This window comes from Hwanghaeella grinnelliae, from assembly GCF_004005845.1.
Taxonomy (GTDB): Bacteria; Pseudomonadota; Alphaproteobacteria; order UBA8366; family Aestuariispiraceae; genus Hwanghaeella; species Hwanghaeella grinnelliae.
Window position 1 is genome coordinate 288,358 of the sequence record NZ_SADE01000001.1, and the last position, 113,367, is coordinate 401,724.

Below are 113,367 nucleotides of genomic sequence, written 5' to 3' on the forward strand. Positions count from 1 at the left end.
CAATGCGTCATGGATGTTGACGCGGGCCTGTTCCTTCGCATCCGGCGCAACGGCGTCCTCAAGGTCCAGGATCAGGGCGTCGGCGGGAAGCGACCGGCCTTTCTCCATCGCGCGGGTATTCGACCCCGGCATATAGAGGACAGAGCGGCGGGGGCGGGAAGTGGCGGCCATTGTCTACGTCCATTCAAATTGGTTGCTGCACGCTTGGCGCAGGATACCGGGCAGTGTTTGATTGACAAGGTCGTCCGGCCGGCACCATGCGTTGAGCCGGGCGCTTGCCAGTCCTTCGGGGGGCGTGTATCGCGGTGAGCATGAACGTTATCTCGATCCAATCCCATGTCAGCTTCGGGCATGTCGGAAATTCGGCGGCGGTCTTTCCCTTGCAGCGGCTGGGGGTCACCGTTTGGCCGGTCCATACGGTGCTGTTCTCGAACCATACCGGTTATGACGGTTGGCGCGGGCCGGCCTTGTCGCCGGAAACCGTACGGGATGTCCTGCAGGGCATGGAAGACCGCGGCATCTTCGCCGGCTGCGATGGGATTCTAACCGGATATATCGGTAATCCCGACCTGGGATCGGTGGTGGCCAACCTGGTCGATCGCGTGCGCGGCGCCAATCCCAAGGCGGTCTATTGCTGCGACCCGGTGATGGGGGACGAAGGGCGCGGGTTCTATGTGTCGGACGGCGTTGCGGGTTTCATGCAGGAAACGGCGCTGCCGCGTGCCGATATTCTGACACCCAACAAATTCGAATTGCAGGCCATGAGCCCGTTCACGGGGGATAGCCTGCCCGAGCTGATCACAGCGGCCCGCAGATTGTGCGCGAAAGGCCCCCGGCTGGTCCTGGTCACCAGTTTGGAACGCCAGGACGGACCCACCGATGCGGTCGAGATGCTGTTGGTATCGCAAGACCGCGCTTGGTTGGCCGAAACGCCGCGACTGTCCTTCCCGATCAACCCGAACGGTGCCGGCGATATGACGGCCGCGCTGTTCCTGGCCGCCATCCTGAAAAAGGACGATCCGGGCGCTGCCCTGAGCGATACCATTTCGGCGGTCTACGCGGTGCTGGATAAAACGCGGGAGCTCGGCCGCCGGGAAATGGCCCTGGTCGAAGCGCAGGATGAGATCGTCGCCCCGCCACGCCGGTTCGACGTGCGGCAGATAGCGGACTAGGTTTCGCTTGCGCCCTCGGCGCTATCCCGGTCCGCAATCCAGTCGTCCAAGGCGGCCCGCACCCGCATGAAGACCTCGTCCCAGTCGCCCGGGCTGGTTTGTCGGAACAGGCGCATGCTGGGATACCAGGGGCTGTCTTCGCGGCGCAGTTGCCACCGCCAATCGGGCGCAAAGGGCAGCATCACCCAAACCGGTTTTCCCATCGCGCCGGCCAAATGCGCGACCGATGTATCCACGGTCACGACCACGTCCAGATCCTGGAGCAGGGAGGCGGTATCCGCAAAACTGCGGATTGCCGGACTTAGGTCTTGGATGACGGCGCCAAGCGACAGGTCTTGGATCTCGGCCTGTGCCGGACCGACTTGAAGGCTGTAGAAACGGGCATTCAATACGTCGAACAGGGCGGTAAAGGCGCTCAATCCCGCTGACCTGTTGGCATCGTTCTTATGCGTCGGCTTTCCGGCCCAGGCGATACCGATGCGTGGGCCGGTGCCGTTGTCGCCGATGCGCGGTCCGTCCGGCGGCGGCGTCAAATATGGTTCACGCCCTGGCAGCACGCTTTCACCCAACGGCAACAGGTTCGGCGCGCTCAATAGCGGCATCTGCATATCCGCCTCGACCAATTCGTGATTCCGCGCGCGGATCTCGACGCCGTCAAACAAGGGCGATGCGGTCAAAAGATCGATCAGTTGCGGCTGAACTTCGAAAACAAGCCGGCCCACACGGGACTTCAGGGTGGGCACATAACGGCAGAACTGCAGGCTGTCGCCCAGGCCCTGTTCCGCATGGATAACGATGGTTTTGTCTTTTTCAGCTTCGCCGTGCCAGCGCGGAAGGGCGGCATAACGCTGCTGGGTTTCGGGCAAGTCCCAACGGGCCTCATAGGCTTCGAAACCTTTTTCGAGATTGCCGCTCAACAGCACGGTCAGCGACTGGTCCCAGGGCAGGTCCGGATTGTCATAGCCTAAAAGTTCCGCGCGCCGGAAGCAGGCATCCGCTTCGGCCAGTTCCCCGAAATCGCGGGTGACGAGGCCCATATTGTAATGGATCTGCGCCGCGCCTGGGGTCAGGCTGAGCGCCTTGAGTTGGGCGCGTTTCGCATCTTCCAGATAATTCGACGCCCGCAACGCGTTGCCCAGATTGGACCAGGCCGCCCCGTCATTCGGGTTCAGCATCACGCCGCGGCGCAGACACGCCAACGCCGCGTCCAATCGGCCCAACCGGCGCAGAACGATTCCCAGGTTGATCCAACCGGCGGCCGAATTGGGGAAGCGGCGGACCAAGGCTTCATAGCCCCGCGCCGCGCCTGCAAGATCGCCGTTTCGGTGCAATTCGATCGCCGCCATCAAGGCTTCCTGCACAGAGACCGGTTTGGGCGGCTCCGCGATACCCGGCGCCGGCTCGGGTACAGACTCAGGTCCAGCCTCGGGCGCCGGCTCCGGCGTGGCGGCCTCCGGTTCGGCGTCCACGGACGCATCGTCGGTCAAATCGGGTTCAGGCGCGGGCTGATCGTCCGGGTCGGTTTGATCCGTCGAGGGAAGTTCGTCGGCGGGGGCGGTGTCCTCCGCGGCCTTATCCACAAGGTCGCCCGGTTGGAACTCCAGTCCCTCGATTTCCAGGGTCAGTTCTTCTTCCGCCTCGTCCAAATCCGCGTCTAGGGTATCGGCTTCCGTATCTGCGCTTTCAGGTTCCGGTATATCCGACGCGTCGGGCCAATCGTCTTCACCCGACGCGGCCTCATCCGCAGCGATATCATCGCCCGCGTTTTCATCGGACGCTGCGTCGTCATCGGATGCGTCATCATCCGCCGTGCCTTCACCGTCTGGAACGTCATCGGACGCGCTGTCATCCGCCGCGCCGTCATCCATCGGGTCCAACATAGCACTGTCGGCTTCTTCCCCGTCCGGTGCGGAAAGGTCGGGTAGGGGCGGGCCGAGATCCTCGTCATCGTCGTCTTCACCCCAAGCGGCGAACTCGTCTTCCGGTTCGGAAGGTTCGGCATCCGTCGGTTGGGGCGTCAAATCGGGTGCGGGTTCGGACGCAGATTCCGCCGCTGCTTCCGGCTCAGCTTCTTCCGTCAGAACATCGTCAATATCCACCATTTCGATATCGGGGACATCTTCCTCGTCGGCATCTTCCTCGTCGGTATCTTCCGGGGCCGGTTCCTCAGGAACGGGTTCTTCACGGGTGGGTTCCTCGGAGGCGGAATCATCATGCTGGGAGTCTTCTAGCGGAGAGTCTTCGGCGGCAAGCTCTTCGATTTCCGCAGGTTCATCTTCCGGGATCCCTTGCTCCGCGTCATCGCCAATGGCGTTATCCGGGCCTTCGTCAAATTCAGACAGGTTCAGCGGTTCGGCATTTTCCGGCGTTTCGTCCGCCCGGTCTTCCGCGAGCGTGGCTTCAGTCGCGTCGGAATCTACGGTTTCAACCGGGTCTGGCTCAACCGGATCTGGCTCAACTGGGTCTGGCTCAACCGGGCCTGGGTCAACCGGGGCGGCGTCTGTCTCGGCGAGATCATCGGTTTCCCCGTCGCCCGTCTGCGCATCGGTCGCGGGTTCTTCGATCGCGGGGCCGGACAGGTCGGGCAGGGGAGGGCCGAGATCGTCTTCGTCGAATTCGTCGTCCTCGGAATCAACCGCCGGTGTGTCTGTATCCGAGCCGTTCTCTTCAGGGGTTTCATCCGCCTGGGGGGCGAAGGTTGGTTTCTGTTCGTCCCCGTCACCGGTTTCATCATCACCGAGATGATCGAAGGAGATGTCGAAACTTTCCTCCTCGACAATGACGAAGGGGTCTTCGACGGGGGGTTCCGCGTCGTCCTCTTCCAACGCCATGTCCAACTCGTCGCTGCCATCGCCGGCGGCAAGGGCGGCGGCGCGTTGCTCCTCCTCCTGAAGGATGCGGGACATGGTCGGCGCCTTGTCCTTCAGAAAAGAAGACAGATTTTCCCCCTCCGGCGTTTTGCCGGCGGATGGATCTTTCTGGTTTGACTTGTCGTTATCCCCGCTCATTGGCCGGATGGTAGTGTGCCTCGCAGGCGGATGGAAGCATTCTCGCCGGGTTTCATCGCCATAAAATCTCGATTTTCAAGAAAATGGGGGCACGATACCGGTCGATCACCGGTGCCGTGCCCCCTTGTCGGAAAACCGATCAGGTTCGGGACTTAGGACCCTCTAAATTAGCGGTCATTCACCCAAAGTCTTACGCTGCCTTCCGCAGGTGGCCGTTATTGACCAGCACTTCCGCGATCTGCACCGTGTTCAGCGCCGCGCCCTTGCGCAGGTTGTCGGCGACGACCCACATGTTCAGGCCGTTTTCGACGCTGATATCGTCGCGGATACGGCTGACATAGACCGCGTCCTCACCCGCGCTTTCCTGCGGGGTGACATAGCCTTCGTCCTCGCGGTGATCGATCATGGAAATGCCCGGCGCCTTGCGCAGGACCGCCCGCGCTTCCGCGGCGGAAATCGGCTCACGGGTTTCGATGTTGACCGATTCCGCATGGCCGATGAAGACAGGAACGCGCACGCAGGTGGCGGAAACCTTGATCTTCGGGTCCATGATCTTCTTGGTTTCGACCACCATCTTCCATTCTTCCTTGGTCGACCCGTCATCCATGAAGCTGTCGATATGCGGAATGCAGTTGAAGGCGATCTGCTTGGTGAACTTTTCCTTGGTGATCGGGTCGTTCACATAGACGGCCTTGGTCTGGTTGAACAACTCGTCCATCCCCTCGCGCCCGGCGCCGGAAACGGATTGATAGGTGGAAACCACCACGCGCTGGATACCGAACGCGTCGTGCAGGGGCTTCAGCGCCACGACCATCTGAATGGTGGAACAGTTGGGGTTGGCGATAATGCCCTTCTTCGAGAAACCGGCGACCGCCTGCGGGTTCACTTCCGGCACCACCAGCGGCACGTCCGGGTCCATCCGGAAATGCGAGGTATTGTCGATCACCACCGCGCCGGCCTTGGCGGCCTTGGGCGAATATTCGGCGGAAACCTTCGCGCCGGGGGAAGACAGGACGATATCCACGCCCTTGAAGTCGAAAGTGGCCAGATCCTGGCACGCGATTTCCTGGTCCAGCCCATAGCCGACCTTCCGGCCGAGAGAGCGGGAGGAGGCGAGCGCGATCACGTCGTCCGCCGGAAATTCACGTTCAGCCAGGATATTCAGCAATTCCCGGCCCACATTGCCGGATGCCCCGACCACTGCAACACGATAACCCATCGTTGGTTTTCCTCAAAAAATTCGGCGCCGCACCTTTTTGCTTCGACGGCGCGCTGTTTACCTCATGACCCTGCGGGATTCAATTCCCCGGCGGATTTCCAGGCATTTTGTCCATGCCCTGGCTTGGCCGAGGCCCCAAAAGGGCCGCACTCGTTTGCGAAGGTGGGGTGGGTGGAGGTCTCCGCCCGCCGCTGCCGGTCATCCCCGGAAATCACCGCCCCGAGCATCCTCGGTTTGGTCGGGCGGGCCGTTCAAGTTCCTGGAATGATGTCCAAAAAACTTCGGGCCGCCCTTTTCGGAGCGGCCCGCCTTCGTCGTCCTGTGCCTTCGCTGTTAGCTGTCGGTCTCGGACGTCGTGGACTGGTCGCTCTTACCCTTGGCGACGGTGGTAGTCGGTTTCTCTTTGGACGCGGTTTGGTCCATATAGGGGCAAGCAGAAGCGCCCGCGGCAAACGCGGTCAAACCAAGAACGGCAATGGCAGTCACAAAAAGCTTACGCATCGGAAAGTCCTCCGCCTGTGATCCAGAACCAACAGACTACACCGATAAGCACCGCACCGCAACAAAACGCCCATCACGGAAGGGTGAACCGGTCCAGGCGCGGATATAAGGCCAAAGAGGTTTCCGCGCAAGGGGCGAGGACCGCCACGCAGGGTGTGGCTCACCCTGCCACCTCGATTTCAAGTTGCCGTCCTCGCCAAAGCCCCGGTAGCCTCAATCGAGCACGGGAGGCATCGGTATATGAACAGGGAAGAAACCTGGGGCCTTTTCAAGCAGGGCAAGGAGGCGTGGAACGCCTGGGCGGATGAGATGCTCACCCAGCGAAAGGCCTTTGCCGAAGAAGGGGCGTGGCCGGAAGGGAAACGCCCGCCCGAAGGCAACGATCAAATCGATGCCTGGCAAGCGCAAGCCAGAGCCGATTTTTCGGAGCAAGAATTCGGCAAAGGTGACGGCGATTTCAATGATTTCGTCTTCCCGTTTCGCGCGGATTTCAGCGAGGCCACGTTAAAGGGCAACGCGGCTTTCAGCGGGGCCACGTTCAAGGGCGACGCGGATTTCATCGGGGCCACGTTCACGGGCAACGCGGGTTTCGGCGGGGCCACGTTCAAGGGCAACGCGTATTTCAGCGGGGCCACGTTCAAGGGCGACGCGGATTTCATCGGGGCCACGTTCACGGGCAACGCGGGTTTCGGCGGGGCCACGTTCAAGGGCAACGCGTATTTCATCGGGGCCACGTTCACGGGCAACGCGGGTTTCGGCGGGGCCACGTTCACGGGCGACGCGGATTTCATCGGGGCCACGTTCAAGGGCGACGCGGATTTCATCGGGGCCACGTTCACGGGCAACGCGGGTTTCGGCGGGGCCACGTTTGAGGGCGGCGCGGGTTTCGGCGGGGCCACGTTCAAGGGCAACGCGTATTTCATCGGGGCCACGTTCACGGGCAACGCGGGTTTCGGCGGGGCCACGTTTGAGGGCGGCGCGGGTTTCAGCGCCGGAACCTTCTCGGGAACGACAAGTTTCCGGGACGCACGTTTCCTTGGCGAGTATGCGGATGTCAGTTTCGAGGCCGCGAAAAGTGAGCGGGCTTTCACGTTACAAGGCAGCACCTTCGCGACTGTGCCGGATTTTTCGCAGATGGACTTCAATCAGGCGCCGCGGGTGGACAATTTACGACTGCACCCGCGGCGCCTGGGACGCCTTTGGCGATTCTATCATGGCGACCCGCGGGACAATAGGCCTTTCGGTGAACGGCTTATGACGGGAACCCTGTCCGTCTTCAAGGGGCGGAACCGTGCGGAACCCAACAACCTTGCCGCCCGCTACCGCGCGCTGCGCCGGTTGGCGGATGAAGGGCATGACCATAAGCTGGAGCAGGAGTTTTTCGCGGATGAACTAAGGGCGCATCAGTTCCATGACTATTGGTTCCTGCATCCGCAGCTCTACGCCATTTGGATCTACGAGGCCCTTTCCAATATCGGACGGTCGCTCGTGCTGCCGCTCGCTTGGATGGCGTTTTGCCTGTTCTTGTTCACGGGGGTCTATTTACAGGCTAGCCAGTCCAAAGATTTCGGTTACCTGTCGGCGTTGCAGAGCATTGCGGGGGCGGCATCGCCCGAATTGGAATGTGCGTCCGATGGGAAATACGATCGCGATCTACAAAGGCCCGTCTTTGAACGGCTTCCGGGCGATCCGGTCTCGTCGGCGTGGTCCCTGTCCGCGCGGAACAGCCTGATTTTCGCGGGCGGTGTTTTGGGGCAGACGAACCGCCAGATACAGGCCTGTCTTTATGGGGTGCAGAATATCGGCGGTCGGAAGGAACCGGCGGTGCCGACCTTCGTCGCGGTGATGGGAACCACTCAGACGATCCTTTCCTTGATCCTGATCTTCCTGTTCGGCTTGGCGCTCAGGAACAATTTCAAGATTGGGTAATGGGACTTGTTTGGGGGCCCAACATCGCCGCCAATAGATCGAAGACAATCCGTATGCGCCGGCTGGTGTGGAGTTCGCGGTGGGTGACGAGCCAGACGGGGATGGGGATGGCGAGCTGGTCGGGCAGGACCGGTTCCAGGGCGGGCACGGTCGCGGCCATTTCGCGCGATAGGGCTGAAATGCCTAATCCCTGTTTCACCAGTTCCAGCACCACCAAGCCGTTATCCGCCGACAGGGTGAAGTTGCGGTCGGTCAGGGTCACACCGAAATCGGCCAGGAATTCAGCCATGCGGGCATTGTCGCCATGGCCGATGACGTCGTGGTCCGACAAATCCGCAAGGGTCGCGGGGCGGCCGGCCCGGTCCAGATAGGCGGGCATGGCATAAAGATGGCCGATGCTGTCGCGCAGGCGCTTGGCGATCAGGTCCGGATGATCGGGCTGGACATGGCGGATCGCGATATCCGCTTCGCGCAGGCGCAGATCGCGGATCTCGTTGGACACGACAACCTCTACCGTGATGCCGGGGGCTTCCGCGCGCAGGCGTTTCAGGATCGGCGGCAGTTGGAAGGCGGATAGCCCGTCGCTGGCGGTGATCGTCACTCTGCCCTCGATCGCCTGGGACTGGCCGGAAGCGGAGAGCGACACCCGCGTCGCCGCTTCGCCCATGCCGCGCACATGGTCGAGCAGTTCCAACCCCGATGCGGTCGGGACGAGGGAGCGCCCAACCCGTTCGAACAAGGTGACGCCCAGGTCCTGCTCCAAGGCGGCGACCTGGCGACTCAAGGTCGGCTGGGTCTGTTTCAGGACCCGCGCAGCGGCGCTCAACGAGCCTTCCTCGACGGTCGCGAGAAAGGCCCGCGCCTGATTCCAATCGAAAGTGACGGCTGCCCAATTCATGCAAATACGTATATATACTCACCGAAAATCCGCAATTCCTATTATACTTATGCATGTTTATACCCGTGCGACCGCTGGGGGCGGGTGGCTTGTTTATGCACGGGCGGCAAACGGATCGGCCCGGATTCGGACAGCTTCAGACACAGGAAGAAGGCGGACATGATCGCTGCAGCGAAGTTCTGGGACAAACATGCGGACAAGTATGCGCAACGGCCGATCAAGAATGTCGATGCCTATGAGCGGACGCTGGAGCGCACACGCGCCTATCTGTCGAAGACCGACCGGGTGCTGGAAATCGGCTGCGGTACCGGCGGCACGGCGGTGAAACTGGCGGGGGATGCCGCGCATATCACCGGCAGCGACATTTCACCCGCCATGATCGGGATCGCGCGGGGCCGGGCGGAAGACCAGGGCCGGGACAACGTCTCCTTCGTCTGCGGCGATGCTTGCGATCTTGATTTCGAAGACGGGACATTCCAACGGGGGTCGTTCGACGCGGTCATGGCGTTCAACCTGCTGCACCTGTTGCCGGATGCGGAAGGCGCGGTTTCGCGTGCCCATGCCTTGGTGAAGCCGGGCGGGTATTTCATTTCGAAGACCGCCTGCCTGCGCGACATGTCGCCCTTGTGGCGCCCCCTGATCTTCGTCATGCAGGCGGTCGGTTTCGCGCCTTTCCTGCGACGGTTCTCAAAACCCGAACTCAATGGGATGATCGAGGCGGCCGGTTTCGAGATTGTGGAAGGACGGTCCTTCCCAGGCGCGCCGGAATCCTGGTTCGTCGTTGCGCGGAAACCGATTGCTCGGAAATCCATCGCGCGGCAGTCCGACGATACCAACAGCCGAACGTTCATTTAAATTGCGTGCTTCTTAAACGCCGCTGCCGCAATAGCTGGGCAGGGGGTAGGCGTCCAGCAGGCCGGTGTCTTTCGCCGCACGCTCATCCTTGGCATAACGGCCGCGGCTGAAACGGGGGCAATCGCGGGCCAAGCCTTCGCGGACGATGACGCTTGCGATATCGACGCCGTTCCACTCGCAACTGCCCACTTCGCGGCCACGGGTCTTCTCCCCGGTCAGGTGACAGGTCACTTCTTTTTGCAAGACCAGCAATTGCATGAAGGCCGTCGCGTCGCCGCCAAGGGGCATATAGGGTCCCGGGGCGGCAATGCCCTGAAGGCGAATACGGGTGCCGTCGATTTCGATCTCGTCGCCCGAGGGAACGGCGGTTACGGTTCCGCTCAGATCACGCGGTGTTTGCGCTTGGATAGCTGGGGCGGCAGTGGCGCCAAGGATGGCAAGGACGAGGTTTGTGAAGACTTTCCGCATGGCCCTACATTTCCGATCCCTGCGGGCTTCCACAATAGGCGGGCAAGTCGAACTGATCGGCTATTCCCGTATCCTTGGCGCGTTGCGCGGCCCTTTCATAGAGGCGTCCGCCGAGCCTGTGGCAGGGCAGGGCAAGACCCTCACGCACCAGGGCTTCTGCGATATCCTTTCCGCCGATGCGGCAGGTTCCTACCTCCGCGTCCTTGAAACCCTGTCCGGTCAAGCGACAGGAGATCTGTTGGTTCCAGATCAACCGATTCAGGAATCCCACCGCGTCCGACCCCAGGGGCGTGCCGAAGTCGGGTGAGGCTATGCCATAGAGACGGACTTTGAAGCGGCCGGATGTAAACTCATCCCCTGAGCGAACCTGTGTCACTTTGATTTGTACCGTGCGGGGAGAGAAAGATTTGTCGAGGGTTCCCGTCGCCACGGCGGGGAATGACGCAAAGACGGACAGCAGAAGGCATATCCCGGCCAGCCAACCGAGATCGTTCGGGCGCTCTGCTGCGCTATGCGGCCAGAATCTCATCTGACTTGCACGTCACGACGCCAGCATTGGCCATTGCCTTCATCGCGGCATCCAACGATCCGTCCAGGTCGATGGCGCGGCAAGCGTCTTCCACCAGCACCATTTCGAAGCTTTCGGCTCGTCCGTCCAGTGCGGACCAGGCAACGCAGAAATCGGTCGCCAATCCGACGAGGAAGACACGCGTGAAACCACGGTCCTTCAGGTAGCCGGTCAGGCCGGTCGCGGTCTGACGGTCATTCTCATAGAATGTGGAATAGCTGTCGATCTGCGGTCTGAAACCTTTGCGAACAATCAGCGAGGCTTTTGTGGCGTTCAGCGCCGGATGAAATTCCGCCCCGAATGTTTCCTGAACGCAATGGTTCGGCCACAGCACCTGCTCGCCATAAGGCATCCGGACCGTTTCGAACGGTGACTTGCCGTCATGGCTGGACGCGAAGGAAGAATGGCCGATCGGGTGCCAGTCCTGGGTCAGGACGACGGCGTCGAATTTGTCGATCAGGCCGTTGATGACGGGGATACACCCCTCGCCATCCGGCACGGCCAAGGCGCCGCCTTCACAGAAATCGTTCTGGACATCCACGACGACCAGGACGTCGGTCGGCTGTACTGTCAGGGTACCCATCCGGTCATCTTTCCTTCGTTCGGTCGCCGTGGTTGTCGCGAAACCTTATGCGGCGCGCTTGTCCAGTTCCTCGCAAACCGCATCGCCCATCTGCGCGGTGGAGACCTTCTCCGCTCCCGCCGCCATGATGTCGCCGGTGCGGATGCCGCGGGACAGAACGGCCTGAGCCGCCTGTTCCAGCAGATCCGCATCTTCCTGCAGGTCGAAAGAATATCGTAGCGTCATCGCGAAGGACAGCAACATGGCCAGCGGATTGGCCATGCCCTGACCGGCGATGTCCGGTGCGCTGCCATGCACGGGTTCGTAAAGCGCTTTGCGGCGACCGAACTCATCGACAGCGCCGAGCGAAGCGGACGGCAGCATGCCCAGCGATCCTGTCAGCATGGCGGCGACGTCTGAGAGCATGTCGCCGAACAAGTTGTCCGTGACGATGACGTCGAACTGTTTCGGGTTACGGACCAACTGCATGCCGCAATTGTCCGCATACATGTGGTGCAATTCGATGTCGTCGTACTTGCCGGACTTGTGCAGTTCGCTGACCGTCTGGCGCCAGAAGACACCGGTCTTCATGACGTTCGCCTTTTCAACCGAATGCACCTTGCTGCCCCGCTTGCGGGCCAGGTCGAAGGCGACTTCGGTGACGCGTTCGATTTCAGCCTTGGTGTAGCTTTGCGTGTCTATGCAGCGCTCCGTGCCGTCCGGCAGGGTCTGCATGCCGCGCGGCTCGCCGAAATAAACGCCTGCGGTCAGTTCGCGGATGATCATGATGTCCAGACCCTGAATCACTTCCTGCTTCAGGGTTGAGGCATCCAACAACGCGTCGAAGGTGACGGCGGGCCGCAGGTTGGCGAACAGGTCCATTTCCTTGCGCAGGCGCAGCAGGCCGGCCTCGGGGCGCACGTCCCAACCAAGATTGTCGTATTGCGGGCCGCCGACTGCGCCGAACAGCACGGCATCGGCGTCCATGGCGTCCTGCATCGTCTCGTCTGTGATCGCCGTCTTGTGGGCGTCATAGGCGGCGCCGCCGACAAGGCCTTCCTTCACGTCGAAGGAAACGGCGCGGCGTTTGTCCATCCAGTCGAGAACCTTGCGGACTTCTTGGCAAACTTCCGGTCCGATCCCGTCCCCGGGCAACATCAAAAGTGATTTATTGGAAGCCATGGACAGATTTCCCCTTAATTTTTTGGCATTTCCTGATTTGCCAGATGCTTTTACCGCTCCGGGCGGCTTCGCGCCAGGGGTTGAAGCCTCCGGATTCCGGCAAATATCCAGTGACGTGAGGTACAGGTAAGCTGGCGATCATCCGATCGGCATTGACCTTCCCCTAAGGGGAACCTTTAAGTCATGGAATTCGTTGCGAAAATTGAACAACATAAGCCAAGGGATGCCGTGATTTCTTCGACCCCTATTATGAGGCTTCTGGCTCTTGCTGTCTTTGTGCTGGCCGTGTCCGCGGTTGGAGGGGTGATCCTGTATAGGAATAGCGGCCAGGAAGCGGCTGTGGACGGTGCGGCGACGGTACAGCGGATTGCCCAGGGCAAGGCGATCTATATGGACCATTGCGCGTCCTGTCACGGCGCAGCGCTTGAAGGGCAAGCGAATTGGCGGTCGCGCAAGCCGGACGGGCGCCTGCCCGCGCCGCCGCACGATCCCAGCGGCCATACTTGGCATCATCCCGACCAGATGCTGTTCGTCATGACGAAGTTCGGCCCACAGGCGACAGCGGGTCCAGGCTATGAATCCGATATGCCGGGATTTGAAGGGGTTCTCAGCGATCAGGAAATCATCGATGTTCTTACCTATATCAAGAGCACCTGGCCGGAAGAGATTCAGCAGGAACAGGCGCGCCGCACGAAACTGTCCCGCCAGAACGCATCCTGATTTCTTGCCTTTGAAAACGAAAGGAAAACCATGAGCTTCGGTTTTTTAAGAGCTGCTTTTTTCATTGTTCTTCTGACCGCCGGATCTGCGGCCTTCGCCCATTCCACGGCGACAGGGATCGTCAAGGAACGGATGGAGTCCATGAAAGCCATCGGAAAGGCCACCAAATCCATAGTGGCGATGATGCAGGGCAAGCAGGATTACGATCCAACGGCTATCTCGGCGGCAGCGGCTTCTATCAAGGAACATGGCGGTGAGGGGCTTTTGGCCAAGTTCCCCAAGGACTCGCTTGATCCGCCCAGCGAAGCCCTGCCCGCCATTTGGCAAGACTGGGTGACGTTTAAAACGTTGAACGAAGATTTGCGGCGGGAAGCCGCGTTGCTGGAAACGGTCGCCGCAAATGGCCCGGAAGGATTCGGAACGGTCGTGACCTACACCGACGACCGGGCGCAGCCGGCGGGACCGGTCGCCACGCGCCTGTTGAAGACATGCAAGTCCTGTCACGACAAATTCAGGGAGGAGGATTGATCCGGCCTTGCCGGGCTCATCCCCAGGTCAAGTCTCGAAAGCGGCCAACATTGAAAGCAATGCCGCTTCCATCGAACGCCGCAAATTGCTGCGCCGAGTCTTGCTCAGTTCCGGGTCGGACAAGGCCAGCGCAGCTTCGTTCATTGCTCCTGAGAGGAGGTAGGCCAGCGCCATAGGGTCGGCATCCGCCCGGAGCGCTTTCTGCCGCTTGGCCTCTGTCAGACCATCTCTCAACGCGCCGAACCCATGTTTTGTGTCGATTTCCCGCCACTCTGCCCAACCTAGGACCGATGGGCCGTCAATCAGCGCGATCTGCCGAATGTCGGGACTGGAACACGCGTCCAGGAAAGCAAGACAGCCTCGCCGCAATCCCTCCGTGATGGAAGGGGCAGAGGCCGATGCATCTTCGATACGACTCAGGATACGGATATGGGCGAGGTCCACGACCGCGCGGAACATGTCCGTCTTATCCTTGAAATGATAATACAAAGCGCCGCGGGTAACGCCGGCCTCGCGAACGACATTCTCCGTCGATGTTTGCGCAAAACCATTTGCTGCGAATTCAGCCCAGGCAACTTCGAGCAGTTGGTCTCGCGTTTCTTCATACCGCTTCTGACGTTTTTCCGGCATTGGTTTTCCCTGCAATTTCCACCGACCGGTCGAGGGTAGTCCGGCCCGCCGATCGCTTCCAATCGGATACCACATTGTAAGCTGACTTGAAAGAAAACATACAGTATGTATAAAACATACAGCGTGTATGAAAATGGAGAAAGAATATGAAAATAGAAAGCTACTATCCGGTGATAGGAACGGAGGACGTACGGTCGGCCACGGACTTCTATCAAAGCATGTTCGGTTTCGTTTCGGTTTTTGAAGCGGATTGGTATGTGCATCTGGCCATGCCGGATCAACCGGGCGTGAACCTGGCGATACTGGATTGCCGACATGAAAGCGTGCCGGCGAACGGAAGAACGGCGGCGCGGGGAGTGCTTCTTAATTTTGAAACCGATGACGTCGATAAAGAATATCGCCGACTATGCGCTGCCGGCGCGGAAATACTTCTGCCCTTGCGGGATGAGCCCTGGGGACAGCGCCATTTTATTGTTCAAGCGCCGGGAGGGGTGATGATTGATGTCATCAAGATTATCGAACCGTCGAAAGAATTCCAGGAACAGTATCTGAACTGAGACGTTAGGAATGCTTGAGGGTTATAGGGCGCCCGAGAGAGTCCGGTCTTTGGGGAAAATCAGGCGCACAATGGTGCCTTCACCTGGCTTGGAGGCGATGTCTATCGTGCCGCCGTGTTGTTCGATCAACCCTTTCACGATCGATAAACCCAGGCCGGACCCTTCCTGGGTGTTCAACACGCTGCCGCCGACTTGCGTAAAGGGCTCCAACGCCTGGCTTATTTCCTCAAGCGACATGCCGACGCCGTCGTCCTTGACGCCGAGTGCCAGACGCCCGTCCTCACGGTCTTCTGTAAAGACGGAAACCGCCCCACCCTTCGGTGTGAACTTTATGGCGTTGGAAAGCAGGTTCAGCAGCATCTGGTAAATCCGCCGAGAGTCTCCTTTGACTTCGATCGACGTTGACGGAATGCGGTTCTTCAGGTCGACGCCACCGGCCCTTGCGCGTTCCCGCAATTGCAGGATGACCTCGTCCGCATGGGATGACAGCCCGACCCTATCCTCGACCAAGGCTACTTTTCCAGCCTCCAGGCGGGTCAATTCCAAAATATCGTTAATCAAGGAAAGAAGGTGGACGCCGGAAAAGTGGACGCCTTCGATGTATTCCTTGTAGCGGTTGTTTTCCACCGGACCGAACACTTCGCTACGAATGATGTCGGAAAACCCGATGATGGAGTTCAATGGGGTTCGCAATTCATGCGACATCTGCGCCAAGAAGTCGGATTTGGCCTTGCTTGCCTGCTCAGCCCGGTCCTTGGCGTGGCTCATTTCTTCCTGCGCGCGCTCGGTTTCCCGCAACTGGCGCTGCAGTTCCGCGGTTCTGTCCTCGACACGCATCTCCAGTTCAAGCTTGGCGGCCCTCAATAGGCTTTCCGTTTTCTTCTGCTCGGTAATATCCGTGTATGTCGTCACGAAGCCTTCAGGTACGGGAAAGCCGACAACTTCCAGCACCGTCCCGTCCGGGCGTTCGCGTTTGAATCTATGGGGTTGAAATTGTCGGGCGAGTTCCTCGCGCTGCTTTGCCAGTTGCACCGGGTCGCCGCTGCCATATTCGCCGCGCTTTGCGTTGAACAGCATGAAGTCGAAGAAAGGCGTTCCGGGTTTCAGCAAATCTGCGGGGAATCCTAAAAGTTCGCCACATCTACGATTGGCTACGACCAAGTCGAGATTGCGGTCACAAAGCGAAATTCCCTGTTCCACGCTTTCCAGAATACGCTCAAGCGTTTCCGTCTTGCGCTTCAGTTCCTGTTCACGTTCCGCCAATTCTTTCGTTCGTTCGCGCACGCGCTCGTCCAAGCGCTCATTCGCCTTTTCCAATTCGCTCTGATAGCGGCGCAGTTCGGTGATGTCCTGATAGGTCGTAACGAAACCGCCGTTTTCGATCGGATAGCCCTGAATGCGCAAAACCTGTCCGTCAGGGCGGACGCGCTCAAGAACGTGCGGCTGGAATTGCCGCGCCAGTTCCATTCTTTCCTGAACAAGGGTTTCCACATCGCCGTCACCGTATTCCCCGCGTTCGGCGTTGTAGCGCAGGAATGCGTCGGCCGGTGTGCCGGGTTGTCCCAGTTCTTCGGGGAATTCCAGCAGGCGCAGATAATGCGTATTGCAATAGACCAGCACCAGATCCTGGTCGAAATAGCTGACACCTTGGCCCAAATTCTCCAAGGCATCTGCCAAAACGATGGGATCGATATCCAGCTTCGTGGTCATTCGATTGATCTTAAAAAGAAAAGTCCTGCTCTAGACTATCCATGGCGCCTATTTCAGCAATGGATTAATTTAGAGACTTATTTTGCATATCTTGGACAGGTTAAAGAGTGATGAATAACGCCGTCGCCGTAATGAAAACACGGCATCCAGCGTTCGCTTCCGTGAACATCGCCGCATTATTTCTGGCCATCCTGTGGTTTTACCTTTTTCCGGCCTCGTCACAGACCCAGGCAAAAGATTGTGAACAGCCGGAACCGGTTTGCGCGGTACGCGGGGCCGTATTTGCGATCTCGTCATTCGACCCGGTCGCAAGCGCGGTGCGGATTGGCCCGCAGACCCTCGTCACGTCGCGACATGCAGTGGCCGATGAACCCGGTGTGACGGTCTTCTTGGCGAATGGGCAGTCACTGCAGGGGGAAGTAGTGCCGACCGATTATCCGGGGGACATTATTCTGATTGCCGTTCCGGGACTTCCGTCAGGGACGATGATGGACATCACGGCGGTCGTGCAGCCCGAGATCGGTGAAGATGTTTATTCGGTCGGGGTCGATGTCGCGAAAAAGGCGATCCGGGCCTTTCCGCCCGGTTCGGTACTGATGCCGCCGGCGGCGGGCCATCTTTTGGCGCGGTTGCACCACACCGCCTATAGCCAACCGGGCAACAGCGGCGGCGCCCTTGTCTCGGCGACCGGAGAATTAGTGGGAATCATCGCTTCAGGGGGCGAAGGGCGTTATGAAGCGGTGCCAACCGCCGCCTTGAGCGATTTGATCGACCGCAGCGGCACAACGTTCAATCAGGCAAGCACGGCCCTTGGAACCGCCGTGCGGGATTGCACGCTGATATTGGAAGATCGGCGCGGCGACCGTGCGCCGCTGACAAATGAAGAAGCCGACCGTATCGAAGCGGCCTGCATGGGAACCGGAAACCGGCAGTATTTCGATCTAGCTGCAGAGGCTTATGGCGCATCGGGATTTTTCGGTCGGTCCATCGCTGCCTCCGAGGCGTCGATCGCACAGGACCCGAATGCCTTGAACGCCCGGCTCACAGCGGTGGTTACCTATCACTTAGCCGGGTGGTATGAGGAGGAACTTCCGCATCTTCGCTTTTTGATGAAGTATATTCCGGACGATCCGCTGGTGGTTCGTTATGGTATTCAAGCGGGCGTCTGGGGCGGGGATAAGGCGCTTGCCGCAAGCGCCTTTGAAAGACTGAAAGCATCGAATCCGAATATGGCGTCCGTTGCCCAGAAGTTCATCGACAACCCGCCGCCGCGGCCGGCGCGCAGAGATTTACCAAAATAGTCCGGGTTTATGGGGCGTCCAATGGGTTGGGCACCCAACCCCATTTCACTTTGGCAGCACCGCGTTCCATCGATCGCCCCGTGTGTCCCTTAAGCGCTGCGACTAAATCCGCCACAGACTGTTCTGGATTTTGCGCCAGTATTCGCACAGCCATCGCGGTTACGCGGGGCACCGCATAACTTGAGCCCGAGGCCACGACGGTAGCGCCACGATGGTCGACCGTCTCTATGCTTTCCGCGGGAACCATCAGGTCGACGGATTGCGCACCCCAGTTGGACCCCTTGGCCAGCCGCCCGAAAGCATCTGCCGAGGTCGCGACGACCATGTTCTCAAGTGGCAGGGCGGCGGGAAATACCGGCTCATCGTCGATGTTGCGGTCGTCGTTGCCGGCGGAGACGATGAATAGAATATCCGGATGCTCCTCTGCCGCCAGGGCGAAGACGCGCCAATCGATCTCACGGTTGCTGCCGAGCGGCATCATGACAATCCTTGCGCCGTTTTGTGCCGCATAGGCGACGATCTCACCCATTCGCCGCATGTCTGGCCGAGGATAGCGATATGGGATCATGCGCGTCATAGGCGCTTCCCGCAGCAGGATACTGGCGACGCTGGTTCCATGGCGGATGGGATAATAGGGGGACCGGGAGGTTTCGACATCGAATGGTCGTGGGTCCATGTCCCAGAAGTCATAGCCTAGGATGCGGCCGCTATCGCCGCGTGCCAAATGCGCCGCGACCTCGGGCAGCAAATAATTCACACCCGTATCCACGTGAACGACAGTTACCCCTTCCGGGTCTTCGCCCGGCGGAACCGGTGGGTTCAACGTTTCGGGGGCTCCTTCCTGCTGCAGGTCAGGACCCAATGTTACGAGGAATAAGTCCTCGCCATTGCGTTCCAAAATACGTGCTTGTTTGACAGCGCATCTGGGGCCGAGATCGATCGTTCCGAAAGGAATGCCGTTCAAACGCATATCGCTATGGGCACGCCTTACTGATCCGCCATAACCGTCCAACCCAAGGATAACGGTTGTGCCATCGGCGTCCGTCAGCCTGAAGCTTCGTCGAAACCTAACATCCACTCCGATGTAGTCTTCGATTGTCCTCACCGTCCACCGCCCATCGTCGAATGAACCGGCATGGGTCGGGTTTTCCTCGCAGGCCTTCAGTGTCAAAGCCTTCAACTCAGCAAGCCGTGCTCGGTCGAAAGCCAAGCCTTGGCCGGTATGGGCGAAGATGACGAATGCCGCAAAAGGTAGGAGTGTCGCGAAACGCTTCAAAGATCGTTCCCATTGGGATGCAAAAAGACAGTGGTTCGCTTTTCAGCATCAACCACTGCCGTTCGTAGTCAACCGAGAAACGTATTCTGCCTATTGTGTGACCGGGACGTAGAAGTCGATCTCACCGGCCTTGTTCACGGGGTCGAACCGTTCACCGAAATACTCGAAATCCGCGCTTTGGGCGAGGCGGTAGCCGGAATTGGGAAGCCAGGTTCCGAAGATGTGCTGCAGGGTCGGTTTGATGTCGATGTTAATCGTCTGGCCGGTGAGTTTGTGGGTGAAAACCGCATAGGTCTGAGGTTCAATGACGACCTTATCCATGCCGTCCGGGGGTATGGCGTCGACCTTCGCCATGACCCCGGCGATATAGTCGAACCGGTCCGTGCGACCGTTGTCGCCGAAACAGGCCCCGATGCCGCCTTCGGTCATCAAGGGAAGCAATTGCGCCCAACGACCTTCAACTGTTTCCCAAAGTGTAGGAATTTCGCTAGTGTTGTCGCGTTGAAAACTGCCTTTGAGGCCGATTGCCGCGAAACGGCCTTTTTCCAAAATTCGTGGCTCCATCATTTCTTGCTCCTTCAGGAAGGTAAGGGATGCACCTGAGAGAGGAGACACGAGGCGTCCCGTTCCAGACCATCGGCCATTGCGGACCGTGCCGGGTGAAACTCCAAAAAAGTCCGAGAATGAACGCGTGAAAGCCTGTTGGGACCCGAAGCCGCATTCCAACGCGACTTGGACAATCGGCATGCTGTCGTCCCGCAATAATTCCGCTGCTCGAGAGAGGCGACGGGCCCTGACATAACCCATCACCGTCCATCCGGTCATGGCCTGGAACGTACGGCAGAAATGATATCGGGAAACGCCGGCCGCCGAAGCGACCTCGTCCAGGCGCAGATCCTCACCCAAATGGGTTTCGATCCTGTCTATGGCTTTCAAGATACGTCGCATGGCTCCTCACCGTGTTGGTGGGGCCAGAATAGGCGGCATGCAAGCGCGCCGTCTTAACCGGGATTGCTGAATTGACTGTCGCTGCGCAATCCCGGTTTCGCGGGTGGTGCTTAGCTGGCTTCCCGGTAGAGCCACGGCTGACCGCCGCCCTGCTTGTCTTCGAATGTGTCGATCTTCTTTTCGTTCTGCAGCGTTAGGCCGATATCGTCGAGCCCGTTCAGCAGGCAATGCTTGCGGAACGCATCCAACTCGAAGGGGATTTCTTCGCCGTCCGGATCGGTGATGACTTGGTTTTCCAAATCGACCGTGAATGTGGCGTTCGAGCCGCGATCGGCCTTGTCCATTAGCTTGTCGATCACTTCGCGCGGCAGTTTGATCGGGACGATGCCGTTCTTGAAGCAGTTGTTATAGAAGATGTCCGCAAAGCTCGGCGCCAGGACGCACCGAATGCCGAAGTCGAGCAGGGCCCAGGGGGCATGTTCGCGCGAGGAGCCGCAGCCGAAATTGTCGCCGGCGACCAGAATTTCCGACTGCCGGTACTGGGGCTTGTTCAGCACGAAGTCAGGCTTCTCTTCACCGGTTTCCGGATCGTAACGCATTTCGTCGAACAGATGCTTGCCCAGGCCCGTGCGCTCAATTGTTTTCAGAAACTGCTTCGGGATGATCATGTCTGTATCGACATTGAACATGTTCAGCGGCGCCGCGATCCCGGTCAGGGTTTTGAATTTCTGCATGCTGTCCTCTCCCTAATCCTTGTCTTGCCGGGCATTATCCGCGCCGGCGGCGGGAATCCCAAATGAAATCGAATTCAGCCAAGTCGTCGTCGTCAGCATCGATCAGGCCCAGGCCGCCAGCGAATAACTCGTTGTCGTTGGCGCCGGTTTCATCGGCATAGACGATCTCGACGAACCAACCGTTCGTGTCCAAGTCCTTCTTGAACAGGCGGCTGACGAAGCTCTCCCATTCGGCCAAGGCGATTGCGCTCATTCTCTGTCTCCTCAAAACCCCAAAGGCGCAGCGGCCTAAAGGAAATCTCGCACGTCGGCCAAGGTACCCTTGATCGCGGCGGCGGCGGCCATACCCGGGCTGACCAGATGGGTCCGCCCGCCACGGCCCTGACGGCCCTCGAAATTACGGTTGCTGGTGGACGCGCAACGCTCGCCCGGTTTCAATTTGTCAGCGTTCATGGCGAGGCACATGGAGCAGCCCGGCTCACGCCAGTCGAAGCCGGCTTCCGTGAAGATCTTGTCCAGACCTTCGCGCTCGGCTTCTTCTTTCACCAGACCGGACCCCGGAACGATCATCGCATGGACGCCGTCAGCGACCTTGCGGCCTTCTGCAATCGCGGCGGCTTCGCGCAGATCCTCAATTCGGCCGTTGGTGCAGGAACCGACGAAGACCTTGTCGATCTTTACGTCCGTCAGCTTCTGACCCGCGGTCAGGCCCATATAATCCAGGGCGCGTTGGATGGCCTGCGCCTTGTTCTGGTCGCCAGAATCCGCCGGGTTCGGCACGTAGCCGGTGATCGGCGCAACGTTTTCCGGGCTGGTGCCCCAGGTGATCTGCGGCGGTATGTCGGCAACGTCCAGCGTCACTTCCGTTTCGTATTTGGCGCCTTTGTCCGACGGCAACGTCTTCCAATAGGCGACCGCTGCTTCCCACTGACCCGCCTTTGGCGCCATGGGACGACCCTTGAAATATTCGAAGGTTTTCTCATCCGGTGCGATCAGACCGGCACGGGCGCCGCCTTCGATCGTCATGTTACAGACGGTCATACGCCCTTCGATGCTGAGGTCACGGATCGCCTGGCCGGCATATTCAATGACATGGCCGGTGCCGCCGGCAGTCCCGATCTTGCCGATCAGGGCCAGAATGAGGTCCTTGGCGGTCACGCCTGGCGGCAAGGCGCCGTCGACCGTGACACGCATGTTCTTGAGCGGCTTCTGCAGCAACGTCTGGGTGGCGAGCACATGCTCTACCTCGGACGTTCCAATGCCGAAGGCGAGTGCGCCGAAAGCACCATGGGTCGCCGTGTGGCTATCGCCGCAGACGATTGTCGTGCCGGGCAGGGTGAAGCCCTGTTCCGGTCCGATGATGTGAACGATGCCCTGGCGGATATCCGTTGTCTCGAAATAGGGCACGCCGAATTCAGCGACGTTCTTTTCCAAAGTTTCGACCTGCAGACGGCTTTCGGGATCGGCGATCCCAGCGGACCGGTCGGAGGTCGGAACATTGTGGTCCGCCACGGCCAAGGTGGCGTCCGGGCGGCGGACCTTCCGCCCGGACATGCGCAGCCCTTCGAAGGCTTGTGGGCTTGTCACTTCGTGAACCAAATGCCGATCGATATAAATAAGGCAGGTGCCGTCATCCTGTTGATCCACCAGATGACTTTCCCAGATCTTGTCGAATAGCGTTTTCGGTTCTGACATTCCCGGTTCCCTCCAAAACAATCAGACCTTCCCCGCCCGTTGCGGGGAAGGGTATGCGACGCCGAGACTATTCCTCGGTCTTGATTTCCGCTTCGGTCGCTTCGACCGGCGGTGCAGCTTGTGCCTGCAGTTCCGCGTCGCTCATCGCGGCCGCTGAAGCGGCAGCAGCCTTGCCACGGACGACGCCGCGGGTGCGCTCGGAAATACGGGCCGACTTACCGGTCCGGCCACGCAGGTAGTAGAGCTTGGCGCGGCGGACTTTACCACGGCGCACCAGTTCGACCCCGTCGATCCGCGGGCTGTACAGCGGGAACACACGTTCCACGCCTTCGCCGTAGGAAAGCTTGCGCACGGTGAAGGAGCTGTTCAGGCCGGCATTCTTGCGGGCGATGCAGACGCCTTCATAAGCCTGCACACGTTCGCGGTTGCCTTCGACAACCTTCACCAGAACACGCACGGTGTCGCCGGGACGGAAGTCGGGAATGTTCTTCCCTTCCGTCAGCTTCCCGAGCTGTTCGCTTTCAAGCTGCTCGATAATGTTCATCGGTCCGATCCTTTCTTTCAAAATCCTATACCTCCGTCCGAACCAATTAGGCGGAGGCGGGGTTCTTCGTGTTTTAACTTGCACTCATCCTGACACCGCCTGAGCGAACCTCACCGGAACCTTTGCCCGCGCGATAGCGCGTCCATAGGTCCGGCCGTCGGGTGCGGGTCGTCCGCTCCGCTTCGGCCAAGCGCCAGGCCTTGATATTTTCGTGATGGCCGGAAAGCAGAACTTCCGGCACATCCAAACCGTCCCAAGTGGCAGGCCTGGTGAAATGGGGATATTCCAGCAACCCTTCGGAAAAACTCTCTTCCTCCAGGGAGGCTTCGGCCCCCATGTAACCCGGCAACAGACGAAGGCTTGCATCCAGCAAGGCCATCGCCGCCAATTCTCCGCCGGACAGAACGAAATCGCCCAGGCTGACTTCGCGGATTTCCCGCTTGTCCAGCACGCGTTGGTCGATCCCTTCATACCGTCCGCACAACAGCGTCACACCGCCACCGGCCGCCAGATCAGCCGCCATCGCCTGGTCAAACACCTCGCCGCGAGGGCTGAGATAAAGGACCGGGCCAGGTTGATCTTCGACGGAAGCCAAAGCCGCATCCACAACATCAGGCCGCATCACCATGCCGGGACCCCCGCCAAACGGCGTGTCGTCCACGGTATTGTGCTTGTCGGCGGCAAAGTCGCGAATATTCACCGTCTTCAACGACCAGAGTCCGGAATTCAGCGCCTTTCCCGACAGGGACAGGCCCAGAGGTCCCGGAAACATCTCAGGAAACAGCGTCAAAACCGTCGCCGCCCAGGGAGTTTGCGTCATTATGCGTCCTCCCCTTGAGCATCGGGTTCATCTGCCCCTTCGACTTCCACCGCATCAACTTCAGTCGGCGGAATAACCGTTGCGGTACCGGCAACAAGGTCGATCGTCGGAACCACTTCCCGGGTGAAGGGAAGGTAGGTCATTCCGGCATCGTCCAGCGCAACCTCAAGCAGGTCGCCGGCACCGAAATCATAGACCGCCTTGATCAGACCGTGCGGACTACCATCGGCCAACACCGTGCGCAGGCCGATCAGGTCCGCATGGTAGAACTCGTCTTCCTCCGTTTCCGGCAATGCGGAGCGGTGGATGAAGAGTTTTTGACCTTTCAGGTCTTCCGCCGCGTTGCGGTCGGCAATGCCGTCCATGCGGACGATCAACTGACCCTTGGCCTCACCGACGATATCCATCTGGAAGGTCTTGCGGCCGGTCTGGTCGCTCAACAGTCCATAGGCAACCATATCCGACGGTTCCTCGGTGAAGCTCTTCACCTTGACCAAACCACGCACCCCGTGTGGCGCGGTGACAACACCGACCAGCACCAGGTCTGAGGCCTGTTTGGTTCCGTCTTTCATGATCGATCCGTCCGGCATCGTGCGATCCGACTATCCCGTTAGGTTGACGACCGAGAGAATTGGGCCGGGCTTTCGCCCTGCCTTGCATCCCCAGCGGCTTACGCCTCGGTCGTTTCTTCCGCGGGGGGTTCCTCGGCGGCAGCTTCCTCGACAGGGGCTTCCTCAGCTGGGGCGGCGGCGGCTTCTTCAGCGGCCTTAGCCTTTTCCTGCTTCGCTTCCAGGCGTTCCTTGGCTTTTTCGCCCGGCGCGCTCTTCTGCGGCTGTTCGTTGAAGGTCCGCTTCACGACACCGGCGTCGTCAAGGAACCGCGCGATGCGGTCAGACGGCTTGGCGCCTTGTTCCATCCAATGCTTCACGCGGTCCAGGTCGATCACGACCCGGTCCGGGTGTCCTTTGGGGACCATCGGGTTGTGGTGGCCGATCTTTTCGATGAAGCGGCCGTCCCGGGGCATGCGGCTGTCTGCGACAACGATGCGGTAGAACGGGCGCTTCTTGGCCCCACCACGGGCCATACGGATTTTGAGGGACATGTTGTCTTTCTCTCCAGTTGCACCAATAAAATTTCAAACCAATCGCGCGTCCTTGCGGACCCGCTACTCAACCATTCGACGGCCGCGCTCAGCGCATGCCGCCAGGCGGCATCAGACCGGGCGGTAAACCGCCACCCTTGCCCATCATGCCACCCATGGATCTCATCAGGCCCTTCTGGCCCAGTTTCCCCATCTTCTTCATCATCTTCGCCATGGTCTGGTGCTGCTTCAGCAGCTTGTTGACCTCCTGCACGGAAGTCCCCGATCCATTCGCGATGCGTTGCTTGCGCGACGCGTGAATAACCTTCGGATTGCGCCGTTCCTTCGCCGTCATCGACGAGATGATCGCTTCCTGGCGCTTCAGCAGCCCTTCGTCCAGGTTGGCGTTCTTCATCTGATCTTTCATCTTGCCGATGCCCGGCAACATCCCCATCAGACCTTGAAGACCGCCCATCTTGCGCATCTGCTTCAACTGATCGGCCAAATCGTTCAGGTCGAATTCGCCTTTCTGGATCTTCTTTGCCAGACGTTCGGCGTCTTCTTCCTGGATCGTCTCGCGCGCTTTTTCGACCAGGCTGACGACGTCGCCCATACCCAGGATGCGGCCGGCGATACGGTCGGCGTGGAACTCTTCCAACTCGTCCAGCTTTTCGCCGACACCCAGCAGTTTGATCGGGCATTGCGTGACAGCGCGCATTGAAAGTGCCGCACCGCCACGGGCGTCACCGTCGACGCGGGTCAACATGATTCCGGTCAGACCGACGCGTTTGTTGAAGCTGTCGGCGACGTTCACCGCGTCCTGACCGGTCATGGCGTCGGCGACCAACATGACTTCAGACGGGTTCGTCGCGGTCTTTACCGCGGCGACTTCCGCCATCAGGCCTTCGTCCACATGCAATCGGCCAGCGGTATCAAGCATGACGACGTCATAGCCGCCGAACCGTCCCGCCTGCATGGCGCGCTTGGCGATATCGACAGGTTGCTGACCGGCAACGATCGGCAGGGTGGATACCTCGGCCTGCTCACCCAAAATTTTCAACTGTTCCTGCGCGGCGGGGCGGTAGACGTCCAACGACGCCATCAGAACCTTCTTTTTGTCGCGCTGCTGCAGGCGGCGGGCGATCTTCGCGGTGGACGTCGTCTTACCGGAACCCTGCAAGCCAACCATCAGGAACGCGACCGGCGGCTCACCCAGCAGGTTCAGCCCTTCCGGGGCAGGCGGCGTGCCGTCCTCGCTGGGGGCGGCGCCGCCCAGCATTTCGACCAGTCCGTCATGGACGATCTTGACGACCATCTGGCCAGGAGTGACCGATTTCAAGACTTCCTGACCGACGGCACGTTCTTTCACCTGGGCGATGAAATCGCGGACGACTGGCAGGGCGACATCGGCTTCGAGTAAGGCGAGACGCACGTCGCGCATGGCCTGGTCGACGTCGGACTCCTTCAGCGCACCCCGGCGCCTTAAGCCGTCCAGGACGGATCCAAGCTTATCGCTTAGTGAGTCAAACATGCTCAGCCTAGCCTTTCTTCTAGCCCAAAATTCCCATCCAACCCGCCGTCGATTCACATTGCCAAACGCGCAACGCAAAACGCGCCAGTGCGCGAAACTCGCGGACTGGCGTGACCCCGTGGGACCTGAAAGCCGACGGATTGGTCTTGAATGCGGCGGGTTGTAAGGGTTTGCGCGTCCCGCGTCAACCCACACCGGACTGCGCCGCCTTAGTGTAGTCTGAGGTACCATCGTTGCCAAATAGCCGGTGCTCGCCATATAAGGCGGGCGAAGAGTCCTTAATTAAGGGCGCAAACACGTTTGGAACGGCGGCATGATCCCCTTCGTGAAGATGCATGGCTTGGGCAACGATTTCGTCATCGTGGACGACCGCGATGGCGCGTTCGCGCTCGACCGGGCGACGCGGCAGGCGATGGCCGACCGGCGCCGGGGGATCGGCTGTGACCAACTGTTAGTCCTGGAAAAGCCGAACAACGGGCACGGGGACGTCTTTATGCGGGTCTACAATCCGGACGGTGGCGAGGTCGAGGCCTGCGGCAACGGCACGCGCTGCGTAGCGGCCTTGGTGATGGATGAAGGCACTAAGGACGCCCTGGGTGTGGAGACGGTTGCCGGTATCCTGGCCAGTACGCGCAATCCGGATGATACAGTTTCCGTCGATATGGGTGAGCCGCGCCTGCGCTGGGATCAGATTCCCCTGGCGCGGGAAATGGACACGCTTTCCGTCGACATGACCTATATCCCCTATTCCGATCCGGTGGCGGTCAATATGGGCAACCCGCACATCGTCTTCTTTGTGGACGACGCGGAAGCGGTCCCGTTGGAGGAATGCGGCCCGGTACTGGAGAACGATCCGCTGTTGCCGGAACGCGCGAATATCGAATTCGTCTCAAAGAATCCGGATGGAAGTCTGCGCATGCGGGTTTGGGAGCGCACTGCCGGGATTACCCAGGCCTGCGGCTCCGGAGCCTGCGCGGTTGTCGTCGCGGCGACGCGCCGTGGGCTCGTCGACCGGAAGGCGCGCATTCATCTGGACGGCGGGGCGCTGGATCTGGAATGGCGCGAGGACGGCCATGTCATCATGACCGGACCCACCGCGTTCAGTTTCAGGGGCGAGTGGATGCAATGACCCAACCGCGCCCCAACATTCCTCAGGTCGTCACGTTTGGCTGCCGGCTGAATGCCTACGAGTCCGAGGTCATGCGGAATAACGCATTGGCGGCGGGCCTGGGAAACGCCATCGTCTTCAACACCTGCGCCGTAACGGCGGAGGCCGAACGGCAGGCGCGCCAGGCGATCCGCAAGGCGCGGCGCGAAAATCCGGATGCCCGCATCATCGTCACCGGCTGCGCCGCCCAGGTGAATCCTGAGCGTTATGCCGGGATGGCCGAGGTCGATCAGGTTCTGGGAAATGAAGAAAAGCTCAGGCCGGAAAGTTTCCTAGCCGAGACGACGGAACGCGTCCTCGTCAATGACATCATGTCGGTGACCGAGACAGCGGGGCATCTGGTTGATGGTTTGACTGACCGGGCCCGTGCCTTTGTCCAGGTCCAGAATGGCTGCGATCATCGCTGCACCTTCTGCATTATCCCTTATGGCCGGGGTAACAGCCGGTCCGTTCCCATGGGTGAAGTGGTTCGCCAAGTCCGCGCCCTGGTGGAGAACGGTTACAAGGAAGTCGTCCTGACCGGTGTCGATATCACGTCTTACGGTCCCGACCTGCCGGGCGCGCCGAGTTTGGGACAGATGGTCCGGCGGCTACTTGCCCTGGTGCCCGATCTTCCGCGGCTTCGGATTTCCTCGATCGATTGCATCGAGATGGATGACGACTTGTTTCGCCTGATTGCGGAAGAACCGCGCTTGATGCCGCACCTGCACCTATCCCTGCAGGCGGGTGACGACATGATTCTAAAGCGGATGAAGCGTCGGCATATGCGGGCGGAGGCAATCGCGCTTACCAACCGCCTCCGCGCGGTCCGTCCCGACATCGTCTTCGGCGCCGACCTGATTGCAGGCTTCCCGACCGAGACGGAAGAGATGTTCCGCAATACGCTCGGTATCGTCGAGGAATGCGGCCTGACCTATCTTCACGTCTTTCCTTATTCGGAACGGGAAGGGACCCCTGCAGCGCGTATTCCGAACCAGGTGCCCAAGGCGGAACGCAAGGACCGAGCCCGCCGTTTGCGTGAATTGGGCGAAGAGCGCTTTGCTGCCTATCTGAACAGCCGGGTTGGCGCGACCGAACGCGTCCTGGTCGAAAAGGACGGTGAGGGACGGACCGAAGGGTTCGCGCCTGTCGCCGTTGCCGGCAAGCCCGGCGATCTTTTGGATGTCATCATTACAGGGACCGACGGGCATGCCCTCACCGCCCGTCCATTGGCGGAGTGTGCTGCCTGACATGTCCTGGTTTCAGCGTATCAAAGAAGGCTTGCGGAAATCCTCTTCGCGACTCGCGTCGGGGATTACCGATATTTTCACCAAACGGAAGTTGGACGCCGCCGCGGTAGAGGAACTCGAGGATCTGCTGGTCATGGCGGACCTTGGTCCGGCGACCGCGGCGAAACTGGCGGCTGCGATCTCCAAGGAACGTTTCGACAAGGAAGTCGATCCCGATGAGATACGCGGTGCGCTTGCCGACGAGGTGGCGGCGATCCTGGAACCCGTTGCCAAGCCGCTTACTACCGACAGCGGCGCAAAGCCGCATGTGGTGCTGGTCGCCGGGGTCAACGGCAGTGGCAAAACAACCACGATCGGCAAATTCGCGAAACATCTGCAGGCCGAAGGCAAGACCGTAATGCTCGCCGCCGGTGATACATTTCGTGCAGCGGCCATCGAACAGTTGAAGGTGTGGGGTGATCGGACGGGGGCGACCGTTGTCGCGAAGGAACAAGGGGCGGATGCCGCAGGTCTGGCCTTCGACGCGATCGAGCGCGCCCGCCGTGAAGGGGTCGATGTTCTCTTGATCGATACGGCCGGGCGATTGCACAACAAATCCGGCCTGATGGAAGAGTTGAAGAAGATCGTGCGCGTTATCCGCAAAATGGATGAAACCGCGCCACACGATGTTCTGTTGGTTCTGGACGCCACCACCGGGCAGAACGCGATCGCACAGGTTGAGACCTTCAAGGAAATGGTCAATGTGACAGGGCTGGTGGTCACCAAACTGGACGGGACGGCGAAGGGCGGTGTGCTGGTTGCGCTCGCCGAACGTTTTGCCTTGCCGGTCCATGCCATCGGTGTTGGCGAGCAGGCAGACGATCTGCGGCCCTTCGCGGCGCGGGACTTTGCCCGGGGCCTTATGGGATTGGAAGACTAGGGCGGTCTGGACGGCGCTGAGCCGCGCTTTCAAAATGCCTTATGTAATTCTGCAGAGTGCGGCTGCCAGTAACAGCCTCGCAAACCGCATCGCCCATAGGGCTGCTCACATAAGGAAATAAACGGATCAGCTTCACCAATTCCGGTATCAGGAATCGGCGAATTTCTTTTTCGCTTCCGCGAGGCTTTGAAGCAGTTGCCGGCCTGTATCCCCGCCGTCCCCGGCCACCTTCTGATTGATCACGACTTTGACAAGGTCGATATGCGAGTCGATCAAGTCCAGCAATTGGGGCGTGACCGTCGCATGTTCCTTGGTGATGTCGTAGAGGGACTTGCCGATTTGGGAAATCAGCGGGTAGCCGAAAATGCCACCCTGGCCGCGGAGTTCCAACGCCATCGTGTGGATGACCGCGAACTGTTCCGTCGCCTGATCCGGGTCCTCCACAGCGCGGTGATGGGCCTGCTGCAGCTCCTCGATCGACTCTTTGACCCAATCCGCGTAATCGGTCGACATGTTTTGGATTTTCTCTTCCGCAGCCTTCAGCAAGCTTGCGTCGAACGGGGGATCGTCGGAATCCTTGACGCCGGTCGAAAGCTTTTGCTTAAGCGATTTTGGCAGTTTGAAGAGCCAGACACGTTTCTTCGTGTTCTTCATTTTCGACATGTCTTTGCCGGAATAGAGCGTCTCTATATCGTCTTTCGTGGTCTTGCGCCGCTCCTCCTCGAAAGGCTTGTCCTGACGTCTGCGTTCCGGGCCGAAATAGGTCGGGCAATATATATAGGGGCGCGGATGTTCGATGACGGCGGTCATGCGTTTTGCCAGCGCTTCCGCGGAAAAAGGCTTCGCCATGAACTCGTCCACGCCGGCGTCCCGGCAGGCAAACAGTACTTCCTTGTCCGCCGCGGCGGAAACCATCAGGAAAGGCATGAAACGGTCGGGGGATTTGCCCGCAAGGCGGATCCATCGCAACAGCATTCCGCCGTCCACGACAGGCATGACATAATCGCTGATGATCATGTCCACGCCGGTCTTCCCCACCATGCTTTCACCTTGGATTGCGGCGGTGGGGGCCATGAATTGTATCGCTTCCTGCCCGTTTTCAGCCGTCATCACACGCTCGACACCCAATGCGCGCAACGTGGTTACCAACAGACTGCGCATGAAGCGCGAGTCTTCGACGACAAGAACGGAAAGACGGGAAAAATCGTATCGTGCCATGGGCTGTTCAACCGGTCCTACAAAAAACAGGACGACCGCGGCCCGCTTGTCGCACACAGTCGATTTGAACCGTGACGGTCATCGTCCCCTCCCTATGGGTTCGAAAACTTAGACTAATACGTTCAGATAGTAACCCCGGCTGGGGATACCTTGTTTAGGACCTGCGCTTCCGTCCAACCGAAGCAGTCGCTTTAGCCGGCCGAACGCGGTCTGTAGATCATATGGATCGCGCCCAGGCCGTCCCCGTTGTTGCCGCGAAACGCCAAGGCTTGTGGTAGCTGGAGATGTTACTCCGCTCGGCCTGCCGAGGTTGTTACCACCGACCCGCCGATCACCAGATCCGCCAATACCATTATTTCCTATTGCCATATTAGGAAACTATGGCGAATCGCAAGAATCAGCAAGTTTGAAACGGCACAACACGCTGCTGATAAAGGGTTCTCTAATAGTATCGACGATAGACGACAAGTACGCTTGGTCTGTGGAGCAAGCACGGCTATAACCCCGGCCATGACTTCGGATCGACAGACTGATCGGCGTTCACCGCCTTGGCTTGCGCCCGCATGCGAATACGGGCCGTTGGTGGTGTTTTTCATCACCTACCTGCTCGGTGACCTCTACGAGGCGACCGCCGCGGTAATGATTGCGACTGTAATAGCGCTCGCCGTCTCCTACATCCTATCCAGAAAACTGCCGAAACTGCCACTTGTGACCGCGCCCATTCTGTTGGTGCTGGGTGGTCTGACGCTCTATTTGGGCGACGATACTTTCATCAAGATCCGCCCAACCCTGGTGAATGCGTTATTCAGCATCACATTGCTGGCGAGCGCGGCGCTGGGGCGGCAGCCGTTGAAATTCGTGGTCGGGCACGCCCTTCGTCTGGACCAAGCCGGCTGGCGTAAATTGACCATCCGTTTCGGACTGTTCTTCGCGTTCCTTGCCTGTATGAACGAGGCGGTCTGGCGCACGCAGTCGGACGATTTCTGGGTGACGTATAAGGTGTTCGGTGCGATGGGCCTGACGCTGCTGTTCATGTTGACCCAGGCGCCGATGATCAACCGACATCTTGAAACGGCGGAAGAGGGCGCAGAGCAGACGTCGAAGACCGACGGGAAAGACAGTTGATTTCCATCTAACCCGTCACTGGCGCGCCTATCGGGTCATATCGCCGAAATCGCCGGGCGGATTTCCGAAGGGCGGATGACTGCCGGCCTCCCGGACTTCGTCGAAATGGCCGAGCGCCCAATGGACGGATGGGAAGGCGAGGTCGTCCCACGGGATATCCTGCCAATCAAAAAATGCTACTTCCTGGCTTTCCGGGCCGGCGGCAACATCCGGCGTTGCGAGCTTCCCGTGGTAGATTATCTGCACTTGGCTGATGCGCGGTATGTTGTAGATCGCGAGGACACGCAGTTCTGCCAGATCGGCATTGGCCTCTTCCATTGCCTCCCGTCGCGCGCCCGTTTCGGTCGTCTCGTTCAGTTCCATATAGCCGGCAGGGATGGTCCAGTACCCTTTACGCGGCGGAATGTTGCGACGGCACAGTAAGATCCGGCCTTCCCATGTGGCGACGGTGCCGACGACGATTTTTGGGTTTTCGTAGTTCACGAAACCGCAATCCGGGCAAACCAGCCGTTCGACATTGTCGCCTTCCGGAATGGTGCGAATCCGGGGGCCACCGTCTTCAACGGTCGTGATCGGCGGGGTGCCGGGTGAGGGGGCTTTCGTGTCGGTCATGGAAGGATAGTGGGGCCGCGATCCGCTGACGGCAACCCGATGACATAATTCGATGGGCGGGACGGGTCGACTTAAGGCGTGCAGGCGGTATGATGCGCCGCCCGCAGGGTTTCCGATACGTTTTCAGGGTAGCTCACACGATGACCTCTTCCATCGACAAACTCTATGAAGAGGCCGACCGCCTCTACTACGACAACAAGCTAGATAAAGCGGCGGTGCTTTATAAAAAGATACTTGAGGAAGACCCTGAGCATCAGGCGGCGCTCCATTCGCTCGGGATCATCCACTATGACGAAGACGATTACGGTCCGGCCGTCGAATACATGTTGAAAGCCTTGGCGCAGGATCCGGAGGACATTTATGTCCATTCCAACCTGGGCAAGTCGCTCTACGGTATGGTGCATATGGGGCAAAAGAAGACCGCCAAGCGGATTGCCCGTCAATGGGCGGAAGATTATCCGGACAACCGTATTGCACTACACATGGCGGCAGCTGTCACCGGTGACGAGGTGCCCGACCGGGCGAATGACGACTATGTCGCTCAAACGTTCGACGAGTTTGCTGATACATTCGATTCCAAACTTGAGGAATTGAGCTACAAGGCACCCGAACTTTTGGGCGAAGCCCTGACACGGCATGTCAACGCATCGGACCTTCGTATTCTGGACGCTGGATGTGGGACCGGGCTGTGTGGGCCGTATTTGCGGCCGCTGGCACGGAAACTGGAAGGCATCGACCTGTCGGAAGAGATGCTGGCCCTTGCGAAAAAGCGGAAGCTTTATGATCGGCTCGACAAGGCTGAACTGACGGAGGCTCTGCAAACCCGCAGTAAGCGGTACGACGTCGCGGTGGCCGCCGACGTTCTATGCTATTTCGGCGATCTTTCGGCTATTTTCGGAGCGATGGCGTCGTCCTTGCGGCCCGGAGGACTGTTTGCCTTCACGTTGGAAACGCATGGCAAGGCCAAGGACTACGACCTGGGGATCAGTGGCCGGTACACTCATTCCGCCAAATATGTCCACAAGTCCTTGGCGGGGGCGGGCTTTGACCTGATTGAAGGGGAACAAGGGCAATTGCGGACGGAATATGCGGTTCCCGTCACGGGTTTGGTCATCGTGGCCCGTAAGGGCGACTGACCGCCCTACCGGCAATCAGACTTAAACCAATATGTTCACCAAGCTACCGCGTGGCAGGGGATTGTCGCGATTTTGAGTGTCCGCGGCCGAAATAGCCCGGTTCGCGCGTTGTGTCGTGCGGGACGTATTTGGTTCAGCGGCTGCCTGAGTTGTCTCGGCGGCGCCGGTTTCTTGAAGCGTGCGAAGGAAATTGCGGCTGCTGGCCGGTTGCTGACCGGTCCGGTCGACAGGCGCGGCTTGAGATTGTCCAGCCTGGGTTGGTCCAGCCTGGTTTGGTCCAGCCTGGGGTTGCCCGACTTGAGTACGCGTCGTCAGTAATTGGCGGCTGCCCAATGGGCCGCCTGCACCGATGACGTCCATATTTTATTGCTCCTGCCGAGCCCCTCAGCCTGCAGGTTATCGCGAATTGATTAAAAGAATGTAAATAAAATTTTACATAAATTTTTGCCGACGGCGGAAACGAAAGCGGCGGACTTCCCCGTTGGGAAGCCCGCCGCAGAATCCGTTCTGTTGATTTCTCTAGTTGGCGGCAGCAGCCTCCAAGGCTGCGACGCCCGGCAATTCACGGCCTTCCATCCATTCCAGGAAAGCGCCGCCTGCCGTCGAGACATAGGTGAAATCGTCGACGACCCCGGCATGGTTCAGCGCCGCGACCGTGTCGCCACCGCCGGCGATTGAAACCAGTGACCCGGCCTTGGTCAGGCGGGCGGCCGTTTGAGCAAGCGCCACTGTACCCTGGTCGAAGGGCTTGATTTCGAACGCGCCCATCGGCCCGTTCCAAACGAGTGTCCTGCAGCTTTCGAGCTTGGCCGAGAGTTCCACGGCGCTCGCCGGGCCAACATCCAGGATCATCTGATCTTCCGGTACGGCATCGATGGGGACGACTTCGGCATCGTCCGTCGGCGCGAATTCTGGGGCGATCGAGGCGTCCGTCGGCAACGCGATCGTGCAGCCGGCTGCTTCTGCGCGGACGATGATTTCCCGCGCCGTCTGGGCAAGGTCGGCCTCGCACAAGCTTTTTCCGACCGAAACGCCCTTTGCCAGCAGGAACGTGTTCGCCATGCCGCCACCGATAATCAGTACATCGACGCGGCTGACCAGGTTTTCCAGGACCTTCAGTTTTGAGGAGACTTTTGCGCCGCCGACGATCGCGGCGACGGGCCGCTGCGGGCTGCCGAGGGCCGCGTCCAGCGCTTCCAGTTCCGCCTGCATGTTCCGGCCTGCTGCCGCCGGCAGAAGTTTCGCCAGTGCGTGGGTGGAGGCATGGGCCCTGTGCGCAGCTGAGAATGCGTCGTTCACGTAGACGTCGCCAAGGGCTGCCAGTTGTTTGGCAAAGCCTGTGTCGTCCTCTTCCTCACCCGGATGGAACCGTAAATTTTCCAGCAATGTGACACCACCGGGCCCCGCCTTTGCGATTGCCTCGGACGCAGACTCCCCGACGCAATCCTCCGCGAATGTAACATCGCGGCCCAGGATCGACTGCAAGGCCTCGGTCACGGGGCGAAGGGACATGGACCCGACCTTCTTGCCTTTCGGTCGCCCAAAGTGAGACATCAGGACAACCGACGCACCTTTTTCCAGAAGGTCCCGCACTGTCGGCACCAGCCGATCGATGCGTGTCGTATCGGAAACCTTGTTCCCGTCCATGGGAACATTGAGGTCGCCGCGGACCAGAACCACTTTTCCGCTGACCGATAGATCGTCCAAGGTTTTGAAAGCCATGCGAACTCCATTGGTTTGGCAAATCGAATTTCAGTGCCGGGACCGCAAATCGCTTCCGACGGCGTTCGCATAGCCGAAGACAGCCTGTTCTTCCAGCACTACATATGCCGTTCGCGTCCGGCGCCCTTACTATCCATATACTATTCATTTGCCCCACTGTTGGGGCGAAATGTTGGCGTGCCGCTTGCTTGACCCGGTAGGCGGCCCAGCGTAACACCAGCCGACACCATGCAATGAGGGTGATATGAAGCGCGCGTTGATCACCGGCGTTACCGGTCAGGACGGATCTTATCTGGCCGAATTCCTGTTATCCAAGGGCTATGAGGTTCATGGTCTGATCCGGCGCGCATCGACCTTCAATACCGACAGGATCGACCATCTTTATCAAGATCCGCACGAATCGGATGCTCGGCTGTTCCTGCATTATGGGGACCTGTCCGACTCAACCGGTATACGGCGGGTGATCGGGAAGGTGCAGCCGGACGAGGTGTATAACCTCGGTGCGCAAAGCCATGTGCGCGTCAGCTTCGATCAGCCGGAATATACCGCCGACATCGTGGCGACGGGGACCCTTCGCCTGCTGGATGCGATCCGCGATTACATCAAGGAAAAGGATGCCCAGGTGCGCGTCTACCAGGCGGGCAGTTCGGAAATGTTCGGCGCCGCGCCTGCGCCGCAATCGGAAGCAACGCCCTTCTACCCGCGCAGCCCGTACGCCGTAGGGAAGGTTGCCGCCCATTGGTATGGCGTGAACTATCGGGAAGCCTACGGAATGTTCGTTTCGAACGGCATTCTGTTCAACCATGAAAGCCCCCGCCGCGGCGAGACTTTCGTGACGCGTAAAATTACTCGGGCGCTGGGCCGCATCAAGCATGGCCTGCAAGACAAACTGTTTCTCGGCAACTTGGATGCGAAACGCGACTGGGGCTTTGCCGGCGACTATGTCGAGGCGATGTGGTTGATGTTGCAGGCGGACGCGCCGGACGACTTTGTCGTTGCGACCGGCGAAACCTATTCCGTGCGCGACTTCCTGCAGACGGCGTTCTCCTATGCCGGGCTCGACTGGGAAAGCCATGTTGAGTTCGATGCTCGTTACCTGCGGCCTACCGAGGTCGACCTTCTGCTCGGCGATGCCTCCAAGGCGCAACAACGGCTCGATTGGAAGCCGAAAGTCTCCTTCCAGCAACTGGTTGAGATGATGGTGGACTACGATATGGATCTCGCCGCCCAGGAACGCACATTGTCCGATGCGGGACACAAGGTTCCCTCCCGGAAATTCGGTTGATCGGTCGGATGGAAAAGGACGCGCGTATATATGTCGCGGGTCACCGCGGCCTGGTCGGGGGGGCAATCCTACGCCGGCTGAGACAGGAAGGGTTCCAGAATCTGATCACGCGGACCCACGGCGAACTGGACCTGACACGTCAGGATGGGGTGGAAGCCTTTTTCGTGGATCAGACGCCGGATTATGTCTTCCTTGCCGCGGCCAAGGTCGGTGGGATCGTCGCCAATGACAGCTATTCGGGCGAGTTTATCCGTGACAATCTGCTGATTCAGACGAATGTCATCGACGCGGCTTACCGCAACGGTGTCCGCAAGCTGGTCTTTTTGGGGTCGACATGCATCTACCCGAAATTCGCGGAACAGCCGATGCGCGAAGACGCGCTGCTGACCGGGAAGTTGGAACCGACGAATAGTGCCTATGCTGTCGCCAAAATCGCCGGCATCGAGATGTGCCAGGCCTATGCGAAACAATATGGCTTCAACAGTCTGTGCCTGATGCCGACGAACTTATATGGTCCCGGCGACAACTTTGACTTGGAAAAAAGCCACGTCATCCCGGCGCTGATGCGAAAAGCGCATGAGGCGAAAATCCTGGGTGACGCCTCCATGACGGTGTGGGGCACGGGAACCCCTCGGCGGGAATTCCTGCATGTCGACGACATGGCGGACGCCACTCTCTATTGCATGCAGAACGTCGATGGATCGACAGGCGAGTTGTTGAATGTGGGGGTCGGTCAGGAATTGACCATCCGCGAGCTGGTGGAAACCGTATGCGATGTGGTCGGTTTCGAAGGGGAATTGATTTTCGATTCCAGCAAGCCGGACGGTACGCCACGCAAACTGGTGGATGTCAGCCTACTCCGCGATCGTGGTTGGACGGCCCGTATCCCTTTTCGCGACGGTCTGGCGGAAACCTACCGCTGGTATGTCGAAGAGGGCGGCGCGCTCAGGGCCTGACCCGAAACGGATCAGGCCTTCGAGCGGCGTTTGATCATCCCTACTATTTCTTCCCAGAACACTTCCGCGGCAACACACCCGGTAACGGCCAGAATGGCGAGGCCTTGGGCGAGGGTGATCGGCTCGTTTAGAATCCAGACTGCCAGAATTGCGGCGATAACGGGCTTCAGGAAGAACATGTAATTCGCGCGTCCGGTATCGGGCACAAGCGCCAGTCCGCCCAGCCAAAGCACGAAACCAATAGTGGTATTCCACACGCCCAGCGTGATGATCGCAAGCGCGTTGTCCATGGGGCGATCGAACAAAGTCGCCGGGTCGACCCAGATGCCCCAAACCAGACCGACAAAGGGCCACAGGACGAAAAAGCCCAGGGCAAAGGTATAGGTCGTCATGCGGATCGCGCCGTATTTCACGAAGAACGGTTTGGACAAAACGATATAGATCGCGCCCAACGCGCCGCAGCTCAATGCCAGGAACATGCCGATCACCGAAGCATCGGCAAGAACTTGGCTTAGGTAGCCGTCGGTGATCAGGAATATCACACCGGCCAGCGCACCCAGACCACTGATCAATTTCGGGGTCGAAATCGGGACCTTGTTCACGATGCGGTTCACGACGACAACGATGATCGGCATGGTCGTAACCAGTGTCGCTACTTGAATGACCGTGGCGTAGTCGAGTGCCCAGTGGAACAGCAATTGCGCCGCCGTCATACCCAGGATCGAAAGCGCTATGATGGGAACTCCATCCTTACGCAGAGGTTCCAAAAGATTACGGGAAGACGGCCAGATCAGGGACACCGTTACCAATCCCATGCCGCCGATCATAAAGCGCCAAACCGTCAATTCCGGGCCGACGACGCCGGTCAGCTTGGCGACAAATTCGCTGGAGGCATGGCCGCAGACACCCGCCAAGAGCATGAGATACGCCCAATAGAGTGCTGATCGTTTCATAGGCTCGTTCACGGCGTGCTCCCCGGGGGTGAGTTTATTGTGGACATGGAAAAGCCACGTCCTTCTTATCGTTGAAACCTATCCTTTAGGACGTCAACGTGCGAACGGGGTTACAGGGAAATAGTGATTTTCCCGAAATGCCCGGCCCGTTCCATGTGGTGAAAGGCTTCCCGGGCTTCGTTGAGTGGGAATGTCCTGTCTATCACCGGGCGGATTTCATGTGCTTCGAATGCGCGAAGCATGGAACGGAACATCTGCCGCGAGCCGACATAGATCCCTGTCATGCGGACGGATTTTCGCATCAGTAGTGTCGGGTCGATCCGATCCATCGTCAGAATACCGATCAAGGCAATATGTCCACCGACGCGCACCGCACCTGCCGAACGGGCCAATGTGCCGCCGCCGCCGACCTCGACTACATGGTCGGCGCCGATGCCGCCGGTGATTTCCATGACGGCGTCCTGCCACTCGGGCGTCTCGCGGTAGTTGATGCAATGGTCTGCGCCCATCGACCGAACGCGTGCCAGTTTCTCGTCGCTGCTGGAAGTTTGGATCACGGTCGCGCCATGCATCTTGGCAATCTGTAAAGCGAAGATGGATACGCCGCCGGTTCCCAACAGCAGCACCGTCTCACCGGCGCGGAGTTTCCCTTCCTCAACCAAGGACCGCCAGGCGGTGAGGGCCGCGCAGGGCAAAGTGGCGGCTTCCTCGAAGCTCATATAATCCGGTATCGCTACCAGACCGCGTTCGGGGAGGACGACTTCCTCTGCAAGGACGCCGTCTGTGGCGCCGCCAAGCGCGCTTGCCATCACGGCAGCACTGATGCCGCCGCTGTCCCAATTCCGGAAGAAAGTGCTGGCGACACGGTCGCCCGTTTTCCATTCGGTAACGCCTGGTCCGGTTGCGATCACTTCGCCGGCCCCATCCGAATTGGGAATACGGGGATAGGGGATACCGCGCGGTTCAGGGTCCAGGATTGTCGAGAGGTCACGGAAGTTGATGCTATTGGCGCGCATCCGTACCAGAACTTCACCCGGCCCGGGTTCTGGTGTGGGCCGGTCGGCCAGGTTCAACGCGTCGATGCCGTCGGGACTGACAATCTCAAAAGCCTTCATGTCTATCACCACCCAATTCCATGTTTCCAAGTTTGCCGGGATAATGAAGGGACAATGGGTCTTTGACCACTGCTGATCGGGGTGAGGTCGAGGCCGCTCAGGGTGGGTTTCCGTTTAACTCTTCGCCCACCAATCGTATCGCAGACCGGTGACCGGGGTGCCGTAGGTGTTGTCGGCGGCAAGCGTCTCGGTCAGACGATAGCCATGTTTTTCATAGAGCCGGCAGGCGGAGTCCAACCCTTTGAAAGTGAACAGATAGACACGCCTGTGCCCAGCTCCGCGGACAAAATCCATGGCCCGCGATAACAGGCCGTTGCCGATGCCTTGGCCGTGAACAGTCGGGTCCAGTATGAACCAGCGCAGTTGGGCGTCTTCTGTTCCGCTGCCGTCGATGCAGACCGATCCGACAATTCTTCCTTCCCGTTTGGCGACAAGGAATAAGTCCTTTTCCGGGTTTATCCGGGCCGCGAACTCCCCCAATCCGTCCTCAAGGTATTTCTTGAAGGCGGGTCCGAATTGCCAATTGGGACCGTAGTAGTTCATGTGCAACGCGATGATGCGTTCGACCGCACCGGGCTCGAAACCCGAATATTCCGTTTCCTCCAACATGATCATGATGCCTCTAGATCGGGTGTTCTTGGTGTTTGGGTTGGTTCCGCGGATGCGGCGGCAACGAGGTTGGCCGCTAGCCCTTCGGCAAACGCTCCGTCCAAGGGGGCATGGCCGGCCAAAAGCCGCATCCAGATTGCGCCGATCAACATGTCCGACAGAAGGTCAATATCCGCGCTTAGAGGGATTTCACCCCGGTTGCGTGCTCGGTCGAACAAGTCGGTCGTTATGATCCGGCGTTCATCAAAGAACACGGCGCGAAAATCCATGACGGATTCGTCGCTGCCCTGGGCTTCTACGATCAGGCCGCTCAGCAATGCTGCGGCGGGCCCAGACGTGTAGGCGGTGAACAAACTGCGAAGCATCGCGGCTATGTCGGATTGGAGGGCCCCTGTGTTCGGCGCGATTTTGCTGCTGGGAGCAAGTTGTTCATAAATCGCGGCGGCAAGGTGCGATTTGGTTGGCCACCAGCGATAAACAGTCTGTTTCCCCACACCGGCCGCTTTGGCGATCGCTTCGATGCTGGTCCTTGAATACCCATTGGTTCCAAATAGCCGCTCGGCCGCTGCCAAGACGGCTTGGGTGCTGGCTTCCGACCTTGGTCGGCCGCGGACGATGTTCATCATTTCCCTCCGCATCTTGTGCTTTTGGATCATTCAAAGGCACGGCATATATTTAAATACGAGACGAACCGTATTATAAAAAATAGTTTTTTGCCGTTGATGCAAGTCAAATGTGTAACCACCTTTTAAGCCTAGGGTAGTGACAACGATAAAGGGGGCTGCACGCATCGGAATATCGGAATTTCGTACGGCGCGCGCAGACCCGGGGCAGATAGAAACGGAGACCGTCCATGAACCTCACCTCAATCTTGGTATATGTTGACAATACGTCGAGGTCGGAACGAAGCCTCGCCGTTGCTGCGAAACTTGCGCAGGAGCATGACGCTCACCTGATCGGCTTGGCTGTTCGCCCGCCGGTCGCCATCCCGACCTATGCGTCGGTGCATGTGCCCCAGGAAGTTTTCGAGATGTATGAAAAGGACCTGGATGAGCAGATGTCAGCGGCGAAGGCCCAGTTCGAGCATGCCGTTGAATTGGCAGGCTGGCAGTCCCGTTCCGAATGGGCGACCGCGCGGGGCGATATCGGTGTCGCATTGTGCACCGAAGGGCGCGCCGTCGACTTGATCATCATGGGTCAGGAAAACGAAGACGATGACCCGCTGCAATATCGTGGCGTGCCGGATTACGTCATTCTGGAAGCGGGTCGCCCTGTTCTTTTGGTCCCGTATGTCGGCCGTGTCGAGAATTTTGGAAAGCGTGTTGTTGTTGGCTGGAATGCAAGCCGGGAATCCGCGCGGGCTTTGAAAGACGCGCTGCCGTTCCTGAACAAGGCGAGTGACGTCGAGATCATTTGTGTAAATCCGCCGGAAGACGAGGAATTGTTCGGGTCGGATGCAGCGCGTTTTCTTGCACAGCACGGAATCAACGCTCGCGTGTCGCGTGAGATCGCAAAGGATATCACGCCGGAAGACGTAATTTTGAATTCCGTCGCCGATAGCGATGCGGATCTTCTCGTGCTGGGCGCCTATGGCCATTCCCGGATTCGGGAATTAATCCTTGGCGGCGTTTCGAATCATATCCTGAAACGGATGACAGCGACCGTTCTGATGTCACACTAATCTGGCGGCGCGGCGCAGGGCGCCGTGCTAAGCAGCGATGATCTTCAGCAATTGGCCCGGCGACAAATTGTCGTTTGGGCCAAGGTCGTTAAGGACCCGGAACGCGCGCTCATTAAATTTGCCGAACGGCATGGTTTGGGCCAGCGCGGCGGCGGAATCGCCGGGTTGGGCCGGGGCCACGACTAACCGACGACCATGGATCGCGGATGCTTCCGACGGCGAAAGGCGACGAAAGCTATAGGTCGTTCGCCGGAATCCCTCGCTGAACCGCGAAGATGCCCCGGCGGGACTTACAAACAGGAACCTGAATACGGTTTCACCATCCCCCCGGATAGCCACCGGGCGTATGTCGACCTGACCGCCATTGCCGTTGCCTTGGGTCAGGGCAGTCGCTGCGTCGGCGCCGTCTATCCGCAGTTTCTCGGCATCGCTGAATCGTGCCTGCGGTGCCCAAACATTTCGGATATAGGACAGCATGGATCTGTTGCGGTCGGTCTTGGCCATGTCGAACAGAATGATCGCGCCTTGCTGGTGGGTCGCTGCGATCCGTGTCGGGCTGTTTCGCAAAAGGAAATCATCGGGAACTGTGAATTCGAAGCGCAACGGGCCATGGACGAAGGTATTGCCGTCGATAATACCTTGTTCCGGATCGTCGCCGTACAGCATGCCATTGATCGCACCGAGATGCGGGTCGCGGCCAATGATTGCATTGGAGACGTTTACCTCGGCGGCATGCTGCTGCGCCAAGCGAACCCGCTCAACGGTTCTGGGGTGGGTGGCCATGATGTTGAATTCATCGACCGATCCCGGCGGCAGGCCGTTCATCTCCGCTTCCAGCATGGAATGTTCGCGCAGCGTAGCAAGGAAGCTTACGGAGCCGTCCGGATCGTATCCGGCGCGGGACATGTATCGAATGCCAAGGGTATCGGCTTCCAGTTCCTGATCCCGGGAATGACCCTGAATGGCTAGGCCGGCAACTTGGCCCAAGGCGTTGGTGACGGCGGTGTTGCCAAGCGCCAGCCCCAACACGCCAATGCCCAGTTGCGCCAACTGGGATTGGCTGATGCGTTCGGCTGTATGGCGCGCATTCACATGGCCCAACTCATGCGCCAGAACCCCGGCAACCTCAGCTTCGTTCGACGCCAAGGAAAGCAGGCCGCGGGACAGATAGACAAAGCCGCCGGGCAAGGCGAAAGCGTTGATGATCGGGGAGTTCACGATGGTGAACTTATAGGGGAACTGATACTCAGTGAATTGGGCGGCTTTGAATCCGATCTGCTCGACATAGCGTTGCAATCGCGGATCGTCATATTCTCCGCCAAATTGTTTCACTAATTTGGGATGTTCTTGGCGACCAAGCGCGATGTCATCCTCGATTGAGTAGAAGCCTGTGAAGGTGTTGCGGCCCGTTGCTCTGTTGGTCGAAAGGCAACCGGTCAACGAGGCAGCACACGCACAGCCGCCGCCCAATAGAAAATGCCGACGGCTTAGTCGCGGTTGTTGCATATTTTCCATCTCAGCCCGCCTCGTTATGACCTGTGTGTCTTTTCATTTAATTGCCGCGTCAGGAAATCAAAAGGGACGATGTGGACCGATTTCAAGGCTTTCCCAAAACGCAAATTGCAATGGTCGACTATATTTGCAATTTGCAAATCATATCGCGAAAAAGTGTTACCGATTGGTACGTAGTCCGTCCAATAGTTTAATCTCACTAAATTAGAATGATATGTCCGACATTATTCTAAGAGGCTGTTTTAAAATGAATTTCCCATTTTCTGGGCCATCGGATTCAAAACCGGCACAGTCTGGCACAAAACTTGTTCGTTGAGAGGGTAACAAAGACGGTGTTTGTATGGTCGGGTAGCACGTCGTTCGGTTAGAGCGACCATCTTAATACAGCCACAAATAGAACAGGAAGTGTCATGAAAAGCTATCTGAAGAGCACCACTGCACTCGCTTTTGCCGCCGCGTTGCTTACAGGCTGCGCGGTCAGCAGCTTACCTGATATCAAGGCTTCAACCCCGTCGGGTAGCGCATTCGACGTCGCCTTGCACAAGGAATATGTGAAGCTTGCCGAAATGGAAGCTGCCGAATACGACTGGGCCGATGCTGATACGTTCACGGTTCGGGCTCGGTCGGTCCTGGAAGGCAACTCGCCGCAGCCGGAAGAGATTTCCGCGCGCGATCTTCCGGAAAAATCCATTCGGGTGTTGACGGCATCCCGTGAACGCTTGATGGCCGCGCTGGCCGCTGGGGGCCGTGAAGCCTCGCCGGAACACGCTGCCGGGGCGCAAGGCGGTTTCGATTGCTGGATGCAGGAGCAGGAAGAAGACCTGCAGCCGGATGATATCGAAGCTTGCAAGAAGGCGTTCATTTTCCATATCGAAAAGCTTGAAGCTGCCCTGCAGCCAGAAGTCGCCGCTGCCGCGCCGCCGAAGCCGGTCGCGCCGCCGCCGCCGCTTCCGAAGCCGGTCACTATCCTCTTCGACTTCGACAGCGCCGAACTGACGCCGTCCGAATCCGCGAAGATCGACCAGGCGATCGCAGCGTTCGACAAGGGACAGGCCGTTGTTCTGCGTCTTGCCGGACACACAGATACCCGTGGCGATGCCGAGTATAACCAGAAGCTTTCCGAAGCGCGTGTGGACGCTGTGTTCGCGGCGTTGGCTGCGAAGGGCTTCAATCTTTCGAAAATCCGGACGACGGCTTTGGGTGAAGACCTCCCGGCCGTACCGACCGGCGACAATGTGAAGGAACAGAATAACCGTCGCGTTGTTATCAGTTTCGGGCGGTAACGTCCGAGAAGAGCTTCGAGCGGTTTCCGCTCGAGGGCTTGGTCCCCACGGCGCTCACGCCTCCCGTACCCCCCAGTGGTCGCCGTGGGGATCCATACCTAGCAGACCGGCTGGAAACAGCCGACGATGGCATCGTCCCCGTGGCACTTCACGCCTCCCGTACCCCCCCAGTGAGTGTCATGGGGACGATCCATACCTCCCTACAAAATAGGCGTTTGATCTGCGGTCCCTTGGGGCCGCATTTTCATGCCCGGGTCTGTCGCTTTTTTGCGAAGCGCTTTACGATGCCGTGATGTTGGGCCTTCAGGCCGTTGCGAAGGAGAGAATCCAATGATCCGACTGTTAATCGCCCTTATCCTGCCTTGGCTAACCTTCTTCACCATCGGCAAGCCGTTCCAGGGAATCATTTGCCTTATCCTCCAGCTCACCGTGATCGGATGGGTCCCCGCGGCGATTTGGGCGGTGTATGCGCTCAGCCAATACAATACCGATAAAAAAATCCGCGAAGCTGGGATGGGATCTCTCGATCAGTAGGCGTGGCGGTATGGTTGGCCGCGTGTCGGACGCGTGCCCGGCCACTCAAGATGGTTTGGTTTAGGACGCCGTCTCCCGGTCTTGCGCCGAGGCGTTCAGAAATGCGTGGAGCATTTCTTCGACCGGTTGTTTCGATATCGACCGCGTTATCATCACGATCTTCGATGTGTGATCGTCCGTCGCCCATCCAGGCAGGACGGCCGGCGGATGGAAGACGTGTTGCACACCATGGATGGCAACGGGGCCGTCGGCCTGGACGACGTTCAAGATGCCCTTGATCCGGAGCAGGTTGCCGCCATGCACCGAAATCAATGCTTCGATCCATTCCACGAAAGCGTCCCAGTCGATGGGTTTTCCATAAGAGATGCAGAAACTGCGGATCTGGTCGTCGTGTCGGTTCACGTCGTGATGATGGTCATGCCCGCCATCGTGATGATGATCCCCGTGGTGATGGTGCCCGTGGTGATGGTGCCCCTGATGGTCTTCCGCATAGGCTTCTTCCTTTAACCAGCGTTCGACATCGGGCGTTTTGGTCGCCGGGTCGTACAGCCCGGCATCGAACAGGACCTGAGGGTCCACGTCCCCGTGGCTGACGGCTAGGATACGCGCCGCGGGGTTTAAGGCACGTAGGCGTTCATCCAGCCGGTCCGGATTTGGTCCCTGCATCATGTCTGTTTTCGTAAGCAGAATGCGGTCGGCGACGGCGGCCTGTTTTACCGATTCAGGGTTGGTGTCCAATTGCAGCGCACCGTTGACGGCGTCTACCGTCGTGATCACGCCGTCCAACCGATAGCGCGTGGAAATCACAGGGTCGGTCATCAAGGTGTGCAATATGGGGGCGGGATCTGCCAGGCCCGTGGTCTCGATGACCAACCGTTTGAATGGGGGAATTTCGCCCTTCCAGCGGCGCCGGATCAGATTCCGTAAAGTTTCGATCAAGTCGCCACGGATCGTGCAGCACAGGCAACCGGAATCCATGACGACCATGTCTTCGGAACTTTGCTCGACCAATAAATGGTCAAGGCCGACTTCACCGAATTCGTTAATGACGACTGCCGTTTCATCCATGTCGGGGTGCTTAAGAAGCGCTTTCAACAAAGTCGTCTTACCGCTTCCGAGGAACCCCGTGAGGACGCTGACCGGTAGGCGCTCCTGCCCGTCGTCGGTTGTGGTTTGTTGCGTGTCCGTCATCCTACCCTCGGCTTTGCCTTGATCCTTTTCCCTAAACCAGGATATCGGTTGGACCAAGGTCTTCGATGGCCCCATTGTACGAAAGCAATAAACAATCGCAGAACAGATGTCTTTTGCCGGGAGGGCGTACCGTGACCGATCTGATTTCCATGACTGCCGTAGAGGCTATGCAGAGCCTCAACAAGGGCGAGACGAAACCGGCCGATTTCGTAGACGCGGCCTATGACCGGATCGCCAGGGTCGATGGGCCGGTCAACGCCATGGTCACCCTTTGTCCGGACCGCGCCAAAGCGGCGGCGAATAAGCCGGGCCTGAAGGCCACGCTGCTTGGTGGGCTGCCCGTGGCGGTAAAGGACCTGAACGATGTGGAAGGGGTGCGGACCACCTATGGCTCCCCGATCTTCGCCGACCATGTACCGGACCGGTCTGACATCATGGTGGAGCGGATCGAAGAACGCGGCGGGATAACGATCGGAAAATCCAACACGCCGGAATTCGGCGCCGGCGCGAACACGTTCAATGAGGTCTTCGGAAAAACTAGAAACCCTTGGAACACGGCCATGACCTGCGGCGGCTCCTCCGGTGGGTCTGCCGTCGCCCTTGCAACCGGCATGACATGGCTTGCGACGGGGTCTGATCTGGGTGGCTCCCTGCGCACGCCCGCCAGCTTTTGCAACGTGGTCGGTTTCCGGCCCAGCCCCGGGACGGTGGCGCGGTCTTCATCGACGATGCCATTTGACTGTCTCAGCGTTCAGGGACCGATGGCGCGCACGGTGGAGGATGTCGCCCTGTTCTTGGATGTGATGACAGGTAATCATATTGAAGATCCGATTTCGCGACCGGCGCCGGCAACAAGTTACTTGGAGCAGGTTCGCAAACCGCGTGGGCCGAAGCGCGTGGCGCTTTCCCCCAATCTCGGCTTCCTGAAGGTCGACCCTCGGGTTACCGACGTGATTTCCGGCGCGGCCGGGGTTTTTGCCGATATGGGGGCGACGGTCGAGGAAGCCTGTCCCGACCTGACCGACACGCCTGATATTTTCCAGACCATGCGGGCCGAGTTTTTCGTTGCCGGACATGCATCCGATCTGGACGAACACCGGGACCAATTGAAGTCGGATGTGATCTGGAACATCGAAAAAGGCATGGCGCTGACCGCCGATGAGATCGGCAGGGCGGAGCGCGCACGCGCCGCCTTGTATGCGCGGGTTGCCGCCTTTTTCGGGGAATACGACCTGTTGGCATGTGCGACGGCGATCGTGCCGCCATTCGATGTGGATCAACGCTATGTCGAAGAGGTGGACGGTCATCGATTCGACAATTACATCGATTGGCTGGCGATGTGCTATGCAATCACATGCACCTCCTGTCCGGCGATTTCCGTGCCTTGTGGCTTCACTGATGACGGACTTCCGATCGGTATTCAACTGGTCGGGCGTCCGCGTGGCGACGGGGAACTGCTTGGGATGGCACATCTTTTCCAGCAGGCGTCCGGCATCTCGACCAAGCCGATCGATCCGAAGGGCTGAACGTGGCCATTTCGTCTGCTGCGCTACTTTGCTGCGGCTGCGAAGGCTGCTTGCCTGCCTAAGGCGTGGCGGCTATCGTCACGGCCGGCCGAAGCGCCGGGATACCAACGACAGAATGGTGGCATGGGCCGCCGATAGGGCGGGAAAAGCTCGTAAAAAGGAGTGGGAATTCATGGACAGCGCAAGGCTGCATGAAGATCTGAACGGATATTTTTTCGAAGATCTTAGTGTTGGAATGTCCGCCGTTTTTGCGAAGACGATTACCGAAGCTGATATCGTTCTGTTTTCCGGCGTTACCGGCGATATGAACCCGGTCCATGTGAACCAGGAATTCGCCGAGGGAACCATCTTCAAGGGCCGTATTGCCCATGGTATGTTGACGGCCAGCCTGATCTCGACCGTTTTGGGAACCAAGATGCCCGGTCCCGGCTGCATCTATCTTAGCCAGGACCTTCGCTTCCTGGCGCCGGTTCGCGCCGGCGATACGGTGGAGGCGCGCGCGGTTATCACAGAATTGGTCCCGGAAAAGAAACGTCTGATCTGCAAAACTACTGCGCGTGTCGGCGATACCATCGTCTGTGACGGGCAGGCCAAGATGATGGTTCGTGCCCGGGCGGAGCTTCGGACGTAGCCCGACCCAGAGTCGAACGCTGCATTCCGGCACAACATCATGCGCATCCTTCACCACGTTTCCGAAACACCGGACGATCTGAAGTCCGGCGTCGTCGTTCTGGGCAATTTCGACGGTGTTCACCGTGGCCATCAGGATGTGATCGGTCGTGCTGCGGAAGTTGCGCAGGCGGCCAACGCACCGTTGTTGGTGATGACCTTCGAACCCCATCCCCGCCGTTATTTCGCGCCGGGTGAACCACCCTTCCGGCTCACGGACCTGCGAAACAAAGCGCACCATTTGGCGGCACTGGGGGTCGATGCGCTGGTCGTACTCAGCTTCAATGCGGATCTGGCCAGCATGACGGCGGATGCCTTCGTCGATGACATTCTGGTTGGTGGACTGGGGGCCAGACATATCGTTGTGGGCTACGACTTTTGCTTCGGCAAAGGCCGGGCGGGTACCCCCGATCTGATCCGCGACCGTGGCGGCATTACCGTCACCACGATCGATCCTCGGGCGACGCATGACGGGATCATCTATTCATCGACCCGGATCCGCGATCTGCTGCGCCGGGGCAATCCGGGTCAGGCTGCTGCGCTGCTGGGCCGGCCTTTCGAGATCGAAGGAAGGGTCGAAAAAGGCCAGCAATTGGGCCGGACGATAGGCTTTCCGACAGCGAACCTGGACCTTGGCGAGTACGTTCGTCCGGCGGTCGGTATCTACGCCGTGCGTTGCGGCGTCGAAACGCAGGATCAATCCGCGGTTACCTGGTATGACGGGGCGGGCTATTACGGGAACCGTCCGACCGTGGATGGGACGGGTGAACTTTTCGAAGCCTTCCTATTCGACTTCAAAGGCGATCTCTACGGCCATTATCTGCGGGTCGCGCTGATAGAGTTCATCCGACCCGACAGGAAGTTCGACGGTTTGGATGGTTTGCAAAAGCAAATTCAGCACGATTGCGCCGTGGCGAGGCGCATCCTTCAAACCCGCGCCGCCGGGGGGTAGGCGCTACGATCCCCGACGCCTTTGCCTACTTGAACGGCGGGCCCACTATCCAGGTGACCAGCGCGCAACGTGTGCCCTTGGTCACGGGTGTCACCCGGTGAATATGGTTGGCTGGGAACATCACCAGGGTGCCGCGTTCCTTCGGCGCAGTTACTGGAATACCGGTCATATTGATTTCCAGATCACCCCCTTCATACTCGTTCGGGTGGCTCATCTGGAACGTGATGGCCAGCTTGCGTCGAGGTCTGTCGGGGGCATTCGCGTCAATATGCCAATTGTAATGGCCCTTTTCATTGCCTTCGTAGGTCACGTGGTACAGGGGTTCGTCGATACCGGTAATGTCGAACTGGAAATGGCGCGCGTTTAGCTCCGAAATGACATCCAGAATCCGCTGATAGGCCCACTGCATCTCTTTGTTGGGGGGAAGGTGACGCACAAAGCTGAGGTTGCCATCGGGGTCAACCTTGTTGTCGAGACCGACAACCACTCGGCGGGACTCGCGATGCAAGGCCGCTTGCTGAATGCGATCCATCTCTTCATCGGAAAATAAACCCTGGCGGCTGACAAAGGCTTCGGGCAAGCGGCCTGGAATCGGCGGGGTCGGTGGAATCGGGATGATGTATAAAGGGCGCATAGGCATCTCCAGAATCGCTTTGCTCTTGCTGACACGAGCGGTTCTAACCTTCGCCTTCCGGCCTGTCTACAACCGGCCGGGTGCGGCTTTGCCTTTTAGGCGTTCCGCGCTTGACCCCGTATGGTGTGAAAACTAGGATCGCGCGCCACGAAACAAGGCTGATACAATGCTGCCCATGTTGCCGACAGCAAATCGGATCATTCGTCGAATTATCGGCCCGGCCCTGACGATATGACAGGAGCCGGGACAGGCGCGTTGCAACTGCGACTGTGACGAAAGCGGGGCCATGGGCCCCTACGAACAAGATCGAACATTATCCATTGTGACTGGAGAAGGGCTTGCCGAAAGCCCACTCAGGACGGAACTGGAATGACTGAAAACACTTCTTCCGCGCCCGACTACCGGGACACCATCGCGCTGCCGAAAACCGATTTTCCGATGCGAGGCGGGTTGCCGACCAAGGAACCCGAACTGCTGGAACGCTGGGCGCGCATCGATTTGTGGCGGCAACTCCGCGAAAGCTCGAAGGGCCGTGAAAAATTCATCCTGCATGACGGCCCTCCCTATGCGAACGGGCATCTTCATATCGGCCACGCGCTGAACAAGATCCTAAAGGACATCATCAACAAGTCGCAGCAGATGCTGGGTAAGGACGCGAACTATGTCCCCGGCTGGGACTGCCATGGCCTGCCCATTGAATGGAAGATCGAAGAACAGTATCGCGCCGCCGGGCAGGATAAAGACGATGTTCCGATCGTCGAGTTCCGGAAGGAATGTCGCGAATTCGCCGACAAGTGGATCGACATCCAGCGGTCTGAGTTCAAGCGTTTGGGCGTGCTGGGCGATTGGGATAACCCCTACACCACCATGGCCTATGGGGCGGAAGCGCAGATCGTCTCCGAACTGGGCAAGTTCCTGATGAATGGCGCGCTCTATAAAGGCTCCAAGCCGGTCTTGTGGTCGGTGGTTGAAAAGACTGCCCTGGCCGAGGCCGAGGTCGAATACCAGGAACACAAGTCGACGATGATCTGGGTGAAATTCCCGGTCGTTGCCGCGGCCGTGCCTGAATTGGAAGGGGCAACGGTTGTCATCTGGACGACCACGCCATGGACGATTCCGGGCAACCGCGCCGTCGCCGCGCATCGTGACTTTGATTATGTGGTTATGGAAGTCACCGACATTGCCGAGAACTCCAAGGCGGTCGTTGGCGAACGCCTGGTGGTCGCCAAGGCGCTTCAGGAAGCGGTCTGCGAAAAGGCGGGCATCATCGGCAATACCGTTGTCGCGACCCTGAAGGGTGAGCAAGTGATCGGTACGAAATGCGCCCATCCCTGGCGTGGTTATGCGGATGCGAACGGTGGGTTCGAATACGACTGCCCGGTCCTGGATGCGGAATTCGTCACCGACGATGCCGGTACCGGCTTCGTCCATATCGCGCCGGGTCATGGTGCCGATGACTGGGCGCTCGGCATGGCGAACGAATTGGAAATCCCGCAGACGGTGGGCGAGGACGGTGTGTTCTACGACCATGTTCCGCTGCTGGCGGGCAAGGCGGTGCTGACGTCGGAAGGCAAGGAAGGCGATGCCAACGCGACAGTACTTCGGAATCTGGCCATCGCCGGCAAGCTTCTGGCCAAGGGGAATCTGAAGCACTCCTATCCACATTCCTGGCGGTCGAAGGCGCCGCTGATTTTCCGGAATACGGCGCAATGGTTCATCTCCATGAAGACGAACGATCTGCGGACGAAAGCGTTGCAGGCGATCGAAGATACGGCTTTCTACCCGAAAGGGGGCAAGAACCGGCTCTACTCGATGATCGAGAACCGGCCGGATTGGGTCATCTCCCGCCAGCGCGCCTGGGGCGTGCCGATTCCGGTTTTCGTTTCCAAGGAAACGGGCGAACCCCTGCGTGATCAGCAGGTGGTAGATCGTATCGTGGAGGCATTCCGGGAAGAGGGCGCGGATGCGTGGTTCAGCTCCGACCCTTCCCGTTTCTTGGGGAACACGCATAATCCGGACGATTTCGAGCAGGTGATGGATGTTGTCGACGTTTGGTTCGACAGCGGCTCCACCCATGCCTTCGTGCTGGAACAGCGGGAAGACCTGCAATGGCCGGCCTCTCTCTACCTTGAGGGGACCGATCAGCATCGCGGATGGTTCCACTCGTCACTTCTCGAATCCTGCGGAACGCGCGGCCGTGCGCCCTATGAGGCGGTGCTGACACACGGTTTCATCATGGCCGAGGACGGAACCAAAATGTCCAAGTCCAAGGGCAACCAGGTCGTGCCGCAGGAAGTGAACGACAAATACGGTGCGGATATCCTGCGCCTGTGGGTGGTGTTTGAAGATTACTACAACGATCTGCGCGTCGGCGAAGGCACGTTGAAGCAGTTGACCGACTACTACCGTCGCTTCCGGAACACGTTGCGCTGGCTGCTCGGAAACCTGTCCGGTCACGATCCGTCGGAACGGATGCCGTTGGATCAGATGCCTGAACTGGAACGGCTGATGCTGCACCGGCTTTGGGAATTGGACGGGATCGTCCGAAAATCCGTTGCGGCGTACGACTTCCACCGTGCGTTCCGTGAGTTGCATGATTTCTGCGCCATCGACCTCAGCGCATTCTATTTCGATATCCGCAAGGACAGCCTGTATTGCGACCCTGCAGACGATGTGAAACGGCGTGCAAGTCTTGTCGTGCTTGAGGAGTTGTTCTCCTGCCTAACCGCATGGCTTGCGCCGATTTTGAGCTTCACGGCAGAGGAAGCCTGGCTGTCCCGCACCGGGGATGCTGACGACAATTCCGTACATCTGCGCGTCTTTCCGGACGTTCCCGCAGAATGGTCGGCGCCGGCGGTGGCGGAGAAATGGGCTTCGGTCCGGCAGATTCGTCGCGCCGTTCTCGGCGCGCTGGAAATCGAACGGGCGGAAAAGCGCATCGGGGCGAGCTTGCAGTCGGCCCCGTTGGTGACGATTCCAGCGGATATGTTGGCCCAGGTATCGGATGTTGATTTGGCTGAGGTCTGCATTACTTCCGGGTTGACGGTTCAAGCCGGTGAAATCCCGGACGGCGCCTTCACCTTGGTAGAGGTTCCCGGAATCGGTGTTTCCCCGCAATTGGCGGATGGCCAGAAGTGCGAACGCTGCTGGCGCGTGCTGCCGGATGTTGGCAAGCATGACAATGCGCCAGGGACATGCGGCAGATGCGCGGACGCTGTGCGCAATCTTCCGACGGCGGCCGAATGACGCGAACCGACATGCCTGAAACAGCCGCTGGCAGCCGGTCCTTGGTCGGCCTCGGATTGGTAATCTGCGGCGTTACGATCATTCTGGATCAGATCAGCAAATGGGTGTTTCTGGACATCGTGCAGTCCGCCAACGGGACGATTGAGGTTACCGGTTTCTTCAACCTAGTCATGGTCTGGAACCGCGGGGTCAGCTTTGGGATGTTCTCCGACCACGCGGAACTGGGGCGATGGGGCCTGTCCGGTTTGGCCTTGGCGATCACGATCGGTCTATTCTTTTGGCTCCGCAAGGTGGGGCACTGGATGCTGGCCATGGCACTTGGCCTCGTCATGGGCGGCGCGGTTGGAAATGTTATCGACCGTGTCCGGTTCGGCGCGGTGTTCGATTTCCTCGATTTGCATGCAGCCGGGTACCATTGGCCCGCTTTCAACGTGGCGGATTCCGCCATTGTCGTTGGGGTTGGATTGATCCTGCTGGATGGTTTATTAAATAACACGGACAAAGCGGCGTAGTATCCGCTGCAACGGCGTCGGGACGAAGACAAACCTATGGTTCGAATTTCCAGGAAGATTGGCGTTTGTGCTGTGATCGCGGCATCTGTGCTTTTGGCCGGGTGTGAGTCCAATCTGGGAAACCTTTTCGGATACCAGCGCGGCGGCCCCGACGAATTCTCTGTCGTGAAACGCGCGCCCTTGACCCTGCCGCCGGATTTCGGCCTTCGGGCGCCCGATCCCAATGCGGATGAATTGAACCGGGTCACACCGCGGGCTACGGCCCGGGCTTCCCTGATCGGCAATGATTTGACGCCTCGGCAGCAGCAACGCTTGGTGCGTGAGAAAGTCGCCCAGGGCAGCAGCCCCGGTGAAATCGCCTTGCTGGCGAAGGCGAACGCTTTGAATGCCGATCCGGAAATCCGGCAAATAGTGGATGACGAAAGCGCGTCGCTTGCCCGTGAAAACGAAAGCTTCGTGGATGATCTGCTGTTCTGGAAGGAAGACAAGCTTCCGGGCGATGTCGTCGATCCGGAGGGTGAATCCAAGCGTTTGCAGGAAAACTCCAGCCTTGGTCGCCCGGTGACGGAAGGCCAAACGCCGACGATCACCACGCAGACGGAAGAACCGCTCTTCAAGTGGCCGTTCTAGGTCCAGGCCACGTCGGGAAGCCGCTTTCCTCTTCCGAACCAAAACTTTTCTTATTCCTTAGCGCTTCGGTTCTGCCTCACCCTCCCTATATAGGAAGGGGTGCCACCGAACGAGGAAGATGTGATCCGAATGCGAATCCCTGTCTATCTGGCCGCCTTCACGGCGCTATTGGTGCTTTCCATCACGGTTCGAGATGCCGACGCCCGCGTTTTCGACCCTGAAACGGCGACCCTCTCAAACGGCATGCAGGTCGTGGTCGTTTCCAAGCGCAGTGCCCCGGTTATCACGCATATGGTCTGGTACAAGGTCGGTGCGATGGACGAACCGCAGGGTAAGTCGGGTTTGGCGCATTTTTTCGAACATTTGATGTTCAAGGGAACTGAGAAGGTTCCAGCCGGTCAGTTCTCTGAAATCGTCGCTAAAAACGGCGGCCAGGACAACGCTTTTACCAGTTCCGACTACACGGCCTATTATCAGGCGATTGCCGCGGATCGGCTGGAATTGGTGATGAAACTTGAATCCGACCGGATGAGGAACCTCAAACTCGATCCGAAGGAGATCGAGACCGAGCGCCAGGTTATCTTGGAAGAGCGTCGATCGAGAACCGAAAATCGCCCAGGGGCTCGTTTGGCGGAACAGGCGGATGCCGCCTTCTTTATGAACCACCCCTATGGCCGGCCGGTCATCGGCTGGGCGCATGAAATTCGCGACCTGACGCATGACGATATCAAGGGTTTCTACGACCGTTGGTACGCGCCCAATAACGCGGTTCTGGTCGTGGTCGGCGATGTTGATATGGCCGATGTCCTGCCGCTGGCAGAAAAATACTACGGCAGTCTGCCGGTTCGGGACGTTCCCGACCCGGTTGCTTGGCGTGAGCCCCCACATCAGGCGGATGGGACGGTGGTGCTCCACGACCGTGATGTGACTCAGCCGTCATGGAGCAAACGTTACTTGGCGCCCAGCTACCTCTATGGTGCGACGGAATATGCCTATCCGTTGCAGGTCCTTGCCGAGGTCTTGAGCGGCGGCTCGACAAGCCGCCTCTACAGTTCGCTGGTCGTACAGGACAAAGTCGCGGCTTCGGCCGGGGCCTGGTACTCGGCGGATAGCCGGGGTCCCGCGACGCTGGGTTTTTATGTCTCTCCGGCGCCGGGTAAGTCGTTGGACGACGCTGCGTCGGCCATGGAGGCCAAGATCGCCGACATCCTAAGTGACGGTGTGACGGAAGATGAGGTTGAACGCGCCATCGTCCGTCTGACCGATGCGGCTGAATTGGCGAAAGACAGTTTTCAGGGCATCGCGCGCACTTTGGGTGCCGCCGTCACTATTGGGCGTAGCGCCCAGGATGTGGAAGCCTGGCCTGACCGTATCGCCGCGGTGACGATAGATCAGGTGAATGAAGCGATGCGCCATGTTTTGACGGACCAGGGCGCCCTGGTTTCCAAACTGTTGCCGGCGGAAACGTCGACACAGGAAGGCGAGACAACGGGTAAGGGGAAATCTTGATGCGCCGTCTTTCTGCCTATGGTTTGGCACTTGTCAGCGTCCTCTTCCTATGGACCGCACCGGCCAAGGCCATCGACATCCAGGAAGTCGTCAGTCCCGGCGGCATAGCGGCTTGGCTTGTGGAAGACGAAACGGCCGATCTCGTTTCGATGGATTTCCTGTTTCGAGGAGGCGAGTCCCTCGACCCTGCGGGGAAAGAAGGACTGGCTGAACTGGTCTCAAGCGTGTTGGACGAGGGCGCCGGGGATCTCGATAGCCAAGCGTTCCAACGCATATTGAACGATAAATCCATCAATATAAGCTTTGGCGCTGGTCGGGATTCCTTTTCCGGTAGCTTCATGACTTTGAACCGATATCGTGACGAAGCGGTCCGGCTTTTGAAATTGGCGTTGACCGCGCCGCGTTTCGATGAAGATGCGGTGGAACGGATTCGTGGGCAGATATTGATCAACCTGAAGCGTCGGGAAACCAGCCCGAACGCGAAAGCCGGAAAAGCCTTGGTCAAAGCCCTCTATGGCGACGACCCCTATGGCCGTCCGGGCGGCGGCACGATTGATGGTGTCCAGGCGGTCACGATTTCGGATATGCGGAATTTCGTCACCAAGACATTGACCCGGGACCGGCTGGTCGTCGGCGTGGTCGGGAAGATCACGGCGGAAGAACTGAGGCCGATGCTGGATGAAGTCTTCGGCGGCTTGCCGGAAAAGGGCGACGTGCCGGTTCTGCCGCCGGTGGCGGCTTCGTCGGAAGGCGGCGTCATCGTGATTGAGCAGGATGTGCCCCAAAGCGTCGTTGCCATGGCTCAGCCCGTCGAAATCGATCGCCATGACCCGGACTATTACGCGGCCTATTTGGTCACCCATATTCTGGGTGGCGGCGGTTTCTCATCCCGGTTGACGGAAGAGGTGCGCGAAAAGCGCGGGTTGGCCTATTCAACCTATGCGTCTTTACATGACACAAAGCGGTCCTCGCTTCTTATGGCAGGCGTTTCCACGCGAAACGATGCGGTGGCGGAATCCGTGGAAATCATCCAGCGCGAATGGGCCAAGATCCGGGATGAGGGCGTAACGGCTGAAGAGTTGGAAAACGCGAAAACCTATCTGACCGGGTCCTATCCTTTGCGTTTTACGACGACCGGGCAAATCGCCGGAGCGCTGACGGGTATTCAGTATTACGACCTGGGTATCGACTATATCGACAAGCGGAACGGTTATCTGGAAGCCGTGACTTTGGATCAGGCCAATCGGGTTGCGAAAGAATTGTTCGATCCGGCGGCCTTGACGATTGTTGTCGTTGGGAAACCCGCGAACCTTGCCGCTACGCGCCCTGCACCGGATATCGGCGGCTAAATCTCAACCTTCAGTGTGATGACGGCTACTTGAACGGCCTAGTCAGGTGGGCAAGAATGCGCTTGGCCGATGTCCGTGCCGTCAGCGAACAGACTATTTCTTTGATCATTTGGTGAGCCAATAACGACGATGCCGTATAAACAAGATACAGAAGCCTGCATGGCGGGCCGGATCGGTCCGAAGGGACTCACCCAGGAACAGCTCGAAGGCTATGCCCCCGGGCTCGTCGCGGGCATCGAAGCCGTTCGGCAAAAGAAGGAAAGCGGTGAACTACCGCTGTTGCGCCTGCCGGAGCGGCGGGACGACTTGCCAGAAATCGAACAGGTCGCCGACCGGTATCGCAATTTCTTCGAAGATGTCGTGGTACTGGGGACCGGTGGGTCCAGTTTGGGCGGGCGTGCCCTTTACACGATGGCGGACCCTGACAAACGGGGATTGGCACCGCGACTGCATATCGTCACCAATGTCGATCCATTTGGCTTCAACCGCGTCATCCGGCATCTTGACCGGCGCAAGACCGGCTGGATCGTCATCTCAAAATCCGGTGGTACCGCGGAAACGCTGATGCAGTTCCTGAGTGTCCTGCCGCTGTTGCGGGCGACCCTGGGCGATTCACGGGTCAAGGATCACGTCACCATCATCACGGAACCGGGCGACAATCCGCTGCGCAAACTGGCCAAGGAATTCGATCTGCCGGTACTGGATCACGACCCCAAGGTCGGCGGCCGCTATTCGGTCCTGTCCGTCGTCGGTTTACTGCCGACCTTGATCGCCGGTCTGGACGCCAAGGCGGTACGCGAAGGGGCCGCGGACATCCTGAACCGGACCCTCTCCGCGAAAGATCCGCTGAGCGCCGATGCTGCGTTGGGTGCAGCGGTCAATGTCGGGCTGAACAAGAATTCCGGGATCATGGCGCATGTCATGTTGGCCTATAGCGACCGACTTGGGTCGCTTGCCCGTTGGTATCGTCAGCTTTGGGCGGAAAGCCTGGGCAAGGAAGGCGAGGGCACGACGCCGATATACGGGACCGGTCCGGTCGATCAGCATAGCCAGCTTCAGCTTTGGCTGGACGGGCCAGCAGACAAGATGTTCACCGTGTTGTCGGGACCGCTTGAGGAAGACACTGAAAATGTTGGCCCCGGCACGGTCGATCCGGTCGATGCCGACCTCGCGAAACTGACCGGCATGGACTATCTAGCCGGTCGGACGCTGGCGGAGCTGATGGATGCATCGCGCCGCGGCACGTCGGAAACATTGATCGAACATGGCAAGCCCGTGCGCCGAATTCATTTCGATGCGATCAATGAATACGCGCTGGGCGGAATCATGATGCATTTCATGTTGGAGACGATCTTGTCCGCGCATTTGCTAAATGTCGATCCATTCGATCAGCCTGCGGTGGAGCACGGCAAGAAACTGACGCGTCAGTATCTCTACGACTTGCAGAACTAGGGCACGCTGTAGCACCAGTTCTAACATCAGCACCAATACTGGGGAGGGGGGTACCTCCGGGCCCATGGCCATCCGTCGACTACCAGAGACGATCGTGAACCGCATCGCCGCGGGCGAGGTGGTGGAACGCCCTGCCTCGGCCGTGAAGGAACTGGCTGAAAACAGCCTGGATGCCGGCGCGCACCGGGTTGAGGTTGCCATCCGCGAGGGGGGACGCAGCCTTATCGCCATCACCGATGACGGTTGCGGCATGGGGCCTGACGAATTGATGCTGGCAATCGAACGCCACGCCACGTCCAAACTGCCCGATGAAGATTTGTTCAACATTGCGACGCTGGGCTTCCGCGGGGAAGCCCTGCCGTCGATCGCATCGGTCAGCCGCATGTCGATCACCAGCCGCCCGGCTGGCGACGAGAATGCCTGGGCGCTGGCGATTGAAGGCGGAAAGGTCGGGTCGGTCGCGCCGGCCTCCGGTCCGCCTGGTACACGGATTGAGGTTCGAGATCTGTTTTATGCCACACCGGCCCGTCTTAAATTCCTGCGGAGCGAGCGGGCGGAAACCTCCGCCGTGATTGAGGTGCTGAACCGGCTGGCGATGGCGCATCCGGAAGTTTCCTTTTCGCTTCACGACGGCAATAGGGAACGCATTCGGCTGCGGGCGGAGCAAGGCGAATTGCTTGACGCGCGTCTGGCCCGCCTCGGCGCCATCATGGGGCGGGAGTTCATGGACAATGCGTTACCGATTTCGGCGGAACGCGATGGTGCGACGTTGACCGGTTTTGCGGGGCTACCGACATTCAACCGCGGCACCGCCTCGATGCAGTTTTTATTCGTCAACGGCAGACCGGTGAAGGACAAGCAATTGACCGGCGCGGTCCGCGCAGCCTATGCGGATTTTCTGGCGCGTGACCGGCATCCCCTGCTGACCTTGTTCCTTGAAATGGAACCTCGCATCGTCGACGTGAACGTCCATCCCGCCAAGGCGGAAGTCCGGTTCCGCGATCCCGGATCTGTCCGTGGCCTCGTCGTGGGGGCGTTGAAACACGCCTTGGCTGAAGCCGGGCACCGGGCGTCGACCACGGTGTCGGCGGCGGCTTTGGGGTCAATACGGCCACAAGGGGGGCATCAGCTTTCCTTCACGGGCCGGTCGCCTTCGGGGGCCATGCGAATGCCGCTCGGCGGAAGCCATACTCCCGGTTATGGTCCCAATTATGTGGCACCGGTTTACAATCCGTCTTCGGGCGTTGCGGAGGCGGCGAATTCTTTTTACTCCCCCTTGGACGGACAGGAAATCCCGCCTCAGGATTATGGGTTCGTCCCGGCGGCGCGGTCGGACGGGCATGAAATGGAAGCGCCCGGTTCCGCGGACCATCCGTTGGGGGCGGCGCGGGCGCAACTGCACGAGACCTATGTTGTGGCCCAGACCAGTGATGGCATTGTGATCGTTGATCAACATGCCGCGCATGAACGCCTCGTCTATGAGAAAATGAAACAGGCTTTGGGTGAACGCGGGGTCCCGCGGCAAGGTCTTTTGATTCCGGAAATCGTCGAATTGGATGATGAGGACGCGGCCCGGCTGATTGCCCGTGCTGACGAGCTGGCCGAATTGGGCCTTGTCCTGGAAGGGTTTGGTCCCGGCGCCGTCGCGGTCCGGGAGACACCGTCCCTGTTGGGTGAACTTGACGTACAGGGGCTGGTGCGGGATTTGGCCGACGAACTCGGCGATTTGGGCGATGCCTTTACCTTGAAGGAAAAGCTCGAAGAAGTCTGTGGGACCATGGCCTGCCATGGCTCGGTCCGGTCGGGACGGCGGCTCAACACCGAGGAAATGAACGCTCTGTTGCGGCAGATGGAAGCAACCCCGCATTCAGGGCAATGCAATCATGGCCGGCCGACCTATGTGGAGCTGAAGCTGGCGGATATCGAAAAGTTATTCGGAAGGCGCTGATCGCCACCTGCCACTGATTCTCTTCATGGGCCCCGACCCTCTCCAGGGGCTTTGACTTTGCGGGTTCCGCCCGGTACTTCGGCAGGGTCTTTCATCATTGTGCCGGAACCGTCCTTGTCCAACGACTCCCCCATAAGTGAATCCAATTTCAAGGCGTTGATCCCGCTTGCCGCCGCGACTTGCGTCAACATCATCGGCTTGGGCATCGTCATTCCGCTGCTGCCGTTCGCGGTCAAGGAAGCGGGTGGGGGCGATTTCGAGGCGGCGGCGATCTTCTCCGTTTTTTCGGCCTGTTCTCTGTTGAGCGCACCGCTCTGGGGCCGTCTGTCAGACCGGATCGGTCGAAAACCCGTTATGATCATTTCGGTGCTGGCTACCGTCATCAGCTACCTTTGGCTTGCGAATGCGGATACGCAACTGGCGATATTCTTAAGCCGTGCTTTTGCCGGCTTTACGGCGGGTTGGCTGGCGACAAGCCAGGCGTTCGTCGCCGATGTTACGACCTCGGAAGACCGTGCCAAGGGCATGGGCATGCTGGGGGCGGCATTCGGTATCGGGTTCACCATTGGTCCTGCGATCGGTGCAACGGCGGTCGGCGGGGATCATCCGGACTTTGCCTTTCCCAGCTATATTTCCGCCGGCTGTGCCGTCGTCGGACTGTTGATCACCAGCCTGTTGGTGAAGGAACCGGCCCGCCATCGCGTTCATCAGGCGGATATGGCGGAAAAAGCGCTGAAGGTGGCGAAAGAACCCTGGTTGTTGCGCCTTTTGGTGCCGTTTTTTCTGGTTTCCCTGGTTTTCACCGGCGTCGAGGGAACGCTGGCCCTGTGGGGTGCCCATGTATTGGATATAGGGCCGCGGGATATCGGCTATTTCCTAGCCTTCGCCGGGGTTATCAATGCCATCGTCCAAGGCGGCCTCGTCGGTCGAATGAGCAAGAAAATCGGTGAGGCGCGGGTGGCTTTCATCGGTGCGCTCGCTTTGATGCTGTCCGTCATCTCCTTAAGCTTCGTTACGCAGTATTACTGGCTCGCATTGCCAATGGCGCTGCTGGCTATCGCCATGGGGTTCCACAATCCCGCCATGCAAAGCCTGATGAGCCGTCAGGCGCCGGAAGGCTTAAAGGGCACCGTCATGGGAACGGCGCAATCGACGTCCAGCCTTGCGCGAATTGCGGGGCCTGCCTTGGCCGGGCTGGCCCTGGAACATATCGATGTGTCGGCACAATTCTGGATCGGCTTCGTCATCCTGATCCCGGTGCTGTTCATGATCCTCGCGCTCGGCCGCAATAGGGCCACAGCCGAACAGCGCGGATAAAGATCAGTCTCTCATCAGAAAGAGAAACCGGGCCGCGCCGTAGCGACGGTCGTCCAATTGCGCGAACCCATCCGGCAAAGTCCAAGCGGTTTTAGGATCGAGCTGGGCAATGACAAGTGTTTCGGGCCCGACCGCTCCCGCGTCCATAGCGGTTCGTATCGCCTGTTCGACGGCACCGTCCTTGTAGGGCGGGTCGAGCAGCAGAATGTCACAAGGCTGTGATTGTCGGCTCAGGTGGAAAGCGTCCGAGGTGTCGACCTTGCTGCGGTCTTCGGCCCTGCATTTCGCGATATTGGCGCGCAACGCCGCCAAGGCGGGTTTTCCTGTTTCGACGAAAGTGCAATGGCTCGCGCCTCGGCTAAGCGCTTCCAGGCCCAATGCACCGGTGCCTGCGAAAAGCTCCAATACACGACCGCCACGTAGCTTTTCCGCATGCTCGCCGTGGCCCAGAATGTTGAACAGGTTCTCCCGCGCCCTATCAGAGGTGGGGCGCGTGGCGGATCCATCCGGGGCGTCCAAGCGGACGCCCTTATGCTTTCCCGCGACGATCCGCATCGGCAGGTTTCCGGCCGCGGGCCTTCGCGGCGGCGGCTGTACGTTTATACCCCGGTTTGACGGGCTTGGGTTTGGCCTTGGCGCCCTTATGCCTTTCGCCCAGCAGTTTCTTGACGACTCCGGCTGGGACTTCCTCTATGGCGCTGCGCGGCATGTCGCCGAGTGCGATCATGCCGTAACCCGTGCGGATCAGACGGTTTACCCGGTAACCCAGATGTTCCATGACGCGGCGAACCTCGCGGTTCTTGCCTTCGCGCAGGATGACCGTGATCCAGGCATTGCTGGTCTGCTGCCGTTCCAGTTCGGCGTAGATCGGGCCGTATTTCACCCCGTCGACGGTCACGCCCCGGTCAATGCTTTCCAGTTTTGCCGGGTCGACGACGCCGTAGACACGGATGCGGTATTTGCGTGGCAGACCCGTTAATGGATGTTCCAGTTTACGGGCCAGTTCCCCGTCATTGGTGAACAGCAGCAGGCCTTCCGAGTTCAGGTCGAGCCGCCCGACGCTGATCAAGCGCGGCAGGTCGCGCGGCAGGTCGTTGAAGACGGTGGGGCGGCCATGCGGATCGTTTGAGGTGGTCAGTAGGCCGGCTGGCTTATGGTAGCGCCACAGGCGGACACGATCGGCGGTGGGAAGGGGTTTGCCGTCGACCGTGATCTGGTTTTCAGCCGTCACCGTTATTGCGGGGGTGGTGATCACTTCGCCGTCGATGGTGACGCGCCCCTCGGCGATCCAGCGTTCGGCTTCCCGGCGGGAGCACAGGCCGGCGCGGGCCATGACCTTTGCGATGCGCTGGCCGTCGGTTTCCTGTTGATTGTCCATATCGGCGTTTCCTTGTCGTCGGCGTTTGGCGCAATCGCTGCGCGGATTCGTTCTACCCGTATCTGTACCCTTGTGACCGGGCGGCGCGCACCATACGCTTCGCCCGCCATGCAGGAAAGACGCAACCCATATATGATCCGGGCGCTGGAACAAGCCAACCAAGCCGCCGAACGCGGTGAGTCGCCGATTGGTGCGGTCATTGTCGACCGGGCGACGGGGGAGGTGCTGGCGGAAGACGGCAACCGCGTCGAGGAATTGAAGGACCCGACCGCGCATGCGGAAATGCTCGTGATCCGCAGGGCCGCCGCCGCCAAGGGATCACCCAGGCTGATCGGTTGCGACCTGTATGTGACCCTGGAGCCCTGTCCGATGTGCGCCGGTGGGATATCCCATGCGCGGATCGAAAAGCTCGTTTACGGGGCTTACGATCCCAAGGGCGGCGGTGTCGATCATGGGGCCAGGGTCTTCGACCGGCCGACCTGCAATCATAAGCCCGATGTGATCAGTGGTGTCGCGGAAGAAGAATGCGCCGCGCTTCTAAAATCTTTTTTTCAGCGAAAGCGTTAGGCCCTAACCGTCGTTCTTGTCAGGGCTTTTGGTTCGTCGTGCCCGGCGGCGAGGGCGCTGGTCTGCCGCACTGGTGCGCCCGGCGGCACGACGGCGTTCCTTTAATTCGTTTAGAATAGCCAAGCGTTCCTCGTTGCTGGCGCGCGGCCAAATGCCGATCTCCTCAATGCTACGCAAACACCCGACGCAGTGACCTGAAACCGGGTTTACCGCGCAGACACCGACGCAGGGGGAGGGAATGTCGGGAAGGGGAATGCGGCTTTCGGTCACGGGGTGCCGGTCCGATCGATTGGTTGTTTTCCGGATATTCAAGATGGAACGGCCGGTCGAGGGCTTCAAGCACCGAGCCTGCTAAATCATTATTTCGATAATACTAGAAATACGGTTGACTAAGGTTCTTGCAATGATATGGTTGCGGTATGAGCAATCTTGAGAAGACCGCAGACCGGCTTAATGCCTTGGGCAACCCGACACGCTTGCAGATCTACCGTCTGCTTGTCCGAGCAGGGGCTGAGGGCATGAGTGTCGGCCGTATCCAGGAAGTCGTGTCCATCCCGGGATCGACCCTCAGCCATCACATGAAGCTGTTGGAAACAGTGGATCTTGTGGCCAAGGAGAAGCAGGGGACGACCCTGATTTGCCGGGCACGATACGATGTCATGGATGCGGTGATCGGGTATCTGGCAGATGAATGCTGTGCGGATTCCAGTGACGGTCGTTCCGACCGCGGTGTGCAGTGGCGCAGGGTTGCTGCAAATACTTGATCCCATGGACCTTGGGGAGGCGGCTCGGGGAGAGCCCCTGAGTGTCCCGAAAGAGAGACGCAATGAGCGACGCAATACAACAAACCGACCCAAAATCCTTCGATAATTCTAGAAATTTCGCAGGATGGCTGCGGCAGAAAACCGGTAAAATCGACCGCGTATTCCTGACCGCGGTCGGCATTGCGATCCTATGGTTTTTGCTGGATTTGGGCGCCGCGCAAGTAGGTCTCGTGAAAGCCGGAAACAGTCTGCTGGGTATAGCACCCTTCATTATTCTGTCCGTTCTATTGGCGGCCTATCTGAAGGCTACCGGCGCGGATGGGCTGATCGCGAAGGCGTTCGCCGGGAACATTCTCCAGGCGACGTTCCTGGCCGCGATTGTCGGCGCGTTGTCACCGTTCTGTTCATGTGGCGTGGTTCCTTTGATTGCCGCGCTTCTGGCATCGGGCGTGCCACTGGCCCCAGTCATGGCTTTCTGGTTGGCGTCGCCGATCATGGACCCCGAAATGTTTGTCGTGACCGCAGCGGTTCTGGGAACGGAATTCACCGTCATCAAGACGGTGGCAGCCGTCAGTATCGGATTGATGGGCGGTTTCACCGTCTTGCTTCTGGGGGGATCTAAACTGTTGCGCGATCCGTTGATAGGAACGGCGTCCACTTGTGGTACGGCCGCGTATACCCGTGGGAATAAGCCTGTCTGGCGGTTTTGGAGGGAAGAAAACCGCAAGACCGTCTTCACAAAAGAAGCCAAGCGGTCGGGCTGGTTCCTGACGAAATGGTTGAGCCTCGCCTTCCTGCTTGAAGCGGTCATGCTCGCCTATGCACCTATGCAGCAGGTCGGCGAATGGTTGAGTGGCGCCGGTTTCTTGGCCATTCCCGCGGCTGCGATGATCGGCGTGCCGGCCTATCTGAACGGCTATGCGGCGATCCCCTTGACCAGCGGCTTGATGGAAATGGGGCTTACCGCGCCAGCCGCCCTTACCTTTATGGTCGCCGGCGCGGTTACCAGCATTCCGGCCGCAATCGCGGTGAAGGCATTGGTGCGGCTGCCGGTATTTCTGCTCTATCTGGGGATCGCGTTGAGCGGGTCCATTGTCATCGGATTGACTTACGCCCTGGCCGCTTAACCCGCCTGCAGTGCTCGCCAGACCTTTTCCGGTGTGGCGGGCATTTCAACGGTGTCGGTTCCCATGGCGTCGTAGAGCGCCAACATGAAAGGTGCCAGACCGCCATTCGTCCCCAACTCACCCACGCCTTTCATGCCAAGGTGATTGATCTTCGTCTCCATGCTGCCGTCGACCAAGGTGAACATCGGTAGATCGCTTGCACGCGGCAGGCAGTAATCCATGAAGGACCCGGTCAGAAGCTGCCCGCTGTCATCCTCGTAAACCGTATGTTCCAGCCAGGCCTGACCGATGCCTTGGGCGATGCCCCCGTGGACCTGACCTTCGGCGATCATCGGGTTCAGCTTAACGCCGAGATCGTCGGCGGAGACATATTGCTGGATTGTGACATGTCCGGTCTCCGGATCCAATTCGACCTCGCAGACATGCGCGCTGTTCGGAACGGTCTGATGATTCCCTTCGAAGGCTGCACCACCGGCACAACCAGGTAGGCCGCGTTCCTCCAGTTTCTGGGTCAGCTCAAACAGTCCGACGCGCCGGTCCGTCCCGACGACGGTGAAAGCACCGTCGGCATAGGTGATGTCCGTCGCCGCAGCTTCTAGGATTTCCGCTGCGCCTTCCATGCCGTTCTGGATAAGGTTGGTTGTTGCCCGGTCGATTGTCGTTGCCGCGATTGGAAGCGAGGACGAACCGCCGGTCCCACCGCCAATTTTGACCCGGTCGCTGTCGCCTTCGACGACAACAACCTTCTCCATTGGGATTTCAAGGCGTTGCGCCACAAGTTGCGCAAACGCTGTTTCATGGCCCTGGCCCGATGCTTGAACACCTGTCTTCACTAGAACTTCACCGGCGGCTGTGACCTCCAATTCGCTTGCCTCGTTCGGTGTGCCGCCGGTGAGGTGAAGGGTGGGGCAGATCGAGATGCCGCGCTTCAATCCCTTCGCTTCGCTGGCTGCGCGCCGAGCGTCAAAACCCGCCCAGTCGGACGCTTCCAAGGCAAGGTCGTAGACATGGGCGAAATTCCCGCTGTCGAAAACAAACCCGGTTGCCGCCTTGTATGGCATGGCCGTTTCCGGAACCAGATTGCGGCGGCGCAACGCCGCCCGATCCATGCCCAGTTCCCGGGCGGCCTTTTCCACAAGCCGTTCGACAAGGTAGATGACCTCTGGCTTTCCGGCGCCGCGATAGGCATCTGTCGGTGCGGTGTTCGTATAAACGCCGACACTGCGGACGGTTATTGCCGGAATTGAGTAGTTGTGACCTGCCACTTTGGCAAAACCCGGTCCGATGATCGAAGGGCCAAGGGCAGACGCATAAGCACCAAGCGCGCCTTTTGTTTCAACCTTCAATCCTAGAAAATTGCCTTCATTGTCCAGCGCTAAATCGGCGCGGCTGACTTGGTCACGACCGTGGGCATCGCTAAGGCATGCTTCGCCCCGTGTAGAAACCCATCGGACAGGCCGCCCCAATACCTTCGCAGCATGAAGGACCAGGGTTTGTTCCGGATAGTTCATCAGTTTGGCGGCGAAACTGCCCCCGACATCAGGAGTGATGACATGCAGGTTCGCTTCGTCAATGTTCAAGGTTTCCGCTACGAGCCGGCGGATCAGGTGTACACCCTGGCTTTGCGTGAATAAAGTGTACCGTCCAGAGCTGCTATCGAACTCTCCCAGATAGGAACGTGTCTCGATCGGACTCACAATGACCCGATTGTTGACGACGCCTTCGATGCTGACGACATGCGAGGCCCGCGCCATTGCTTGGTCGACACTGTCGGTGTCGCCCGCAATGCAATCGAATGCGGTATCGTTGGCAGATGCCGTATCCGTGTGGGCGGACAGGTCGTCATAGTCGATATCGATCAGTTCGGCGGCGTCCCTGGCCAGCTCTTCCGTTTCCGCGACAACCATGACCACGGCTTCGCCAACATGACGCACCGTTTCCGCGGGAAGCGCGTGACGAGGCGGGGATCGGAACGGGGTTCCGTCGGAAGAGTTCTGGGGCGTGATGCAGGGCAGGGGATTTAGACCGGCTGCCTGAATGTCGGCACCTGTCAGGACGGCAAGCACGCCCGGGGCAGATTTTGCGGCGTCCACATCCACGTTGCGTAGTTTCGCATGCGCAACGGGGCTGCGGACCATGACTGCGTGGGCGATGCCATCCTTGTGCAAATCTTCAACGAAGCGGCCGTGCCCGGTGAGAAGCCGGGCATCCTCCAGCCTCGGCACGGAGCGACCGATTCCGGAATCCTGCATGACGTAATTTCCCTATGGAACTGAGGTTCGTGACAAGTGCCGCGAGACTAGCAATTGCGCCGCACCGCGAAAAGCACAGCGGCAAAATTATTGATCTGCTCGGTGTTTGATACCATGTTGTAATGTATCAAAAATGGCAGATGCACCGTAATGGCGAGATCAAAAGCGTTCAGTCCCGAAGACGTTCTGGAATCGGCCCTGCAGCTTTTCTGGACGAAAGGCTATGAGCAGACCTCGATGCAGGACCTGGTGGATGCGATGGGCATTAACCGGGGCAGCCTCTACGACACCTTCGGGGACAAGCGGCAACTCTACCGTAAGGCAATGGAACGTTACCTGGATTGGTACACGTTGCGGGACCTGCGTTTGGCCATGAAATCGGCCGATTACAGCCCGGCGGAGCAACTGAAACTGCTTTTCGACCGATTGGCTGAGGAAGGCGAAGGGGTCAATAAGCGGCGCGGTTGCCTTCTGACCAACACCATTACCGAACTTGGCCATCGTGACCCGGAAATCACCGAACAGGTCGCCGCCGGAATCAAGCGCGTAGAGGATACGCTCGCCGAACTGATCCAAAAAGGTCAGGAACGCGGTGAATTTACGTCAACCGAAGATGCGCGGGCCTTGGCACAGTTCCTGACCAACACCATCCAGGGAATGCGTGTTCTAACCCGTGTCTATGGTGACCGGGAGCGTTTGGCGGAAATCAGCCGCGTCGCCCTCTCGACGCTGACACCCAGGGCGGGTATTCACTGATTTTACCGGTTTCTCGGCAATCGCTGGGATGAGATAGGCCGCATTTTATTAAAGCCAATCCAATAGTTTCTATTAAAGTCAAACGGTTAATGTAGCGTCTTGGTGCAGTTTTCGCTTATCTCAGGTCGTTTGGGATAGGGTGATTGGCGCCTAAGATGCACCGCTTACTGCACAAGATGGATGTACTGGCTTCGGCCTTTCTGCGTAGCCGCCGTGGCGGCGTGATGCAGTTGTTTGCGTTCGCGCTATTGCCCGTGATGGCCGCCAGCGGATTGGCCGTTGACGGCACGCGGTTGTTTCTGGTCCGGGATTCCGTTCAGCGTGCGGTGGATGCCGCCGGCCTGGCCGCCGGTCATACCCTTCTGGTCGATGACATGGAGTCTGATGCACGCAGTTTCTTCGATGCGAATTTCACGAATATCGAAGATGTCGCGACACTGACCGACTTCACGATGGTTACAAATGCGGACAACTCGGTCATCGATGTCTCTGCGACGGTTTCCGTGGATACGACTTTCATGGCATTGTTCGGATTTGATGAGGTCACTTTCACGCGGACGGCACAGATCACGCGAGAAACCCGCGGCATGGAACTGGCCCTGGTCATGGATAATACCGGTTCGATGCGCAGCAGCGGCAAGATGTCCGCGGCGATCACGGCCGCCCACAATTTGATCGAGGCGGTCTTCGGTTCCGAAGACGTCAACCCGAACCTTTGGGTATCCCTGGTCCCTTATACGGCAACCGTCAATATCGGCACACAGCATACGGAATGGCTGACGCTGCAAGGCCAGGCGGATGTCGGCGTCGGCGGAAACTACGAGCCGACGTCATGGATTGGATGTGTTAATGCGCGCAGCGGCGGTTTGGATGAAACCGACGACACACCGGACCTCGCCGCCTTCACGCCCTACCTTTACGCGGACAATGTCGACAACAACTGGATCCTGACCGATGCGGGTGGGAATATAACCGGTTTCGACCTGGACGAGCGGAATATCGCACAGAACAACGGCCGCGGTCCGAACCTTGGATGTGGTCCGCCGATCACGCCCTTGGTCGCGTCCAAGACCGTACTCAACACCGCGATCGATGCGATGCAGCCTTGGCACCGTGGCGGAACGGCGGGGAACCTGGGCCTGGTATGGGGGTGGCGCGCCCTCTCACCCTCTTGGCGCGGATTTTGGGAGGGCACAGCCAATGCAACCCTGCCACTCGATTACGAAGAGCCGTTCATGGACAAGGTGGTTGTCGTGATGACCGACGGCACGAACGAGTTCTTTGACTTTACCGACCATGAGCCGGATGACGGGGAAGGACCGGACGGTTCTGACCATACCGCCTACGGGCGGCTGGGCGAGTTCGGATTTTCATCCAAAAACGCTGGACGGGCTGAGATCGACGCCCGGTTCTCAAGAACATGTGAAGCCATGAAGGCTGAAGGCATCATCATCTATGCCATCACTTTCGGGTCGACACCAACGTCCAGCACGCAAGACATGTTCCGAAACTGTGCGACGAAGACCAGCTTCTTTTTCCATGCACCTAGTAATTCAGAGTTGGAGGATGTGTTCACCACGATCGGACGCCAATTATCGAATTTGAGGATTTCTCAATGATCCGGCGCCTCGCAAAGTTCTTCAAGGATCGGCGCGGTGTTTCTACGATCGAATTCGCGATTCTGGGGCCGTTTACCATCACCTTGCTGGTCGCCATATTGGAGTTGGGGATGGTATTCCTGGTCAGCGGATCCCTGGAAAACGCTGTTCTGGCAAGTTCCCGCTTCGGGATCACCGGCAATGCTCCGGACGGTGTCACCCGCGAAGACATTATTCGCGATCTGATTGACAAAAACACTTTTGGCTTGGTCGACCAGGAAGAAGTGCAGATAGAGACGATCGTTTACGACAATTTTTCAGACATCGGCCGGCCCGAACCGTTTGCGGATAGCAACGGCGACGGCCAGTGGAACGAAGGAGAGTCCTTTACCGATGTTAATGGCAACGGCCAATACGACACTGATGTCGGTTTAGCGGGACTCGGCGGGGCCGGGGACATCGTACTCTACAAGATCAATTACCGGATCAATACGATGACTGCCATGTTTGATCCTTTCTTCCGCACGATCGATCATTCCGCCGCTGTCGCGGTTCGGAATGAGCCGTTTTGAGGGGTGTGATGAAACGCATCAGGCGATTCCTGAAAAAGTTCAGCCGATCACGCGGCGGAGTCACCAGCGTAGAGTTCGCCTTGACCGCTCCGATCCTGGTGCTGCTTTTTACCTCTCTCGCTGAAACGGGTATTTATCTGCTGCTGCATGTGAAACTGCAGCATGCCACGGTTTCAGTCGCCGACCTGATAACCCGGGATGAAAGCGTCCGTGAGTCTACCGTCGCCGACCTTTTCGAAGCCGTGCCGCAAATTCTCAAGCCTTTCAGTATTGGCGAGGACGGTGTTGTCGTTGTCAGTGCCGTCGGTCGATCAGGGAACAATCCGACCCGCGTGCTATGGCAGCGCCGTGGCGGCGGTCCCTTGGTGCGTGACAGTGACATTGGCGCGGAAGGAGACGTAGTGTCCGATCCAGAGGGCATACCGGTTGGTCCGGACGAAACCGTCGTGGTGGCGGAGCTGTTCTATAACTATACGCCGATCGTGTTGCCGATTTTCGGGCCGCGGGAAATCGTGAAACACGCCTTCTACCGACCGCGGTTGGGCGCATTGCAGGAAATTGACCCGGATCCTCCCTCCTGACGTTTTTCTGCGAATTCCACACAGCGAAGAAGCCAGGGTGCTTTAGGGCACCCCGTTTTCGTAAGGCAGAAGGGATAGATAGAGCGTGCGATGGATCGGGGTCGGCACGCCGAGTTCTTTGCCGAGCTTGTAGACCGTTCCTGACAGGCTTCCCACTTCCAGCCGCCCGCCGCGGGCCAGGTCGTGATACATGGACGCATACATGTCGTCCGGGAAGGTATCCAGTAAACCCATTGCCCGTTCGATGGCGCCCTCATCGACATTGACGCCCTTGGCGCGGCCCACGGCAACGACTTCGGCCATCGCGTCGCGGGCCAGATCCCGGATCTCCTGATTTCTGTAGAGTGGTCCGCAAGGCTGCCGGAAGGCGGTGGTAATGGCCGCATTGGTCGACAGCAAGACGAATTTGGACCACAGCTTGGCTTCGATGTCGTCCGCGACGAGGGCTGTAAAACCGGCCTTGTTGCATCGTTCCGCGAAAGCGTTCAGGCGCGGAGAATGCCCACCACCGACCTCTCCGATTTCCATTGTGGACATATCGCTTGTGTATCGGACCACGCCCGGTTCAGCGATCTTTGCGGACATGAATGCGTTGCCGACGCAGACGCGGTTCTTACCCAGGATCGGTCCCAAGCGCTCAGCCGCCTCCACACCATTCTGCAGGCTTATGACATAGCCGTTCTCGGAAAGCGCCGGCGCCAGCTCCCTGCCGACCTCTTCCGTGTCGTAGAGCTTTACGCAAAACAACGCGACATCAATGGGGCCAAGATCGACAAGTTTGTCGCTAGCGATGACGTCCGTCAGTCGAATTTCACCTTTCGGGCCAACGAGTGAAAGACCCTTTTTCTGCATTGCGGACAGGTGTGTTCCACGCGCGAGGAAGGTCACGTCGCCGCCGGCATCGGCCAACTTTATACCGAAAAAGCCACCAACCCCGCCTGTGCCGATGACGGCGATTCGCATATTGCCCCTCACTGTTCGCTTCGTCTTCGTTTGTTGGTCGAAACAGTATCCGATCGGCTTGAATGAACAACCTCTTGATAATCGCCATCTGATCCCCGACCTTATGTGCAAATCATACCGTCGAGTATGTGCTGATTATCGAGAACGGGGGAATTCAATGTCGCTGTCGTCCTACTTCACACCATCGCCGGGTGGCGATACCGCCTTCACTGTCGAAGCGCCCAAGATAAAGTTCGGAATCGGCTCCCTGAAGGAAGTGGGATTGGATGCGAAGGGCCTGGGCATGACCAGGGCAGCGCTGTTCGTTGATCCCAAGATCATGGGAACAGCGCCCTTCAACCAGGTGACCGAGGGCCTTCAATCGGCCGGGGTCGATTTTACGGTCTATGACGCGATTGAGGTTGAACCGACCGATACCTCCTTCAAGGCCGCGACGGCCTTCGCGTCGGAAGGGAATTTCGACGGTTTCATCTCGCTTGGTGGCGGGTCGACGATGGATACCTGCAAGGCCGCGAATCTCTATTCGACATATCCGGATGATTTCCTCGCCTATGTGAACGCGCCGGTCGGCCAAGCGAAACAACCGCCGGGCCCGTTGAAGCCGCATATTGCCTGCCCAACCACCTTCGGCACGGCGTCAGAATGTACCGGCATCGCGATCTTCGACTTCGTTGAGATGGAATTGAAGACCGGAATCGCCAGCGCGCGCCTGCGGCCGGCGCTTGGCGTGCTGGACCCACAGGTGTTGAAAACCTTGCCGGCCATGGTCGTGGCCGCGAATGGGTTCGACGTCTTCTCCCACGCCTTTGAAAGTCTGACGGCGCGGCCCTACACCCACCGGGAAGCACCGGCGGACCCGTCCAAGCGCCCGCTCAGCCAGGGCGCAAACCCCTATAGCGATCTGGCCTGTCTGCAAGCGATCAAACTGGTCGGCGGCAATCTGGTCCAGGCGGTCAACGACCCGACGGATGAAAACTACGAAGCCTTGATGTTCGCCGGCATGTTGGCGGGGATTGGCTTCGGTAATGCGGGCTGCCATTTGCCGCACGGTATGTCCTACGCGGTCGCGGGCTTGGTGCAGGACTATACGGCGCAAGGTTGGGCGTCGAACCATCCGCTGGTGCCCCACGGCATTTCCGTGATCGTCAATGCTCCCGCCGTCTTCCGCTTCACCGGCGACGCCTGTCCTGAGCGACACCTGCAAGGCGCGGAGGCCATGGGCGCCGACATTTCCGACGCCAAGCCGGAGGACGCCGGTGCCCTGCTGGCGGACCGTATCATTGAGATGATGAAGGCGACCGGCATTCCCAACGGCCTCAACGGCGTCGGCTATTCGGAAGAAGACCTGGACAAACTGGTCGACAAGGCCTGGCCCCAGCAACGCCTGCTGGTCAATGCCCCGAAGTCGGTGAGCAAGGACGATTTGCGCGGCATCTTCGTTGATGCGATGCGGTATTGGTAGCGCGTTTACAGACAGGTTACGCCGCAATCGGCGTTTCGCCTTCGAAGGTGGTTCGGTAGAGCAGGCGTCGGTATCCGTCATAGTCGTTGACGGCGAAATGCATGGTGGCCCGGTTGTCCCAGATGACCAGATCGCCGGGGCGCCAACGGTGGCGGCACTGGAATTCGGGGCGGGTCATATGGGCGTAGATGCGCTCCAGGATCGGGGCGCTTTCTTCCTCGCTCATGCCTTCCAGACGCGTCGTATAGGTCGGGTTCACGAATAGGGCGGCCTTGCCGCTGACCGGATGGCGGCGCACGACGGGTAGGGCGCGTTCCTTGTCCGCTTCCGGGTCACCGCGCTGCATTTTCACCGATGTGCTGGTGGCGACTTTGGGGCGGTGTTTCACGCCATAGGGTTTCCCCGACTGGATTGCGTTGCGGCCATCCACATGGGCACGCAGATCGGCGGGGAGGGTTTCCCACGCCGTCACCCCGTCGGCCCAGAGCGTGTCGCCGCCGGTGGGCGGCAGGTCCACAGCCTGTAGCAGCGATCCCCCCGGCGGGCGTTCCAGGTAAGAAAAGTCGGAATGCCAATTACCGCCGAAGACATAGATGTTGCGTTCCTCCGCCTCCTTCAGCACCGCGATGACGTCCGGGTCTTCTTTCATCGGCTCGACATAGGGCAGGCGCACCAGGGGACCGAAAACCTGTGTCGCGCGTTTCAGCGCGGGGATGTCCAAATACTGTTCGGGCAGGACCAGGACGAGCCGGTCGGCGAGCAAGGTCACCAAGTCGGCTGCGAGGGCAGGGGATATCGGCTGTTTCAGGTCCAGGCCTGTCACGCGCGTGCCCATGCGCGGCGTGATGTGGTCTTGCACGAGCGGCACTGTACAATCCTTATTTCCAGGGGAGCGTTTCATCGCCGTAGAGTTTATAGATCGCCGTTACATCCTCATCCGCGTGGCCCCGGGCCGTCATCATGCGGTGCAACTGGGCGGCGGTCGCGGTCATGGGCATTGGCGTGCGGGTGCTTTTGGCAAGTGCCAGAACAGCGTCCAGATCCTTTTCGATGGTGCTGATCGCGCCACCCGGCGGGAACTTGCCTTCCAGCATGACGTTGAACCATTCCTGCAACAATCTGGAGTCCGCGCGTCCACCTTGCAGGGCCGCCGGGATTCGGTCCGCCTCAATGCCTGCATTCGTGGCAAGTTTCGCCGCTTCCGCAAGCACAGCGAGGAGATTGCCGACGAAGGTTTGGTTGATCAATTTCGTTGCCTGGCCCGCGCCGTTCGGCCCCATCAGTGTTAGTCGGCCGGCAAGGTTTTCCTCGATCACGCCACGGACCTTTTCGAAGTCCTCCTCCGCACCGCCGGCCATGATCACAAGTGTTCCCGTTTCCGCACTGGGCGGGCCGCCGGAAACCGGGGCGTCAATCATGCCGGTGCCGTGGTTTGCCTTCAGGCGCGCGGCGAATGCCTTGGACGGTTCGGGGTCGGCGGTGGAAAAATCGACCAGCATCTTGCCTTCGGACAAGCCGTCGACGAGGCGACCCTCGCCGAAAAGCAGATCTTCAAGCGCGGCGGTGTTGAAAACACATGTGAAAATGACATCGCAGTCGCGGGCAAGTTCGGCGGGGGTGGCCGCTTCGGTCGCGCCGGCCGCTAAGAATGGCGGCAATCGGTCCTTGTTTCGTGCCCAGACGGTCAGCGGAAGGCCTTGTTTCAGCAGACGATGCGCCATTGCGCCGCCCATATGTCCAAGGCCGATGAAGCCCAGTCGCTGTGAGTTTGTCATTGTCGCCTTCCGTGAAGTTTCAACGAAGGTAGAGGCGTTTTCGCCAGGTCGGCAAGCGACTGCCAGTAAACGCGCTTGTGACAGCACGGCGATGTTTACCTTATGCCCCGCTGCCCGCCTTCCAAAAGAGAAAGGGCGGCGCCTTTCGGTGCCGCCCTTTCGGGAAACGCAGTACTGAACGCGGGCTGCTTACATCATGCCGCCCATACCGCCCATGCCGCCCATATCGGGCATCGCGGGACCGGACTTGTCGTCCGGCTTATCCGCGACCATGGCTTCGGTGGTGATCAGCAGGCCGGCGATGGACGCCGCATCCTGAAGGGCATGGCGTACGACCTTGACCGGGTCGATGATGCCGGCCTTGACCAGATCGGTATAGATACCGTTCTGCGCGTCGAAGCCGAGATCCACGTCCTTGCTTTCCAGCAGTTTGCCGGCAACCACGGCGCCGTCGACGCCCGCGTTTTCTGCGATCTGACGAACCGGGGCTTCCAGCGCGCGGCGGATGATGGAAATGCCGACATTCTGGTCGTTGTTGGCGCCTTCAAGCTTGGCCAGCGCCTTGACGGCATTTAGCAGGGCGGAACCGCCGCCCGGGACGATACCTTCTTCGACGGCAGCGCGGGTGGCGTGCATGGCGTCGTCAACGCGGTCCTTGCGTTCCTTCACTTCGACTTCGGTCGCACCGCCGACGCGGATGACCGCAACACCGCCGGCGAGCTTCGCCAGACGTTCCTGCAGCTTTTCACGGTCGTAGTCGGAGGACGTCGCTTCCGTTTGCGCCCGGATCTGCTCGCAACGGGCTTCGATGTCCTTTTTCTTGCCGGCGCCGTCAACGATGATCGTCTCATCTTTCGTGATGTCGACCTTCTTGGCGGTACCCAGCATTTCCATCGTGACGTTTTCAAGCTTGATGCCGAGGTCTTCGCTGATGACCTGACCGTTGGTCAGGATCGCGATGTCTTCCAGCATGGCTTTGCGACGATCGCCGAAGCCCGGCGCCTTGACGGCGGCGAGTTTCAGGCCACCGCGCAGCTTGTTGACCACCAGGGTCGCCAGCGCTTCGCCTTCGACGTCTTCCGCGATGATCAGCAGCGGACGGCTGCTCTGCACGACCTGTTCCAAAATCGGCAGGATCGCCTGCAGATTCGACAGCTTCTTCTCGTGGATCAGGATGTAGGGGTTTTCCAATTCCGCCCGCATCTTCTCACTGTTGGTGACGAAGTAGGGGGAGAGGTAGCCGCGGTCGAACTGCATGCCTTCGACGACTTCAAGTTCGGTATGAAGCGACTTGGCTTCTTCAACCGTGATGACGCCTTCATTGCCGACGCGCTGCATCGCTTCGGCGATCATGTCGCCGACTTCCTTGTCGCCATTGGCGGAAATCGTCCCGACCTGGGCAACTTCTTCGGAGGTCTTGATCTTCTTCGCGCGTTTGGCGAGGTCCTTGACGACCGCTTCGACCGCAAGGTCGATGCCGCGCTTCAGGTCCATCGGGTTCATGCCGGCGGCAACCGCCTTGGCGCCTTCGCGAACGATGGACTGGGCCAGGACCGTCGCGGTCGTGGTGCCGTCGCCAGCGATGTCGTTGGTTTTGCTCGCGACTTCGCGAACCATCTGGGCGCCCATGTTCTCGAACTTATCGCTCAGTTCGATTTCCTTGGCGACGCTGACGCCGTCCTTCGTGATGCGCGGTGCGCCGAAGGACTTGTCGATCACGACGTTACGGCCTTTCGGGCCCAGGGTGACTTTCACGGCGTTGGCCAAAATGTCGACGCCTTTCAGCATCTTCGCGCGGGCGTCGGCCGAGAATTTTACGTCTTTAGCAGCCATTTATGCTGTCTCCTCGAAATATACGGTTCTCTAAATGTTCGGCGGAATTGCGTGTTGAGGCGCCCGTTAGGCGGCCTTCTTAGCCTTCGCCTTCACATCGAGAATGCCCATGATGTCGGACTCTTTCATGATCAGCAGGTCTTCACCGTCGATCTTCACTTCGGTGCCGGACCATTTTCCGAACAGGACGAAGTCGCCAGCCTTGACGTCAAGCGGAGTGATATCGCCCTTTTCGTTCCGCGAACCGGAACCGACGGAAACGACTTCACCCTGCATGGGCTTTTCCTTTGCGGAGTCGGGAATGATGATTCCACCCGCCGTCTTCTCGTCCTCAGTAGTGCGACGAACCAGAACACGATCGTGCAAAGGTCTGAATTTCATTGAAATCCTCCTCAGTGAGACACTCATTGGTCTGTAAATAGGGGTTCGAGCTGCTGTTGGCACTCTCTTTCGACGAGTGCTAACAACACTCGCAACGGGATGTAGGGAGCGGGGAGATTTTCTTCAAGGAGAAAATGAGGCGCCGGTGCTTGAAAGCGGCCCTATTTGCGATAAACCCGGCTTTATTGCGGGAAAGCCTGTTTTCGCTTGGCCGGTCCGGCTTGACCGACCCCGATCCCAGACCACACATATGAAGCGTGACCACAAGGGACAAGGTCGAATTGCTTACTGTTTCGATACCGGACGACGATGACGCGCTCGAGCTTTATTCGGAAAAGCTCGTGGGGTTGTGTGCGACCGTTGCCACCCCGCGCCGGTTGGACCACCCGGATGGCTCGGCGCATTTACGCAGCAGGCTGTGCGGCAGCACGGTGACAATCGACGTCGCCTTGGACGGTGAGAACAGAATCGCCGACCTGGGCTTCGAGGTGAAGGCCTGTTCGCTGGGCTCCGCAGCGACGGCGATCCTGGCCCGCCATGCCAAAGGCGCGGACGGCGAGACGCTGGGCAAGGTGCGTGATGCGGTTCAGTCCATGCTGTCGGGCGCTGAAACGATAGACCTGCCCGACGGATGGGAGGAGATCACCGTTCTCGCCCCCGCCCGTGACGTCCGCTCCCGCCACTCCGCGATCATGATCGTTTTCGACGCTGCCAATGAGGCTATCGCCAAAGCCGAGGCCTGACCTGGCCCTTTGTTTGGTTTACTTGGTCGTCGGCTGCATCCTGATCGGACGGGGGCGTGCATCAGTGTTCTCTTCCTTGCCGTCCATCAGGCGACTGTCCGCCAGTTCGCCCGCGCGCTCCAGAATGGGATACGCGACAGACGTCAGGTGACTATTGATCCGCTTCAGGTCACGCAGGACATCCAGGTGCAGGGAACTGGACGCAATGCTTTCGGGACGCCCTTCCCCGATCCGGGCGAAATGATTGTCGGTGAAGCGCTGTTCCACATGACGGATTTCTGACTTTTCCCGGATCAGTTGACGGGCAAGGTTCAGGTCGCCGGACATGAAGACCGACATGGCGAGGTCCAGATTGGCGATGATGCGTTGGTGAAATTCGTCGATTTCCCGGGCGCCGTCCGTTGAAAACAGCGTCTGGCCTTTGATCTTCTTTGCGGCCAGTTCCATCAGATTCTTGTCGATGATGTCGCCGATATGTTCCAGATTCGTGGTGAAACTCAGTATTTCGACACAACGTTTGCTTTCCGGTGCGTCCATTTCCTGTTGTGACAGGCTGGTCAGGTAAAGCTTGATCGCTTCGTGCAGGCGGTCGACCAAGTCGTCTGACCGCTCCACTTCTTTCCTCAAGGTGTCGTCGTTGGTGACGAAGACCTGCAATGTCGATTGCAGCATTTCCCGGACTTCATCGCCCATCCGCAGCGTTTCCCGCGCCGCGCAGCTCAAGGCGACGGTGGGGGACTCCAGAGCCCCGGAATCCAAATATTTCGGGGATTGCAGATCGTCGCGGTCGGGCCGTTCGGGAACCAGCCGGCGCACGAGGGGATCGACCAGTGACAGAAGCGGCAGGAAGGCCACGGCCAGCGCCAGATTGAACATCAAATGGAAGTTTGCGACGGCGCGGACATGGTCCCCGCCCATCATAGCGACATACGGCATGGCGTAAGGAATCAACGGTAGGGCCGCCAGCACGCCGCACCCCCGCATGAAAAGGTTGCCGGTGGTAACCCGGCGGCTTGCGACAGGGCTTTGCAACGTCATTACGAAGGCTGTGAAAGCGCCGCCTAGATTGGCGCCCAGGACCATCACGAAGGCGGCTTGGGTGCTGATCACTTGCGACGCAGCGAACGTGGCGATCAGCAGTACGATCGCGACGCTTGAATGTGAGAACCAGGTGAGCAGGGCGACGACAAGGATCGCCAAGAGCGGTTCCGCGCTAAGCGGCTGTAGAAGAAGGGAGACGGTCTCGGTTTCGCGCAACGGCGCGGAGGAAAGCACGATCTGCTTCAGGGCGAGCAGAACCAGCCCGAAACCGAGCGCGATGCGCCCCAAATTCTTATGTCGAGCCTTTTCGCTGGCCAGGAAGGTGAAAACACCGAGCGCCAGGAACAGCGGGGAAATCCATTTGATGTCGAAGGAAAGCAGTTGAACAACGATGGTAGTGCCCACATCCGCGCCCAGAACAATGGCAAGCGCGGCGACACCGCCGATCAACCCTTGTCCGGCAAAAGAAGAAACGATCATGGCGGTCGCGGTCGAACTTTGGACCGCCGCAGCCGCGGCCAAGCCGGTCAGGAAACCCGTAACCCTGTTTTTGGCCGATAGAGACAGCACACGGCGCAATTCCGCGCCGAAGGACCGGGTCACCCCGGTCCTCACCATGCGGATTCCCCAAAGCAGCAGCGCAACGCTGCCGACAATATTTATAATCGTTTCCATAGAGACACCGAATAAAGGTCAAGCAATCGTAATAATACCAACGACTCAATGACTTGTCATCTGGATGTAACAAAACTGTAACAAAACTCTGTGTCCGGGCACGAAATGTGGATCAAATCCGCACCGAGCGCGACTTTTGGACCGCCACAATGGCAGGAAATGCGCTGCCTTACCGTATCAAGGTATGTTCTTGGGAAAGGAATTGGAGCGGGTGAGGAGAATCGAACTCCCGTATGCAGCTTGGGAAGCTGCCGTTCTACCATTGAACTACACCCGCGTCCCTGGCGGCGGAAAACGCGCAGACACCGCTCTATATAGAAATGTTGTCCGCTGATCAATTGTGATTGGCGCGAACCCGTTGTCGGTGTGTCAAGACGCCGTCTCGGCGCCCTTCGGTGCGACGGTCTGGCTGCAGATCTGTTTCAAATCCGCCCATTCCTGATCGCTCAGGGCCAGGTTCTCGCCGGTCTTGGGGGCGTTAAGGACATAGTCCATGCGGTCCTTGGTGGCCGGATGGGTCGCGAACAGCGCTGGTTGGTTGGCATTGTTGCCGTGTTTTTGAAGCAGCGTTGCGAAGAAACCGGCGAAGGCGGTGCTGTCCCAACCGGCCTTTTGCATCAGGTCCAGCGCTATGACGTCCGCGCGGTGTTCCATCTCACGCGTGTTTGCGGCGATCAGCAGTTTCTGGCTGATCAAATCGTCCATCTTATTGCTGATCTTTTCGCCGACCAAAAGGCGAAGCAGAATCGTGCCGCTGCCCCGTTCAACCAGGGCGCGGATCGGATCGCGGGAAATGACGTGTCCCAGTTCATGGGCGATCACGCCGGCCAGTGCGTTCGGATGGTCGGTCATCTCGAACAGCTTTGAGAAGATCAGGATACGGTCGCCCGGCATCGCCATGGCATTGGCGAAATCCGCGTCCATCACGGTGACGCGCAGGGTGATGTCGTCCGGAAGACCTTTGTTCAACCCCTCGAAGATCTTCCCGAGGGCGGCGAGACCCGGGGGATAACTGCAGACACGGATACCGTTAGGCATCTTCCCCGTTTCCAGCAGTTTGTGCACGATTTCCCCTTCGACGCGGCGGCCCAGCGGGATTTCGGCCGATCGCGGCAACCAACGGATCGTCGCCTCCGCGGCCAAGGGCAGGATCACAGCTGTGATGAGCGCAATGAATCCACCCAGCATGACGAGCCACAGCAACAGCCGCTTCAGCACTTGTCCTTTTGTCCCCGTCGAGGCGGCTGGACCGGATTTTGAATTGCCTGTTGAGGTCACGCCCCCTCCTAAACCGACTGTTCCGCTGTCTCGCGGAACGGCAACACCATGCCGGATAACCGGGACAGGCTGGCTTCTTCGAATTCCAAGCCCATGAAGGTCAGCGGGGCCACAGAGCCTGGGAGTTCCAAATTGGCGACTTTCTCCTCCCGGAAGCCGAATGGCGCATAGTAGCCACGATCGCCGACGATAAGTACACCCCCGTAACCAGCTGCACGTGTGCCTGCAATCCCATGGGCGACCAGCGCCTTGCCGATGCCTTGGCCCCGCAGATCGGGCAGCACCGCGAGTGGACCGAGCATAACGCCTTGCCCGCCGTCGGGCATCAGGACCGGCCAGAAGCGGATCGAGCCCAGCATGTCGCCATCATTCGACAGGGCGACGTAACACAGGTTGGTGGCCGGCGGGATACCGTCCCGGAACTGATAGACGGTGCGGGTCTTCCGTGCCGGTCCGAACGCGGTATCGACGAGGGATTCGATTGCGGCCGCGTGTTCCACGGCCTCATCAGAAAGAGTGAAATTCATAGCTGAAACTCCGGGTGCGGTCGTTTGACCGCGTTTTGAAACGCAATGGGATCGAGATGTCGTTCAGTCCCATGGGTGGGCACCGCACCGACGCAAGGCATAACGCCCGGCTCCATCGAACCGGGTCCTGCCTATCTTCGTCGTCGCAGGCACACCTGCATGCGCGTTTCTCCCGTTGTTTCCCCGACATGTTTTTCGGGGCACCGATTGCCAATAGGACAAAACGATCACGAGGTCAAAACTTGATGTAAAGAAAATGTGTCCGCAGCGTGTGCGTTCTATGGCACGCGTTGGGCTGACAGGGCCTGACCCAGCCGGTATCGTTCCGGCGGAAATCCCGGTCCCGCCGCAGCCTGCGGGACCAATCCGACACAAAATCGAGGTAATTGAACATGCGACGCCTTTTGGCCGTCTTCGGAACCTTATCGATGCTCTTCTGCGGCTCGGCCGCGGCGCAACAACCTGAACCGCAATGGCAGACGGTGTTGGACAAAGCGCGCGGCCAGGAAGTGTTCTGGAACGCGTGGGGCGGGGGCGACGTCTATAACAACTACATCGACTGGGTCGCCGGGCGTGTGGCCGAAGAATACGGTGTTACGTTGCGGCACGTGAAGTTGGGCGATACAGCAGAAGCCGTACGGAAAGTCCTGGCCGAGCGGTCTGCCGGCCGTTCCACGGATGGAGCTGTCGACCTTATCTGGATCAATGGCGAGAACTTCAAGACCATGAAGGACAGCGCCCTTCTCTATGGCCCTTTCACCGACAGGCTACCGAACTTCAAACTTGTCGATACCGACGAAAAACCGACCACAGTGCTCGATTTCACCGTGCCGACGGACGGACTGGAATCGCCTTGGGGCATGGCGAAACTGGTGTTCGTTCACGATACGGCGGTGTTGTCGGACCCGCCGAAGTCGATCGCGGCGATCCTGGAGCATGCCAAGGCGAATCCCGGCCGAATAACCTATCCCGCGCCGCCGGACTTCACCGGCACGACCTTCCTGAAGCAGGCCTTGTACGAATTGGTCGAGAACCCTGTAGATCTCCTGAGCCCGGCCGGCGAAAATTTCGATGCGGTCACCGCGCCGCTCTGGAATTATCTGGATGCGCTATCGCCGCTGATGTGGCGCGAAGGCCGTGATTTTCCAAAAACCGGCACGGCCCAACGGCAATTGCTGAGCGATGGGGCGGTGGATCTCTCCTATTCGTTCAATATCGGGGAAGCCTCCTCGGCGATTGCCGAAGGATTGCTGCCCGATACGGCGCGCACTTATGTCCTGGATGGGGGAACGATTGGAAACACCCATTTCGTGGCCATTCCGTTCAATGCGGCACATAAGGACGGTGCCATGGTTGTGGCGAATTTCCTGCTGTCGCCCGAAGCCCAGGCCCGGAAAGCGCATCCCGATATCTGGGGCGAACAGACGGTCCTGTCCATGGACCGTTTATCCGATGACGACCGGGCTTTGTTCGAAAACTTGCCACGCGGCGTCGCCACCCTGAGCGAAACGGATTTGGGCAAAACCCTGCCGGAACCGCATCCGAGTTGGATGGTGCGGATTGAGGAGGCTTGGCTCAAACGGTACGGCAGTTGAGGCATCGTGCCGGCAGCGTTGCGCCGTCAGGGTTGCAGCCGTGACCTTCCTGCCCGCCGCGCCATGGGTCACGTTGGCCGTCTTCTTGCTTCCGGTATTGGCCGGTTTGGCGGGCGCCGTACTGCCGGCCTTCGGTTATCTGCCGGCTCTTGACGGGACCGATGCCTCTTTAGATCCGTGGCGGCGGTTGCTCGATTATCCGGGCTTCGCAGGATCCCTGTGGATGAGCTTGTGGACTGGCTTTGCGGCGACCATGATTTCCTTTGCCTTGGCCATCGGCTTCGCGGCGGCGTGGCGGGGAACCCGCGTCTTCCGAAGTTTGCAGCGTCTTATCGCACCGTTGCTGTCGGTACCGCATGCCGCCGTCGCGCTGGGTATGCTCTTTCTGCTGGCGCCCAGCGGCTGGCTGCTGCGCGCCGGCTCCCCCTGGGCCACGGGCTTCGTTCGTCCTCCGGATTGGGCGACGGCACCCGACCCGTACGGCATCGTTTTCATACTGGCGTTGGTGGTGAAGGAAACGCCTTTCCTCTTCCTGATGACCGTTGCGGCCCTGAACCAGGTGCGGGAACGAGAAATCGTGACCACCGCCCGGACATTGGGGTATGGGCCGGCGACGGCTTGGTTGAAATGCGTCCTGCCGTTGGTTTATCCGCAATTGCGTTTGCCGGTCTACGCGGTCCTGGCATTCTCCCTGTCGGTCATCGATGTCGCCCTGGTTCTAGCGCCTGCCACAAACCCGCCGCTTGGCGTGTTGATCCTGCGTTGGTTCAACGACCCGGATTTGGGATACCAATTCGTGGCCGCCGCCGGGGCCGTGACGCAATTGGCGGTCGTTGCCGCAGGCATCGTGGTTTGGTGGGGGGTCGAGCGCCTTGTAGGCGCGATGGGCCGTCGATGGGCTTCTGCCGGGGACCGGGCCGTTCTGGACCGGCCTGTGGCGGTTTTCTCCCTGGCGGGAACGGGTGTTCTTTGGTTTCTCGGCGCGGGGAGCCTGTTGGGCATGGCGGTTTGGTCGATGGCGCGCCAGTGGCGCTTTCCCGATACCTTGCCCAGCGAATGGTCGCTGATGAATTGGATGCGGCGGGGGGAAACACTGATCGGGTTGGGTGGCACGACCGTAACGGTCGGTTTGATCAGCGCGGGAATCGCGTTGGTCCTGGCCGTTGCTTGCTTGGAACATGAAAAGCGGGACGGTTTGAAGCCGACGGCCCGCGCCCTCTGGCTGCTCTATATCCCCTTGCTTGTGCCGCAAGTCGCCTTCCTGTTCGGGGCGCAGGTGCTGCTGGTGACGGCGGGAATCGACGGTGGCTGGACTGCTTTGATATGGGCGCATCTGCTGTTCGTTCTGCCTTATGTTTTTCTATCATTGTCGGATCCGTTCCGGTCGCTGGATGAACGGTATCGCACGACGGCTTTATGCCTCGGCCTGCGTCCTTCCGCGGTTTTCCGGCGCGTAACCTTGCCCTTGCTGCTGCGGCCGATCCTCGTTGCCTTCGCGGTCGGGTTCGCAGTAAGCGTCAGTCAATATCTGCCTACGGTTTTTGCAGGCGGTGGGCGGTTGGAAACTTTGACGACGGAGGCGGTTTCCCTGGCCGGCGGTGGGGATAGACGTTTGATCGGCATGCTCGTCTTCGCTCAATCGGTATTGCCTTTCGTTGCATTTCTGCTTGCTGCCGCCTTACCTGCATGGGCGTTTCGAAACCGAGCAGGCTTGCGGGGACTGACATGATCGTTACGCAGCAGACCATGGGGGCGATGGAGATTGCCGGTCTGACTGTCCGGATCGGGAATCGTGTGCTGTGCGAGAACCTTTCGGTTTCGATCCCGCCGGGTGAGATCGTGACCCTGATGGGCCCCAGCGGGTCGGGAAAATCGACGATCCTGTCCCATATTTGCGGCACGCTGGATCGGCAGTTCGAGGTGTCTGGCGCAATACGGCTGGCCGGAATGGATTTGGCCGCGCTGCGGCCGGAAGATCGCAAGCTGGGCATCTTATTTCAGGAAGCGCTGCTTTTTCCCCATCTCAGTGTCTGGGAGAATCTGGCTTTCGGCCTGCCGTCCGGGATTTCCAGGAAAGAACGCCGCCACCGTGTCGAAGCGGCCTTGGCCGATGCGGAACTGGATGGATTGGCGGACCGGGATCCGGCGACCCTTTCCGGCGGCCAAAAGGCCCGCGCCGCCCTGATGCGGACACTTTTGGCCGAACCGCGTGCCTTGCTGTTGGACGAGCCGTTTTCGAGGCTGGATGCTGCGTTGCGGGATAAAATCCGGCAGTTTGTGTTCGATCATGCCCGCAAGGCAAGGTTGCCAACTTTGCTGGTGACACACGATATCGCGGATGCACAGTCTGCCGGTGGGCCGATTGTTGAGGTGGAAGTTGCTGGACAAGCCAGCCAGCAATCATAATATCCCCCGATAACGACAAGGAGGATGCGCCGCTTGGATCGCGAACGCGCATGGAGCATCTGATGTACGAACAGGAAACCGATGGAATCAAAGTATCGGTTGAGCCGATCTATCTGGAGGATCAGTCACAACCCAGCGAAGACCACTATGTCTGGGCCTATCAGGTGACGATCGAAAACCGCAGCCCGAAGACCGTGCAGCTTCTCAACCGCCATTGGCGGATTACGGATGCGCAAGGCCGGACGGAAGAAGTGCGCGGCCCGGGCGTCGTCGGCGAGCAGCCTGTGCTGCGGCCGGGTGAATCTTTTGAATATACCAGCGGCACGCCGCTATCGACGCCTTCCGGTATCATGCTCGGCAGTTACGAAATGGAAGCGGAGGACGGGAGTGCGTTCGACGTGGCCATTCCGGCCTTTTCCCTGGACAGTCCGCACCAGCCGGTTCAGCTGCATTAGCGGCATTGGGCCCCGTGGCGGGGGCCGGCGGGGGGCCGGCGCAGTGCTGGGCCGGATTCGGGCGGCGGAACGGCAAAAATGCCGCCGACCCGCAGGGGAGAAATGAATGAGCATGCCCGTCCCGGCCAAAGGCCGATAACCGTTGGATCCGGCCGGTGACTGATTTTCGACCGATCTTTTTCGTTCTGGGCGTGCTGCTTTCTACCGTGGCAGTGGCGATGCTCGTGCCTGCCTTCGTGGATCTAGCTGTTAACAACGAGGATTGGCAGGTCTTTGCGGTCGCCAGTTCGCTGACTTTTTTCGTTGGGATGATGCTGGTCCTGACCTGTCGTGCACGGTCGCGGACGCTGTCGGTTCGGCAAGCCTTTGTTTTGACGACCCTGGTTTGGGTGGCCCTGCCGGCTTTTGCGGCTATTCCCTTCGCTTTTTCCAACCTGGACCTGACCTATACGGATGCGTTTTTCGAATCCATGTCCGGACTGACCACGACGGGATCGACGGTGATCCTGGGCCTGGACCACGCGCCGCCGGGCATTTTGCTGTGGCGATCTTTGCTGCAATGGTTGGGGGGCGTTGGGATTGTCATGATGGCCGTCTCCGTCCTGCCGATGCTGCAGGTCGGCGGTATGCAGTTGTTCCGTATGGAATTCGCCGAGCGGATGGAAAAGGCGCTACCGCGCGCGGCCCAGATCGCCGCTTGGATCGGCGGCATCTACCTGTTTCTGACCGTTTTGTGCGGGGTTCTGTACTTTGTTGCCGGCATGGCCGGATTCGAAGCGATTAATCATGCCATGACCACGGTAGCCACAGGCGGCTATTCAACGCGCGATTCATCAATCGGTTTTTATCAAAGCGCTTGGGTCGACATCATCGCAACGGTATTCATGGTCGCCGGATCTTTGCCCTTCCTGCTGTACTTCCAGGCGATCCGCGGAAAGATCACGGACTTGTTCCGGGACTCTCAAGTTCGGTGGTTTCTGTCGATCCTGGGCTTCAGCATTCTGGTGATGATCGTCTATCTTTGGCGCGTCGAAGATTGGGAACTGGGGCGCGCTGTACGATTGGCGTTATTCAACATCACGTCGGTGATGACGGGAACCGGCTATGCGACCGACGATTTCGCCCTTTGGGGCGCCTTGGCGATGCCGATGTTCTTCATGCTGATGTTTATCGGCGGCTGCGCTGGGTCAACCACTTGCGGCATCAAGGTTTTCAGGTTCCAGGTTCTGCTTCAAACGGCGCGCATGCAGTTCCGGCGGCTTTTGCAGCCGCATGGCGTATTCATCGCTTACTACAATGGAAAGCCGATACCGGAGACGGTGGCGGAGTCAGTGATGAGCTTTTTTTTCCTGTTCGTAACGTTGTTTGTGCTGCTTGCTTTGGTGTTGGGCCTGATCGGTCTGGACTTCATCACCGCGACCAGTGGCGCTGCGACCGCGATCGCCAATGTTGGGCCCGGGTTGGGTCCGATCATCGGGCCGGTGGGGAATTTTTCCACGCTGCCGGATCCGGCAAAATGGGTGTTGTCGTTCGGCATGTTGATCGGGCGGCTTGAAATCTTCACGGTGCTTATTCTGTTGTCACCGCGTTTCTGGAAAGTGTGATCACTATATTGGGGGTAGAGCCGACCATGGCCGAGACATATACGCCGATCGAAATGCTTGGAAAGCTGGTGTCCTTCGACACGACCTCGGCTTTCTCTAATATGGAACTCATCGATTTCGTTCGGGGATATCTCGCCGATTATGGGGTCGAGGCCCAAGTTCTGCCGAATGAGGACGGGACGAAGGCGAACCTGTTTGCGACGATTGGACCGTCGAAGCCCGGCGGCGTTGCCTTGTCGGGGCATACAGATGTGGTGCCGGTGGTCGGACAGCCTTGGGATACCAACCCTTTCGAAGTGGTTGAAAAAGGGACTCGCCTTTATGGGCGCGGAACCTGTGACATGAAGGCGTTTTCGGCCACGGCGCTTGCCTTGGTGCCGGAAATGGTCGCAAAGCCGTTGCAGAGGCCGCTGCATTTCTGCTTGTCCTATGATGAGGAGGTCGGCTGTCTCGGTGCGCCGGGCATGATCGCCGAACTGGGCGCGGCACTGCCCAAGCCGGCGCTCGTCATCGTCGGTGAACCGACCGACATGAAGGTCGTCTCCGCCCATAAAGGAATGTGGTTCTTCCGCGTGACCGTCACGGGCAAGGAAGCGCATTCCAGCCAAACCCATCGCGGTGTCAGCGCCGTGATGAACGGTGCGAGGATGATTGCCAAGCTGGATGAAATGGGCAAACGCCTGCGCGATAATGCGGATACGTCCAGCCGCTTCCCGCCACCCTATACGACGATCCATGTCGGCACGGCGAATGGCGGAACGGCCCCAAACATCATCAGCCGCAAGTTTGAATTCGTCTGCGATATCCGAAACCTGCCGACTGATGACCCGGCGGCTCTGCAGCAGGAGTTCGAGGATTGGGTCAACGCCGAGATCCTGCCGGATATGCATGCCGTCGATCCGTCGACGGGAATCGAGATCGAGAACCTGACCACGGTTCCCGGCTTGCGGGAGGAATTGGATTCCGAAGCCGAGGCATTCGTCCGCGCGATTACCGGTGACAATGACACGACCTATGTTCCTTACGGAACGGAAGCCGGCCAATTCCAGGAAGCGGGGATGTCCGTCGTGGTTTGCGGACCGGGTTCGATCGACCAGGCGCACCAGCCGAACGAGTTCATTGAGATCGACCAGGTCCACCAATGCGAGGCGTTCCTGCGCAAAGTGATTGTTCGCTGTCAGGGGTGATGAAGCGGCCCGGGTGTCAGGTGTCGAGCCGCTTTTCATAAGTATTGTAAAGCGGCTCGAACCCCAGTGCCGGGTAAGTACCCGTTGCGCTAGGGTTGCTGGCCAGGCCGGTGACGAGAACGCGTTTCAGGCCCATTTCCTTGAAGCGATGGCAGGCTTCGTCAATCATCGCACGTGACAATCCCTGACAGCGCTTGCTTTCGGCGACGTAGATGTCGGTGATGCAGCCAAAGGCTCTTTGGTCTTTGACGACGAACTGTCCCGGTTCGATTTCTTCGATCCCGATGAGGAAGCCAGCCGGCTCTTTCGCGATCTCGCCGACCAGAACGAAGCCGCGCGAGTGTCGGATGTCTTCTTCAAGGGAGCGCAGATGCGCGGCCGCTCCCGCCAGCGTCGTATCCCGATCAGATCGCAACGCGTATTCATGGACGTTGAGCGCGAGGAGGAATGAGACGATGATGTCTCGGTCCCTTGGCCTTGCGTCGCGCACGGTCACGCTCATGCGGCGCGTCTCAATACCATCACACGGCTGAAGAAGGCGCGGTCGACGGATTCCACCGCGAAACCGGAATTGGCAAACAAGGCTTCCAAATCGTCTTCCAGGTAATTCGTGTAGTACGGCTCGTGGAAAGCCATCGGAAAGCGCTGCAACAAGGCGTCATAGGGCGGGTGATCGCCGCTCTGTATGGAATCGACGAAGACAAGCCTGCCGCCCGGTTTCAGGATGCGTGCGATTTCCTTGGCGACGGTACGCCGCACTTTCTTCGGCAATTCATGGAAAAGATAGACGCAGGTGGCGATGTCATACGCGCCGTTCTCTGCTGGAACTTCTTCCGCGTTGGCTTCCATGAAATACGTTTCCGGAAACTCGGCGAGGGAACGCTGTGCCTTGCGCAAATACGGTTGGCTCAAGTCCAGCCCTGTTACCGAAATTTTGGGATTGTTCCGCAAAACCTCTTTCAAGAACCGGCCTGTACCGCAGGCGATGTCGATCAAATCGACGGGGGCGTTGCCGGCAAATTCCTCAACCGCGTCCCGTATTGCCGGCAACGCCTGTCGGCGCATGGCGTCCGCACCGCCGGTGAACAACACCTCGACCTGGTGGTCATAGGCTTCTGCGGACTCATCGGAAAACCAGCCATCGGTCTGGTAGTGGAAGTTCTGCAGATAATAGCGCGGATAGGTGCCCTTGGGCGTGTTCTTCAGGACTTCGCTGTTGTCGTCACGGCGACGTCGCTGAGCGACCTTTGGTAAGTCTTGAAGAAAGGCACGGGAATTCTTCAAGACCTTCCCGGGGCGAGGCACAAGGTCCGCCGGCGGCCGGTACAGACCCGCGCGGATGTTTGCCCAGTCCTGGCGGTATAGGGCGGATAGGTCCTTCAGGATGTATCCCCATCCCGGAATCCGGTCCGTCGGGGCCGGTCCGTTCGGCGGCGGGCTGAGGCGGGCGGCCAGGACATACTGCCCCGCGAACCACGCGGTCCGTGCCGCATGGCTCAGCGCATAGGCCGGGCCCAATCCGCCCCGTCCCGAAATGCGGCGTGAGTGTGATCTATCGCGCAGGTTTTCAGCAAGCTGACGAAGCATCGTGCTCTCCTTCTTCAAAGGATGGTACGCACGCGGGCCACATACAAGATCAGTTATGGGCGTCAGGCGCCAAGGGCTTTCAGAAAACCCTTCACGGATTCTTCCATGCCGATCCACAAGGCGTCGGATGTGAAAGCGTGGCCGATCGAAACCTCGTCCAATTGGGGCAGTGCCGCCTTGAAAGCGGGCAGGTTTTCCGTCGTCAAATCATGGCCCGCGTTGATCTCAAGCCCTTCAGCCACCGCGGCGGCGGCGCTTTCACTGTATTGCGCAAGGACTTCTTGCTCCGCGGGCGTACCGAAAGCATCGGCCCAGGGACCGGTATAGAGTTCGATCCGCTTGGCGCCCAGATTGGCGACTTGCGCCATTGCGGCCGGATCGGGGTTCATGAACAGCGACACACGACAGCCCATTGACTGCAATTCGCCAATGATCGGGCGCAATCTTTCCGCTTCCGCAAAAACGTCCCATCCGTCATCGGAGGTCGCCACATCGGGGGCGTCCGGTACAAGCGTTGCCTGGGTCGGGCGCACATCACGACACAATTGCATGTAATCCGGATAGGGATTGCCTTCGATATTGTACTCGATACCGGGATGCGACTTTAGAAGTTCGGACAATTCATACACGTCGGTCCGGCGAATGTGTCTTTCGTCCGGCCGCGGATGAACGGTGATACCGTGTGCGCCCGCCGCGATCACTGTCTCAGCCGCCTTGGTGACGCTCGGATAACCGACATGCCGCTGGTTCCGCAGCAAGGCGATTTTATTCAGATTGATGCTCAGATTTGTCATGATACGCGATGATGGTTGTCCAGAATTGGACTTATTCATAGGCCGCCAAACCGATAAATGACAGGGCCAATTGAATTGGTCCCGCCTGGACCATTAGGACCGCTTGGCTTTGCGTTTCTCCAACACAACCATCAACCGGAAGGCCAGGATCGGGCCTATGAAAGGCATCAGCACCTGTTCCAGACGGATCAAACTTTCCGCCGCGCTTGCGGAAAGCAGGGACCATGATTTGAAACCACCCGTCATTGGGTAGGCAAACAAGCTCAACCATTGCCGGTCGATCAAGGTAAAGCCCGGAAAGGTCTCCGCGAAGGCGATCCTGTGTTCCTGGCGCTTGAACAGCAAGGTCGGAATGCCTTGGTTCGAATCGAACGGGTCCTTGGTTGGATCGGGTGTCGACGCGACGGGCCCAAGCGGGTCGACAGACATATCGACCGGTTCCTCGTGCAGGTAGTTGTAAAACAGCCAACTGACCGGCGTGATGCCGGGTTCGATCAGGGCCACCCGGCCACCCGGCTTCAGCACGCGAAGCGCTTCCGCGAAAAAGGCCCGCGGATGTTCGATATGGTGAAGCACGTCCAGCATGGTGATGCCGTCGAATGTGTCATCCGCGAACGGTAGGGTTTGCGCGTCGGCACAGACATCGACCCAGGGGGTTGGCAGGATGTCGATGGTGGTGACATCCGCATCGGGCTTCGCATCCCGCAGATTGCCGGACCCTGAACCGACCTCCAGATATCGTCCTGCCGCCGGCAAGGCATTCAGCATGCGCCGGTGGTAGTCGCCATAGACCGCCCGCAACGCCGGTTTGCGTTCCCAGACACGACGGTGTTCCGCCAGCCGCGGGTCGATCGCGGTCATCGATCAGAAGGCTTTCAGCTTGCGCCAGGCGAAGACCACCATCTTCAGAAGCAGCCACCCGTCGCGGAACCGTGAAATCTGCGGCGACCCATAGGTCCGATCCGCGTAGCGCACCGGGATTTCCACGATCTTGAGGTTCAGCTTGGCGGCGCCGAAGATCAGGTCGAAATCGCCGAAAGGATCGAAATCGCCGAAATAGGACCTATTGGCGATCAGGTTTTCGTAATCCTTCTTCGTGATCACCTTGGTGCCGCACAAGGTGTCGGTGAAACGCTGGTTCAGAAGGTAGGAAAATATCAGCGCGAAGGTGCGGTTTGCCCAATAGTTCAGGAACCGCATGGCGCCGTGCTCCATGGGGTAGACAAGGCGGGTGCCGTTTATGAACTCTCCCTTACCGCGCGCGATTGCGTCGTAGTATTTCGGTATTTCCTCCGGCGGCATGGTCAGGTCGGCGTCCAGGATCATCAACACATCGCCGCGCGCTTCATCGAAGCCTTTGCGCACCGCGTCTCCTTTGCCCTTGCCGGGCTGTTTGAAGACCTTGATGTCCCATTCGTCCTTATAGGCATCGCGGACCCGTTCGCATTCTTCGTATGTTCCGTCGGAGGAATTACCCTCCACATAGAGGATTTCGATATCGTCGGCGAAACGCGGCAAGCGTTTCACGGCGTTCTCGATATTGCCTTTCTCGTTCCGGCAGGGAACCAGGACAGTGGCACTCAGATTGCGCCGTTTTGCATGCCGTTCCGACCGCGCAACCAGATAGTGGCGCAGGCAAAGGCGCCGAATGCCCGGAAGGGTGCCGATGAAGCGGTTCAGCGCGGTGCCGATACCGAACAGATGGTGCGGCACCAATTGCCGCCATTCCTGCCGAATGACTTCGAAATCCGACAGGTTCAGCAGATTGGCGATGTCGTGATGGCCGAGGTAGTTCACCTCCGGCTGCGGCATTCTCAATCCCATCATTTCGGTCAGCTTCAGCGCCGGTTCCCAGAGATGAGAGTAGTAGGAGACGACGAGGCGCGTATTGGCGTCGCAGAAACGGTGCAGCGATTTGAAGGTTTCCTCGCAGTCATCCAGATAACCGATCGTGTCGGAAAGCAGGATGAAATCGAATGTCCCCTTGATCTTTCTGTTGTTGGCGAGCGCTTCGATATCGGCCACATGGAAGGTCATGTCCGGGTGCTTCGACGAGGCGATCTCGATCATCTCTTCGGAAAAATCGACCCCGACCCCAACGGAGGGTTTCAACCGCTCCAGTGTCCGCCCTGTGCCGCACCCCAGTTCGAGAACCCGCGACCCTTCGGGAATAACGAACTTCAGATAGGCCAGATCGGCGTTATGGAATGGGCTGTTCCGGTCGATCCAGTGATCGCGGATCTTGGCTATGTCGTCGGCATAGTCGCGAATGGCGCGTTTGCGCGGCGAAAGAGTCATGCCTGTCGTACCATTTGTCATGCTGTCGGGCCTGGGGATTGCGTTTGTGGCAACTCGTATCGCCTGCGGGCCATAAGCCAAAACACACCGCCGGGCAAGCCTACTGCGACCTGGACGAGGCCGAAAAGGACCGACAGGGCCAAGGCTTCCGGTTCAGAAACAGAGGCATAGGACAGCGCCAGTACCAGCACACCCTCTCGCAGGCCCCAGCCGGCGATGGTCACCGGAATGGTCGCGATCAGGATTGCAACGGGCAGCACCGCCATGGTGACACTGTAATCGACCTGGACGTCGATGCCGAGTGCGAGGACGTAGAATGAGGACAGGGCCAGGGTCTGGCCGATCAACGTGGCTAAACCGACCTTCAGCAGCATCGCTGGGGTCAGCAAAACTTCACGCGCCTGCTTGGACATATTCAGAAACTCGGCGACCACTTTCCATCGGCGGAGGGAATGCGGCAGCGCGTCGAGCACGAGGAACAGGACAAACGCGGCCAAGGCTGCGGCCAGCAAAAAGACGACACCCTGTTGCATGACCGGATCTGTAATCAGGTGGAACATCGACGGCAGGAACGCTGCCGAAATTATCACGATGCCGAGCAAGCCGAAGGCTCGATCCAATAACACACTGGACGTCGCGCGTGACAGTCTAAGACCGCCGTCCCGTGCCAATCGGAAAACCCGAATAGCGTCGCCACCAACTGAGGAGGGCAGGGCCTGATTGAAGAATAGCCCCTCCATCGTCCATCGGAAGAACCGACTGTAACGCGGCGACTCCCCTTGCATGTCCGACAGGAACTTCCAGCGCAGCGCGATGATGAACTGCTGGGCCGTTACCATGCCGATAGCAATCAGGATTGGTCCCGGATGGGCCGAAGAGACAAGCCCCAAAGCTTGCCCCAGCTCGATCTCAAGGGCGAGATAGGAAAGCAGGCCGAGCGTGACCCCAACTTTTAGAAGGGTCCACAGGATTCGTTTGGCTTTATCGCTCATGGTCCGTTTGGCCGCCCGCGTTCTCTGAACGCCGAATCTGTTCCCTTTATCGTGGCGGCCCGGTTGGTAGACGGTTCCGCGGCGTTGAGCAAGAAAAGCCTACGATCTTGCCGGGCGCGGTTCATGCGCGGGACACATCAATTCTGGATAACTTCGCTGGCAGTACCGCTGGATTCGGCTTCCATATCGGCATCGCCGGGGCCGGTTGTACCCACGCCCACCTCTTTCTCGGCGATGGCAACAGCGACCGCGGCCAGACCGGCGGCACGTGCCGGGGGATGTTCCATTTCACGGGCGGCACGGATGGCAAGGTCTATCTCTCCGGTCTTCGCTGCGGCGATAGCGACCCGTGTCAGGGAGGAAAATCGAGGGGCGCGGAAATTGCCGGACGGTGTTCTGTCGTTCAAGGCGTCCCCTTCGGGCACGGGAATCCGCGCAGCGGTATCGAAGGCAGCGAGAATATCGCCAATTGCGATCTGGCCTTTCACGATATCGGCCAGGACACGCGGGAAATTCGGGTCGCTTCTATTGAGCCAGGCATTGCGCCACGCGCTGCTCAAGGTTCTGTTGGCGCGTTCATGCTCGCCGCGTAGGGCTTCCGCGGCGGCAAGGTGGGACATGGCTGCAACGCGTATCACGTCGTTGTCGATCAGATCCGCAAGCTTGCGCACTTCCCCGAACACCACTGGGTCGTTTTCTGGGTCACCGACTTCCAAATGGGCGTTCAAAACCAGTTCAATCGCTTCGGGGATATATTCCGTTTGGGTCTCGAAACCGGTCGGCTCGAAGGCTCTTGCGATCAAGTTCGCCGCTTCTTTCTCATTGCCGGCTTTGGCGCGCATCACGGCGACTTTGGCGAAAATTTGCGAACGCATGCTGACATAGGGCACGTAATCCACAAGAACCAGCGCGGCGTCCGGGTTGTTCTGTTTCAACAACTCATCCGCCATGCCCATCAGCGCCCGGGCTTGGTCCAAACGGTCCTGGATTTGGCCCGCTGTCGTGAATGCATCCGCCAAACGGCCGACCCGCGTCTGTTCCCGCACCATGAAGGCAAGGGCGGAACTCCGGACCTCAGGGTTGTCGATGGTGCTGGCGGCTTCCATGGCAAGGGTGAACAGCGGCACGGCCGCGTCGTCATTTCCCTGATCCGCCAGGGCACGCGCGACTGAACTGACGCCGCGGACCTGCTCAGGCCCTTCCTCGACCTGCCGCATCACCTCCATAGCCTCTTCCAACTGACCGGCGAGGATCATCGACCCGGCCAGGCGGGCAAAGGCGCGGTCACGCCCATCGCGGCCGCCCTGTTCGATCAATTCGCGGGCGCGGCTGAACGTCTTCCGCGCACCCGCTTCGTCGGCGATAGCTGCTTGGGCCTCGCCGATATCGATGAACAGGTGTGACGTCTTGTTTGACGGGTTCGCGATCTTCTCCGCTTGTTCGAAGGCGGCGGCCAGAACTGCCTTGGCATTGCTCAAGGCTTTAGGGTTGTCGCCGGCATCGTCGAAAGAGGCTGAGGCGGCCTGCTGCAGGGCGCGGACCCGTTGCAACGGGTCGGGGATTTTTTCGGCCGACGCGATTGCTGCATTCAGCTGGCCGAGCTTTGCCTGTTTCTTGGCGATTACACGAAGCAAGTCCGCGCCGCCAATGCCGATTTCGCCGCCGGAGGTAACCGTCTTCATCGCCTGGTTGAGGTAGTTCAGGGCCTTCTCGCGTTCACCCGCCGTTTCATAGTGGTCACCGATCGCACCCAAGGAACGCGCCCGCCACAGGACATCTTCGATCCGCCGCAATTCGGCCATGGCGTCTTCAATATTGCCGCGCGCGATCTGGGCCCGGACAATACCATTCAGGGCCTGGCCCTGTTCGTCGGGGGTTTCCAGCGACAAGGCGACGAAGCGCAGACGGATGAACGGATCTTGCTGGATCCGGCGGGTAACCTCATCGACCTGATTGACCAGCTCGTCCTGCTGCTGCTGCGCGAAGGCCGTTCCCGTATAGTGCGACCAGGATAGCGCTACCGCCGCCGATAGGGCGCCGGTCCGCAGAAGCCTTACCGTCGTGCGGATGCCCGATCTAGCCGAATACACGCTTGAAAATCGTTTCCACATGCTTGGTATGATAATCCAGGTCAAAAAGCGCATTGACCTCATCTTCGCTCAAATACGCCCGGATGTCTGCATCTTCGACGGCGAGTTCCTGCAAGGGGCGGCCTTGGTGCCAGCTTTCCATCGCATTTTTCTGGACCAGTCGATACGCGTCTTCCCGGCTCGCGCCCGCTTGGGTCAGCGCCAGGAGGATACGTTGCGAATTATGCAAACCGCCCAAGGATTCAAGATTCGCATGCATTCGGTCGGAATAAACGACCATGTTTTCAATCATGCCGGCCATGCGGTTCAGCGCGAAGTCCAGCGTAACCGTCGCATCGGGACCGATCATCCGCTCGACGGAGGAATGGGAGATATCCCGCTCGTGCCACAGGGCGACGTTTTCCAACGCCGGGACAACGGCGGATCGGACGATGCGCGCGAGGCCCGTCAGGTTTTCCGAAAGGACCGGGTTGCGCTTGTGCGGCATGGCGCTGGAGCCTTTCTGGCCCTTGGAGAAGAACTCTTCCGCTTCCCGCAATTCAGTGCGCTGCAGATGCCGGACTTCCACCGCCACGTTCTCCATGGAACTGGCGATGACGCCGAGAGCCGAGAAGAACGCCGCATGCCTGTCACGCGGGATGACTTGCGTGGAGATCGGCTCCGGCTGAAGGCCCAGTTTTCCTGCCACATATTCCTCGACGAAGGGATCGATATTGGCGAAGGTGCCGACCGCGCCCGAAATGGCGCAGGTCGCGATTTCTTCCCGGGCACGCTCCAGGCGCTGCTTGCCGCGCGCGAATTCCGCATAATGTTTGGCGAGCTTAAGGCCAAAGGTCACCGGTTCCGCATGGATGCCATGGCTGCGGCCGATGGTGGGCGTGAACTTATGCTCGATCGCCCGGGTCTTGAGGGCGTTCAACACCCGGTCCATATCCGCCAGCAGTAGGTCGGCGGCCTGCGTAAGCTGCAGGTTGAAGCAAGTGTCCAGCACATCCGACGACGTCATGCCCTGGTGCACGAAGCGGGACATCTCACCCACTTGGTCGGCCAATTCCGTCGTAAAGGCGATGACGTCATGTTTCGTTTCGCGCTCAATGGCGTCGATACGGGCGATGCGATCTTCCGTATAGGGCTTGTCCCCACCGGCCCAGACGGCGGCGGCCGCGTCCTTCGGAATGACACCCAACTCGGCCTGTGCATCACAGGCATGTGCCTCTATCAGGAACCAAAGGCGGAACTTGTTGGCCGGCTCCCAGATCTGCGTCATTTCCGGGCGGGAGTAGCGAGGTATCATTGTAGCGTGCCTTTCCGATGGGCCTGAACGTCTATGCGGCAATTGACCTGAGTCGGCGGCGTTATGCCATTGTGTTGCGGTGAAGGCAAAACGCTTGTGCCGGGCTGCAAGCCATATTGGCTAATTCGCGCGCCGGCCTTACGCTGCAACTGGATGGACGGATAGGGGCGATCGGCCGCTTAAGGCAAGATTGCCGTGTGATTATTGGAAGGGTAACGCGATGCAGTATCAGGAAGAACGGCAGAATCTCGCCGCGGCCCTGCGTTGGGCGGCGAAATACGACCTCCACGAAGGGATCGACAATCATTTCAGTGTTGAAGTGGGTGAAGACCGTTATCTGATCAACCCCTGGGAAGTGCATTGGTCCGAGGTGAAAGCCAGCGATGTCCTGGTCATCGACAGCAAGGGGAATGTTCTGGAAGGCGAGCACACGATCGAAGCCACGGCCTTCTACATCCATCTGGCGATGCACCGGATGAACCCGCATGCCAAGGTTATCCTGCATACCCATATGCCGTATATAACGGCGCTCGCGAGCACCGAAGGCGGGCGGCTCGAAATGGTCAGTCAGAACGCGATCCGCTTCCACAATCGGATTTCCTATGACGATGAGTATAACGGGCTGGGCGACGACGATGACGAAGGGGCGCGCATGGCTTCGAAGCTTGGCAACAATACGACGATGGTCATGGCCAATCATGGTGTGATCTGCGTCGGCCCGACGGTCGGCGCGGCTTTCGACGACCTGTATTTCCTGGAAAAGGCGGCGAAGATTCAGGTCATCGCGGAATCGACCGGCAGACCGTTGAAGCAGATTCCGGAGGATGTCGTGGAATCGACCGCTCAGGCGATCCGTGAAATTCACACGGACTATTCCGGCAGCCATTGGAAGGTGCTGTGCCGCATGCTTGCAAAAGAAAGTCCGGAATACCTGCAGTAGGGTATCCGCGTAAACAGGCATTGTTCCTGTTTTGTAGAGAGGTGGGCTCGCGCCCGCCTCTTTCTTTTCCTACAGCAAGCCTTCCGCCTTGAAGCTGGTTTGCTCGTTTCGCCCGATGATGATGTGGTCGTGAAGGCGTATGCCTAGCTTTTCCGCGGCATCCCTGATTTCGTTGGTCATGTGGATGTCGTCCTTGCTGGGGGTAGGGTCGCCGCTTGGGTGATTGTGCACTAGGATAAGGGCCGATGCGTGCAGGTCCAAAGCCCGCTTCATCACTTCCCGCGGGTAGAGCGGCGTGTGATTGACTGTGCCCCGCTGCTGTACCTCATCAGCGATCAGACGGTTCTTGTTGTCCAGAAACAACAGGCGCAGGTGTTCGACCTTCTCCCGCGACATGGCAATGTGCAAATAACTGATCAGATTATCCCAGGAGGAAATCACCGGCTGTTCCATGACCTGTTGTTGGGCAAGGCGCAGAGCGGCCGTTTGCACCAGCTTAATCGGCACCACGGCGGCGTCCTTGATCCCCTTTGTCTTGGCAAGGTCAACCGGGTCCGCTGAAATCACTGCGGCGAGGTTCCCGAACCGGGCGATCAGATCCTTGGCGATCGGTTTCGTATCCACCCGCGGCAGCGCAAGGGCCAGCAGCATCTCCAGGATCTCATAATCTTCCATCGATGCGCCGAGATCCCGCAGAAACCTCTCGCGCAATCGGCCGCGATGACCGGCATAGTGCGGCTTCGGCGGTGGTGTTTTGGCCTTTGAGCCATCGCCCGACGGTACGCTTCCGGTCATTCTTTTGGCCCTGTCCCAGTGGCGCTCATCATCATCGACCCAATCCGTGCCGACGCGGTTGCAACTGAGGAATTCTGCGCGCGCGGCCCTCCCATAGTACCCGACGCACCGGATGTGTCATCCGCGTCCATGGGCAAACCGACGTCGCGCAACAGGCGCGGTCTTAAAGATATATTAGTGAAAACGCACTTACAGATACACCTGCAACAGGATCTCCGTTGGTGGATGTAAGCCTCTTGCCGCAGTTTTGACCTTTCCGGAACCGGTGAAGCCCTAGGCAGTTAGTATGAGCCAGATATCGAAGCGTTTGGTATATCAAATCGGCGGTGTCATTTTCGCCGGGCTGGTGGTCGTCAGCACCATATCCCTGTACATCGCTTTTTTGGACCGACAAATCGTCGAGACGGAAAAGGCTTGGGTCCGCTACAACGACCAATCGGTGAAGTTGTCGCTTGCCTTTGCCGATCTCAAGGGATCCCTGGGGTATGGCGGGTTTATTCACCAGTTCAAGAATTTCGTGCTACGCGGGGATCCGGAATATGCGACCGCCGCCTTAGCAAGCCTGGCCAACGCAGCCGTGGCGATGTCCGATATGGAGCGCTTGGACCGTGAGGTCGCGGCCGACATCCGCCCGCATTTGCGCACCGTCGACGCCACTGTTCAAAAGTACCGTGCAAATCTTGGCACTGTTTTAGAGAAGAAGGACAGCGTCAGCGTCGAAGAACTCGATGCGTTGGTTCGCGTGGACGATAGCGACGCGTTCGCTGCGTTGGAGAAAATCGAAGGAATTGTCAGTGGCTTGGCGACAGCCCGTGAGGCAATCAGCGCTCAAAAAATGCGGGACACCGTCAAGCAAATCGAACAGGGCCTGTGGTTGATCGCCGTCGTTGTTTTCGCTGTGGGATACATGGTTTTCCACATCCGGAAGCTGGAAAGGGTCAGAGCGGCCGAACGCGTAGCGACGGAACAGACAAACGCCATTCTCAACAGCTCGCCTGAGGCCGTGCTGGTCGTGGACAACCAAGGCCGCATCAATCGTGCGAACGAGCAGGCCAGCGTTCTTTTCGGCTACATGCCGGAAGAAATGCTCAATTTATCCATCAATAAGCTTGTTCCTGCTGATTTCCGCGAAGGCCACGGCAAGAATATCCGCGAGTTCTTTGCCAATGGAAGACGCCGGGTCATGAGTGACAGGAGTGATTTGGCGGCCCTGAAAAAGAATGGGGAACTGGTCGCCGTCGACATCTCATTGCAAGGCGTTGTCGTCGATGGCATGCCGCTGACTATTGCGGCAGTCCGTGATGTCACCGAACAGCGGGCCCTGGAACGTGCGCTGATCAGTGCGCGTGAGGCGGCTGAACACGCAAATGATATGAAGTCGGCATTCGTGGCGTCCATGAGTCACGAAATCCGGACGCCGTTGACCGGTTTGCTCGGGATGGCCGATTTGCTTGAGGCGACTTCCCTTGACGACAAACAGGCCGAATTCGTCAATACGATCAAAAGTTCGGGACGTCACCTGCAGGAAGTGCTCAACGACATCCTGGACCTGTCGAAACTGCAAGCGGGGAAGATGAAGATCACCCCGGCGAAATTCGAAGCGAAGAATTTGGTCCGATTGGTCGATGCCATTTATAAGACCGTCGCCACGGACAAGGGATTGGATTTCCAGATTACCGTCAGCGAGCTGGCCCACTCGAAAGTCCTTGTTTCCGACGTCGTCCGGCTGCGCCAAGTTTTGCTCAATCTGGTAGGAAATGCGGTCAAGTTCACCGAGAAAGGGGCCATCGCCGTTTCTTTGGATCTGTCTGTCCATTCGGATCACGATGCGGAACTCTCGCTGGTGGTGCAGGATTCCGGAATCGGCATTTCGGAAAACAAGATAAAGGCGATCTTCGATCCGTTCGTCCAGGTTGAGGATCATCGAACCAAGTCCTATGTCGGCACCGGCCTTGGATTGGCAATCTGCAATCGGATCGTCGAACTCATGGGTGGTTCGATTACGATGGAAAGCGAACCAGGACGGGGCACGACCGTCACCGCCTTGTTTCCCATCAAATTCGAAGAAGACCGCCGCGCTGAGAAACGACGGGACGAAGAAGATGGACGGAGTGAACCGTTGGTGCCGGTCCGCAAATCGAACAAGAAATCGGTCCTCGTCGCCGACGACAGCAACATAAATCGCAGGATTGTCCAGGGTGTGCTTTCCCGATGGGGACATGACATTGACTTCGCGGTCGATGGGCAGGAAGCGATCGAAAAGCTGTTGGAAAATACCTACGACTTGGTTCTTCTTGATATCCATATGCCGAAATTCGACGGCGTTGAGGTTTTGGCCAGAGTCATCGATGCCGACCGGCGCGACGGCAAGTTCATCGCTTTCACGGCCGATGTCATGAGTACAAGCGTCGATGCATACCGCCAGAAGGGTTTCGACGATGTCCTGTCCAAGCCGATCGATTGGAATCGCTTGCAAGGCTTTTTGGATGACACCGTTGTGCATGAACGACAGTCGGCGAAGCCGCAGGCGGTTTAGAGGCGCGTTGCGAGGACTCCAAGGTCGCTGCGGAGGCTTTCCAACTCATGGCGGCGCCTGCCGGATCAGACTGCTTTTCCGACACCGGCGGCGGACATCGCCTCTTCCATCAGGCGGGCATCTTTTTCCAAGCGGAACGGGTTCGCATGCCGGATCCATTCCAAGATCTCCCCCTCTACCGGTTGTCGTCCACCCAGGACTTGAGTGGAGAAGTCCTCATGGAAGCGCGCCGCATAAGTCCTGGCACGGGCCATGTCGCCTTCCATTGCGTAGTCGGCGGCAAGGAAAGCAAGGGTGTCCGGATAGGCTTTCGGCGATCTTTCCCGGATTTTACGGGCTTCCGCAGCTTTGCCGGTCATGAACAGGCTGAGAGCGATGCCGCCGTAGTACCAGTCGGGCGGTGAGGGATGCAGCTCTATCGCCCGCGACGCCAGGTCATGCGCTCTGCGGTGATCGCCCAGGAAACTCCAGGACAGCGCCGCGGTCGCCAACATGTCCGTCCCATACGGATTCAACGCGTAGGACCGCTCAAGATAGCGTTGGCCGCGGTCATATTCACGACGGTAGATATGGGCCCGACCGAGAAGGGTTTGTCCGACATGGTCAGCCTCCGACAGTCTTACGGCTTCGTCGGCATGGGCATAGGCTTTTTCGATCGCCTCGTTCCAATTCGGCCAGGCATGCGCGCCCCATTCATTGAAATAGGCTAGCGACATCCCGCAATGTCCCCTGGCATAGTAGGGATCCAATTCCAGGGCCCGTTCGAACAGCTTTTTTGCGCGACGGGTATGGTCTTCCGTGCCGTTCAACACCAGCGAGAACCCGGTCAGCCAACAATCGTATGGTGTCATTTCGGCGCTGGTTTTCCGTTGCGCCAATGTCAGCATCTCATGCTTCAACTGGTTGGTCACCGCCACGACAATGCGTTGGGTGAGCCTGTCCTGTGTATCGAATATGTCCTCCATGTCCACCGTGTACCGGTCCGACCAAAGCTGGACACCGCTTGCGACTTCGACCAGCTGCGCGTTCACGCGAACACGGTTGCCGGATATACGGATACTTCCATCCACCACATAGTTCGCCATGACGCTGGCGCCGATTTTATTGCGTGGGATGCCGCTTTCGATCGCGGACAAGGCAGCGTTTCGCGCCTTGCATTTAATCTGGTGGAATTTCGGCAGATCTGATGTCAGATCTTCGAACAAACCTTCGCCCAATTGCGCTGCCTCCGCCGCGTCGGAAAGCAGGGAAAACGGTAGGACGGCGACCATAGGGTGGCTTGGGCTTGGCGGTTTCGCCTCTGTTTTGGCCGAGGGGCTTCGTGGCTGTTCCGCTGGTTGCCGCGCGGCAACTGACGGCGCCGGCACCGTGCCGGCCGACGTGGTTGACGCCCCGATGGAAATCGCTTGGAAGAGCGCTTGGGTTTCGAAATCGGGGTTCACACCCAGTTCCCGTTCCAGGACGGAAACGCAATTTCGGTACTGACGCAGGGCAAGCGTTCGGTTGCCCGCCTCAAGATGTAGTCGCATCAGGGACCGGTGCACGTCTTCGCGGATCGGGTCCAGGGACAGGACCCAGTCCAGCGCGTCTATCGCAGCGCTATGGTTGCCTGCTTCACGGTATAGAGCGGCCAGGTCAACACCGACGGCTTCGGCTGCCCGCAGCAAAGTTTCCCGTGTTTCCTCCACCCAGGCCGCGAATTCGGGATCGGGCAGGCGCACGGTACCCAGGAATGGGCCCTTGTACAGCCGGCGGGCATTCTCCAGATCCTCTATCGTTGAACCCTGTGCCGCGTTCCGAAAATCAACAACGTCGCACACGGCCGTTTCCGGGGGCATGAATACCCGGTCCTGCTGCGTCACCGGTGCCGGTGCGCCAGCCCCGCGTAAGGTGGTGCGCATGGTGAAAATCGCTTGCCGTAGCGAGCCGCGCCCCTGTTGTTCTTGGCGATTGCTCCAGAATAGAGCGGCGAGTCGATCTCGAGACGGGGCGGGTTGTTCGATCACGATCGGGACAAGCAGAAGCGCCGACTTCTTGGTGGGAAAGTCGATTGGCAATCCATCCGGTCCCGCAGAGGCGCGATATCCGCCCAGCAGATCCAGATGCAAGACCGCGCTCATGCCCCCCAGCTCCAAATGACCGCCCCCAATAGGATTTTGTTCAGAATACACGATTTACCGCACTTTTGACGACTTTTTGACAGGTTTTCACGGTCCGATGAAATTTTTGTGACGGTACCGCAGACGTTTGTCTAACGGGGCATGTGAATAGTCGGCGCATCGAAACGATCAAGAAAAATTTCAAGTGGGCGGGGCCGGCTAACTGAGGCCGGATAACCGCAAGGAGGTTTAAAGTGCAGAAAACAGAATTTGCAGAATGGATAAGACAGACATTGTTCCCCGCGCAGATTGTGGAACCAGTGGGCAATGTCTCCCTTCATTACAGGGTGCGTACCAATGCGTCGCTGCATGTCGGAAGTCTTGTTTCTGGGACAGTCGTCAGTGTTTGGACCGAGGTTGTGCGCTGGCATCGCGCCCGCCGGGCCGCTGCGGCATTGATGGCGTGCAGCGACACGATGCTCCGGGACATCGGTATCGACCGTTCGGAAATCAAGTCGGTCGTATACGACGGCGACCAAGGGCGTCGTCGCGGCCCGTTCGATTTCGACTAAGCAAAGAAACCGGTGGCGCTAACGGAAATACATCCGGGCGCCACCTCTTCCCGAAAATAGATCAAATTAGACAATCAATTGAGAGGACAGACGGATGAAAACGGATTGTTATGGTGCTCCCGTGTCTTTTGACGACCAAAACGCGGTAGATGGTTTAAACGCTGCGCAGCGCAAATTCAGAGGGTTCTTCGGTGATCCGGTGGCGATGATTGATGCCGTGCTGGCGGAATATCCGGATTTTGTCATGGCGCATTGCTTCCGGGGCGGTCTCTTCGCAACCAGTTCCGAGGCGGCTTGTGTGGACGAAATCCGTGCCGCGATGCAGGCCATCGAGGAAAACTGGGCTGTGGCCAATGATCGTGAACGGGGTCACCACGCAGCCCTTGCCGCGTGGTCGGTGGGCGATTTCCACCGCGCGGCGAATACCTATGGGCGGGTTGCCTCGGCCTATCCACGTGACGCCATCGCGCTGCAATTCGCCCATCTTTGCGACTTCTTGAACGGCCATGCGACGATGTTGCGTGATCGTGTGGCGGGAATCCTGCCGCAATGGACCCCCGCCGACGAGGGATATGGGTATCTTTTGGGCATGAAGGCCTTTGGCCTTGAAGAAAGCGGCGCCTATGCCAAGGCGGAAGAAGCCGGTCGCCAAGCGGTCGATGCCGAACCCGGTGACGCATGGGCGGTTCACGCTGTTGCCCATGTTCTGGAAATGGAAGGCCGCCATGCGGAAGGCGCGCGCTGGCTGGAAAGCTCGGCCGACCATTGGTCGCAGGACAATTTTTTCGCCTATCACAATTGGTGGCACCTTTCGCTCTATCTGTTGGAAACTGCCGACTATCAGCGCGCGATAGACCTGTATGATCAGGTCATCCGCACCACGCATTCGCCGGTGGCAATGGAAATGGTCGACGCGGTTGCACTGCTGTGGCGGCTGACGCTGCGGGGCGTCAATGTCGGTGATCGCTGGCAAGAGCTGTCGAAAACCTACGAGCAGATGGAAATGGGCGGCTATTATGCCTTCAACGACATGCATGCGGTCATTGCCCATTCGGCGGCGGATCGCGCTTTCGCGGCGGAACGGTGCCTTGAAAAGATGCGCGACGCCCTGCGTGGCCACGACACCAATGCCATGATGACGGCCGATGTCGGGTTGCCGGCGGCGGAGGCAATGCAGGCCTTCCTGAACGGCGACTATCGCCAAACCATCGACAAACTCTATGCGGTGCGTGCGGTCTCCCACCATTTCGGGGGCAGTAATGCGCAGCGCGATATCTTGGGTGTCACGCTCGTCGAGGCGGCGATCCGGGACGGTCAGCGCGGGCTTGCGGTTTCGCTCGCCAACGAACGGATGGGGGCCAAGTCCAGCAGCCCAACCAACAGGATGTTCCTGGACCGTGCCCGTGCGGCTGCCAAGCCGGATTTGACGGTCATTGCCGAGGTCGCGTGATCGTGGCCTGACCGCGCCTTGACCGAAGGCCGGTATAAAGAGAAAGGGCGGCTCAACAGGTTTGAGCCGCCCTTGTCATGTCCATGTGTTTGCCCGGCCTTAGCTATAGGGTGGCTGGTACCAGCCCTTGGGCGACTGCGTGAAGATCTCGAACCCGTCCGCGGTAACGCCAATCGTATGCTCGAATTGGGCGGAAAGCTGGCGGTCTTTTGTGACGGCTGTCCAGCCGTCTTGCAGTATTTTCACGTCCCAGGTTCCGACATTGATCATCGGTTCGACAGTGAAGAACATGCCTTCTTCCAGAACGGCGCCCTGACCCGGTTCACCATAGTGAAGCACGCTCGGCGTATCGTGAAAGACCCGGCCGATGCCGTGGCCGCAGAAGTCACGAACGACGGAAAAGCGGTTGGCTTCCGCGTGCGACTGGATGGCATAACCGATATCGCCCAAGGTCGACCCCGGCTTTACCGTTTGAATGCCCAGCATCATGCATTCGTATGTAATTTGCGTCAGGCGCCGCGCCTTGACCGGAATCTTATCTCCGACAAGGAACATGCGGCTGGTATCCCCGTGCCACCCGTCGAGGATGACGGTGACATCGATATTGATGCTATCGCCTTCCTGAAGCTTTTTGGCGTCGTCGGGGATGCCGTGGCAGACGACATGATTGATGCTGGTGCAGATCGACTTCGGAAACCCACGATAGTTTAGCGGGGCGGGGATGGCACCGTGCTCAACGATATAGTCATGGCACAAGGTGTCCAAATGTCCCGTCGAGACGCCGGGGACAACATGCGGGGTGATGTAGTCCAGGACCTCGGCGGCGAGCCGGCCTGCCTTGCGCATCGCTTCGAATTCGGCGGCGCTGTGCAGCTTTATCTGGTTTCTAGCAGCGTGATTCATATCAAATTCCATTGGTATCTTATGCCGGACATAGTGCGCCCAGTGAGTAATTCAATCAAGATCGAGGGGCAATGAAGGGCCCAGGGTGATCCCGTCGATAGAGATTTGCGCCTTATAGCAGAGGACTTCCACGCCTTCCGCTACCGCCCTCTTCAGCGCGGCCGAATAGACCGGGTCGATATCCGCAGCGGCGCGAAAATGCGTGCAGTCGCCGCGCTGAACAAGGAAGAACATGATCGCACGCGCGCCTGTCTTCCCAACCTCGATCAATTCGTCGAGATGTTTTGCGCCGCGCTTGGTGACGGAATCCGGAAATTCCGCCGCCTGCGGATCGTCGCCTTCCGGTCGCCGCAGCGTCACGCTTTTCACTTCGACATAGGCAGGGGGCAGGTTGTCTTCCTCCAGCAGGAAATCGATCCTGCTGGACTTGCCGTATTTCACCTCGGGCCGGACGGTTGAATAAGCCGAAAGCGCCGGGACTTCGCCCGCGTTCAAGGCTTCCCCGACGATCGTATTGGCACGTGATGTGTTGATGCAGACAAAGTCGCCGTCGGACTCAGTCAATTCCCAACGCCAATCCAGTTTCGCCGTGGGGTTCCTGTTTGGCAGCAGCCAGACGGTCGAACCAGGCTCGGCCAACCCCAACATCGACCCCGGATTGGCGCAATGCGCCGTCACCTGGACGGTGCCGTCCGGTCCCGGGATTTCGATGTCCGACAGGAAACGTTTGTAGCGACGGACAAGGCGGCCGCGCACCAAGGAGTCGGGATACTGCATGGTCTTTCGGGGAGTGTATGCGTCGGGGTTTGACTTAGCCGGCCTTGCCGGCGGCTTTCCGTTCCTCGGCAATCAAATGGATCAGCGTCTGGCGATCGATCGCACCGGGGATGAATTGCTCACCAATAAACATGGCGGGCGTACCGGTTACCCCAATTTCCTGCGCCAGTTGCAGATTGGAGCGCAGATAATCATCGATTTCAGGCGACTCCATGTCTTTAACCAGCAAGTCAACGTCTAGCCCGGCCTCCGCCGCCGCTTGCAGGATACGCTGTTCCGACAGTTTGCCGCGCAGATCCATCACCGCCTGATGATAGGCCATGTACTTGCCTTGTTTTTGGGCCGCCATGGCGCCACGGGCGGCGATCACCGATTCCGGTCCCAAAATTGGCAGTTCCTTGAAAACGACGCGCAATTTCTTGTCGTCTTCCATCACCGCCATGATGTCGGGGAAAACCTTCTTGCAGTAGCCGCATTGATAATCGAAGAACTCGACCAAGGTGACATCCGCGTCCGTTACACCGTTGGTCGGGGCCATCGGATCCTCGAAGATCTGATCGCGCTTGGCTGCCAGGGCTTGTGCCGTTTGTGCTTCTTCGGCCAGTTTCTGCTGTGCTTGGTAGGTTTTGATCGCATCGATCACGACTTCGGGGTTTTCAAGCAAATAGTCCCGCACGATGGTGCGGATTTGGTCCTCGGTCAGACCCGCGGCGTCGTTCGACGATTGCGCAAAAGCGCCGGCGCCGGTGATCAGAAAGGCGATGACCGTTGTGGCCCGAAGAAGCGGCTTCAAGATCGGCATGCTAAGTTCCTGTCCCGTATTCTAAAGAATTTCAAGCTTGGTTAGACCGCTTCAAACCAGCGGATGCAAATGTTACCTGCCGGAACTGTGCAATCTCACACAGAAATGAAGAGTGTGCCGAGCCGGTCCGCTAGGCCTGTCGGGTTCAATCCGTCTTCCGGCTGGCCTGGACTTCTATATCCTGTGCCCGCAACCAGCCGGGCGTACCGTTCGGCAGTTGATCTAAAGCCCGTTTGGCATGGCCGAGTGCGGCGTCCTTCCGGCCCTGGTTGATTGCTTCCTCCGCTTGCGCCAGGGCGGCTTCACCGAAATCGCCGCGGCGGCCATAGACGGTCGCCAACAAACGCCAAGCGCTCGACATCCAAGGTTCGTATCGCAGCGCTTCCCGCAGTTGTTTCTCGGCCTCATCGTCATAGTCGGGATTGTTTAGTTCGACCAAGGTTCGCGCAAGACTCGCGCGGATCAAGGCAGACCAGGGAAGGATCTCTATCGCCTTCCGGTAGGGTTCAATGGCCTCCTCCAGCCGGGCGCCGTCACGCAGGATATCGCCTTTCAGTTCAATAAAGAACGGGTCGTCCGGGTAGTCGGCGATCAAGCCGTTGACCGCATCCAATGCTTCGGGTGTCTGGCTTTCCTGCATCAGGGCGATGGCGCGGGCGTACCGTGCCGGTACGCTTTGGTCGGATTCCGGATAAAGCTGATAGGTTTGGTGCGGCGGCAGGATGAAACCCCGAAGCTTCGCGCGCATGCGTTCATGAAGTATCTTGTAACTCGGATCCAGTTTCGAGTTCTTGAACTTGGAGTTTTCCAGGTGGTTCCTGATGAAATCGACGCGTTCCCGCGACAAGGGGTGGGTGCGTGTGTAGGGGTTGGGGTTTTCCACATAAAGCTTCTCTTCCTGGGTCAGAAGCTCCATGAATTCGAGCATGCCTTGAGAACTGATCCCGGCCTGATCCAGGAAGCCGACTGCGGCTTGGTCGGCCGCCTGTTCATTGGCGCGCGTATAGCTCAGAAACTTGCGGGTTCCGATTTGATTGCCCAGCGACAGGGCCGCTGCTGCGACGTCGCCCCGGCCGGTCAGCACGGCCGCGGGTATGCCAAGCAGCAGGGCAATAAGGTTCGCATTCTGGGCGTCGGCCAGGCCTTCGCCGAACCGCGCTAAGTGCCCGCCTGTAATGTGCCCGGTTTCGTGGGCGAGGACGCCAATAACCTCGCCGGGGTCTTCCGCGCGCATCAACAGGCCGGTGTGAATATAGATCCGTTGCCCGTTGGCAACGAAGGCGTTCAAGGACGGATCGTTGACCAAATGTATCCGCACCACACTGGGGTCCAGACCAGCGGCCTTGAAAATTGGGGCGGTATAGACACGAATAGTGTTCTCTATCTCAGTGTCGCGGATCAGACCTTGGGCATTGGCGGGTGGGGCCGAAAGCGCGAAAAATACGGCCATGACCGTTGCCATGACCGCTGACAGAGTGCAAATGCGGGTTACAAATGAAATTGGCCCAGAATGAAAGAGGCGAAAGCCGCCCATGGCGAAATCCAGTGCAAGTGCCATTAGAAACATGTGCTCAACGAACTTAGTGTCGCAGCATGCCCCGATCAATCGGCAGATGACAGCTTCGTCCTTTCTGCGTTTGTTGCGGCGTGGGGGCGCCATCGCTGTTCTTGGTTCCGCCATGGTGCTCGCGGGATGTTCTTCCGGGGAAGCGCCGGGACTGGGCGAACAGGGATATGTCGGCGGATTCTTCGGCGGTGTTGCATCCGATGAACCGAACGCCTCCCTTGCTGCGCGGGAGGTGCTGACCGTTGGCGGAAGCGCCGCGGATGCGGCTGTATCGCTTGCTTTCGCGCTAGGGGTCACAATGCCGGCCCGGGCGGGTATTGGCTCCCACGGGGTTTGCTTGGTGCATGACGCCAATTTGGGCCTGACGGAAGCGTTGGACTTCCTGCCGCCGAAAAATGCGGCCACGCCGCCGGGTTCGCCCGCAATGCCCACTTTCGCGCGCGGTATGGCCGCCCTGCATGCGCGGTACGGCCGCTTGGCTTGGGGCGGCTTGCTGGCGCCGGCAGAGCAATTGGCCCGATTAGGTCACCGGGCGTCGCGGGCGACCCGCAAGGATCTTGAAGAAAAATGGCGGCGCATCGCTTCCGATCCCATTGCATTGGCCGCGCTGGGAACATCGCGCGGAACCGTTCCCGACGGGGTCTCGAAGTGGCAGCAAGTGGAGCTCTCCAGTGTTCTGGGACAATTGCGGTACAAGGGGGCCGGCGCACTTTATACAGGGACGCTGCTGAAATCAGTCTTTGACAGTTATGAAGCGCTGGGGGCGGGTTTCACCCTTGAGCAGTTTCAGAATTATGTGCCGGTGTGGCGCCGACCGCTGAGCCTGGAAGCTGGCGCGCATCGCGCTTTTGTGCTGCCGCCACCGATCGCCGGCGGTGTTCCTTTGGGCCAGTCCTTCGGTCTGTTGATGGCGGAAGAAAGTGGGCCGATCGGCGATAGCGCGGACCGTAGCGCCGAGGTGATCAAGGCCATGATCGCCGGTCTCGTGGATCGCGAAAAATGGGTCAAGGCCGGTGAAATGACCGCCGAACAGGCGGACGCCCTGCTTTCAGCGGAACATATCAACCTTCTTGCCGGGAACCGACAGGGACCGTCCAAGCCGATCCCGGGATTACCGCCGATCGACAGCGGGTCGACTGGGTTCGTTGTCGTGGATCGCGAAGGTTTGGCGGTTGCTTGCACGATTGGACTGACGGGCGGGGCCGGCTTGGGCAAAATGCCGCGCGGCATGGGGTTCTTCCCGGCACGGCAGCCCTATGACGATTATTGGGGCAGCCCGTTGATCATAGCGAATGACAGGACGTTCCAACTCTATCTCGCCGCCGCCGGCGATACGGGCGCGGCCGGGTTTGGCGCCTTGCTGACGACGACGTTGCGGGCTTACCGGGACGGGACGTCCTTGGAGGCGGCTATCTCCGAGCCGCGGCTGACCTTCGCGCCGTCGGTCGGGGTCATTGTTGAGGCGGATGCGCCTGAAGCCTATTCCCAGGGCGGATCGTCACTGGGGCTTCCTGTTCGTCGCACGGCCGCGCTTGGGCGAATCAACATTGCCTTTTGCCCGTCCGGCTTGCCGGTTCAGCCGGAGGAGCGGCGGTGTGCCGCGTCGGCGGACCCGCGGGGAGATGGGCTCGCCGCCTTGGCGAACTAAACCGTTTGGCAGACTTGGATGGGCTGGCGGCTTATGCCGGGCTATCGGCGATAGGGAGGGCACGCGTGGCTTTGAAGACCTCAAAACGGGGCGAAATACCCGCCTTTATCGTTATGGAAGTGATGCGCGCCGCCGCTGAACGTGAGGCGCTGGGCGACCCTGTCTACCATCTCGAAGTCGGCCAACCCGGATCGACCGCGCCGAAAGGCGTGATCCAGGCCGCCAAGGACGCGCTGGATAACCACCGCCTAGGCTATACCGTCGCGCTGGGTAT

106 protein-coding genes and 1 tRNA gene (2 of these 107 cut by a window edge) are annotated in these 113,367 nt (G+C 59.1%); 49 read left to right on the top strand and 58 right to left on the bottom strand.

The window, feature by feature from the left end:
• A protein-coding gene (locus EOI86_RS01240) for an HpcH/HpaI aldolase/citrate lyase family protein (protein ID WP_127763333.1) crosses the window boundary here: on the bottom strand, positions 1-171 show its beginning. It extends 714 nt beyond the left edge of the window; the window shows 171 of its 885 coding nt (coding positions 1-171); its start codon is at positions 169-171; its stop codon lies off the left edge, out of view.
• Between the two features lie 140 nt (positions 172-311).
• Here EOI86_RS01240 and pdxY point away from each other — a divergent pair, with 140 nt between their 5' ends.
• Positions 312-1,172, top strand: coding sequence for a pyridoxal kinase PdxY (gene pdxY, locus EOI86_RS01245; RefSeq protein ID WP_127765064.1), 861 nt, complete (start codon positions 312-314; stop codon positions 1,170-1,172).
• On the opposite strand, the gene EOI86_RS01250 is transcribed toward pdxY, so the two are convergent.
• The 3 genes from EOI86_RS01250 to EOI86_RS24455 form a co-directional block, all read right to left on the bottom strand.
• Positions 1,169-4,180 (bottom strand): tetratricopeptide repeat protein, encoded by a 3,012-nt coding sequence (locus tag EOI86_RS01250; protein WP_127763334.1) that lies wholly within the window; start codon positions 4,178-4,180, stop codon positions 1,169-1,171. The genes pdxY and EOI86_RS01250 overlap by 4 nt on opposite strands.
• A gap of 190 nt (positions 4,181-4,370) precedes the next feature.
• On the bottom strand, positions 4,371-5,399 hold the full coding sequence (locus tag EOI86_RS01255) for an aspartate-semialdehyde dehydrogenase (protein ID WP_127763335.1): 1,029 nt from the start codon (positions 5,397-5,399) through the stop codon (positions 4,371-4,373).
• Between the two features lie 333 nt (positions 5,400-5,732).
• On the bottom strand, positions 5,733-5,900 hold the full coding sequence (locus tag EOI86_RS24455; protein ID WP_153811687.1) for a hypothetical protein: 168 nt from the start codon (positions 5,898-5,900) through the stop codon (positions 5,733-5,735).
• 240 nt (positions 5,901-6,140) lie between these two features.
• On the opposite strand from EOI86_RS24455, the gene EOI86_RS01260 reads away from it, so the two are divergent.
• Positions 6,141-7,829, top strand: coding sequence for a pentapeptide repeat-containing protein (locus EOI86_RS01260; RefSeq protein ID WP_127763336.1), 1,689 nt, complete (start codon positions 6,141-6,143; stop codon positions 7,827-7,829).
• On the opposite strand, the gene EOI86_RS01265 is transcribed toward EOI86_RS01260, so the two are convergent.
• Positions 7,816-8,727: a LysR family transcriptional regulator gene (locus EOI86_RS01265; RefSeq protein ID WP_127763337.1), complete on the bottom strand. Its 912-nt coding sequence runs from the start codon at positions 8,725-8,727 to the stop codon at positions 7,816-7,818. The genes EOI86_RS01260 and EOI86_RS01265 overlap by 14 nt on opposite strands.
• 159 nt (positions 8,728-8,886) lie before the next feature.
• Between EOI86_RS01265 and EOI86_RS01270 the strand changes: the two genes are divergently transcribed.
• The gene (locus tag EOI86_RS01270; RefSeq protein ID WP_127763338.1) at positions 8,887-9,582 is read left to right on the top strand and encodes a class I SAM-dependent methyltransferase; all 696 of its coding nucleotides are present in this window, start codon (positions 8,887-8,889) and stop codon (positions 9,580-9,582) included.
• Positions 9,583-9,594: 12 nt separating this feature from the next.
• On the opposite strand, the gene EOI86_RS01275 is transcribed toward EOI86_RS01270, so the two are convergent.
• The 4 genes from EOI86_RS01275 to leuB are packed head-to-tail and all read right to left on the bottom strand — an operon-like array spanning position 9,595 to position 12,362.
• Positions 9,595-10,050: a thermonuclease family protein gene (locus tag EOI86_RS01275; protein WP_127763339.1), complete on the bottom strand. Its 456-nt coding sequence runs from the start codon at positions 10,048-10,050 to the stop codon at positions 9,595-9,597.
• Between the two features lie 4 nt (positions 10,051-10,054).
• A complete protein-coding gene (locus EOI86_RS01280; protein ID WP_127763340.1) occupies positions 10,055-10,579 on the bottom strand; it encodes a thermonuclease family protein in 525 nt (174 codons plus the stop codon).
• Complete coding sequence (gene pncA, locus EOI86_RS01285) at positions 10,560-11,201, bottom strand: bifunctional nicotinamidase/pyrazinamidase (protein WP_127763341.1); 642 nt, start codon at positions 11,199-11,201, stop codon at positions 10,560-10,562. The genes EOI86_RS01280 and pncA overlap by 20 nt, the downstream gene beginning before the upstream one ends.
• A gap of 45 nt (positions 11,202-11,246) precedes the next feature.
• Positions 11,247-12,362, bottom strand: a complete 1,116-nt coding sequence (leuB, locus tag EOI86_RS01290; protein WP_127763342.1) for a 3-isopropylmalate dehydrogenase — start codon at positions 12,360-12,362, stop codon at positions 11,247-11,249.
• A 249-nt stretch (positions 12,363-12,611) separates the two neighbouring features.
• On the opposite strand from leuB, the gene EOI86_RS01295 reads away from it, so the two are divergent.
• Together EOI86_RS01295 and EOI86_RS01300 are read left to right on the top strand one after the other, a co-directional pair.
• Positions 12,612-13,082, top strand: coding sequence for a c-type cytochrome (locus tag EOI86_RS01295; protein WP_127763343.1), 471 nt, complete (start codon positions 12,612-12,614; stop codon positions 13,080-13,082).
• 30 nt (positions 13,083-13,112) lie between these two features.
• A complete protein-coding gene (locus tag EOI86_RS01300) occupies positions 13,113-13,610 on the top strand; it encodes a c-type cytochrome (protein WP_127763344.1) in 498 nt (165 codons plus the stop codon).
• Positions 13,611-13,637: 27 nt separating this feature from the next.
• Here the strand turns inward: EOI86_RS01300 and EOI86_RS01305 are convergent, their stop codons facing one another.
• Positions 13,638-14,240, bottom strand: a complete 603-nt coding sequence (locus EOI86_RS01305) for a TetR/AcrR family transcriptional regulator (protein ID WP_161973646.1) — start codon at positions 14,238-14,240, stop codon at positions 13,638-13,640.
• A 146-nt stretch (positions 14,241-14,386) separates the two neighbouring features.
• Between EOI86_RS01305 and EOI86_RS01310 the strand changes: the two genes are divergently transcribed.
• Positions 14,387-14,797 (top strand): VOC family protein, encoded by a 411-nt coding sequence (locus EOI86_RS01310; protein ID WP_127763346.1) that lies wholly within the window; start codon positions 14,387-14,389, stop codon positions 14,795-14,797.
• A 21-nt stretch (positions 14,798-14,818) separates the two neighbouring features.
• Here the strand turns inward: EOI86_RS01310 and EOI86_RS01315 are convergent, their stop codons facing one another.
• Positions 14,819-16,507: a PAS domain-containing sensor histidine kinase gene (locus EOI86_RS01315; RefSeq protein WP_127763347.1), complete on the bottom strand. Its 1,689-nt coding sequence runs from the start codon at positions 16,505-16,507 to the stop codon at positions 14,819-14,821.
• A gap of 110 nt (positions 16,508-16,617) precedes the next feature.
• Between EOI86_RS01315 and EOI86_RS01320 the strand changes: the two genes are divergently transcribed.
• Entirely contained in the window at positions 16,618-17,808 is a 1,191-nt protein-coding gene (locus tag EOI86_RS01320; protein WP_127763348.1) for a S1 family peptidase, read from the top strand.
• A 7-nt stretch (positions 17,809-17,815) separates the two neighbouring features.
• Here the strand turns inward: EOI86_RS01320 and EOI86_RS01325 are convergent, their stop codons facing one another.
• From EOI86_RS01325 to ffh, 10 genes are all read right to left on the bottom strand, one after another.
• Positions 17,816-19,084, bottom strand: coding sequence for a S8 family serine peptidase (locus EOI86_RS01325; protein WP_127763349.1), 1,269 nt, complete (start codon positions 19,082-19,084; stop codon positions 17,816-17,818).
• Between the two features lie 90 nt (positions 19,085-19,174).
• Positions 19,175-20,032: an AraC family transcriptional regulator gene (locus tag EOI86_RS01330; RefSeq protein ID WP_127763350.1), complete on the bottom strand. Its 858-nt coding sequence runs from the start codon at positions 20,030-20,032 to the stop codon at positions 19,175-19,177.
• A gap of 110 nt (positions 20,033-20,142) precedes the next feature.
• On the bottom strand, positions 20,143-20,766 hold the full coding sequence (gene leuD / locus EOI86_RS01335) for a 3-isopropylmalate dehydratase small subunit (protein WP_127763351.1): 624 nt from the start codon (positions 20,764-20,766) through the stop codon (positions 20,143-20,145).
• 34 nt (positions 20,767-20,800) lie between these two features.
• A complete protein-coding gene (locus EOI86_RS01340) occupies positions 20,801-21,019 on the bottom strand; it encodes a hypothetical protein (RefSeq protein ID WP_127763352.1) in 219 nt (72 codons plus the stop codon).
• A 35-nt stretch (positions 21,020-21,054) separates the two neighbouring features.
• Positions 21,055-22,461: a 3-isopropylmalate dehydratase large subunit gene (gene leuC / locus EOI86_RS01345; protein ID WP_127763353.1), complete on the bottom strand. Its 1,407-nt coding sequence runs from the start codon at positions 22,459-22,461 to the stop codon at positions 21,055-21,057.
• Between the two features lie 67 nt (positions 22,462-22,528).
• Entirely contained in the window at positions 22,529-23,005 is a 477-nt protein-coding gene (gene rplS, locus EOI86_RS01350) for a 50S ribosomal protein L19 (protein ID WP_127763354.1), read from the bottom strand.
• Positions 23,006-23,078: 73 nt separating this feature from the next.
• A complete protein-coding gene (gene trmD / locus EOI86_RS01355; RefSeq protein WP_127763355.1) occupies positions 23,079-23,825 on the bottom strand; it encodes a tRNA (guanosine(37)-N1)-methyltransferase TrmD in 747 nt (248 codons plus the stop codon).
• On the bottom strand, positions 23,825-24,415 hold the full coding sequence (rimM, locus tag EOI86_RS01360; protein WP_240035543.1) for a ribosome maturation factor RimM: 591 nt from the start codon (positions 24,413-24,415) through the stop codon (positions 23,825-23,827). The genes trmD and rimM overlap by 1 nt, the downstream gene beginning before the upstream one ends.
• An 80-nt stretch (positions 24,416-24,495) precedes the next feature.
• Positions 24,496-24,927 carry a 30S ribosomal protein S16 gene (gene rpsP / locus EOI86_RS01365; protein WP_127763356.1) on the bottom strand — a complete coding sequence of 144 codons (432 nt, stop codon included), beginning with the start codon at positions 24,925-24,927 and terminating at the stop codon, positions 24,496-24,498.
• A gap of 88 nt (positions 24,928-25,015) precedes the next feature.
• Positions 25,016-26,437 (bottom strand): signal recognition particle protein, encoded by a 1,422-nt coding sequence (gene ffh, locus EOI86_RS01370; protein ID WP_127763357.1) that lies wholly within the window; start codon positions 26,435-26,437, stop codon positions 25,016-25,018.
• A gap of 313 nt (positions 26,438-26,750) precedes the next feature.
• On the opposite strand from ffh, the gene dapF reads away from it, so the two are divergent.
• The 3 genes from dapF to ftsY are packed head-to-tail and all read left to right on the top strand — an operon-like array spanning position 26,751 to position 29,753.
• Positions 26,751-27,566 (top strand): diaminopimelate epimerase, encoded by an 816-nt coding sequence (gene dapF / locus EOI86_RS01375; protein WP_127763358.1) that lies wholly within the window; start codon positions 26,751-26,753, stop codon positions 27,564-27,566.
• Positions 27,563-28,834 carry a tRNA (N(6)-L-threonylcarbamoyladenosine(37)-C(2))-methylthiotransferase MtaB gene (gene mtaB / locus EOI86_RS01380; RefSeq protein WP_205032013.1) on the top strand — a complete coding sequence of 424 codons (1,272 nt, stop codon included), beginning with the start codon at positions 27,563-27,565 and terminating at the stop codon, positions 28,832-28,834. The genes dapF and mtaB overlap by 4 nt, the downstream gene beginning before the upstream one ends.
• Complete coding sequence (gene ftsY, locus EOI86_RS01385; protein ID WP_193555763.1) at positions 28,794-29,753, top strand: signal recognition particle-docking protein FtsY; 960 nt, start codon at positions 28,794-28,796, stop codon at positions 29,751-29,753. Before mtaB ends, ftsY begins: the two co-directional genes overlap by 41 nt.
• Positions 29,754-29,900: 147 nt before the next feature.
• On the opposite strand, the gene EOI86_RS01390 is transcribed toward ftsY, so the two are convergent.
• Positions 29,901-30,971: a response regulator gene (locus EOI86_RS01390; protein WP_127763361.1), complete on the bottom strand. Its 1,071-nt coding sequence runs from the start codon at positions 30,969-30,971 to the stop codon at positions 29,901-29,903.
• 510 nt (positions 30,972-31,481) lie between these two features.
• Here EOI86_RS01390 and EOI86_RS01395 point away from each other — a divergent pair.
• A complete protein-coding gene (locus EOI86_RS01395; protein WP_127763362.1) occupies positions 31,482-32,096 on the top strand; it encodes a septation protein A in 615 nt (204 codons plus the stop codon).
• Between the two features lie 27 nt (positions 32,097-32,123).
• On the opposite strand, the gene EOI86_RS01400 is transcribed toward EOI86_RS01395, so the two are convergent.
• On the bottom strand, positions 32,124-32,708 hold the full coding sequence (locus EOI86_RS01400) for an NUDIX hydrolase (RefSeq protein ID WP_127763363.1): 585 nt from the start codon (positions 32,706-32,708) through the stop codon (positions 32,124-32,126).
• 140 nt (positions 32,709-32,848) lie between these two features.
• Between EOI86_RS01400 and EOI86_RS01405 the strand changes: the two genes are divergently transcribed.
• The gene (locus EOI86_RS01405) at positions 32,849-33,844 is read left to right on the top strand and encodes a class I SAM-dependent DNA methyltransferase (protein WP_161973647.1); all 996 of its coding nucleotides are present in this window, start codon (positions 32,849-32,851) and stop codon (positions 33,842-33,844) included.
• Between the two features lie 519 nt (positions 33,845-34,363).
• Here the strand turns inward: EOI86_RS01405 and EOI86_RS01410 are convergent.
• Positions 34,364-35,566, bottom strand: coding sequence for a phosphoglycerate kinase (locus EOI86_RS01410; protein WP_127763365.1), 1,203 nt, complete (start codon positions 35,564-35,566; stop codon positions 34,364-34,366).
• A gap of 244 nt (positions 35,567-35,810) precedes the next feature.
• Here EOI86_RS01410 and gmd point away from each other — a divergent pair, with 244 nt between their 5' ends.
• Together gmd and EOI86_RS01420 are read left to right on the top strand one after the other, a co-directional pair.
• Positions 35,811-36,851: a GDP-mannose 4,6-dehydratase gene (gene gmd / locus EOI86_RS01415; protein WP_127763366.1), complete on the top strand. Its 1,041-nt coding sequence runs from the start codon at positions 35,811-35,813 to the stop codon at positions 36,849-36,851.
• Complete coding sequence (locus EOI86_RS01420; RefSeq protein WP_476702841.1) at positions 36,848-37,807, top strand: GDP-L-fucose synthase family protein; 960 nt, start codon at positions 36,848-36,850, stop codon at positions 37,805-37,807. Before gmd ends, EOI86_RS01420 begins: the two co-directional genes overlap by 4 nt.
• A gap of 11 nt (positions 37,808-37,818) precedes the next feature.
• Here the strand turns inward: EOI86_RS01420 and EOI86_RS01425 are convergent, their stop codons facing one another.
• The 4 genes from EOI86_RS01425 to EOI86_RS01440 all read right to left on the bottom strand — a co-directional run bounded on the left by EOI86_RS01425 (position 37,819) and on the right by EOI86_RS01440 (position 41,110).
• Complete coding sequence (locus tag EOI86_RS01425) at positions 37,819-38,760, bottom strand: DMT family transporter (RefSeq protein ID WP_127763367.1); 942 nt, start codon at positions 38,758-38,760, stop codon at positions 37,819-37,821.
• Positions 38,761-38,870: 110 nt separating this feature from the next.
• Positions 38,871-39,875, bottom strand: coding sequence for a zinc-dependent alcohol dehydrogenase family protein (locus EOI86_RS01430; RefSeq protein ID WP_127763368.1), 1,005 nt, complete (start codon positions 39,873-39,875; stop codon positions 38,871-38,873).
• A gap of 114 nt (positions 39,876-39,989) precedes the next feature.
• Positions 39,990-40,490, bottom strand: a complete 501-nt coding sequence (locus EOI86_RS01435) for a GNAT family N-acetyltransferase (protein ID WP_127763369.1) — start codon at positions 40,488-40,490, stop codon at positions 39,990-39,992.
• A complete protein-coding gene (locus tag EOI86_RS01440) occupies positions 40,487-41,110 on the bottom strand; it encodes a TetR/AcrR family transcriptional regulator (RefSeq protein ID WP_161973648.1) in 624 nt (207 codons plus the stop codon). The genes EOI86_RS01435 and EOI86_RS01440 overlap by 4 nt, the downstream gene beginning before the upstream one ends.
• Positions 41,111-41,337: 227 nt before the next feature.
• On the opposite strand from EOI86_RS01440, the gene EOI86_RS01445 reads away from it, so the two are divergent.
• Positions 41,338-42,165 (top strand): universal stress protein, encoded by an 828-nt coding sequence (locus tag EOI86_RS01445; RefSeq protein ID WP_127763371.1) that lies wholly within the window; start codon positions 41,338-41,340, stop codon positions 42,163-42,165.
• Positions 42,166-42,192: 27 nt separating this feature from the next.
• Here the strand turns inward: EOI86_RS01445 and EOI86_RS01450 are convergent, their stop codons facing one another.
• A complete protein-coding gene (locus EOI86_RS01450) occupies positions 42,193-43,680 on the bottom strand; it encodes a M48 family metalloprotease (RefSeq protein WP_127763372.1) in 1,488 nt (495 codons plus the stop codon).
• Between the two features lie 407 nt (positions 43,681-44,087).
• Between EOI86_RS01450 and EOI86_RS01455 the strand changes: the two genes are divergently transcribed.
• Together EOI86_RS01455 and EOI86_RS01460 are read left to right on the top strand one after the other, a co-directional pair.
• Positions 44,088-44,960 carry an OmpA family protein gene (locus EOI86_RS01455; RefSeq protein WP_127763373.1) on the top strand — a complete coding sequence of 291 codons (873 nt, stop codon included), beginning with the start codon at positions 44,088-44,090 and terminating at the stop codon, positions 44,958-44,960.
• A 330-nt stretch (positions 44,961-45,290) separates the two neighbouring features.
• Positions 45,291-45,494: a YqaE/Pmp3 family membrane protein gene (locus EOI86_RS01460; RefSeq protein WP_476702842.1), complete on the top strand. Its 204-nt coding sequence runs from the start codon at positions 45,291-45,293 to the stop codon at positions 45,492-45,494.
• 60 nt (positions 45,495-45,554) lie between these two features.
• Here EOI86_RS01460 and EOI86_RS01465 read toward each other — a convergent pair whose 3' ends face one another.
• The gene (locus tag EOI86_RS01465) at positions 45,555-46,685 is read right to left on the bottom strand and encodes a CobW family GTP-binding protein (protein WP_127763375.1); all 1,131 of its coding nucleotides are present in this window, start codon (positions 46,683-46,685) and stop codon (positions 45,555-45,557) included.
• 131 nt (positions 46,686-46,816) lie between these two features.
• On the opposite strand from EOI86_RS01465, the gene EOI86_RS01470 reads away from it, so the two are divergent.
• The 3 genes from EOI86_RS01470 (at position 46,817) to EOI86_RS01480 (ending at position 49,832) form a co-directional block, all read left to right on the top strand.
• Positions 46,817-48,211, top strand: a complete 1,395-nt coding sequence (locus EOI86_RS01470) for an amidase (protein WP_240035545.1) — start codon at positions 46,817-46,819, stop codon at positions 48,209-48,211.
• 172 nt (positions 48,212-48,383) lie between these two features.
• A complete protein-coding gene (locus tag EOI86_RS01475) occupies positions 48,384-48,842 on the top strand; it encodes a MaoC family dehydratase (protein WP_127763376.1) in 459 nt (152 codons plus the stop codon).
• Positions 48,843-48,881: 39 nt separating this feature from the next.
• Complete coding sequence (locus EOI86_RS01480; RefSeq protein ID WP_127763377.1) at positions 48,882-49,832, top strand: bifunctional riboflavin kinase/FAD synthetase; 951 nt, start codon at positions 48,882-48,884, stop codon at positions 49,830-49,832.
• Between the two features lie 25 nt (positions 49,833-49,857).
• Here the strand turns inward: EOI86_RS01480 and EOI86_RS01485 are convergent, their stop codons facing one another.
• Positions 49,858-50,466 carry a 2OG-Fe(II) oxygenase family protein gene (locus EOI86_RS01485; protein WP_161973649.1) on the bottom strand — a complete coding sequence of 203 codons (609 nt, stop codon included), beginning with the start codon at positions 50,464-50,466 and terminating at the stop codon, positions 49,858-49,860.
• A 369-nt stretch (positions 50,467-50,835) separates the two neighbouring features.
• On the opposite strand from EOI86_RS01485, the gene ileS reads away from it, so the two are divergent.
• The 8 genes from ileS to EOI86_RS01525 all read left to right on the top strand — a co-directional run bounded on the left by ileS (position 50,836) and on the right by EOI86_RS01525 (position 62,429).
• A complete protein-coding gene (gene ileS, locus EOI86_RS01490) occupies positions 50,836-53,712 on the top strand; it encodes an isoleucine--tRNA ligase (protein ID WP_127763379.1) in 2,877 nt (958 codons plus the stop codon).
• A complete protein-coding gene (gene lspA / locus EOI86_RS01495) occupies positions 53,709-54,224 on the top strand; it encodes a signal peptidase II (protein WP_240035546.1) in 516 nt (171 codons plus the stop codon). Before ileS ends, lspA begins: the two co-directional genes overlap by 4 nt.
• Before the next feature lie 72 nt (positions 54,225-54,296).
• The gene (locus EOI86_RS01500) at positions 54,297-54,854 is read left to right on the top strand and encodes a DUF3035 domain-containing protein (RefSeq protein WP_240035547.1); all 558 of its coding nucleotides are present in this window, start codon (positions 54,297-54,299) and stop codon (positions 54,852-54,854) included.
• Between the two features lie 129 nt (positions 54,855-54,983).
• Positions 54,984-56,363 carry a M16 family metallopeptidase gene (locus EOI86_RS01505; RefSeq protein ID WP_127763381.1) on the top strand — a complete coding sequence of 460 codons (1,380 nt, stop codon included), beginning with the start codon at positions 54,984-54,986 and terminating at the stop codon, positions 56,361-56,363.
• On the top strand, positions 56,363-57,712 hold the full coding sequence (locus tag EOI86_RS01510; RefSeq protein ID WP_127763382.1) for a M16 family metallopeptidase: 1,350 nt from the start codon (positions 56,363-56,365) through the stop codon (positions 57,710-57,712). The genes EOI86_RS01505 and EOI86_RS01510 overlap by 1 nt, the downstream gene beginning before the upstream one ends.
• 129 nt (positions 57,713-57,841) lie before the next feature.
• Positions 57,842-59,164, top strand: coding sequence for a glucose-6-phosphate isomerase (locus tag EOI86_RS01515; RefSeq protein WP_127763383.1), 1,323 nt, complete (start codon positions 57,842-57,844; stop codon positions 59,162-59,164).
• Between the two features lie 64 nt (positions 59,165-59,228).
• Complete coding sequence (gene mutL / locus EOI86_RS01520; RefSeq protein WP_127763384.1) at positions 59,229-61,112, top strand: DNA mismatch repair endonuclease MutL; 1,884 nt, start codon at positions 59,229-59,231, stop codon at positions 61,110-61,112.
• A 114-nt stretch (positions 61,113-61,226) separates the two neighbouring features.
• On the top strand, positions 61,227-62,429 hold the full coding sequence (locus tag EOI86_RS01525; RefSeq protein ID WP_161973650.1) for an MFS transporter: 1,203 nt from the start codon (positions 61,227-61,229) through the stop codon (positions 62,427-62,429).
• Between the two features lie 3 nt (positions 62,430-62,432).
• Here the strand turns inward: EOI86_RS01525 and rsmD are convergent, their stop codons facing one another.
• Together rsmD and EOI86_RS01535 are read right to left on the bottom strand one after the other, a co-directional pair.
• Complete coding sequence (gene rsmD, locus EOI86_RS01530; RefSeq protein WP_127763386.1) at positions 62,433-62,984, bottom strand: 16S rRNA (guanine(966)-N(2))-methyltransferase RsmD; 552 nt, start codon at positions 62,982-62,984, stop codon at positions 62,433-62,435.
• The gene (locus EOI86_RS01535; RefSeq protein ID WP_127763387.1) at positions 62,959-63,807 is read right to left on the bottom strand and encodes a pseudouridine synthase; all 849 of its coding nucleotides are present in this window, start codon (positions 63,805-63,807) and stop codon (positions 62,959-62,961) included. The genes rsmD and EOI86_RS01535 overlap by 26 nt, the downstream gene beginning before the upstream one ends.
• Before the next feature lie 132 nt (positions 63,808-63,939).
• On the opposite strand from EOI86_RS01535, the gene EOI86_RS01540 reads away from it, so the two are divergent.
• On the top strand, positions 63,940-64,374 hold the full coding sequence (locus EOI86_RS01540) for a nucleoside deaminase (protein ID WP_127763388.1): 435 nt from the start codon (positions 63,940-63,942) through the stop codon (positions 64,372-64,374).
• A 3-nt stretch (positions 64,375-64,377) separates the two neighbouring features.
• Here the strand turns inward: EOI86_RS01540 and EOI86_RS01545 are convergent, their stop codons facing one another.
• Positions 64,378-64,644: a DUF1289 domain-containing protein gene (locus EOI86_RS01545; protein ID WP_127763389.1), complete on the bottom strand. Its 267-nt coding sequence runs from the start codon at positions 64,642-64,644 to the stop codon at positions 64,378-64,380.
• A gap of 149 nt (positions 64,645-64,793) precedes the next feature.
• Here EOI86_RS01545 and EOI86_RS01550 point away from each other — a divergent pair, with 149 nt between their 5' ends.
• Both EOI86_RS01550 and EOI86_RS01555 read left to right on the top strand, forming a co-directional pair.
• Entirely contained in the window at positions 64,794-65,138 is a 345-nt protein-coding gene (locus EOI86_RS01550) for an ArsR/SmtB family transcription factor (protein WP_127763390.1), read from the top strand.
• A gap of 62 nt (positions 65,139-65,200) precedes the next feature.
• Positions 65,201-66,265: a permease gene (locus tag EOI86_RS01555; RefSeq protein WP_127763391.1), complete on the top strand. Its 1,065-nt coding sequence runs from the start codon at positions 65,201-65,203 to the stop codon at positions 66,263-66,265.
• On the opposite strand, the gene EOI86_RS01560 is transcribed toward EOI86_RS01555, so the two are convergent.
• Positions 66,262-68,517 carry a xanthine dehydrogenase family protein molybdopterin-binding subunit gene (locus tag EOI86_RS01560; protein ID WP_127763392.1) on the bottom strand — a complete coding sequence of 752 codons (2,256 nt, stop codon included), beginning with the start codon at positions 68,515-68,517 and terminating at the stop codon, positions 66,262-66,264. The genes EOI86_RS01555 and EOI86_RS01560 overlap by 4 nt on opposite strands.
• Positions 68,518-68,667: 150 nt before the next feature.
• Between EOI86_RS01560 and EOI86_RS01565 the strand changes: the two genes are divergently transcribed.
• The 4 genes from EOI86_RS01565 (at position 68,668) to EOI86_RS01580 (ending at position 72,024) form a co-directional block, all read left to right on the top strand.
• Positions 68,668-69,273 (top strand): TetR/AcrR family transcriptional regulator, encoded by a 606-nt coding sequence (locus EOI86_RS01565; protein WP_127763393.1) that lies wholly within the window; start codon positions 68,668-68,670, stop codon positions 69,271-69,273.
• 155 nt (positions 69,274-69,428) lie between these two features.
• On the top strand, positions 69,429-70,892 hold the full coding sequence (locus EOI86_RS01570; RefSeq protein WP_127763394.1) for a TadE/TadG family type IV pilus assembly protein: 1,464 nt from the start codon (positions 69,429-69,431) through the stop codon (positions 70,890-70,892).
• Positions 70,889-71,443 (top strand): TadE/TadG family type IV pilus assembly protein, encoded by a 555-nt coding sequence (locus EOI86_RS01575; RefSeq protein WP_127763395.1) that lies wholly within the window; start codon positions 70,889-70,891, stop codon positions 71,441-71,443. The genes EOI86_RS01570 and EOI86_RS01575 overlap by 4 nt, the downstream gene beginning before the upstream one ends.
• An 8-nt stretch (positions 71,444-71,451) precedes the next feature.
• A complete protein-coding gene (locus tag EOI86_RS01580) occupies positions 71,452-72,024 on the top strand; it encodes a TadE/TadG family type IV pilus assembly protein (RefSeq protein WP_127763396.1) in 573 nt (190 codons plus the stop codon).
• Between the two features lie 42 nt (positions 72,025-72,066).
• Here EOI86_RS01580 and EOI86_RS01585 read toward each other — a convergent pair whose 3' ends face one another.
• On the bottom strand, positions 72,067-72,987 hold the full coding sequence (locus EOI86_RS01585; RefSeq protein ID WP_127763397.1) for a ketopantoate reductase family protein: 921 nt from the start codon (positions 72,985-72,987) through the stop codon (positions 72,067-72,069).
• A gap of 157 nt (positions 72,988-73,144) precedes the next feature.
• On the opposite strand from EOI86_RS01585, the gene EOI86_RS01590 reads away from it, so the two are divergent.
• Positions 73,145-74,449 (top strand): hydroxyacid-oxoacid transhydrogenase, encoded by a 1,305-nt coding sequence (locus EOI86_RS01590; protein WP_127763398.1) that lies wholly within the window; start codon positions 73,145-73,147, stop codon positions 74,447-74,449.
• 16 nt (positions 74,450-74,465) lie between these two features.
• Here the strand turns inward: EOI86_RS01590 and EOI86_RS01595 are convergent, their stop codons facing one another.
• The 4 genes from EOI86_RS01595 to EOI86_RS01610 all read right to left on the bottom strand — a co-directional run bounded on the left by EOI86_RS01595 (position 74,466) and on the right by EOI86_RS01610 (position 78,438).
• Positions 74,466-75,317 carry a TauD/TfdA dioxygenase family protein gene (locus tag EOI86_RS01595; RefSeq protein ID WP_161973651.1) on the bottom strand — a complete coding sequence of 284 codons (852 nt, stop codon included), beginning with the start codon at positions 75,315-75,317 and terminating at the stop codon, positions 74,466-74,468.
• Positions 75,318-75,327: 10 nt separating this feature from the next.
• Positions 75,328-76,311: an NAD(P)-dependent oxidoreductase gene (locus EOI86_RS01600; RefSeq protein WP_275668577.1), complete on the bottom strand. Its 984-nt coding sequence runs from the start codon at positions 76,309-76,311 to the stop codon at positions 75,328-75,330.
• Between the two features lie 102 nt (positions 76,312-76,413).
• Entirely contained in the window at positions 76,414-78,057 is a 1,644-nt protein-coding gene (gene groL, locus EOI86_RS01605) for a chaperonin GroEL (protein ID WP_127763401.1), read from the bottom strand.
• Positions 78,058-78,123: 66 nt separating this feature from the next.
• Positions 78,124-78,438 (bottom strand): co-chaperone GroES, encoded by a 315-nt coding sequence (locus EOI86_RS01610; RefSeq protein ID WP_127763402.1) that lies wholly within the window; start codon positions 78,436-78,438, stop codon positions 78,124-78,126.
• A gap of 257 nt (positions 78,439-78,695) precedes the next feature.
• Between EOI86_RS01610 and EOI86_RS01615 the strand changes: the two genes are divergently transcribed.
• On the top strand, positions 78,696-79,181 hold the full coding sequence (locus tag EOI86_RS01615; RefSeq protein ID WP_127763403.1) for an iron-sulfur cluster assembly scaffold protein: 486 nt from the start codon (positions 78,696-78,698) through the stop codon (positions 79,179-79,181).
• Positions 79,182-79,199: 18 nt separating this feature from the next.
• Here the strand turns inward: EOI86_RS01615 and EOI86_RS01620 are convergent, their stop codons facing one another.
• From EOI86_RS01620 to EOI86_RS01635, 4 genes are all read right to left on the bottom strand, one after another.
• Entirely contained in the window at positions 79,200-80,897 is a 1,698-nt protein-coding gene (locus EOI86_RS01620; RefSeq protein WP_127763404.1) for a Na/Pi cotransporter family protein, read from the bottom strand.
• Positions 80,898-81,100: 203 nt separating this feature from the next.
• Positions 81,101-81,174, bottom strand: a tRNA-Gly gene (locus EOI86_RS01625).
• A 92-nt stretch (positions 81,175-81,266) separates the two neighbouring features.
• Positions 81,267-82,175: a M48 family metallopeptidase gene (locus tag EOI86_RS01630; RefSeq protein ID WP_127763405.1), complete on the bottom strand. Its 909-nt coding sequence runs from the start codon at positions 82,173-82,175 to the stop codon at positions 81,267-81,269.
• Positions 82,176-82,183: 8 nt separating this feature from the next.
• A complete protein-coding gene (locus tag EOI86_RS01635) occupies positions 82,184-82,702 on the bottom strand; it encodes a GNAT family N-acetyltransferase (protein WP_127763406.1) in 519 nt (172 codons plus the stop codon).
• Between the two features lie 392 nt (positions 82,703-83,094).
• Here EOI86_RS01635 and EOI86_RS01640 point away from each other — a divergent pair, with 392 nt between their 5' ends.
• The 6 genes from EOI86_RS01640 (at position 83,095) to argE (ending at position 89,949) form a co-directional block, all read left to right on the top strand.
• Positions 83,095-84,297, top strand: a complete 1,203-nt coding sequence (locus tag EOI86_RS01640) for an ABC transporter substrate-binding protein (RefSeq protein WP_127763407.1) — start codon at positions 83,095-83,097, stop codon at positions 84,295-84,297.
• 40 nt (positions 84,298-84,337) lie between these two features.
• Complete coding sequence (locus tag EOI86_RS01645) at positions 84,338-86,026, top strand: ABC transporter permease (protein ID WP_127763408.1); 1,689 nt, start codon at positions 84,338-84,340, stop codon at positions 86,024-86,026.
• On the top strand, positions 86,023-86,703 hold the full coding sequence (locus EOI86_RS01650) for an ATP-binding cassette domain-containing protein (RefSeq protein WP_240035548.1): 681 nt from the start codon (positions 86,023-86,025) through the stop codon (positions 86,701-86,703). Before EOI86_RS01645 ends, EOI86_RS01650 begins: the two co-directional genes overlap by 4 nt.
• 62 nt (positions 86,704-86,765) lie before the next feature.
• A complete protein-coding gene (apaG, locus tag EOI86_RS01655) occupies positions 86,766-87,158 on the top strand; it encodes a Co2+/Mg2+ efflux protein ApaG (protein WP_127763409.1) in 393 nt (130 codons plus the stop codon).
• Positions 87,159-87,313: 155 nt separating this feature from the next.
• On the top strand, positions 87,314-88,762 hold the full coding sequence (locus tag EOI86_RS01660; RefSeq protein WP_240035549.1) for a TrkH family potassium uptake protein: 1,449 nt from the start codon (positions 87,314-87,316) through the stop codon (positions 88,760-88,762).
• Between the two features lie 26 nt (positions 88,763-88,788).
• Positions 88,789-89,949 (top strand): acetylornithine deacetylase, encoded by a 1,161-nt coding sequence (gene argE / locus EOI86_RS01665; protein ID WP_127763410.1) that lies wholly within the window; start codon positions 88,789-88,791, stop codon positions 89,947-89,949.
• Between the two features lie 16 nt (positions 89,950-89,965).
• On the opposite strand, the gene EOI86_RS01670 is transcribed toward argE, so the two are convergent.
• The 8 genes from EOI86_RS01670 to purB form a co-directional block, all read right to left on the bottom strand.
• On the bottom strand, positions 89,966-90,451 hold the full coding sequence (locus EOI86_RS01670) for a GNAT family N-acetyltransferase (protein WP_127763411.1): 486 nt from the start codon (positions 90,449-90,451) through the stop codon (positions 89,966-89,968).
• Positions 90,448-91,536, bottom strand: a complete 1,089-nt coding sequence (locus EOI86_RS01675; protein ID WP_127763412.1) for a class I SAM-dependent methyltransferase — start codon at positions 91,534-91,536, stop codon at positions 90,448-90,450. The genes EOI86_RS01670 and EOI86_RS01675 overlap by 4 nt, the downstream gene beginning before the upstream one ends.
• A gap of 62 nt (positions 91,537-91,598) precedes the next feature.
• Positions 91,599-92,330, bottom strand: coding sequence for a pyridoxine 5'-phosphate synthase (locus tag EOI86_RS01680; RefSeq protein WP_205032015.1), 732 nt, complete (start codon positions 92,328-92,330; stop codon positions 91,599-91,601).
• A 93-nt stretch (positions 92,331-92,423) separates the two neighbouring features.
• Complete coding sequence (locus EOI86_RS01685; protein WP_127763414.1) at positions 92,424-93,191, bottom strand: class I SAM-dependent methyltransferase; 768 nt, start codon at positions 93,189-93,191, stop codon at positions 92,424-92,426.
• 3 nt (positions 93,192-93,194) lie between these two features.
• Complete coding sequence (locus tag EOI86_RS01690) at positions 93,195-94,628, bottom strand: glycosyltransferase (RefSeq protein WP_127765071.1); 1,434 nt, start codon at positions 94,626-94,628, stop codon at positions 93,195-93,197.
• Between the two features lie 17 nt (positions 94,629-94,645).
• Entirely contained in the window at positions 94,646-95,620 is a 975-nt protein-coding gene (locus EOI86_RS01695) for a lysylphosphatidylglycerol synthase transmembrane domain-containing protein (RefSeq protein ID WP_127763415.1), read from the bottom strand.
• Positions 95,621-95,757: 137 nt separating this feature from the next.
• Complete coding sequence (locus tag EOI86_RS01700; protein WP_127763416.1) at positions 95,758-97,710, bottom strand: tetratricopeptide repeat protein; 1,953 nt, start codon at positions 97,708-97,710, stop codon at positions 95,758-95,760.
• Positions 97,697-99,004, bottom strand: coding sequence for an adenylosuccinate lyase (gene purB / locus EOI86_RS01705; RefSeq protein ID WP_127763417.1), 1,308 nt, complete (start codon positions 99,002-99,004; stop codon positions 97,697-97,699). The genes EOI86_RS01700 and purB overlap by 14 nt, the downstream gene beginning before the upstream one ends.
• A gap of 220 nt (positions 99,005-99,224) precedes the next feature.
• On the opposite strand from purB, the gene EOI86_RS01710 reads away from it, so the two are divergent.
• Positions 99,225-99,944 carry an aldolase gene (locus EOI86_RS01710; protein ID WP_127763418.1) on the top strand — a complete coding sequence of 240 codons (720 nt, stop codon included), beginning with the start codon at positions 99,225-99,227 and terminating at the stop codon, positions 99,942-99,944.
• Between the two features lie 69 nt (positions 99,945-100,013).
• On the opposite strand, the gene radC is transcribed toward EOI86_RS01710, so the two are convergent.
• Positions 100,014-100,739 (bottom strand): RadC family protein, encoded by a 726-nt coding sequence (gene radC, locus EOI86_RS01715; protein WP_127763419.1) that lies wholly within the window; start codon positions 100,737-100,739, stop codon positions 100,014-100,016.
• 286 nt (positions 100,740-101,025) lie between these two features.
• On the opposite strand from radC, the gene EOI86_RS01720 reads away from it, so the two are divergent.
• On the top strand, positions 101,026-103,275 hold the full coding sequence (locus tag EOI86_RS01720; RefSeq protein WP_127763420.1) for a hybrid sensor histidine kinase/response regulator: 2,250 nt from the start codon (positions 101,026-101,028) through the stop codon (positions 103,273-103,275).
• 65 nt (positions 103,276-103,340) lie between these two features.
• Here EOI86_RS01720 and EOI86_RS01725 read toward each other — a convergent pair whose 3' ends face one another.
• Positions 103,341-105,395 (bottom strand): BTAD domain-containing putative transcriptional regulator, encoded by a 2,055-nt coding sequence (locus EOI86_RS01725; RefSeq protein WP_127763421.1) that lies wholly within the window; start codon positions 105,393-105,395, stop codon positions 103,341-103,343.
• Between the two features lie 233 nt (positions 105,396-105,628).
• Between EOI86_RS01725 and EOI86_RS01730 the strand changes: the two genes are divergently transcribed.
• Positions 105,629-105,946 (top strand): DUF1127 domain-containing protein, encoded by a 318-nt coding sequence (locus EOI86_RS01730; RefSeq protein WP_161973652.1) that lies wholly within the window; start codon positions 105,629-105,631, stop codon positions 105,944-105,946.
• A 199-nt stretch (positions 105,947-106,145) separates the two neighbouring features.
• Complete coding sequence (locus tag EOI86_RS01735) at positions 106,146-107,396, top strand: tetratricopeptide repeat protein (RefSeq protein ID WP_127763423.1); 1,251 nt, start codon at positions 106,146-106,148, stop codon at positions 107,394-107,396.
• A gap of 99 nt (positions 107,397-107,495) precedes the next feature.
• On the opposite strand, the gene map is transcribed toward EOI86_RS01735, so the two are convergent.
• The 4 genes from map to EOI86_RS01755 all read right to left on the bottom strand — a co-directional run bounded on the left by map (position 107,496) and on the right by EOI86_RS01755 (position 111,328).
• On the bottom strand, positions 107,496-108,299 hold the full coding sequence (gene map, locus EOI86_RS01740) for a type I methionyl aminopeptidase (RefSeq protein WP_127763424.1): 804 nt from the start codon (positions 108,297-108,299) through the stop codon (positions 107,496-107,498).
• A 51-nt stretch (positions 108,300-108,350) separates the two neighbouring features.
• On the bottom strand, positions 108,351-109,076 hold the full coding sequence (gene sfsA, locus EOI86_RS01745; protein WP_127763425.1) for a DNA/RNA nuclease SfsA: 726 nt from the start codon (positions 109,074-109,076) through the stop codon (positions 108,351-108,353).
• Positions 109,077-109,110: 34 nt separating this feature from the next.
• Positions 109,111-109,878 (bottom strand): DsbA family protein, encoded by a 768-nt coding sequence (locus tag EOI86_RS01750; RefSeq protein WP_127763426.1) that lies wholly within the window; start codon positions 109,876-109,878, stop codon positions 109,111-109,113.
• 145 nt (positions 109,879-110,023) lie between these two features.
• Positions 110,024-111,328, bottom strand: coding sequence for a M48 family metalloprotease (locus EOI86_RS01755; RefSeq protein WP_161973653.1), 1,305 nt, complete (start codon positions 111,326-111,328; stop codon positions 110,024-110,026).
• Positions 111,329-111,491: 163 nt separating this feature from the next.
• Between EOI86_RS01755 and EOI86_RS01760 the strand changes: the two genes are divergently transcribed.
• Positions 111,492-113,093, top strand: coding sequence for a gamma-glutamyltransferase (locus EOI86_RS01760; RefSeq protein WP_161973654.1), 1,602 nt, complete (start codon positions 111,492-111,494; stop codon positions 113,091-113,093).
• A gap of 65 nt (positions 113,094-113,158) precedes the next feature.
• A protein-coding gene (locus EOI86_RS01765; protein WP_240035550.1) for a pyridoxal phosphate-dependent aminotransferase crosses the window boundary here: on the top strand, positions 113,159-113,367 show its 5' end (the start). 949 nt of this gene lie beyond the right edge of the window; the window shows 209 of its 1,158 coding nt (coding positions 1-209); the start codon lies at positions 113,159-113,161; its stop codon lies off the right edge, out of view.

Excerpts from the sequence above, each read along its gene's own strand:
- rpsP (WP_127763356.1), bottom strand. The coding sequence starts at position 24,927 with ATGTCCCTCAAAATCCGTATGGCCCGTGGTGGGGCCAAGAAGCGCCCG.
- EOI86_RS01280 (WP_127763340.1), bottom strand. The coding sequence starts at position 10,579 with ATGAGATTCTGGCCGCATAGCGCAGCAGAGCGCCCGAACGATCTCGGT.
- EOI86_RS01755 (WP_161973653.1), bottom strand. The coding sequence starts at position 111,328 with ATGGCCGTATTTTTCGCGCTTTCGGCCCCACCCGCCAATGCCCAAGGT.
- EOI86_RS24455 (WP_153811687.1), bottom strand. The coding sequence starts at position 5,900 with ATGCGTAAGCTTTTTGTGACTGCCATTGCCGTTCTTGGTTTGACCGCG.
- EOI86_RS01300 (WP_127763344.1), top strand. The coding sequence starts at position 13,113 with ATGAGCTTCGGTTTTTTAAGAGCTGCTTTTTTCATTGTTCTTCTGACC.
- pdxY (WP_127765064.1), top strand. The coding sequence starts at position 312 with ATGAACGTTATCTCGATCCAATCCCATGTCAGCTTCGGGCATGTCGGA.
- EOI86_RS01515 (WP_127763383.1), top strand. The coding sequence starts at position 57,842 with ATGCCGTATAAACAAGATACAGAAGCCTGCATGGCGGGCCGGATCGGT.
- sfsA (WP_127763425.1), bottom strand. The coding sequence starts at position 109,076 with ATGCAGTATCCCGACTCCTTGGTGCGCGGCCGCCTTGTCCGTCGCTAC.
- EOI86_RS01510 (WP_127763382.1), top strand. The coding sequence starts at position 56,363 with ATGCGCCGTCTTTCTGCCTATGGTTTGGCACTTGTCAGCGTCCTCTTC.
- leuD (WP_127763351.1), bottom strand. The coding sequence starts at position 20,766 with ATGCAGAAATTCAAAACCCTGACCGGGATCGCGGCGCCGCTGAACATG.
- EOI86_RS01340 (WP_127763352.1), bottom strand. The coding sequence starts at position 21,019 with ATGAGCGCAATCGCCTTGGCCGAATGGGAGAGCTTCGTCAGCCGCCTG.
- EOI86_RS01485 (WP_161973649.1), bottom strand. The coding sequence starts at position 50,466 with ATGCGCCCTTTATACATCATCCCGATTCCACCGACCCCGCCGATTCCA.
- EOI86_RS01690 (WP_127765071.1), bottom strand. The coding sequence starts at position 94,628 with ATGACTCTTTCGCCGCGCAAACGCGCCATTCGCGACTATGCCGACGAC.
- EOI86_RS01550 (WP_127763390.1), top strand. The coding sequence starts at position 64,794 with ATGAGCAATCTTGAGAAGACCGCAGACCGGCTTAATGCCTTGGGCAAC.
- EOI86_RS01590 (WP_127763398.1), top strand. The coding sequence starts at position 73,145 with ATGTCGCTGTCGTCCTACTTCACACCATCGCCGGGTGGCGATACCGCC.
- radC (WP_127763419.1), bottom strand. The coding sequence starts at position 100,739 with ATGACCGGAAGCGTACCGTCGGGCGATGGCTCAAAGGCCAAAACACCA.
- EOI86_RS01400 (WP_127763363.1), bottom strand. The coding sequence starts at position 32,708 with ATGACCGACACGAAAGCCCCCTCACCCGGCACCCCGCCGATCACGACC.
- EOI86_RS01330 (WP_127763350.1), bottom strand. The coding sequence starts at position 20,032 with ATGCGACGTATCTTGAAAGCCATAGACAGGATCGAAACCCATTTGGGT.
- trmD (WP_127763355.1), bottom strand. The coding sequence starts at position 23,825 with ATGACGCAAACTCCCTGGGCGGCGACGGTTTTGACGCTGTTTCCTGAG.
- EOI86_RS01565 (WP_127763393.1), top strand. The coding sequence starts at position 68,668 with ATGGCGAGATCAAAAGCGTTCAGTCCCGAAGACGTTCTGGAATCGGCC.
- EOI86_RS01390 (WP_127763361.1), bottom strand. The coding sequence starts at position 30,971 with ATGGCACGATACGATTTTTCCCGTCTTTCCGTTCTTGTCGTCGAAGAC.
- EOI86_RS01305 (WP_161973646.1), bottom strand. The coding sequence starts at position 14,240 with ATGCCGGAAAAACGTCAGAAGCGGTATGAAGAAACGCGAGACCAACTG.
- EOI86_RS01270 (WP_127763338.1), top strand. The coding sequence starts at position 8,887 with ATGATCGCTGCAGCGAAGTTCTGGGACAAACATGCGGACAAGTATGCG.
- EOI86_RS01430 (WP_127763368.1), bottom strand. The coding sequence starts at position 39,875 with ATGAAGGCTTTTGAGATTGTCAGTCCCGACGGCATCGACGCGTTGAAC.
- EOI86_RS01410 (WP_127763365.1), bottom strand. The coding sequence starts at position 35,566 with ATGGCTTTCAAAACCTTGGACGATCTATCGGTCAGCGGAAAAGTGGTT.
- EOI86_RS01315 (WP_127763347.1), bottom strand. The coding sequence starts at position 16,507 with ATGACCACGAAGCTGGATATCGATCCCATCGTTTTGGCAGATGCCTTG.
- EOI86_RS01275 (WP_127763339.1), bottom strand. The coding sequence starts at position 10,050 with ATGCGGAAAGTCTTCACAAACCTCGTCCTTGCCATCCTTGGCGCCACT.
- EOI86_RS01255 (WP_127763335.1), bottom strand. The coding sequence starts at position 5,399 with ATGGGTTATCGTGTTGCAGTGGTCGGGGCATCCGGCAATGTGGGCCGG.
- EOI86_RS01620 (WP_127763404.1), bottom strand. The coding sequence starts at position 80,897 with ATGGAAACGATTATAAATATTGTCGGCAGCGTTGCGCTGCTGCTTTGG.
- rsmD (WP_127763386.1), bottom strand. The coding sequence starts at position 62,984 with ATGCGGATCGTCGCGGGAAAGCATAAGGGCGTCCGCTTGGACGCCCCG.
- EOI86_RS01460 (WP_476702842.1), top strand. The coding sequence starts at position 45,291 with ATGATCCGACTGTTAATCGCCCTTATCCTGCCTTGGCTAACCTTCTTC.
- mutL (WP_127763384.1), top strand. The coding sequence starts at position 59,229 with ATGGCCATCCGTCGACTACCAGAGACGATCGTGAACCGCATCGCCGCG.
- purB (WP_127763417.1), bottom strand. The coding sequence starts at position 99,004 with ATGATACCTCGCTACTCCCGCCCGGAAATGACGCAGATCTGGGAGCCG.
- EOI86_RS01760 (WP_161973654.1), top strand. The coding sequence starts at position 111,492 with ATGACAGCTTCGTCCTTTCTGCGTTTGTTGCGGCGTGGGGGCGCCATC.
- EOI86_RS01570 (WP_127763394.1), top strand. The coding sequence starts at position 69,429 with ATGCACCGCTTACTGCACAAGATGGATGTACTGGCTTCGGCCTTTCTG.
- EOI86_RS01475 (WP_127763376.1), top strand. The coding sequence starts at position 48,384 with ATGGACAGCGCAAGGCTGCATGAAGATCTGAACGGATATTTTTTCGAA.
- EOI86_RS01540 (WP_127763388.1), top strand. The coding sequence starts at position 63,940 with ATGATCCGGGCGCTGGAACAAGCCAACCAAGCCGCCGAACGCGGTGAG.
- leuB (WP_127763342.1), bottom strand. The coding sequence starts at position 12,362 with ATGGCTTCCAATAAATCACTTTTGATGTTGCCCGGGGACGGGATCGGA.
- EOI86_RS01610 (WP_127763402.1), bottom strand. The coding sequence starts at position 78,438 with ATGAAATTCAGACCTTTGCACGATCGTGTTCTGGTTCGTCGCACTACT.
- EOI86_RS01750 (WP_127763426.1), bottom strand. The coding sequence starts at position 109,878 with ATGCCGATCTTGAAGCCGCTTCTTCGGGCCACAACGGTCATCGCCTTT.
- EOI86_RS01650 (WP_240035548.1), top strand. The coding sequence starts at position 86,023 with ATGATCGTTACGCAGCAGACCATGGGGGCGATGGAGATTGCCGGTCTG.
- EOI86_RS01585 (WP_127763397.1), bottom strand. The coding sequence starts at position 72,987 with ATGCGAATCGCCGTCATCGGCACAGGCGGGGTTGGTGGCTTTTTCGGT.
- EOI86_RS01455 (WP_127763373.1), top strand. The coding sequence starts at position 44,088 with ATGAAAAGCTATCTGAAGAGCACCACTGCACTCGCTTTTGCCGCCGCG.
- EOI86_RS01250 (WP_127763334.1), bottom strand. The coding sequence starts at position 4,180 with ATGAGCGGGGATAACGACAAGTCAAACCAGAAAGATCCATCCGCCGGC.
- ffh (WP_127763357.1), bottom strand. The coding sequence starts at position 26,437 with ATGTTTGACTCACTAAGCGATAAGCTTGGATCCGTCCTGGACGGCTTA.
- EOI86_RS01635 (WP_127763406.1), bottom strand. The coding sequence starts at position 82,702 with ATGAATTTCACTCTTTCTGATGAGGCCGTGGAACACGCGGCCGCAATC.
- leuC (WP_127763353.1), bottom strand. The coding sequence starts at position 22,461 with ATGTCAGAACCGAAAACGCTATTCGACAAGATCTGGGAAAGTCATCTG.
- dapF (WP_127763358.1), top strand. The coding sequence starts at position 26,751 with ATGATCCCCTTCGTGAAGATGCATGGCTTGGGCAACGATTTCGTCATC.
- EOI86_RS01670 (WP_127763411.1), bottom strand. The coding sequence starts at position 90,451 with ATGAGCGTGACCGTGCGCGACGCAAGGCCAAGGGACCGAGACATCATC.
- EOI86_RS01295 (WP_127763343.1), top strand. The coding sequence starts at position 12,612 with ATGAGGCTTCTGGCTCTTGCTGTCTTTGTGCTGGCCGTGTCCGCGGTT.
- EOI86_RS01535 (WP_127763387.1), bottom strand. The coding sequence starts at position 63,807 with ATGGACAATCAACAGGAAACCGACGGCCAGCGCATCGCAAAGGTCATG.
- EOI86_RS01480 (WP_127763377.1), top strand. The coding sequence starts at position 48,882 with ATGCGCATCCTTCACCACGTTTCCGAAACACCGGACGATCTGAAGTCC.
- argE (WP_127763410.1), top strand. The coding sequence starts at position 88,789 with ATGGCCGAGACATATACGCCGATCGAAATGCTTGGAAAGCTGGTGTCC.
- EOI86_RS01260 (WP_127763336.1), top strand. The coding sequence starts at position 6,141 with ATGAACAGGGAAGAAACCTGGGGCCTTTTCAAGCAGGGCAAGGAGGCG.
- ftsY (WP_193555763.1), top strand. The coding sequence starts at position 28,794 with ATGCCCTCACCGCCCGTCCATTGGCGGAGTGTGCTGCCTGACATGTCC.
- pncA (WP_127763341.1), bottom strand. The coding sequence starts at position 11,201 with ATGGGTACCCTGACAGTACAGCCGACCGACGTCCTGGTCGTCGTGGAT.
- EOI86_RS01265 (WP_127763337.1), bottom strand. The coding sequence starts at position 8,727 with ATGAATTGGGCAGCCGTCACTTTCGATTGGAATCAGGCGCGGGCCTTT.
- EOI86_RS01310 (WP_127763346.1), top strand. The coding sequence starts at position 14,387 with ATGAAAATAGAAAGCTACTATCCGGTGATAGGAACGGAGGACGTACGG.
- EOI86_RS01425 (WP_127763367.1), bottom strand. The coding sequence starts at position 38,760 with ATGAAACGATCAGCACTCTATTGGGCGTATCTCATGCTCTTGGCGGGT.
- EOI86_RS01445 (WP_127763371.1), top strand. The coding sequence starts at position 41,338 with ATGAACCTCACCTCAATCTTGGTATATGTTGACAATACGTCGAGGTCG.
- EOI86_RS01560 (WP_127763392.1), bottom strand. The coding sequence starts at position 68,517 with ATGCAGGATTCCGGAATCGGTCGCTCCGTGCCGAGGCTGGAGGATGCC.
- ileS (WP_127763379.1), top strand. The coding sequence starts at position 50,836 with ATGACTGAAAACACTTCTTCCGCGCCCGACTACCGGGACACCATCGCG.
- EOI86_RS01450 (WP_127763372.1), bottom strand. The coding sequence starts at position 43,680 with ATGGAAAATATGCAACAACCGCGACTAAGCCGTCGGCATTTTCTATTG.
- EOI86_RS01720 (WP_127763420.1), top strand. The coding sequence starts at position 101,026 with ATGAGCCAGATATCGAAGCGTTTGGTATATCAAATCGGCGGTGTCATT.
- EOI86_RS01505 (WP_127763381.1), top strand. The coding sequence starts at position 54,984 with ATGCGAATCCCTGTCTATCTGGCCGCCTTCACGGCGCTATTGGTGCTT.
- EOI86_RS01440 (WP_161973648.1), bottom strand. The coding sequence starts at position 41,110 with ATGATGAACATCGTCCGCGGCCGACCAAGGTCGGAAGCCAGCACCCAA.
- EOI86_RS01685 (WP_127763414.1), bottom strand. The coding sequence starts at position 93,191 with ATGACCGCGATCGACCCGCGGCTGGCGGAACACCGTCGTGTCTGGGAA.
- EOI86_RS01675 (WP_127763412.1), bottom strand. The coding sequence starts at position 91,536 with ATGCTTCGTCAGCTTGCTGAAAACCTGCGCGATAGATCACACTCACGC.
- map (WP_127763424.1), bottom strand. The coding sequence starts at position 108,299 with ATGAATCACGCTGCTAGAAACCAGATAAAGCTGCACAGCGCCGCCGAA.
- lspA (WP_240035546.1), top strand. The coding sequence starts at position 53,709 with ATGACGCGAACCGACATGCCTGAAACAGCCGCTGGCAGCCGGTCCTTG.
- EOI86_RS01695 (WP_127763415.1), bottom strand. The coding sequence starts at position 95,620 with ATGAGCGATAAAGCCAAACGAATCCTGTGGACCCTTCTAAAAGTTGGG.
- EOI86_RS01580 (WP_127763396.1), top strand. The coding sequence starts at position 71,452 with ATGAAACGCATCAGGCGATTCCTGAAAAAGTTCAGCCGATCACGCGGC.
- EOI86_RS01405 (WP_161973647.1), top strand. The coding sequence starts at position 32,849 with ATGACCTCTTCCATCGACAAACTCTATGAAGAGGCCGACCGCCTCTAC.
- rplS (WP_127763354.1), bottom strand. The coding sequence starts at position 23,005 with ATGAACATTATCGAGCAGCTTGAAAGCGAACAGCTCGGGAAGCTGACG.
- EOI86_RS01710 (WP_127763418.1), top strand. The coding sequence starts at position 99,225 with ATGCAGTATCAGGAAGAACGGCAGAATCTCGCCGCGGCCCTGCGTTGG.
- groL (WP_127763401.1), bottom strand. The coding sequence starts at position 78,057 with ATGGCTGCTAAAGACGTAAAATTCTCGGCCGACGCCCGCGCGAAGATG.
- mtaB (WP_205032013.1), top strand. The coding sequence starts at position 27,563 with ATGACCCAACCGCGCCCCAACATTCCTCAGGTCGTCACGTTTGGCTGC.
- EOI86_RS01395 (WP_127763362.1), top strand. The coding sequence starts at position 31,482 with ATGACTTCGGATCGACAGACTGATCGGCGTTCACCGCCTTGGCTTGCG.
- EOI86_RS01725 (WP_127763421.1), bottom strand. The coding sequence starts at position 105,395 with ATGAGCGCGGTCTTGCATCTGGATCTGCTGGGCGGATATCGCGCCTCT.
- apaG (WP_127763409.1), top strand. The coding sequence starts at position 86,766 with ATGTACGAACAGGAAACCGATGGAATCAAAGTATCGGTTGAGCCGATC.
- EOI86_RS01320 (WP_127763348.1), top strand. The coding sequence starts at position 16,618 with ATGAATAACGCCGTCGCCGTAATGAAAACACGGCATCCAGCGTTCGCT.
- EOI86_RS01640 (WP_127763407.1), top strand. The coding sequence starts at position 83,095 with ATGCGACGCCTTTTGGCCGTCTTCGGAACCTTATCGATGCTCTTCTGC.
- gmd (WP_127763366.1), top strand. The coding sequence starts at position 35,811 with ATGAAGCGCGCGTTGATCACCGGCGTTACCGGTCAGGACGGATCTTAT.
- EOI86_RS01680 (WP_205032015.1), bottom strand. The coding sequence starts at position 92,330 with ATGACAAATCTGAGCATCAATCTGAATAAAATCGCCTTGCTGCGGAAC.
- EOI86_RS01575 (WP_127763395.1), top strand. The coding sequence starts at position 70,889 with ATGATCCGGCGCCTCGCAAAGTTCTTCAAGGATCGGCGCGGTGTTTCT.
- EOI86_RS01435 (WP_127763369.1), bottom strand. The coding sequence starts at position 40,490 with ATGATCATGTTGGAGGAAACGGAATATTCGGGTTTCGAGCCCGGTGCG.
- EOI86_RS01465 (WP_127763375.1), bottom strand. The coding sequence starts at position 46,685 with ATGACGGACACGCAACAAACCACAACCGACGACGGGCAGGAGCGCCTA.
- rimM (WP_240035543.1), bottom strand. The coding sequence starts at position 24,415 with ATGCCGGACGGATCGATCATGAAAGACGGAACCAAACAGGCCTCAGAC.
- EOI86_RS01555 (WP_127763391.1), top strand. The coding sequence starts at position 65,201 with ATGAGCGACGCAATACAACAAACCGACCCAAAATCCTTCGATAATTCT.